Origin of the sequence: Pantoea sp. PNA 03-3 (assembly GCF_003201175.1) — a bacterium.
In the GTDB taxonomy this organism is placed as follows: Bacteria; Pseudomonadota; Gammaproteobacteria; order Enterobacterales; family Enterobacteriaceae; genus Pantoea; species Pantoea stewartii.
In genome coordinates this window covers 538,703-654,045 of the sequence record NZ_QICO01000003.1, presented here as the reverse complement: position 1 = coordinate 654,045, position 115,343 = coordinate 538,703, and the positions used below count along the sequence as shown (strand labels likewise).

98 protein-coding genes, 3 tRNA genes and 4 pseudogenes (2 of these 105 running past the window's edge) are annotated in these 115,343 nt (G+C 55.3%); 36 read left to right on the top strand and 69 right to left on the bottom strand.

Annotation, left to right across the window (positions count from 1 at the left end):
* Positions 1-69: the 5' portion of an NCS2 family permease gene (locus C7433_RS12755; RefSeq protein ID WP_199227855.1), read on the bottom strand. The gene continues 1,230 nt to the left of window position 1, outside the view; 69 of the gene's 1,299 nt are visible here — the first part of the coding sequence; its start codon is at positions 67-69; its stop codon lies off the left edge, out of view.
* Between the two features lie 437 nt (positions 70-506).
* Here C7433_RS12755 and C7433_RS12750 point away from each other — a divergent pair, with 437 nt between their 5' ends.
* Complete coding sequence (locus tag C7433_RS12750) at positions 507-1,250, top strand: response regulator (RefSeq protein WP_033739476.1); 744 nt, start codon at positions 507-509, stop codon at positions 1,248-1,250.
* Here the strand turns inward: C7433_RS12750 and C7433_RS12745 are convergent.
* The 6 genes from C7433_RS12745 to C7433_RS12720 all read right to left on the bottom strand — a co-directional run bounded on the left by C7433_RS12745 (position 1,187) and on the right by C7433_RS12720 (position 7,355).
* Positions 1,187-2,239: a carbohydrate kinase family protein gene (locus C7433_RS12745; protein ID WP_110268296.1), complete on the bottom strand. Its 1,053-nt coding sequence runs from the start codon at positions 2,237-2,239 to the stop codon at positions 1,187-1,189. The genes C7433_RS12750 and C7433_RS12745 overlap by 64 nt on opposite strands.
* Positions 2,240-3,100 (bottom strand): ketose 1,6-bisphosphate aldolase, encoded by an 861-nt coding sequence (locus C7433_RS12740; protein WP_033739478.1) that lies wholly within the window; start codon positions 3,098-3,100, stop codon positions 2,240-2,242.
* A complete protein-coding gene (locus C7433_RS12735) occupies positions 3,100-3,792 on the bottom strand; it encodes a D-lyxose/D-mannose family sugar isomerase (RefSeq protein WP_110268295.1) in 693 nt (230 codons plus the stop codon). Before C7433_RS12735 ends, C7433_RS12740 begins: the two co-directional genes overlap by 1 nt.
* 47 nt (positions 3,793-3,839) lie before the next feature.
* Positions 3,840-4,778, bottom strand: coding sequence for an ABC transporter substrate-binding protein (locus C7433_RS12730; RefSeq protein WP_054633546.1), 939 nt, complete (start codon positions 4,776-4,778; stop codon positions 3,840-3,842).
* 71 nt (positions 4,779-4,849) lie between these two features.
* Entirely contained in the window at positions 4,850-5,830 is a 981-nt protein-coding gene (locus C7433_RS12725; RefSeq protein ID WP_033739482.1) for a ribose ABC transporter permease, read from the bottom strand.
* Between the two features lie 10 nt (positions 5,831-5,840).
* Positions 5,841-7,355 (bottom strand): sugar ABC transporter ATP-binding protein, encoded by a 1,515-nt coding sequence (locus tag C7433_RS12720; RefSeq protein ID WP_110268294.1) that lies wholly within the window; start codon positions 7,353-7,355, stop codon positions 5,841-5,843.
* A 146-nt stretch (positions 7,356-7,501) separates the two neighbouring features.
* Between C7433_RS12720 and C7433_RS12715 the strand changes: the two genes are divergently transcribed.
* The gene (locus C7433_RS12715) at positions 7,502-10,102 is read left to right on the top strand and encodes an ATP-binding protein (protein WP_110268293.1); all 2,601 of its coding nucleotides are present in this window, start codon (positions 7,502-7,504) and stop codon (positions 10,100-10,102) included.
* Here C7433_RS12715 and phnE (C7433_RS12710) read toward each other — a convergent pair.
* The 35 genes from phnE (C7433_RS12710) to C7433_RS12540 all read right to left on the bottom strand — a co-directional run bounded on the left by phnE (C7433_RS12710) (position 10,056) and on the right by C7433_RS12540 (position 47,888).
* A complete protein-coding gene (gene phnE, locus C7433_RS12710; protein ID WP_033739486.1) occupies positions 10,056-10,940 on the bottom strand; it encodes a phosphonate ABC transporter, permease protein PhnE in 885 nt (294 codons plus the stop codon). The two genes, C7433_RS12715 and phnE (C7433_RS12710), sit on opposite strands and share 47 nt — an antisense overlap.
* Positions 10,941-10,942: 2 nt before the next feature.
* Positions 10,943-11,797 (bottom strand): phosphonate ABC transporter, permease protein PhnE, encoded by an 855-nt coding sequence (phnE, locus tag C7433_RS12705; RefSeq protein WP_033739498.1) that lies wholly within the window; start codon positions 11,795-11,797, stop codon positions 10,943-10,945.
* A 119-nt stretch (positions 11,798-11,916) separates the two neighbouring features.
* The gene (gene phnD, locus C7433_RS12700) at positions 11,917-12,846 is read right to left on the bottom strand and encodes a phosphonate ABC transporter substrate-binding protein (RefSeq protein ID WP_006119630.1); all 930 of its coding nucleotides are present in this window, start codon (positions 12,844-12,846) and stop codon (positions 11,917-11,919) included.
* Between the two features lie 25 nt (positions 12,847-12,871).
* The gene (gene phnC / locus C7433_RS12695) at positions 12,872-13,702 is read right to left on the bottom strand and encodes a phosphonate ABC transporter ATP-binding protein (protein ID WP_006119631.1); all 831 of its coding nucleotides are present in this window, start codon (positions 13,700-13,702) and stop codon (positions 12,872-12,874) included.
* Positions 13,703-13,902: 200 nt separating this feature from the next.
* A complete protein-coding gene (gene phnP / locus C7433_RS12690) occupies positions 13,903-14,673 on the bottom strand; it encodes a phosphonate metabolism protein PhnP (RefSeq protein WP_039338203.1) in 771 nt (256 codons plus the stop codon).
* Positions 14,670-15,206 (bottom strand): ribose 1,5-bisphosphokinase, encoded by a 537-nt coding sequence (phnN, locus tag C7433_RS12685; protein WP_006119633.1) that lies wholly within the window; start codon positions 15,204-15,206, stop codon positions 14,670-14,672. The genes phnP and phnN overlap by 4 nt, the downstream gene beginning before the upstream one ends.
* The gene (phnM, locus tag C7433_RS12680; protein ID WP_039338201.1) at positions 15,206-16,342 is read right to left on the bottom strand and encodes an alpha-D-ribose 1-methylphosphonate 5-triphosphate diphosphatase; all 1,137 of its coding nucleotides are present in this window, start codon (positions 16,340-16,342) and stop codon (positions 15,206-15,208) included. Before phnM ends, phnN begins: the two co-directional genes overlap by 1 nt.
* The gene (gene phnL, locus C7433_RS12675) at positions 16,339-17,058 is read right to left on the bottom strand and encodes a phosphonate C-P lyase system protein PhnL (RefSeq protein WP_006119635.1); all 720 of its coding nucleotides are present in this window, start codon (positions 17,056-17,058) and stop codon (positions 16,339-16,341) included. Before phnL ends, phnM begins: the two co-directional genes overlap by 4 nt.
* Positions 17,058-17,819: a phosphonate C-P lyase system protein PhnK gene (gene phnK, locus C7433_RS12670; RefSeq protein WP_006119636.1), complete on the bottom strand. Its 762-nt coding sequence runs from the start codon at positions 17,817-17,819 to the stop codon at positions 17,058-17,060. Before phnK ends, phnL begins: the two co-directional genes overlap by 1 nt.
* On the bottom strand, positions 17,809-18,657 hold the full coding sequence (locus C7433_RS12665) for an alpha-D-ribose 1-methylphosphonate 5-phosphate C-P-lyase PhnJ (protein WP_006119637.1): 849 nt from the start codon (positions 18,655-18,657) through the stop codon (positions 17,809-17,811). Before C7433_RS12665 ends, phnK begins: the two co-directional genes overlap by 11 nt.
* Entirely contained in the window at positions 18,650-19,726 is a 1,077-nt protein-coding gene (locus tag C7433_RS12660) for a carbon-phosphorus lyase complex subunit PhnI (RefSeq protein ID WP_033739493.1), read from the bottom strand. Before C7433_RS12660 ends, C7433_RS12665 begins: the two co-directional genes overlap by 8 nt.
* A complete protein-coding gene (gene phnH / locus C7433_RS12655; RefSeq protein WP_033739495.1) occupies positions 19,717-20,301 on the bottom strand; it encodes a phosphonate C-P lyase system protein PhnH in 585 nt (194 codons plus the stop codon). Before phnH ends, C7433_RS12660 begins: the two co-directional genes overlap by 10 nt.
* Positions 20,298-20,747 (bottom strand): phosphonate C-P lyase system protein PhnG, encoded by a 450-nt coding sequence (gene phnG / locus C7433_RS12650; protein ID WP_006119640.1) that lies wholly within the window; start codon positions 20,745-20,747, stop codon positions 20,298-20,300. The genes phnH and phnG overlap by 4 nt, the downstream gene beginning before the upstream one ends.
* The gene (gene phnF / locus C7433_RS12645; protein WP_006119641.1) at positions 20,744-21,460 is read right to left on the bottom strand and encodes a phosphonate metabolism transcriptional regulator PhnF; all 717 of its coding nucleotides are present in this window, start codon (positions 21,458-21,460) and stop codon (positions 20,744-20,746) included. Before phnF ends, phnG begins: the two co-directional genes overlap by 4 nt.
* A gap of 215 nt (positions 21,461-21,675) precedes the next feature.
* Positions 21,676-22,518 (bottom strand): oxidoreductase, encoded by an 843-nt coding sequence (locus tag C7433_RS12640; protein WP_110268292.1) that lies wholly within the window; start codon positions 22,516-22,518, stop codon positions 21,676-21,678.
* A gap of 98 nt (positions 22,519-22,616) precedes the next feature.
* A complete protein-coding gene (locus C7433_RS12635) occupies positions 22,617-24,398 on the bottom strand; it encodes a thiamine pyrophosphate-requiring protein (protein WP_110268291.1) in 1,782 nt (593 codons plus the stop codon).
* 139 nt (positions 24,399-24,537) lie between these two features.
* Positions 24,538-25,053: an Lrp/AsnC family transcriptional regulator gene (locus tag C7433_RS12630; RefSeq protein ID WP_033740352.1), complete on the bottom strand. Its 516-nt coding sequence runs from the start codon at positions 25,051-25,053 to the stop codon at positions 24,538-24,540.
* A gap of 250 nt (positions 25,054-25,303) precedes the next feature.
* Positions 25,304-26,617 (bottom strand): 4-aminobutyrate--2-oxoglutarate transaminase, encoded by a 1,314-nt coding sequence (gene gabT, locus C7433_RS12625; RefSeq protein WP_033740353.1) that lies wholly within the window; start codon positions 26,615-26,617, stop codon positions 25,304-25,306.
* A 113-nt stretch (positions 26,618-26,730) separates the two neighbouring features.
* Positions 26,731-27,864 (bottom strand): M20 aminoacylase family protein, encoded by a 1,134-nt coding sequence (locus C7433_RS12620; protein WP_110268290.1) that lies wholly within the window; start codon positions 27,862-27,864, stop codon positions 26,731-26,733.
* 1 nt (position 27,865) lies between these two features.
* Positions 27,866-28,792: a glyoxylate/hydroxypyruvate reductase A gene (locus C7433_RS12615; RefSeq protein WP_110268289.1), complete on the bottom strand. Its 927-nt coding sequence runs from the start codon at positions 28,790-28,792 to the stop codon at positions 27,866-27,868.
* The gene (locus C7433_RS12610; RefSeq protein ID WP_039338046.1) at positions 28,792-29,634 is read right to left on the bottom strand and encodes a GNAT family N-acetyltransferase; all 843 of its coding nucleotides are present in this window, start codon (positions 29,632-29,634) and stop codon (positions 28,792-28,794) included. The genes C7433_RS12615 and C7433_RS12610 overlap by 1 nt, the downstream gene beginning before the upstream one ends.
* 10 nt (positions 29,635-29,644) lie before the next feature.
* On the bottom strand, positions 29,645-30,976 hold the full coding sequence (locus C7433_RS12605) for an FAD-binding oxidoreductase (protein ID WP_110268288.1): 1,332 nt from the start codon (positions 30,974-30,976) through the stop codon (positions 29,645-29,647).
* Positions 30,977-31,059: 83 nt separating this feature from the next.
* Positions 31,060-32,724 carry an ABC transporter ATP-binding protein gene (locus C7433_RS12600; RefSeq protein ID WP_110268287.1) on the bottom strand — a complete coding sequence of 555 codons (1,665 nt, stop codon included), beginning with the start codon at positions 32,722-32,724 and terminating at the stop codon, positions 31,060-31,062.
* Positions 32,721-33,569: an ABC transporter permease gene (locus tag C7433_RS12595; RefSeq protein WP_006119653.1), complete on the bottom strand. Its 849-nt coding sequence runs from the start codon at positions 33,567-33,569 to the stop codon at positions 32,721-32,723. The genes C7433_RS12600 and C7433_RS12595 overlap by 4 nt, the downstream gene beginning before the upstream one ends.
* Complete coding sequence (locus tag C7433_RS12590; protein WP_039338049.1) at positions 33,569-34,522, bottom strand: ABC transporter permease; 954 nt, start codon at positions 34,520-34,522, stop codon at positions 33,569-33,571. The genes C7433_RS12595 and C7433_RS12590 overlap by 1 nt, the downstream gene beginning before the upstream one ends.
* Before the next feature lie 27 nt (positions 34,523-34,549).
* Entirely contained in the window at positions 34,550-36,157 is a 1,608-nt protein-coding gene (locus C7433_RS12585) for an ABC transporter substrate-binding protein (protein WP_058701620.1), read from the bottom strand.
* A gap of 151 nt (positions 36,158-36,308) precedes the next feature.
* A complete protein-coding gene (locus C7433_RS12580; protein WP_006119656.1) occupies positions 36,309-37,586 on the bottom strand; it encodes an FAD-binding oxidoreductase in 1,278 nt (425 codons plus the stop codon).
* A 10-nt stretch (positions 37,587-37,596) separates the two neighbouring features.
* Positions 37,597-38,265 carry a haloacid dehalogenase type II gene (locus C7433_RS12575; protein WP_110268286.1) on the bottom strand — a complete coding sequence of 223 codons (669 nt, stop codon included), beginning with the start codon at positions 38,263-38,265 and terminating at the stop codon, positions 37,597-37,599.
* Positions 38,266-38,297: 32 nt separating this feature from the next.
* Complete coding sequence (locus C7433_RS12570; protein ID WP_110268285.1) at positions 38,298-39,767, bottom strand: aldehyde dehydrogenase; 1,470 nt, start codon at positions 39,765-39,767, stop codon at positions 38,298-38,300.
* Between the two features lie 353 nt (positions 39,768-40,120).
* Positions 40,121-41,578, bottom strand: coding sequence for an NAD-dependent succinate-semialdehyde dehydrogenase (locus C7433_RS12565; protein WP_110268284.1), 1,458 nt, complete (start codon positions 41,576-41,578; stop codon positions 40,121-40,123).
* A 137-nt stretch (positions 41,579-41,715) separates the two neighbouring features.
* On the bottom strand, positions 41,716-42,675 hold the full coding sequence (gene cbl / locus C7433_RS12560; protein WP_006119660.1) for an HTH-type transcriptional regulator Cbl: 960 nt from the start codon (positions 42,673-42,675) through the stop codon (positions 41,716-41,718).
* 203 nt (positions 42,676-42,878) lie between these two features.
* A complete protein-coding gene (nac, locus tag C7433_RS12555; RefSeq protein WP_006119661.1) occupies positions 42,879-43,796 on the bottom strand; it encodes a nitrogen assimilation transcriptional regulator NAC in 918 nt (305 codons plus the stop codon).
* Positions 43,797-44,399: 603 nt separating this feature from the next.
* Positions 44,400-45,425: an ABC transporter permease gene (locus C7433_RS12550; RefSeq protein ID WP_369974382.1), complete on the bottom strand. Its 1,026-nt coding sequence runs from the start codon at positions 45,423-45,425 to the stop codon at positions 44,400-44,402.
* Positions 45,426-45,448: 23 nt separating this feature from the next.
* Positions 45,449-46,933, bottom strand: a complete 1,485-nt coding sequence (locus C7433_RS12545; RefSeq protein ID WP_033740365.1) for a sugar ABC transporter ATP-binding protein — start codon at positions 46,931-46,933, stop codon at positions 45,449-45,451.
* 31 nt (positions 46,934-46,964) lie between these two features.
* Positions 46,965-47,888 (bottom strand): sugar ABC transporter substrate-binding protein, encoded by a 924-nt coding sequence (locus tag C7433_RS12540; protein ID WP_033740368.1) that lies wholly within the window; start codon positions 47,886-47,888, stop codon positions 46,965-46,967.
* A 504-nt stretch (positions 47,889-48,392) separates the two neighbouring features.
* Here C7433_RS12540 and C7433_RS12535 point away from each other — a divergent pair.
* A tRNA-Asn gene (locus tag C7433_RS12535) sits at positions 48,393-48,468 on the top strand.
* A gap of 290 nt (positions 48,469-48,758) precedes the next feature.
* Here the strand turns inward: C7433_RS12535 and C7433_RS12530 are convergent.
* The gene (locus tag C7433_RS12530) at positions 48,759-49,886 is read right to left on the bottom strand and encodes a hybrid-cluster NAD(P)-dependent oxidoreductase (RefSeq protein WP_110268332.1); all 1,128 of its coding nucleotides are present in this window, start codon (positions 49,884-49,886) and stop codon (positions 48,759-48,761) included.
* A 361-nt stretch (positions 49,887-50,247) separates the two neighbouring features.
* Between C7433_RS12530 and C7433_RS12525 the strand changes: the two genes are divergently transcribed.
* Positions 50,248-51,513, top strand: a complete 1,266-nt coding sequence (locus C7433_RS12525) for an aromatic ring-hydroxylating dioxygenase subunit alpha (protein ID WP_110268283.1) — start codon at positions 50,248-50,250, stop codon at positions 51,511-51,513.
* Positions 51,514-51,561: 48 nt separating this feature from the next.
* Here the strand turns inward: C7433_RS12525 and C7433_RS12520 are convergent, their stop codons facing one another.
* The 8 genes from C7433_RS12520 to C7433_RS12485 form a co-directional block, all read right to left on the bottom strand.
* Positions 51,562-52,353: an electron transfer flavoprotein subunit beta gene (locus C7433_RS12520; RefSeq protein ID WP_033740372.1), complete on the bottom strand. Its 792-nt coding sequence runs from the start codon at positions 52,351-52,353 to the stop codon at positions 51,562-51,564.
* Positions 52,343-53,581 carry an electron transfer flavoprotein subunit alpha/FixB family protein gene (locus C7433_RS12515; RefSeq protein ID WP_110268282.1) on the bottom strand — a complete coding sequence of 413 codons (1,239 nt, stop codon included), beginning with the start codon at positions 53,579-53,581 and terminating at the stop codon, positions 52,343-52,345. The genes C7433_RS12520 and C7433_RS12515 overlap by 11 nt, the downstream gene beginning before the upstream one ends.
* The gene (locus C7433_RS12510; protein WP_110268281.1) at positions 53,581-55,539 is read right to left on the bottom strand and encodes a (Fe-S)-binding protein; all 1,959 of its coding nucleotides are present in this window, start codon (positions 55,537-55,539) and stop codon (positions 53,581-53,583) included. Before C7433_RS12510 ends, C7433_RS12515 begins: the two co-directional genes overlap by 1 nt.
* Before the next feature lie 65 nt (positions 55,540-55,604).
* A complete protein-coding gene (dgcA, locus tag C7433_RS12505) occupies positions 55,605-57,668 on the bottom strand; it encodes a dimethylglycine demethylation protein DgcA (protein WP_039338060.1) in 2,064 nt (687 codons plus the stop codon).
* A 93-nt stretch (positions 57,669-57,761) separates the two neighbouring features.
* Positions 57,762-58,289: a DUF5943 domain-containing protein gene (locus C7433_RS12500; protein ID WP_033740376.1), complete on the bottom strand. Its 528-nt coding sequence runs from the start codon at positions 58,287-58,289 to the stop codon at positions 57,762-57,764.
* A 38-nt stretch (positions 58,290-58,327) separates the two neighbouring features.
* The gene (locus C7433_RS12495; RefSeq protein WP_033740378.1) at positions 58,328-59,305 is read right to left on the bottom strand and encodes a dipeptidase; all 978 of its coding nucleotides are present in this window, start codon (positions 59,303-59,305) and stop codon (positions 58,328-58,330) included.
* A 211-nt stretch (positions 59,306-59,516) separates the two neighbouring features.
* Entirely contained in the window at positions 59,517-60,665 is a 1,149-nt protein-coding gene (locus C7433_RS12490; RefSeq protein WP_033740379.1) for a GlxA family transcriptional regulator, read from the bottom strand.
* Positions 60,666-61,001: 336 nt separating this feature from the next.
* On the bottom strand, positions 61,002-62,378 hold the full coding sequence (locus C7433_RS12485; RefSeq protein WP_039338061.1) for an L-serine ammonia-lyase: 1,377 nt from the start codon (positions 62,376-62,378) through the stop codon (positions 61,002-61,004).
* A 313-nt stretch (positions 62,379-62,691) separates the two neighbouring features.
* Between C7433_RS12485 and glyA the strand changes: the two genes are divergently transcribed.
* The 9 genes from glyA to C7433_RS12440 all read left to right on the top strand — a co-directional run bounded on the left by glyA (position 62,692) and on the right by C7433_RS12440 (position 74,738).
* A complete protein-coding gene (glyA, locus tag C7433_RS12480; protein WP_039338062.1) occupies positions 62,692-63,957 on the top strand; it encodes a serine hydroxymethyltransferase in 1,266 nt (421 codons plus the stop codon).
* Positions 63,958-64,042: 85 nt separating this feature from the next.
* The gene (locus C7433_RS12475; RefSeq protein ID WP_033740946.1) at positions 64,043-65,296 is read left to right on the top strand and encodes a sarcosine oxidase subunit beta family protein; all 1,254 of its coding nucleotides are present in this window, start codon (positions 64,043-64,045) and stop codon (positions 65,294-65,296) included.
* 11 nt (positions 65,297-65,307) lie between these two features.
* Entirely contained in the window at positions 65,308-65,595 is a 288-nt protein-coding gene (locus C7433_RS12470) for a sarcosine oxidase subunit delta (RefSeq protein ID WP_033740381.1), read from the top strand.
* A 12-nt stretch (positions 65,596-65,607) separates the two neighbouring features.
* Entirely contained in the window at positions 65,608-68,628 is a 3,021-nt protein-coding gene (locus tag C7433_RS12465; protein WP_110268280.1) for a sarcosine oxidase subunit alpha family protein, read from the top strand.
* Complete coding sequence (locus C7433_RS12460) at positions 68,621-69,295, top strand: sarcosine oxidase subunit gamma (protein WP_033740383.1); 675 nt, start codon at positions 68,621-68,623, stop codon at positions 69,293-69,295. Before C7433_RS12465 ends, C7433_RS12460 begins: the two co-directional genes overlap by 8 nt.
* 66 nt (positions 69,296-69,361) lie before the next feature.
* On the top strand, positions 69,362-70,222 hold the full coding sequence (gene purU, locus C7433_RS12455) for a formyltetrahydrofolate deformylase (protein ID WP_033740385.1): 861 nt from the start codon (positions 69,362-69,364) through the stop codon (positions 70,220-70,222).
* Positions 70,223-70,377: 155 nt separating this feature from the next.
* Positions 70,378-72,036: a BCCT family transporter gene (locus C7433_RS12450; RefSeq protein WP_110268279.1), complete on the top strand. Its 1,659-nt coding sequence runs from the start codon at positions 70,378-70,380 to the stop codon at positions 72,034-72,036.
* A gap of 60 nt (positions 72,037-72,096) precedes the next feature.
* Positions 72,097-73,980, top strand: a complete 1,884-nt coding sequence (locus tag C7433_RS12445) for a DUF294 nucleotidyltransferase-like domain-containing protein (RefSeq protein ID WP_110268331.1) — start codon at positions 72,097-72,099, stop codon at positions 73,978-73,980.
* Positions 73,980-74,738: a 3'-5' exonuclease gene (locus C7433_RS12440; protein ID WP_110268278.1), complete on the top strand. Its 759-nt coding sequence runs from the start codon at positions 73,980-73,982 to the stop codon at positions 74,736-74,738. The genes C7433_RS12445 and C7433_RS12440 overlap by 1 nt, the downstream gene beginning before the upstream one ends.
* Before the next feature lie 205 nt (positions 74,739-74,943).
* Here the strand turns inward: C7433_RS12440 and C7433_RS12435 are convergent, their stop codons facing one another.
* Positions 74,944-76,308 carry an MFS transporter gene (locus C7433_RS12435; RefSeq protein WP_110268277.1) on the bottom strand — a complete coding sequence of 455 codons (1,365 nt, stop codon included), beginning with the start codon at positions 76,306-76,308 and terminating at the stop codon, positions 74,944-74,946.
* Positions 76,309-76,891: 583 nt separating this feature from the next.
* Between C7433_RS12435 and fdhA the strand changes: the two genes are divergently transcribed.
* Positions 76,892-78,079, top strand: a complete 1,188-nt coding sequence (fdhA, locus tag C7433_RS12430) for a formaldehyde dehydrogenase, glutathione-independent (RefSeq protein WP_058701611.1) — start codon at positions 76,892-76,894, stop codon at positions 78,077-78,079.
* A gap of 302 nt (positions 78,080-78,381) precedes the next feature.
* Here fdhA and C7433_RS12425 read toward each other — a convergent pair whose 3' ends face one another.
* Complete coding sequence (locus C7433_RS12425) at positions 78,382-80,181, bottom strand: DNA/RNA non-specific endonuclease (protein ID WP_110268276.1); 1,800 nt, start codon at positions 80,179-80,181, stop codon at positions 78,382-78,384.
* A gap of 272 nt (positions 80,182-80,453) precedes the next feature.
* On the bottom strand, positions 80,454-80,801 hold the full coding sequence (yajD, locus tag C7433_RS12420; protein ID WP_110268275.1) for an HNH nuclease YajD: 348 nt from the start codon (positions 80,799-80,801) through the stop codon (positions 80,454-80,456).
* Positions 80,802-81,290: 489 nt separating this feature from the next.
* On the opposite strand from yajD, the gene C7433_RS12415 reads away from it, so the two are divergent.
* The 10 genes and pseudogenes from C7433_RS12415 to C7433_RS12370 all read left to right on the top strand — a co-directional run bounded on the left by C7433_RS12415 (position 81,291) and on the right by C7433_RS12370 (position 90,142).
* Positions 81,291-81,366: transfer RNA gene (locus C7433_RS12415), tRNA-Asn, on the top strand.
* Between the two features lie 406 nt (positions 81,367-81,772).
* Positions 81,773-82,216, top strand: a complete 444-nt coding sequence (locus C7433_RS12410) for a DcrB-related protein (RefSeq protein WP_110268274.1) — start codon at positions 81,773-81,775, stop codon at positions 82,214-82,216.
* A gap of 11 nt (positions 82,217-82,227) precedes the next feature.
* Positions 82,228-86,472 (top strand): RHS repeat-associated core domain-containing protein, encoded by a 4,245-nt coding sequence (locus C7433_RS12405; protein ID WP_110268273.1) that lies wholly within the window; start codon positions 82,228-82,230, stop codon positions 86,470-86,472.
* Positions 86,463-86,873, top strand: a complete 411-nt coding sequence (locus tag C7433_RS12400; protein WP_039338074.1) for an SMI1/KNR4 family protein — start codon at positions 86,463-86,465, stop codon at positions 86,871-86,873. Before C7433_RS12405 ends, C7433_RS12400 begins: the two co-directional genes overlap by 10 nt.
* A gap of 75 nt (positions 86,874-86,948) precedes the next feature.
* Positions 86,949-87,419, top strand: a pseudogene (locus tag C7433_RS23895) (RHS repeat-associated core domain-containing protein); the annotation flags it as partial.
* Positions 87,420-87,463: 44 nt separating this feature from the next.
* Positions 87,464-87,841, top strand: a complete 378-nt coding sequence (locus C7433_RS12390; RefSeq protein ID WP_110268272.1) for a hypothetical protein — start codon at positions 87,464-87,466, stop codon at positions 87,839-87,841.
* A 138-nt stretch (positions 87,842-87,979) separates the two neighbouring features.
* Positions 87,980-88,636 (top strand): annotated as a pseudogene (locus C7433_RS12385) (RHS repeat-associated core domain-containing protein); the annotation flags it as partial.
* A 23-nt stretch (positions 88,637-88,659) separates the two neighbouring features.
* Positions 88,660-88,995 (top strand): hypothetical protein, encoded by a 336-nt coding sequence (locus C7433_RS12380; protein WP_110268271.1) that lies wholly within the window; start codon positions 88,660-88,662, stop codon positions 88,993-88,995.
* 194 nt (positions 88,996-89,189) lie between these two features.
* Positions 89,190-89,741, top strand: a pseudogene (locus tag C7433_RS24130) (RHS repeat-associated core domain-containing protein); the annotation flags it as partial.
* A gap of 11 nt (positions 89,742-89,752) precedes the next feature.
* The gene (locus C7433_RS12370) at positions 89,753-90,142 is read left to right on the top strand and encodes a hypothetical protein (protein ID WP_110268270.1); all 390 of its coding nucleotides are present in this window, start codon (positions 89,753-89,755) and stop codon (positions 90,140-90,142) included.
* 89 nt (positions 90,143-90,231) lie between these two features.
* Here the strand turns inward: C7433_RS12370 and C7433_RS23880 are convergent.
* A pseudogene (locus tag C7433_RS23880) lies at positions 90,232-90,566 on the bottom strand (replication protein); the annotation flags it as partial.
* Between the two features lie 76 nt (positions 90,567-90,642).
* Here C7433_RS23880 and C7433_RS12360 point away from each other — a divergent pair.
* Positions 90,643-91,044, top strand: coding sequence for a hypothetical protein (locus tag C7433_RS12360; protein ID WP_110268269.1), 402 nt, complete (start codon positions 90,643-90,645; stop codon positions 91,042-91,044).
* A 270-nt stretch (positions 91,045-91,314) separates the two neighbouring features.
* Here C7433_RS12360 and C7433_RS12355 read toward each other — a convergent pair whose 3' ends face one another.
* Positions 91,315-91,785 carry an Lrp/AsnC family transcriptional regulator gene (locus tag C7433_RS12355; protein WP_039338077.1) on the bottom strand — a complete coding sequence of 157 codons (471 nt, stop codon included), beginning with the start codon at positions 91,783-91,785 and terminating at the stop codon, positions 91,315-91,317.
* 261 nt (positions 91,786-92,046) lie between these two features.
* On the opposite strand from C7433_RS12355, the gene C7433_RS12350 reads away from it, so the two are divergent.
* The 4 genes from C7433_RS12350 (at position 92,047) to C7433_RS12335 (ending at position 95,763) form a co-directional block, all read left to right on the top strand.
* Entirely contained in the window at positions 92,047-92,673 is a 627-nt protein-coding gene (locus tag C7433_RS12350; protein ID WP_110268268.1) for a LysE family translocator, read from the top strand.
* 147 nt (positions 92,674-92,820) lie between these two features.
* Positions 92,821-93,468, top strand: coding sequence for a TetR family transcriptional regulator (locus C7433_RS12345; RefSeq protein ID WP_039338080.1), 648 nt, complete (start codon positions 92,821-92,823; stop codon positions 93,466-93,468).
* A gap of 64 nt (positions 93,469-93,532) precedes the next feature.
* The gene (locus C7433_RS12340) at positions 93,533-94,915 is read left to right on the top strand and encodes a D-arabinono-1,4-lactone oxidase (RefSeq protein WP_033740403.1); all 1,383 of its coding nucleotides are present in this window, start codon (positions 93,533-93,535) and stop codon (positions 94,913-94,915) included.
* A gap of 17 nt (positions 94,916-94,932) precedes the next feature.
* Positions 94,933-95,763 (top strand): glycosyltransferase family 8 protein, encoded by an 831-nt coding sequence (locus C7433_RS12335; protein WP_110268267.1) that lies wholly within the window; start codon positions 94,933-94,935, stop codon positions 95,761-95,763.
* 72 nt (positions 95,764-95,835) lie between these two features.
* On the opposite strand, the gene C7433_RS12330 is transcribed toward C7433_RS12335, so the two are convergent.
* Positions 95,836-96,957: a Gfo/Idh/MocA family protein gene (locus tag C7433_RS12330; RefSeq protein ID WP_110268266.1), complete on the bottom strand. Its 1,122-nt coding sequence runs from the start codon at positions 96,955-96,957 to the stop codon at positions 95,836-95,838.
* Positions 96,958-97,262: 305 nt separating this feature from the next.
* Here C7433_RS12330 and C7433_RS12325 point away from each other — a divergent pair.
* Positions 97,263-97,338, top strand: a tRNA-Asn gene (locus C7433_RS12325).
* A 125-nt stretch (positions 97,339-97,463) separates the two neighbouring features.
* Here C7433_RS12325 and C7433_RS12320 read toward each other — a convergent pair.
* The 6 genes from C7433_RS12320 to C7433_RS12295 form a co-directional block, all read right to left on the bottom strand.
* Positions 97,464-97,733, bottom strand: a complete 270-nt coding sequence (locus C7433_RS12320) for a hypothetical protein (protein WP_110268265.1) — start codon at positions 97,731-97,733, stop codon at positions 97,464-97,466.
* A gap of 65 nt (positions 97,734-97,798) precedes the next feature.
* Positions 97,799-98,050 (bottom strand): SymE family type I addiction module toxin, encoded by a 252-nt coding sequence (locus C7433_RS12315; protein WP_172912958.1) that lies wholly within the window; start codon positions 98,048-98,050, stop codon positions 97,799-97,801.
* Between the two features lie 666 nt (positions 98,051-98,716).
* Positions 98,717-99,553: a hypothetical protein gene (locus C7433_RS12310; RefSeq protein ID WP_054633505.1), complete on the bottom strand. Its 837-nt coding sequence runs from the start codon at positions 99,551-99,553 to the stop codon at positions 98,717-98,719.
* Between the two features lie 36 nt (positions 99,554-99,589).
* On the bottom strand, positions 99,590-100,072 hold the full coding sequence (locus tag C7433_RS12305; protein ID WP_033740412.1) for a type VI secretion system tube protein Hcp: 483 nt from the start codon (positions 100,070-100,072) through the stop codon (positions 99,590-99,592).
* A gap of 31 nt (positions 100,073-100,103) precedes the next feature.
* Positions 100,104-100,586: a type VI secretion system tube protein Hcp gene (locus C7433_RS12300; RefSeq protein WP_039338087.1), complete on the bottom strand. Its 483-nt coding sequence runs from the start codon at positions 100,584-100,586 to the stop codon at positions 100,104-100,106.
* Between the two features lie 460 nt (positions 100,587-101,046).
* The gene (locus C7433_RS12295) at positions 101,047-102,069 is read right to left on the bottom strand and encodes an LLM class flavin-dependent oxidoreductase (RefSeq protein WP_054633503.1); all 1,023 of its coding nucleotides are present in this window, start codon (positions 102,067-102,069) and stop codon (positions 101,047-101,049) included.
* Between the two features lie 269 nt (positions 102,070-102,338).
* Between C7433_RS12295 and C7433_RS12290 the strand changes: the two genes are divergently transcribed.
* On the top strand, positions 102,339-103,253 hold the full coding sequence (locus C7433_RS12290) for a ketopantoate reductase family protein (protein WP_110268264.1): 915 nt from the start codon (positions 102,339-102,341) through the stop codon (positions 103,251-103,253).
* 92 nt (positions 103,254-103,345) lie between these two features.
* Positions 103,346-104,404, top strand: coding sequence for a LacI family DNA-binding transcriptional regulator (locus C7433_RS12285; protein WP_033740416.1), 1,059 nt, complete (start codon positions 103,346-103,348; stop codon positions 104,402-104,404).
* A 72-nt stretch (positions 104,405-104,476) separates the two neighbouring features.
* On the opposite strand, the gene tmaR is transcribed toward C7433_RS12285, so the two are convergent.
* The 3 genes from tmaR to dacD all read right to left on the bottom strand — a co-directional run bounded on the left by tmaR (position 104,477) and on the right by dacD (position 107,386).
* The gene (gene tmaR / locus C7433_RS12280; protein WP_033740422.1) at positions 104,477-104,803 is read right to left on the bottom strand and encodes a PTS system regulator TmaR; all 327 of its coding nucleotides are present in this window, start codon (positions 104,801-104,803) and stop codon (positions 104,477-104,479) included.
* Between the two features lie 160 nt (positions 104,804-104,963).
* The gene (locus tag C7433_RS12275; protein ID WP_033740425.1) at positions 104,964-106,019 is read right to left on the bottom strand and encodes an FUSC family protein; all 1,056 of its coding nucleotides are present in this window, start codon (positions 106,017-106,019) and stop codon (positions 104,964-104,966) included.
* A 209-nt stretch (positions 106,020-106,228) separates the two neighbouring features.
* Positions 106,229-107,386, bottom strand: coding sequence for a serine-type D-Ala-D-Ala carboxypeptidase DacD (gene dacD, locus C7433_RS12270; RefSeq protein ID WP_172913000.1), 1,158 nt, complete (start codon positions 107,384-107,386; stop codon positions 106,229-106,231).
* A 1,100-nt stretch (positions 107,387-108,486) separates the two neighbouring features.
* Here dacD and C7433_RS12265 point away from each other — a divergent pair.
* The 4 genes from C7433_RS12265 (at position 108,487) to sbcB (ending at position 112,627) form a co-directional block, all read left to right on the top strand.
* A complete protein-coding gene (locus tag C7433_RS12265; protein WP_110268329.1) occupies positions 108,487-109,179 on the top strand; it encodes a hypothetical protein in 693 nt (230 codons plus the stop codon).
* A 263-nt stretch (positions 109,180-109,442) separates the two neighbouring features.
* Entirely contained in the window at positions 109,443-109,922 is a 480-nt protein-coding gene (locus C7433_RS12255) for a hypothetical protein (RefSeq protein WP_146212562.1), read from the top strand.
* A gap of 208 nt (positions 109,923-110,130) precedes the next feature.
* Complete coding sequence (locus tag C7433_RS12245) at positions 110,131-110,610, top strand: type VI secretion system tube protein TssD (RefSeq protein WP_110268260.1); 480 nt, start codon at positions 110,131-110,133, stop codon at positions 110,608-110,610.
* Between the two features lie 589 nt (positions 110,611-111,199).
* Complete coding sequence (gene sbcB, locus C7433_RS12240; RefSeq protein ID WP_110268259.1) at positions 111,200-112,627, top strand: exodeoxyribonuclease I; 1,428 nt, start codon at positions 111,200-111,202, stop codon at positions 112,625-112,627.
* Positions 112,628-112,672: 45 nt separating this feature from the next.
* Here sbcB and C7433_RS12235 read toward each other — a convergent pair whose 3' ends face one another.
* The 3 genes from C7433_RS12235 to C7433_RS12225 all read right to left on the bottom strand — a co-directional run.
* Entirely contained in the window at positions 112,673-114,028 is a 1,356-nt protein-coding gene (locus C7433_RS12235) for a GntP family transporter (protein ID WP_054633499.1), read from the bottom strand.
* 128 nt (positions 114,029-114,156) lie between these two features.
* Entirely contained in the window at positions 114,157-114,942 is a 786-nt protein-coding gene (locus tag C7433_RS12230; protein WP_110268258.1) for an HPr family phosphocarrier protein, read from the bottom strand.
* A protein-coding gene (locus tag C7433_RS12225) for an aldolase (RefSeq protein ID WP_110268257.1) crosses the window boundary here: on the bottom strand, positions 114,942-115,343 show its 3' portion. 225 nt of this gene lie beyond the right edge of the window; 402 of the gene's 627 nt are visible here — the last part of the coding sequence; its start codon lies beyond the right edge, outside the window; the stop codon is at positions 114,942-114,944. The genes C7433_RS12230 and C7433_RS12225 overlap by 1 nt, the downstream gene beginning before the upstream one ends.

Below are 115,343 nucleotides of genomic sequence, written 5' to 3'. Positions count from 1 at the left end.
CCCGGCGATGATTTCGGTGCGAACCGTTGTGTTGTGCGCTTTTAATTTAAATAGTTTTTCTAACATCATTATCTCTCGATGATAGAGACGTCACTCAGGTACGTGCTCTCTTGCCAAAGTTATTATCATGCTGTTTGTGGTAATGCCGACGGCTGGCCCGCGCCGTTGCAGGCCTGCTAAAAACCGGGGTTGCTTTCCTTTGTCATGTGAGCAATTGCTAAGGCTTAAGCAATTGCTGTGCCAGTCCGACACGCAATCGATTACCTGGATAAGCGCAAACGAGCCTTAAGAGAATTCTGAACCGAATCAGGGCGCGATTATGGTGCATTGCCCCCTAAATGCGCAAACGTTTTCCTTTCGATGCCGAAAAGGCAAAAAAAGGGTGCTGACGCACGCTTCAACACTTTGTGAGGCGACGCTGGTCACGTTTCAGCCGCATTAACCTGCAGGCAAAAGGGGAATGTGTAAACTCGAAATTAACTCTTTAGTAACATTGAGGTCACACAATGAAGCCAGCAGTTCTGGTGGTGGATGATGATCCTGCGGTCTGCGATCTGTTGCAGGACGCGCTCAGTGAACATGCTTTACGGGTTTATCGTTGTCATCAGGGTAAAGAGGCGCTGGCGATGGTCAGTGCTCACCCGGACATCGCGCTGGTAATGTTGGATATGATGTTGCCTGATACCAATGGATTGCTGGTGCTCCAGCAGTTGCAGCGTCAACGGCCTGATATCCTCGTAATCATGCTGACCGGCATGGGATCGGAATCGGAGATGGTCGTGGGTCTGGAGATGGGCGCGGACGACTATATTGCTAAACCATTCAATCCCCGCGTGGTCGTGGCCCGCGCACGCGCCGCCCTCAGACGCAGCGGACGTGCCGCAACCAGTGATGACGCGCAGTCAGGCTGGCGCTTCAATGGCTGGGTGCTTGATGAAGCACGCTGCCAGTTACTCAATCCTCAACGCGAAACGGTTCCTCTGACGCAGGGGGAATATACTTTGTTACGCGCCATGGTACGGCATGCACGCAAGGTCCTGACGCGCGATCAGTTATTAGAACTGACCCACAGCGAGACGATGGATGTCTTTGACCGCACGATCGATGTGCTGATCATGCGGTTACGCCGTAAAATTGAAGCCAATCCGCATCAGCCCGGCCTGATCCGCACTATCCGCGGGCTGGGCTATGTTTTTTCTGCCGATGTGGTCAAACCTGAAGGGCTGGGACTTTCCACACAAACCGCCTGAGCCATCCATTCACGCATGTCGCGCAAGGGGCGAATGCCGTCTGTCGCATTGGCGGCACGCAGATTAAAACAGGCGCAGGTATGGGCCATTTTCAGCGTCGAGACCATATCCTCGCCTTCATGGCTGGCAAACAACACGCCCGCACAAAATGCATCACCCGCTCCGACGCTGCCCACAATGTCGTCGGGTGCCAGCTGCCAGGCGGGCTGCCAGACACCTTCGCCGTCCGCTTCACGTCCCCATGCGCCCTCGGGCGCATGGATAACAACACGCTGACGCACGCCCTGCTCCGCCAGCCACTGCGCGGCACGGGCAAAAGCGGCGGGCGGCTGAGTGCCGCGGCCATCACGTAACAGCACGCCTGACAACGCCTGCGCTTCCAGTTCATTAATCACCAGATAATCCAGCCAGCGTAAGGCAGGCAGCACCTGAGGGCGGTAATCGCCCGCGCGGGAAGCCAGATCCAGGGACGTGAAATAGCCCCGCTGCTGCATGTGTGCCAGCAACCGGGCGCTGCGGGTACCAAATTCGCTGTCCACGCTATCCAGCGTTTCCAGCAGCAGCAAATACCCCAGATGAAAGATGCGCTGTGCGTCATCGACGGCGGCGAAGTGCGGTCTGTCCAGTAAACTGTTGGCGCCGGGTGAAAAGAAAAAAGTCCGTTGTCCGTCCGGGGTCGTCATCACCTGGGTCATCGCTGTAGGCTTGTCGTCGGTGCGCTGCACTAACCGGTAGTCAATCTGCGCCGCTTTCATCATAGCCAGCAGAAAATCGCCATCGGCGTCATTGCCGAGCAGGCCAATCGCCGCCAGCGGCAGTGCACACTGCATGCGTGACAGCGTGAGCAGGACATTGAGCGGCGCGCCACCTGCGGCCTTTTCGCTGTGCTGTATTTCGGTCAGCCAGCCCTGTTCCGGCCAGTGGCTGATGCGATGCACATAATCCACCAGCATGACACCTGCGGCCAGAATGCCGCTTCGCGTTGTCATTTACGCCTGGCCTGCGCTGCCGAAAATGTTCATCTGCTGCATAACGGTTTCACAAATCGCCTTTTCCACCGCCATTAGTAACTCTGCGAACTCATCATAACGGGTATTGCGCGAGGCCAGGCTGCGTTCCACCGCGTCAAGGGCCGCCTGAGACATGCCGGTGTAAAAGTTAATTTTGTGAATACCGAGTGAGATTGCCCGACGGAAATCCGCGTCGCTGATGCCCGACCCGCCGTGCAGCACCAGCGGTACACCGGTTTGCTGACGAATCGCCGCCAGCCGGTCAAAATCCAGTTTGGGTTCCCCTTTGTATTTGCCGTGCGCATTACCAATGGCGACCGCCAGCGTATCAATGCCGGTTTCGCGCACAAATTCAGCGGCCAGTCGCGGATCGGTAAATTTCTCGCTGTCGGCTTCCCCAAACAGTGCGCCGCCTTCATCACCCCCGACTGCGCCCAGCTCTGCCTCAACGGAAACGCCGACGGCATGTGCGGCGCGAACCACTTCCCGCGTCTGGCGAATGTTCTCTTCATAGCTCAGGGTCGAACCGTCAAACATCACCGAGGTGAACCCGAGACGAATCGCCTGCATCACCGCCTCAAAGTGCAAGCCATGATCCAGATTCAGCACCACCGGAACAGTATGCTTCGCGGCTTCAAAACGGATTGCCTCAGTGATCTGATCGAGCGTGACGTACTTAAAATGCACTTCGGCAATGTTGATAATAAACGGCGAGCGCTGTCGCTCTGCCGCATCAAACAGCGCACGCAGGAAATGGCTGTCCAGGACATTAAACGCGCCCAGCGCATAACCCTGTTGCTGGGCATGCGCCAGCCCCTGTGCCAGAGAAATCAAAGCCATCATTCACTCCTCAAGGTGAGCCAGCGGGAATAGTCGTTACAAAGCAGCCTCTGGGGTTCCTCATCCTCGTCAAGGTCGTTGAAACGCGCCAGCGGCGTCAGGAAGACGTTGTCGTTGTCATCATCGTTGGGCATGGAGACTTCCCCCACCAGCACGTCACCAAAGCCGTTTTCGCCCCAGAAGCTGTGCCAGACGCCCGCGACGAGCGTGACACTTTCACCAGGGGAAAGCCTGATCTGCGAACCCGCCGCATGGGTTTGCCGGATGCCGTCCAGGGAAACCGTCACCGGCGTGGCGGCTTTGTCATGGCCTTCACGGTTATACAGCTCGACAATCAGGTTGCCGCCGCCGCGATTAATAATGTCTTCCATCTTGCGCGGATGGTAATGCATCGGCGTTACCTGCCCTTCACGCACGTGCATCACTTTTTCTGCATAAGGTTTGTGCCAGGGCGTTCCGTGCGGCGAGCCGTTGCGGAGTGTGAATAACGTCAGGCCGGTTTGCAGAAAATCGTCGCCACCAAAACTGGTCAGATCCCAGCCCAGGCGTAAGGCAACGATTTCAGTGATGTCCTCCTGTTGCTGACGCCACTGCCGGATACCGTAATCGGCCCAGGACGGCAGAGGGACGTCCTGACGGGTGAAAAAGTCTCGCGTATATTGCAAATGTTTGTTCACGTCGGCGCGTTTCATCTTCCGCTCTCCCGTTAAGGCGGCACCCTGCGATGCCGCCTGCTGGTTTATTTCACGGTCCAGCCTTTGTAGCTGCCGACATTATTACGGTCGATCAGCTTCACCGGGATCAGCACGGGTTTATCCGGTGCGGGTTTTCCCTGCAGGATGTCGTAACCAATTTCGACGGCTTTCGCGGCCATCACCTGAGGATCCTGAGCGGGCGTGGCGGCAAAGAGCGAGTTCTTACGCTTCAGCGCTTCTTCGCCGTCCGGTGAACCGTCCACTCCGACAATAAAGAACTCGTTACGCTGTGCCTGTTTCGCCGCTAAATCCGCGCCAATTGCGGTTGGATCGTTAATCGCGAACACGGCATCAATTTTCGGGTTGGCCGACAGCAGGCCGGTCATCACTTCCAGGCCGCCTTCACGGCTGCCTTTGGCGTTCTGATTAGAAGAAAGCAGTTTGATGTCAGGATGGCGTTTCAGCGCCGTCATACAGCCTTCCACGCGGTTTTGCACCGCCGAGACCGGCGGCCCGTTGATAATGACGACGTTGCCTTTGTCTTTCAGACGGTCAGCGATATATTTACAGGCCATTTCACCGGCCTGAGTGTTATCCGAGGTGATCGTCGCGTTGGCACCGTCGGCGGCGACGTCGACAGCCACCACCACAATCCCGGCATCCCGTGCGCGTTTCACTGCGGGCGCGATCCCTTTTGAGTCCGCGGCATTCAGGATAATCATGTCGACTTTAGCGGCGATGAAGTTATCTATCTGCCCTACCTGCTGTCCGAGATCGTAGCCACTTGACACCAGCGTCACCTTGACGTTATCGCCAGCCAGCTGGCGCGCCTTCATCTCTGCGCCCTTGGTGATTTGCACGAAGAACGGGTTAGCCAGATCGCCCACCGTCACGCCAATCGATTTCAGTTCTTTTGCCTGAGCCATACCGGCGCTGAGCAGCGTTGCCGCCAGCAACCCGGTTACAATCGGATTAAAACGCATAGATCTTCTCCTGCTGTTATTTATCGGCCAACTGCTGAATGGCGCGTTGTGTACTCTCTGCATAGGGGACATCAGCCCACATGATGACGCGTGCGATATTTGTCGATCAGCACGGCGATGATGATCACGGCCCCTTTAATCACCAGCTGCCAGAAATAAGAAACGCCCATCAATGTCATGCCGTTGTTCAGCGTGGCAATAATCAGTGCGCCAATCAGCGTGCCGGTAATGGTGCCGATTCCCCCCACAAAACTGGTGCCACCCAGAATGACCGCCGCAATGGCATCCAGCTCGTAACCCATGCCCAGATTGCCGTTGGCGCTGTAGAGACGTGAAGCGCTCATCAGTCCGCCCAGGCCGGACAGCAAGCCGCTCATCCCGTAAACGAACAGCAGCACCAGCCCGACTTTGATCCCGGTCAGACGGGCTGCCTGGATATTGCCGCCTACGGCGTAGATGTGAACGCCCAGCGTGGTGCGGCGCAGGATGAACCAGCAAAGCGCAATCACCGCGAACGCAATAACAATCAGCCACGGTACCGGCCCCAGATAGCCATTGCCTATCCACTCGAAATTGATATCGGCGTTGATGACCGTGGTGCCGTTCGCCAGCAGATAGGCGGCTCCGCGCAGTGCGGTATAGGTGCCCAGCGTCACGATAAACGGCGGAAGCCCGGCCCAGGCCACCAGAATGCCGTTAAACAGACCCATCGCCAGCCCGGCTCCCAGCGCCATCGGAATCGTGAGCGAGGCCAGCATCGGATCCAGCGAAGTGAGCAACGCCACCACCGCCGTCGTGCCCAGCATTGAGCCGACAGATAAATCGATACCGCCGGTAAGAATGACAAACGTCATGCCTGCGGCCAGTACAATGTTGATGGACGCCTGGCGCGTAATATTCAGTAAATTGGCTTCGGTAAAGAAATTGGGTGTGACAACGCCGAAGACCGCCACGATTAAAATCAAAATGGGTAAAATGCCGACGGTCTGCATGATGTCGCCCATCAGGGCTCGTCTGACCGTGGGTGGATGAATCCGTGCCGTTTGTGTCATGGTTTTATCCTCATACTTCAAGCGGTGATGCGCTATACGCACCGGTTGCCAGCGTCATGATGTTTTCCTGACTAATCTCGTTACCTGCCAGTTCCCCTGCGATAGTGCCTTCATGCATCACATAAACCCGGTCACTCATGCCGACCACTTCCGGTAATTCACTGGAGATCATCAGAATGGCCACGCCCTGCCGCGCCATATCCTGCATCATGCGGTAAATCTCGCTTTTGGCCCCGACGTCCACGCCGCGCGTCGGCTCATCCAGGATGAGAATGCGCGGACCAATGGCAATCCAGCGGGAAATCAGCAGCTTCTGTTGGTTGCCACCGGACAGGCCTCCTGCCCGCACCAGCGCGTGGGGAACCCGGATATTGAGCGCGGCAATCGCCTCGCTGGCGATCTTTCTGGCTTGACGGCGGTTCAGCATGCCGTACTGCGCATCCCGTTCCAGCGTGGCCATCACGATGTTTTCCTGTGCAGCCATTTCAAGGAATAATCCCTGCTCTTTGCGGTTCTCGGTCAGAAAGCCAATGCCGTGCGCAATCGCTTCTCTTGGGGAGTGAATCTCTACCTTCTGGCCGTCCACCCAGATTTCACCCTGCTGAAGCCGGTGCACGCCAAAAATCAGCTGGGCCAGTTCGCTGCGTCCCGCACCAACCAGGCCGGCCAGGCCAACAATTTCGCCTGCCCGCACGTTAAGGCTACAGGGCTGTACCTTGCCGCCATCGGACAGGTTGTGCAGAGCCAGACGCACCTCGCCGCGAGGAATGGTGCGGTCTTTATTGAACAGATCGCTGAGTGGGCGTCCCACCATCATGCGCACCAGTTCGCTGGCGTTAAGGTTGTCGCGCGTCAGACTGCCGACGTACTGCCCGTCGCGCAGTACGCTGACGCGATCCGACAGCTCATACACTTCCGCCATGCGATGACTGATGTAGATAATCGCCATTCCCTGGCTGCGCAGCCGTTTGATCAGGGCAAAGAGTTGTTCAGTTTCGCGGCTGGATAAGGCGGCGGTGGGCTCATCCATCACCAGAATACGGCTGTTGCGATGCAGGGCGCGCGCAATCTCCACCTGTTGCTGCTCGGCAATGCTCAGCCTGCTGACTTTGTCCGTTGCGCTGAACTGCGCGCCTAAGTGGTTAATAACCTGCTGCGCTTCACGGGCCATCTGGTGACGCCTGACCATGCCAGCACGGGTGATTTCGCTTCCCAGAAAGATGTTTTCTGCCACGGTGAGATTCGGAGCAAGGTTGATTTCCTGATAGATCAGCGTAATCCCGGCCGCTAATGCCGCTTTCGGTCCTTTAAGCGGATACGGCTCGCCGTTGATCAACACCTCGCCGCTGGTGGCCGTATAGGCCCCCGCCAGAATCTTCATCAGGGTGCTTTTGCCCGCGCCATTTTCCCCCATCAGCGCATGCACCTCGCCAGGATAAACGGTCAGGTCAACGCCTTTCAGTGCGTAGAAGTGGCCAAAACGCTGGGTGATCTGACGCATTTCAAGTATCGGCTTAGCTGTCATCGCCCCGCTCCTGCTGATTATGGATAGCCGCGAGTTAAGCAGGAGAAGATAAATGGATAATGTCAGCGGCCATTCATATTTGTCATATTCCGCTTCGCACTCACTTTTATACTCGCCCTATCGTCGCATGGCCGGAGAGCGTATTGATGCAACGCAGTTTGCCGTGGCAGGTCGGGGCGCGCGGTCGCCTGTTGCTGTCGCATTTATTAGTTGTGTGCGTCACCCTGATGGTGAGCGTGGTGGCCATTACCAGCTTTCGCCATGCCGGAAGCCTTCAGGAACAGGCTCAGGCTCAGACGCTGGCCGATATGAACGGCAGCCTGGCGCTGGCGCGCAATACCGCGAATGTCGCCATCACCGCCGTGCGGTTATCTCAGGTCGTGGGCGCGCTGGAATATCAGAGCGAATCGCGACGACTGCAGCAGAATCAGCAGGCCCTGCAACATTCACTCGCCCTGCTGGCCAGTACGCCGCTGGCTGCACGCGAGCCTGAACGCGTGGCCCGACTGCGTGCACGCAGTCTGATGCTTGAGCAGTCTGTGAGTCTGTTGCTGCGTAAGGGCCATGAACGTCATTTGCAGCGCAATCTTGTGCTCAGCGGGTTATGGCAGTCACAGCTGCTGCTGGAACGCATTAATGACCTGGCACACCGCAACGGAACCGGCGCACCCGATTTCGCGTTGCGCCAGCAGACCGGCAGGCTACTGGATATTGCGATTCGTACGCCCTCCTCGACCGCGGTCATTGATCAGTTGCAGCAGGTGATGACGCAATGGCGCAACGTGGTCGCATCGGGGGCGTTGGGTGACAACGTGCAGCAGTTACTGGAAACCCAACGCAGCCTGATCCCGTTGGCGGCAGCGCTGGAACAGAGCGATCTGTCCATCGCCTATGCCACCTACCGTATCAAGGCGCTCGTAGCCGCGCTGAATGATGACATTACCGCGTACGTTCAGCAGGTAGCCCGGCAAAGTGATCAGCGTAACATTGCCACTCACCGACAACGGGATTCGGTCAGTGGCTTTATCCTGCTTTCTGCCCTGTTGGCACTCGCCATCACCGTCTATACCGGGTACTACATCTATCGCAACCTGGGGTCCAGCCTGACCGCCATTGCCGCCGCAATGACCCGGCTGGCCCAGGGGGAACACAATGTCAGCGTGCCGGGCCTTCAGCGACGGGATGAACTGGGCGAGCTGGCGCGCGCCTTCAATGTGTTTGCCCGTAATACCGCCTCGCTGGCCCATACGTCGCGTCTGCTAAAAGAGAAAAGTACCCAACTCGAATCCACCTTTCTGGCAATGCGTGATGGCTTTGCCCTGTTTGATAACAGCGGCGAATTGGTGGTGTGGAACGATCAGTATCCGCAGCTTCTGGGCATCGCACCGCGGGATTTGCAGCGGGGACTGCACTACCAGCATCTGCTGGCGCAGCTTGATATACACCTGCACGATCTGGCGGAACCACAGGAAGTCAGGCTGGCCGATGGCCGCACCGTAGAACTGCGCTTCAGCCCGGTCCCCCGGCGCGGTAGCGTGAATACGGTGCTGGAACGCACCTCACGGAAAGTGCTGGAAGAAGCGCTGGTACACAGTCAGAAAATGAAAGCGGTAGGTCAGCTGACCGGCGGCATCGCGCATGATTTCAATAATCTGCTGGCCGTCATTATCGGCAGCCTGGCGTTAACCGAGGGGCAACTGCCGCCCGGCCCTCTTGCGAGCCGGATAGAACGCGCCCGCCAGGCGGCGGATCGGGCAGCCCTGCTGACCCAGCGACTGCTGGCCTTTTCGCGTAAGCAAACCCTGAATCCGCATGCGGTGTCGGTCGTGTCGTTAGTGGAAAACCTGCAGGGGCTGCTGCAACATTCGCTGTTGCCCGGTCAACACCTGATTATTGATGCCCAACGGCCCGGCTGGCCTGCCTGGATTGATGCCAGTCAGTTAGAGAATGCGGTCATGAATCTGGTGGTGAATGCCAGAGATGCGATGGCCGGACAAAGCGGCGAAATCCGTCTGCGTATCTGGAACCAGCGCCGCACTGAGCGCGGTGAAAAGCGAGACCGGGTCACCATTGAGGTCATCGATCACGGTTGCGGCATGTCAGAAGAGGTGCGTGCGCAGGTGTTTGAACCCTTCTTTACCACCAAAACAACCGGTACCGGTAGCGGCCTGGGCCTGTCGATGGTCTACGGTTTTGTTCGTCAGTCGGGCGGACAGGTAGAGCTGGAAACCGCGCCGGGCCAGGGCACCACCGTACGGCTGTTGCTGCCCCGCGCGCCCGATGTCCCGGCGGTCCGATTCGTCGCCTCGCACCCGGCGCAGCCGGATGCCGCGCAGGACCGGTTAGTTCTGGTGCTGGATGATGAACCGGCTGTGCGGCAAACCCTGTGTGAACATCTGCACCAACTGGGTTACCTGACGCTGGAGTGTGACACGGGCGAAGCGGCGCTGGCGCTGCTGCACCAGACGCCGGATATCGATTTGCTGATCAGCGATTTGATGCTGCCGGGTGAGATTAACGGTGCGGAGGTGATTCGTCAGGCACAGCAAAAGTGGCCGCAGTTGGCTACATTGCTCATCAGCGGCCAGGATCTGCGTCACCAGCCCGTCACGTTGCCGTTGTGTGAACGACTGGCGAAACCCTGGCAGGCAGCGCAGCTGGTGCAGGCGCTTCAGCGCGCCTGGCAGCGCAGCGCACGGCTTAATCGTGCCCGCCAGGCTGCCACAACGGCACCGGCTTCCCGATGATATAGCGTTTACGCAGGCGGCTGGAGATGGCATCCATCACCATGACCACGACAACCAGGATAATCGTCAGGAACATCACCACATCCCAGTTCCACAGGCGCATGTTCTCTGCGTACACCAGGCCGACACCGCCCGCGCCGACAAAGCCAAGCACCGCCGCTGAGCGGGTATTGGACTCGATCTGATACAGGCTCAGTGCCAGAAACTGTGGGAAGGACTGGGTGAAAATACCAAACCGGTGCTTCTGCAGACTGTTGGCGCCCAGCGCGCCCAGGCCGCGACTGGGTGAACGCTCAACCGCTTCGTGGCCTTCGGAATAGAGCTTACCTAACAGACCAATATCCTGCAGGATAATCGCCAGCACCCCGGCCAGCGGCCCCATGCCGACCGCGCGAACAAAAATCAGGCCCCAGATCGCCATATCAATGCCGCGCAGCATATCGAACAGGCGACGCACAACAAACGCAATGGGACGGGCAACCTTGTCATGCATCACATTACGCGCCGCCAGAAACGAGAGCGGCAGCGCCAGCAGCGTGGCGGTCAGCGTGCCGGCAAACACAATCGCCAGCGTAATGCCGACCTGAGAGAAATAGTAGCCAAACGGCCAGTTCACGAAGTCCTGCCAGACAAACATGCGCAGAAAATAGCGGCCCAGTTGCTGGCATCCTGTGAGCAGGCGGTTCCATTCGATGCCAAACACCATAAAGAAAAAGACATAATAGAGCACCAGCGCCAGGGCCAGCATGGCAAGGCGACGCAGATAGCGGTTTTGTGCAGCAAACAGCGCGGGATGCTGCTGCTTCATCGCGCTGATATCGGGCGCAAGCGTAACCATAGTTATTCCTCCACAACGCGACGGCGCAGGCGGCCAGAAACGGTGTCCAGTAGCGAGACCACAATCAAAATCAGCAGCAGCGTCATGCTGACCTGATCAAAGCGATCCAGTTTAATATTGGTCATTAGCTCCTGACCAATGCCGCCCGCCCCCACCAGCCCCAGGATGGTCGACGAACGGAAATTAACTTCCAGGCGCATAAAGCTGTATGACAGAAAAACCGGCTTCACCTGCGGCCAGAAGGCATAGCGCATCCGTTGCAGTTTGCTGGCACCGCAGGCCGCCAGCCCGCGCACCGGTTTATCCGAGGCGGACTCAATGGCTTCATAAAACAGTTTGGTCAGGCTGCCAATGGTGTGCAGCGCCAGCGCCAGAAAGCCGGGAATCGCTCCGATGCCAAATGCCATCACAAACATTACCGCCCAGGCCAGTTCCGGCATGGTGCGTAGAAAGGCGACAAAAGCGCGAATCGCCATGCGCAGACTGGCTGGCGTTTGTGTGTTATCGGCCGCAAAGAAGGCCAGCACGCCCGCTATCACCACCGCAATCAGCGTGGAAGCCAGCGCCAGCTGCAATGTTTCCCATATCAACGGCAGTTGGATATTCAGACGATAGCCCCAGTAAGCCAGCGAACCTTCTGTCTTGCCATCCGCAAATAACACCGGCAGATGCAGTACGGGCATGATTTCGTGCAGGTAATCAAAAAAGTGCGGTAAGGATTGCCAGATGGTCACGAGATTGAACTCGGCCATATTCGCCGCCGCCAGGTAAAGCCCCACCAGCACCAGTGACCAGACGAGCGAGTCACGCTTCTGTTGGCGGCGGATGCGTTGATAATAGCGTTCGAAGTCGGTCACGGCGGTGTTCTCAGATTGATGTGTGGCAAAGTCAGCAGAGAAAGGGAAATCTGTCTGTGATAACGGGCCGCCCGCACCCCGGCGGGCGGCTCGCTGGCTCAACGCCAACGGCTGTACCGTTAGCCGCGCGCGCCTTTCATCAGCTCGCGCTTCATGTCGATGATGTTCTGGAAGTCAGCCACAGAGGTTTTGCCAATGTGCTGCTGGCCGCCTACGGCTTTGGTGAAACAGGCGTGGTCGTCTTTATCCAGTTTTTTGATGGCAGCAATCACTTTCGCTTTGAAATCGGCGGGCAGTTTATTGCTCACGAGAATAGGCCCGTTAGGAATTAACGGTGACTGCCAGATGATGCGGATCTGTTTCATCAGGTCAGGATGATCCATACGGATCAGGCGGCCAAACGCACCGGAGGTGTAGCCCTTATTGTAATCCCCCACCATGGAGGTCCAGGTGACGGCGCCGTCGAACTGATTATTCAGTACGCCCAGGATGTCCTGCTCATGACCACCGGAGAAGGTTACGCTGGAAAAGAAATTGTTGTATTTGTTGTCGATGTTGCCGCCAAACAGCTTTTTAAAGGCCTGATTGGGTACCAGGAAGCCTGACGTGGAATCCGGATCGGCCATCCCAAACGATTTGCCTTTCAGATCTTCCAGCTTTTTGTAAGGACTGTCAGCTTTCACAATCACGACAGAGTGATAACCGCGAGACTGATCTTTGTCATCCACGACAATGCCGACTAAATCGACGGCTTTCGGGTCCTGAATATACACCGAGGCGTAAGACGACGGCGACATGCTCAGCACCAGATCCACTTTGCCACCCAGCAGGCCCTGAATTACGCCGGAATAGTCGGACGAGTTGCGGATTTTGGTATCCACGTGCAGTTCTTTATCAAAGAAGGATTTCACACACTGGTTATCACCAATCTGCTGGGTGGCGTTCTGACCGCCCAAAATGCCCAGATTCAGTTCTTTAGGTGCATCCGCTGCATTAACGCCAAAGGTAAGCAGTGCCGTAGTCAATAACGCGAAAGCTTTGATTTTCATTAGCCTTGTTCTCTTGCTGTGATAGTTAGTGGATCTGGTTGAATTCATCGCCGTACAGCTGATGCAGCAGGCCGTCGGTCAGGTCAGAAGGATGGCCGTCAAAGAGCACCACACCGCGTTGAATCCCGATGACGCGGGTGCAGTAACTTTTCACCAGCTCGATCGAGTGCAGGTTAACCATCACGCTGATGCCCTGTTCACTCACCTGGCGCAGAACGTCCATAATGCGGGTGGTATTTTTGGGATCGAGAGAGGCAACCGGTTCGTCGGCCAGCAGAATTTTGGGGTTTTGCATCAGCGCCCGACAGATCGCCACGCGCTGCATTTGTCCACCTGAAAGGTTTTCGGCACGCTGTAACGCCTGCGGTAGCATGTTCATCCACTCCAGCAGTTGAATTGCGCGGGCGCGGTCGGCGTCAGAGAAGACTTTGAAAAACGATTTCAGCGTCGACGTCTGGCTGAGACGACCCAGCAGCACGTTGGTCAGCACGTCAAGACGCGGCACCAGGCAGAAATCCTGAAAAATCATGCCGCACTGCGCACGCCATTCGCGCATCTGGCGGCTACTGAGGTTGACCACATTGCGATCGGCTTCGCCGTGATGCAGGCTGATGATTGCGCCCTGCGAGGCCGAAATGGTGCCGTTCAGCATATGCAGCAATGTCGATTTGCCTGCGCCAGAGCGACCAATCACCGCCACTAATTCACCCGCATGCAAATCGAAACTGACATTATCGAGGACTTTGTTGCTACCGTAGGCTTTGCTCAATCCCTGAACAGATAACACTTTTTGCCCGCCGGAGTGGGTCAACGACGTGACGTTATCGACCACCGTTTTCAGCAGTGCCTGTGCCATGATGTTCTCCGTTGTTCCAGTTAACGTTCTGTGCACCCGACGCTGAATCCGGGGCTTCATTACCCTGTCTGGCCCGTACCTGTTGGCTCAGTGCCTTTGCTGGCAGCAGGGACAGCAGGCCCTGCTCACGCAGCAGGAACCTGACGAGAGACCGCTATATTAAGAACACCGGGGATGAAAGCTGTATTACGGTTATGTGATTAAACGATGACAGGCAAAACGGCGTCCAGAGACAGCGACAGGCCGTCATGCGCCGCCTGCACCGAGGCCGGTAGCGGATGCTCGGCCAGCCAGTTGTCCATATCGTGACTCAGATGAATCAGCCAGGCCTGGTGGGGTTTCAGTGCCTCGATGATGGTCAGGGCCGCGGTCACATCGTTATGGTTACGCCCGCCCTGACCGGGGGGATCGTTGCAGTCCACCACCAGGTGGTCCAGCGTTTGTCCACGAAGGAAATCCGCGGTATCCGGCGGCAGACCGCAGGTATCACACAGCCAGGCCAGCCGGGCACCGTGCCAGTCAAACAGATAGCCATGCGTAAGCCGTGAATGCTGTAGTGGTAAGGGCGTCACCCGCAGGTCGCCAAATGACTGGGCCACGAAGGGGGTTAACGCGGGCCGGAAATCCAGTAAGCCGGGATGTTTAAACAAGTCGTCACAGCCCTTTTCATCCGGCGGCCCCCAGACGGGAATCGGTTTCCCTTTGCCCCAGCGCAGGGTAAATAAGCCCTGCACATGATCCATGTGATAGTGCGTCAGCAGAATCCGGTTGATATCCTCAGGCTGAAACCGTTCTGCCAGCAAGGGTAAGCCCGCATCCAGTAAAATACGTTCACGTCCGGCTTCGATTAACGCGCTTGTAGGCGCGCGGCGATAACGGGCAGACTGACGGGCGCGCAAACAGGCGCCACAGTCACAACCGAACACGGGAGCCCCGGTTACGCCGCCCGTACCGAGCAGGGTCAGTTTCATGAGGCGCCCTCCAGCAACTGACGTAACTGTTGTACGGTCTCTTCAAGTGCGCCATCGTTATTCAGCCGCAGGCAGCCTTCTGGCTGATGCCGGTCAGCCCGTGCCAGCCGTTGGGCGATCGCCGCTTCGCTCTCACGGCCACGCTGGCGTAACCGTGCGGCCAGTACCGCAGACGACACCTCAAGGCATAGCGGTAACAGTCGCGTGCCGTAACGTGCCCGGACGTGTTCCAGATGCTGGCGCGATCCGTTGACCAGCACGTTTTGCCCGCACGCCAGCCAGTGGTCGATTTCACTGCCCACGCCGTAATAAAAACCGTGCGCCTGCCAGCTGACGGCAAATAACCCCAGCGCATCGCGCCGGATAAATTCCGCTTCCGTCAGGGCGATATGGTTTTCGCCCCCTACATCATGGGGGCGCGTAATATAGCGATGAGCAATCAGCAAGCCCTCAGGCGGTGCCTCGCGCAGCCGGTCCAGCAGGCTGTCTTTGCCTGAACCGGACGGGCCGATAAGCCAGATGAGCCGGGCCATCAGTACACCTGCCGACCTTTACACCAGACATGGCGAATATGGGGATGGCCATGTTGAGTATGCGCCAGGACCAGGTCGGCGCGGCAGCCTTCGCTGATCACGCCACGATCTTCCAGCCCCAGCGCACGTGCCGGATTGCACGTCACCAGCGCAATGGCCTGAGGCAAAGAGAGCGTATTGCGCTCATCGGCGGCCAGGCGGAACGCCGCATCCAGCAGGCTGGCGGGATAGTAGTCCGACGACAGGATATCCAGCATGCCGTGAGCGGCCAGCTCCCAGGCGGCCACGTTGCCGGAATGCGAACCGCCGCGAACAATGTTGGGCGCGCCCATTAACACCTGCATGTTGCGGTAGCGCGAAGCTTTCGCCGCCTCCAGCGTGGTGGGAAACTCAGCAATCGCACTGCCCACGGCGTGCGACTCTTCGACATGGTCAACAGTCGCATCGTCATGACTGGCGATCGCGATGCCGTGATCGCGGCACAGCGCGGCAATCGCCAGACGATTAGGCTGTGACCAGGCCTCGGCCAGTTCCAGTTGCTCGCGCTCAAACGCATCCATCTGCTCGTCATTCAGCTGGTATTTTCCCTGGTAGTATTCCCGGTACTTTTCCAGCGACGCATACTGACGCTGGCCCGGTGAGTGATCCATCAGCGACACCAGCGACAGCTCAGGTGAGGACAGCAAGGCTTCAAACAGCGGCAGCGTTGTATGATGCGGCAGCTCACAACGCAGATGCAGCAAATGCTCCGCGCGATTAAGCCCCTTTTGGTTGCTGTCACGAATCGCGCCAATCATTTTACTGAGATTTTCCAGTCGGTGGCCGCCATCACGCACATCCCCCACGCCGATAGCATCCAGCACGGTGGTGATGCCGCTGGCCACCATCAGCGCATCGTGGCTGCTCATCGCCGAGTGCGCCGGCCAGTCGACTTTAGGCCGTGGGGTGAAAAATTTGTCCAGGTTATCGGTATGCAACTCCACCAGGCCCGGCAGCAGATATGCGCCTTCGCCATCCAGCGCACTGGCCAGCTGGCTGTTCGTTTCGCTAAAGTTGGTAATACGGTCTTCGCGAAACTCCAGCGAACCGGCAACAACCTCATTTTCCAGCACCAGCTTTACGTTATTAATAATCATGCTTCTGCCCCTGTTTTGAAGGGCTGCATGACGTGCAGGCGATCGGCCACACGTTCCCGCACCGCTTCATCATGAAAGATCCCCACGATTGCCGCGCCGCGTTCACGCGCCTGCTCAATCAGGCCCACGACCGCGGCACTGTTGACACTGTCGAGTGACGCTGTGGGTTCGTCCAGTAACAACACCGGATAGTCCGCGATAAAGCCGCGGGCGATATTGACGCGCTGCTGCTCACCTCCCGAAAAGGTTGAGGGGGCCAGAGACCAGAGGCGCTGCGGGACGTTAAGTCGCGTCAGCAGCTCTTTCGCGCGGGCTTCGCAGAAGCCGCGTTCCACGCCGCGCTCCAGCAACGGCTGCATCACGATCTCCAGCGTCGGCACGCGCGGGATGACGCGCAGAAACTGACTGACCCAGCCGATAGTATCGCGACGAATGGCAATAATCTGACGGGCCGGTGCCTGCGCCATATCCACCCACTCGCCCTGATGCTGTACCCAGATGTGGCCGCTGTTGGCCTGATAGTTACCGTACAGGGCACGCAGCAGGGTGGATTTCCCGCTGCCGGAATGCCCGTGCAGTACCACGCATTCGCCCTGACTGACGTCCAGGCAGGCATTCTGTAATACCGGCAGCGCCGCCCCGTTTTGATTGTGCAACACAAAGGTTTTGCACAAATTTTCTACGCGCAGTTGCGTTTTCATAGTCGCCGTCGCCATTAGTTGAGCACCGATGAAACCAGCAGTTGCGTGTAAGGATGATGCGGGTCATCCAGCACGCGGTCAGTTAAGCCACTTTCCACCACCCGGCCCTGCTTCATCACCAGCAGGCGATGCGCCAGCAGGCGCGCCACGCCCAGATCGTGCGTCACAATCACCACCGCCAGATTGAGTTCCCGCACCAGCGTACGCAGCAGATCCAATAACCGTGCCTGCACCGAGACGTCCAGGCCGCCGGTCGGTTCATCCATAAACACCAGCTTCGGCTGGGTGACCAGATTGCGGGCGATTTGCAGACGCTGCTGCATGCCGCCGGAAAAGGTTGTCGGCAGATCATCGATGCGGTTAGCTGCGATTTCCACCGCCTGCAGCCAGTGGCTGGCTTGCGCGCGGATCTCGCCGTAATGGCGGTGACCGACGGCCATCAGGCGCTCGCCGATATTGCCGCCCGCCGTGACCTGAGGGCGCAAACCTTCCAGCGGGTGCTGGTGGACCACGCCCCACGCCGTGCGCAGTAAGCGGCGGCGGTCGCTTTCGCTCATTTGATACAGATCGCGTTGCAGATAGTGAATCGCGCCCGCCTGCGGTGCCAGCCGCGCTGACAGGCTACGCAACAGGGTGGTTTTGCCCGATCCGGATTCCCCGACGATACCCAGAACCTCGCCCGGATAGAGATCAAAACTGACGTCTTCAAAGCCTTTTCCTGGCGCATACAGATGCGTAAGGTTGTTCACCGCGAGCAGCGGTTGTTCACTGTGCATGGTGTTGTTCCTGCTGCTGGTGGCAAAAATCGGTATCGGAGCACACAAACATGCGCGTGCCCTGGTCGTCCATCACCACCTCATCCAGATAGCTGTGGCGCGAACCACAGAGCGCACAGGGTTCGTCCCACTGCTGCACGGTGAAGGGATGATCGTCAAAATCGAGGCTTTCAACTTTGGTATAGGGCGGCAAGGCATAGATGCGTTTTTCACGACCGGCACCAAACAGCTGGAGCGCGGGCATCATGTGCATCTTGGGGTTATCGAATTTGGGGATCGGCGACGGATCCATCACATAGCGATCGTTGACCTTTACCGGATAGGCATAGGTGGTGGCGATGTGACCAAAACGGGCGATGTCTTCGTACAGTTTGACCTGCATGATGCCGTACTCTTCCAGCGCATGCATGGTGCGGGTTTCCGTTTCGCGAGGCTCAATAAAGCGCAGCGGCTCGGGAATCGGCACCTGGAAAATCAGGATCTGATCTTCTTGCAGCGGCGTTTCCGGAATACGGTGGCGCGTCTGGATCAGCGTGGCGTCCACTGTGCGCTCGGTCGTCGCCGCACCGCTGACGCGCTGAAAGAAACGGCGGATCGAGACCGCATTGGTGGTATCGTCCGCGCCCTGGTCGATAACTTTCAGAACGTCTTTGTCGCCAATCACGCTGGCGGTAATTTGAATGCCGCCGGTGCCCCAGCCATAAGGCATCGGCATTTCACGTCCGGCAAACGGCACCTGATAGCCGGGAATCGCCACGGCTTTCAGGATGGCGCGTCGGATCGTACGTTTGGTTTGTTCGTCAAGATAGCCGTTGTTATAGCCGCTGAGTTCAGCCATTTTGCTGCTCCTGATAGTCCTGGCGCAGACGTTTCAGCAGTTCCAGTTCCGCCTGGAAATCGACGTAGTGCGGCAGTTTTAAGTGGGACACAAAACCTGCGGCTTCGACGTTATCCGCATGGGACAGCACAAACTCCTCGTCCTGCGCCGGGCTGGTAATGCGTTCATGGTGTTCACGCGTCTGTAGCGCCCGATCCACCAGCGCCATGGACATGGCTTTACGTTCAGCCCGGCCAAAGACCAGGCCATAACCCCGCGTAAAGTGCGGGGCGCTTTCGCCGTCGTGCGTGAAACCGTTGACCATTTCGCATTCGGTCAGCAGCATTTCCCCGATCTCCAGTTCAAAACCCAGCTCTTCGGGACAAATGCTGACGCTGACGTATCCGGTACGGATTTCACCGGCAAAGGGGTGCGTGCGGCCATAGCCACGCTGCGTGGAATAGCCCAGCGACAGCAGAAACCCTTCGTCGCCGCGCACCAGTTGCTGAAGACGTGCCGCGCGCGAGGCGGGAAAGCCCATCGGCTCACGGGTGATATCCGTGGGTTCGCTGCCATCGTCGTGTTCTGCCTCCGCGAAGCCTTCCTCGCTCATCATGCTGAACATATGCGGACAGTGTTCCGGCAGCGCCTGCTCACTGCGCGGCGGCGGCGGTGTTTCGCCATTTGCCATCAACGTAAAGTCCAGCAGACGGTGGCTATAGTCGTAGGTCGGCCCGAGTACCTGACCGCCGGGTAAATCCTTATACACCGCCGAGATGCGTCGCTCGATTCGCATGCTACCGGTAGCTAACGGCGTGCTTTGCGCCAGCCGCGGCAGGGTTGTGCGATAGGCACGCAGCAGGAAAATGGCCTCCACCAGATCGCCGCTGGCCTGCTTAATCGCCAGCGCCGCCAGCGCGGGATCGTAAATGCCACCTTCCGTCATTACCCGATCTACCGCCAGACCGAGCTGCTGCGCGACCTGGTCGCAGGATAATTCAGGCACCGCGCGATCGCCGCGCCGCACATCCGCCTGCAGGTGATGGGCGTTAGCAATGGCTTTTTCGCCCCCTTTCACGGCTACGTACATGAGCACACCTCAACGTGGGTTGTCCGTGGCACCGCCATCATCGCTTCGCCACAGGTAAAGATGAGATCCACACCCTGAGGAAACGGATGCGGGCGGGCACGCAGGTAGTCGATCACGCTTTCCGGCAGTTGTGGCGCAATGGCGCGCGCTTCGCGCAGTCCCGGCCCTGTCAACCTTAATGCCAGGCCACCGTTCAGCGCAGGTACCTCAATAATCAGCGTGGTGCTTTTCTCAGGTGCCAGGTTGTCACCCGCGGAAAAGTCGGCCGGATTAGGCTGAGCGGTCGCGTGACTTAACGCAAATGCCGCATCACTGCTGTCGGTAATCGGTGCGCCGGTATGAAAACGCAGGTTATCGCGCAGCGTCTGATTATCGACCTGTGGGTCCAGCCATAGGGGGCTTTCCTGATCGACCAGGGTCAGCAGCACGGCAGTGGCGGCGGGAGAAAGTGCGCCCCAGCCCTGTTGCAGCGGCAGCGATACCATAACGCCAGGTTCGCTCATGGCTTTCAGAATGCGGCGAAAAGCATGCTGCGCATCCGCAACCGGGTGATGAAAACTTGCCAGTAAAGTCATTCATTGTCTCCGCGTACCAGCGTAAAGAAGTCCACTTTGCTACTGGCGATTTCACGTGCACGCAGCTGACGCTGCTCGTCGCGTAAGGCCGCCAGTGGGGTAATAATCTTTTCCTGTAACAGCTCGGCGGTGCCCGTCTGCTGCAACAGCGCATCCATCAGGGCACAGCGTTCGGCGTGGGCTTTATCCCGGCCCAGCAGGTAGCTGTAGCCCAGGGTGCCATCGTTTAGCCGGACGACCGCGCGCGTGACGGTGGCATCGCCCATCACAAAACGTTTGCCCGTCGCGCCCATGCGGGCCTGCAACCGTGTCAGGCCAATTTCAGCCGGTCGGATCAGCGTAAATGCCGGCGTAAGGTTGAGCGGCTGCCAGAGCGCGTCAAGCTCGGCGGCGCTGCTGTGGGCCAACACCGAAAGCCAGTGCTGGCGTGCCGTTTGCTGTTTCATTCGTGCTCCAGAGTGAGTTCAATCATGTCGCCACGCGTCAGGCTGACGGAGTACTCCGCCATCGCACCATCGGTGGTTTTATTCAGGGTGCGCACGCACAACAAGGGGGAATGCAGTGCGATCTCCAGCTGCTTGCACTCTTTGGCCTGAGCCCGACGGGTGCTGATGCGCGTTTGCGTGCGCACCAGCTGCTTGCCGGTGTGCTGCCGCAGGAAGTCGTGGAGCGAGCCGCTGGTAAAGCGTTGTAGCTGCGGCCACCAACTGAGGTCGGGCAGGAAGTGATTAATCAGGCACACCGGCAGGCCATTGACCCGGCGCAGCGTGCGCAGATGAATGACGTTGTCGCCTTCGTTCACGCCTAATGCGGCCGCGACGTCTGTACTGGCAGGACGCAATACGGCCAGCAGGCGCTCACTGGTGGGATCGCTGCCCTGTTCCAGTAAGTTCTGGCTGAAGCGGGCCTGCGCATGGAGCGGATAATCATACGGGCGCATTAACACCAAAATGCCGACGCCGTGGCGACGCTGCAGCAGCCCTTTATTCACCAGTTCATCAACCGCCCGACGTAAGGTGTGGCGGTTAACGGCATAGTGATCGGCCAGCTGTTGCTCCGAAGGAAGGTAGTCACCACTACGATAACGCTCCTGAACAGCCTGCTCCAGTTGCGCCGCAACGGCCTGATACACAGTGGTCGGATGTCTGGATAACTCCATCACAAATAAATCCTCACAGCGTAAGGGGGGATTTCGCAGCCGGTGGACTGCGGGATGGCTACAGCGTGACGGGATCAGATGACAGAGAGGTGACGACTTAGTGAAGCGAAGGTGAATTTGTCTGTGAAGCGCAGGACACCGGACAGGTCTGAGAGTAAACCGCTCAACGCCATAGGGCATCCATGCCATATGGCGGTCAGGGCTTATCCGGCTGTTTAATCAGGAAAATCGGTTGATAATGATGTCTGTTTCCAGGCTTCTATCTGTGCCAGTCGCGCTTTGAGTTTTTCCGTTACCGCCTCATAACCCCATGCTCCCATCACCACGTGGCGCGGCGGTTCGGGGTGTTCAGCAATGGCGATCATCGCGCTCGCCGCACGAACAGGGTCACCTTTCTGCGTGCCGCTGTACGCCGCCGTCGCCTTCATCCTGGCGGCAGCGGTTTCGGCATAATCCGGTAAGGTGCTCGGGGTCTGATGCAGGGAACGTCCTGCCCAGTCGGTACGAAACGGGCCGGGTTCAATACAGGTCACGTGAATCCCTAACGGACCCACCTCCTGGGCGAGCGAATCAGACCAGCCCTCTACGGCGTGCTTACTGGCAGCATAATAACCTGAGCTGGCAAAGCCGATAAATCCTGCCACGGAGGTGATATTCATAATGTGGCCCCGTCGCGCGGTGCGCATAGCCGGCAGTACCGCACGCGTCAGAGCAAACAGACCGAAAACGTTGGCATCAAACTGCGCGCGTATGGCCTTGTCTTCCCCTTCTTCGACGGAACTTTGGTAACCGTAACCCGCATTATTGACCAGTACGTCAAGGGTGCCGAACGTTTCAAGCGCTTTGTTGACCGCCTTATCAATACTGTGTTGTTGCGTCACATCCAGTTCAACCGCGATCGCGTTCGGATGGCCGTCAACCAGATCGGCGATCGCTGATCGATGGCGTGCAGTTACGACCACCCGGAATCCGCGGGCGATGGTCTGCTGCGCCAGTTCACGGCCAAATCCCGTTGAACATCCAGAAATCAGCCACACCGGTTGTGTGTTTGTTCCCATGATCAGGCTCCTGTTATCGGTTTAGCAAAGGGCTGCCGGACATCCGTATGGCCGGCAGCAAGCAGAGTCTTGCCGCAGGGCGAGTGAAAATTTACCCGCTATTGCTTTTTATGAAAAAGTTGGCTGGCCGTGTCACTGAGAATCTGGACCGCGCCACGATCCCCTTTAACCATGGAGGCCATAAAGGATTTGGCCTGACTGAACGTGATATGTGGCGGCAGAGGCGCGACTTCCGGATCGGTTTTTACCTCCAGCAGTACAGGCCGGTCAGCGCTGAGCGCCCGTTGCCATGCACCTGCGAGCGCATCCGGATTATCCACATAGATCCCTGTCAATCCCAGGGATTCAGCGAACTCAGCATAGTTAACGTTCGGCAGTTGCTGGGTTGCTTCGAAGCGCGGATTGCCCTCCATCACGCGCTGTTCCCAGGTCACCTGATTGAGGTCCTGATTATTGAATACACAAACAATCAGGCGCGGATCGGCCCATTGTTGCCAGTATTTCTGAATGGTGATCAGCTCAGCCATATTATTCATCTGCATCGCCCCGTCTCCCACCAGCGCCACAACCGGCTTGTGCGGATGGGCAAATTTGGCCGCAATCGCGTAGGGCACCGCCGCCCCCATACAGGCCAGGCCGCCGGACAGTGAGGCGCGCTGGCCCTGTTTTACACGATAGTCACGCGCAAACCAGTTGGCACAGGAGCCGGAATCAGAGGTCACAATGGCATCGTCCGGCAGTTGCGGCGACATTTCCCATACCACACGCTGCGGATTAACAGGATTGGCAGGAGCATGCGCTCGCGTTTCCATCAGTGTCCACCACTCTTGTACCTGACGTGCAATATCCTCCTGCCAGCGACGATCGGTTTTGTGCTCCAGCAAAGGTAACAAAGCACGCAACGTTTCTGCGGCATCGCCGTGCAGATTCACTTCACAAGGATAACGCAGGCCCAGCATGGCAGGATCGATATCAATCTGTACTGCGCGTGCCTGACCTTCTTTCGGCAGAAATTCCGTCCAGGGAAAGCCGCTACCGATCATCAGCAGCGTGTCGCAGTGTTGCATCATTTCCCAGGAGGGCCCCGTGCCAAGTAAACCAATAGCGCCGGTTACAAAAGGGGCATCATCCGGCAGCACATCTTTACCTAACAACGCTTTTGCCACGCCCGCGCCCAACAGATTAGCCGCTTTCACCACTTCTGTCGCCGCATCGCGGGCACCAGAACCAATAAGAATGGCGACCTTTTTCCCGCTGTTCAGCACCTCAGCAGCACGTTGCAGATCATGGTCGTAAGGGACAACTTTGGGGCGCTGATAGCCGCTGCCAGAATGGGTAAAACCGTGAAGGTGCGGAGGCGCCTGCCAGGCTTCGTCCTGAATATCTTTCGGGACGATCACCACCGCCACGCCATTCTGTGCAATGACAATACGAACGCCACGGTCAATCAGATGGCGGACCTGCGCAGGCGCGGAGGCTTCCTGCACAAAATTAGCCACGTCGGAAAAAATCCGGTCAAGGTTCATTTCCTGCTGATAACTGGCACCGCGAGCGGTCGCTTCCGCCTGCCCGGCAATGGCGAGAACCGGTGCGTGATCCATTTTGGCATCGTAGAGCCCGGTCAGAAGATGTGTCGCACCCGGGCCGCCCGTTGACAGACAAACGCCAAGCTCGCCGGTAAATTTGGCATGTCCGGCGGCCATAAAGGCGGCCATTTCTTCGTGACGGACCTGGATAAATTCAATGCCGTCACCCTGTTCGTTGGCACGCTGAATGGCCCCTAAAACACCGTTGATGCCATCGCCCGGATAGCCATAAATGCGCGTAACGCCCCACGCCTTGAGACGCTGGACAAAAAAATCACTGGTTTTGGTACTCATGGTCGCCTTCCCCTCTTAGTCCGTGCAGACTTAAAGGGTAGTCGATCAAAAAAAATATCAACGGTCAGTGATGGATTTCGCGCCCAGGCGATGTTGCATTCGTACCTGTCATCGCGAAAAAGCGTTCTTACTGCGCGGGCTACTGGCTTCCGTATTCCATCGCGTTATGTTTGCCGATCAGTGAGCGCAGGGGCACACTGCTTTTCATGACCGGGGATTTGATCACGATGTAGCTGAAGTATTTATCAATGCCGATTTGGGCATCAAGCATCTTCTCAATCACGTCCTGGTAGTGCTCAATACTGCGGGTGATAAAGCGCAGAAGGTAATCGTAACCGCCGGTAATCAGATGGCACTCCATCAGCTCATCGACGTCACGCATCGCAGCTTCAAACTTCATAAAGTCTTCGCGGCGGTGTCCGTTAAGCGTGACTTCGGTAAAGACGGTGACGGAATCGGTAATTTTGGTGAGATTAACGTGCGCTTCATAGCCCGTGATGAATCCCGCCTGTTCCAGGCGCTTGACGCGTTGCAGGCAAGGGCTCGGGGAAAGCCCGACGGCATCGGCGAGATTAACGTTGCTGATACGGCCATCTTTTTGTAGTTGCACCAGAATATTGATATCGATGCGATCGAGTTTCATTAAGCCGTTCATAGCACCCCTCATTGTTTACCGCTGTACTGGACGTTCGTGACTACCCAGAAATACGCTGTGTACTCGCGCAAAGCGCACTTTTATTACTCCTTAAAATACGCCTTTTAAAATAACAACTGCGCTACTTTTTTGTAACACAAAAAATCCCGGGCTTATCACGCTTTGCAAAAAATGCGCCAGCGTGACACCCGGGTTGCGGCCTGGTGGACCGCATCCCGGGTGGCTGCCTTGTCAATGAGGGCCAGTGCTGTTACAAACGACCGGTCGCCCGCGCCAGCGCGATATCGAAAATATGCAGCGCCTCTTCAAGTTGCGAATCGGTGGTCACTAACGGTGCAAGGAAACGTATGGTATTGCGATGTAAGCCACATTTAATCAGCAGCAACCCTTCCTGACAGGCGCAGTCGAGGATCTTTTGCGTCAGTGCACTGTCGGGTTTGTGTGTGTCCACATCCAGAATCTCAACGGCCTGCATAAAACCTACGCCGCGCACATCGCCAATACAGGCATACTTGTCTGCCAGCTGACGCAGACGCTGATTCAGTTGCTCACCTAACTGACAAGAACGCGCCAGCAGATTTTCCTGCTCAAAGATATCCAGTACCGCGAGGGCCGCCGCACAGGCCAGCGCGTTACCGCCATAGGTCCCGCCCAGTCCGCCCGGCGCCGGGCTGTCCATGATCTCGGCTTTACCTACCACGCCCGAAATCGGCAACCCGCCCGCCAGACTCTTCGCCGTCGTGACCAAATCCGGTTTGATGCCAAGTTGCTGGAAGGCAAACATGGTGCCGGTACGGCCAAAGCCGCTCTGGATTTCATCACAGATCAACACAATGCCGTGCTGGGTGGTAATGCGGCGCAGGGCCTGCATAAACGCGGGACCGGCCGGTAAGAAGCCGCCATCGCCCTGCACCGGTTCAATGATAATGGCGGCCACGCGCTCCGGCAGAATCTGCACCGCAAACAGCTGCTCCAGCGCCTTCAGACAGTCGGCCTCCGTGACACCGTGCAACGGATTCGGGAACGGCAGACGATACACATCACTCGGGAACGGACCGAAATTCTGTTTGTACGGCGCAGACATGCCGGTCAGCGTGACACCCAGCAAGGTACGACCGTGGAACGCCCCGTCAAAGGCGATAATGCCGGGACGTTGCGTATAAGCACGCGCAATTTTTACCGCATTCTCGACGGCTTCTGCGCCGCTGGTGAAGAAAACACTTTTATAATGATCTTCACCGCCGACCAGCTTATTCAGGCGCTGTGCCAGTTCGATATAGCCAGGATAGGCCACAACCTGAAAACAGGCATGCGACACCAGGCCGAGCTGACGGGTCACGGCATTAACGACCGCAGGATGGTTATGACCGACGTTCAGTACGCCGATGCCGCCCACGAAATCCAGATAGCGGTTCCCTTCCACATCCCATACTTCGCTGCCTTTCGCGCGTTCGATCACCAGCGGATGTGCGGTAACGATGCCACGCGGCACATGGTGTTCTCGGACATCCAGCAACAGGCTGTTATCCGAATAAGTTTGCTGTTCTGCCAGGACATTCTGCATTTCTCTACCTCATCCACGTCGTGTTCGGTTGGCTTAAGTATCGCAATCTGTTGAGCGATGACGGTGCCGTAATTCCGCCAGTAGCGGCATTAAGTGTTAAAATCCCACAGGTTTCAGCAAGGAAATGTTGCCCCCAGCCCGTGGCAGGCCAGCGTGATAAATGCCCGTATTCCATGCGGTATCAACGCGTCGTTAAAGTCATAGGCCGCATGGTGCAGCGGCTTGCAGGGCGCGGAGCCGATCCACAGATAGGCGCCGGGTTTGGCCTGCAACATAAAAGCAAAATCTTCTGAGGTAAGCGCGGGCTGAGCCGCGAGGCGTGCCTGCATACCTGCGGCCTGCAGGGCGGCGAGTGCCTGAGTCGCTTCCGCATCACTGTTGATCGTGGCCGGGTAATAGCGCAGATAGTTCACCTCAGCCTGTAAGCCGTGCGCGGCCGCGATGTGTTCTGCCATCTGCCGCAGGCGTGATTCGATGATGTCCTGCGCCGCGGGATTAAAGGTGCGCACCGTACCGGTGATGTTGGCTTCCGCAGGGATCATATTGTGGGAGAAACCGCCCTGCATGCGCGTCACGGTCAGCAGAGCCGGTTCGCAGGGATCGAGTGCCCGTGGCACCAGCGTGTTGAGCTGGACCACCAGCTCGCTCAGCGCCAGCAGCGTGTCATGGGTCAGATGAGGCTGGGCAGCATGCCCGCCTGCGCCTTTGACGGTGATATCAAAACGGTCGGCTGCCGCCATAATCGGCCCCGGACGGGTTTGAATCTCCCCAAGCGGCAGCTCGGGCCAGTTATGCAGCGCATACACGGCATCGCAGGGAAAGCGTTCAAACAGGCCATCGTCGATCATAGCCTTCGCGCCCGCCAGCCCCTCTTCTGCCGGTTGAAAGATAAAACATACCGTACCGTCAAACGCAACGTCACGCGCCAGTTTCTCCGCTGCGCCCAGCAACATGGTCGTGTGGCCATCATGACCACAGGCATGGCTGCGGTTTTGTTGCAGGCTGGTCCAGGCAACCTCGCCTTTATCCTGCACAGGAAGCGCATCCATATCGGCACGCAACCCAATCATGCGCGAATTTGTGCCTTTCTTCAGTATGCCCACGACGCCGGTTTTACCGATGCCGCGATGCACTTCAATGCCCAGATCGTGTAAAAAGTGGGCAACTATGTCGCTGGTACGCTGCTCCTGAAATCCCAGCTCCGGGTTACGGTGCAGATCCCGGCGCAACGCCACTAAATGATCCATCTTAATATCCTCGTGAACGATCGATAACGCCGTGCAGCGGCTCACCGCGCTGAAAACGCCGCAGGTTGGCCACCAGTGCGCTCACCGCGCTGTCGTTTTGTGTGCGACTGGCAATATGGGGCGTGAGCCAGATGGCGGGATGGGTCCAGAACGCATGACCGGCAGGGAGCGGTTCCGGCTCCGTTACGTCAATCACCGCGGCCCGTAACTGACCGCTGTCCAGCGCGGTCAGCAAATCCTGTTCGTTAAGCTGTGGTCCGCGTCCGGCCTGCACCAGCGCGGCCCCGGCGGGCAACTGGCTGAACAGTCTGGCATTGAGCAGGCCCTCTGTGCTGGGCGTCAGTGGTAACAGGCACACCAGAATGTCGCTGCGTGCCAGAAACGCGGGCAGCTGCGCGTCACCGTGCCAGCACACTGCGCCCGGTATCTGATGGGGCGTCCGGCTCCAGCCGCCGCAGTCAAAGCCTAATGTCTGAAGCTGGGTCAGTGCGGCGCGCCCCAGTTCGCCGAGTCCCATGATCCCTACGCGCCGTTCGCTGGCGGGCACGGCTGAATGCGCCTGCCACTGCTGCGCACGCTGTTGCTGGAAATAGCGCGGCATATCGCGATGCAGTCCCAGCACGGCGAAGGTAATGTATTCCACCATGCCCTGCGTCAGCCCGGGTTCAATCATCCTCACTAACGGCAGGTGTGCAGGAAGCGCGGACAGATCGAACTGTTCCGCCCCGGCACCGACAGAAAACAGAATTTTCAGGTTGGGAAACCGGCGGGTCACATCGTCCGGCGGCACCCAGGCGATCAGCGCCTCCACCTGCTCCGGCTCACCCGTTTCGGGCCAGAGATGTAAGTGGATATCCGGCGCATGCGCCGCCAGCCAGCGCTGCCAGTAAAGGCCGCGCTGGGGCTCCGATTTGTACACGATATGCATCAGGCCATCGCCTGGGTCATTAAGCCAAACGCCTGCATGCCCTGTGGTGCCCACACCTGGCCACGTACCATGGTGACCGGGGCATCCACATTGGCCAGTCCAAGACTTTCAAGCCAGCTGGCCATCGGCAGCGCGGCGTCGGTGTCCATGCGCAGATATTCCCCTTTCAGGCCCTGCATTAACGCGGCGGTCAGTGCCTGTGCCACCGGTAAACTGTCCGCGATCACCGGACCAATCACCCAGCCGCGGCCAAAACGGCGCAGGCTGGCAAACCCGCGCGCCTGTTGTGCGTCGTCCTGCAAAATAACGGTCTGGTTATCGTTAATAAGATGCGCAATAAGTTCAGGGCGGTACAGCCCATGCGCCGCCTGGTCCATCTGCACCAGCCTGTCCTGGTCGTCGGCGGTTGCGGCAGACAGAGTTAACCCCGCCGGGATGGGCACGGCCGGCACGCTGCTCAGGGACGGCGTTTGGTACTGGAGGATGTTGCCGCAGGCCACAAAACCCAGTTTCTCGTAAAGGCCCTTGCCCATGTCGGTAGCGTGCAGACGTACGTTATAGCCGGGGACTTTTTCCAGTAGCGCCAGCATCAGCTGCTTGCCCAGTCCCCGGCCCTGATGCTGATTGGCCACAATGACCAGGCCAATGGTGGCGGCCTCGTCACCCCAGCGCCACAGAATCGCGCTGCCGATGACCTCACCCTGCTCTTCAATCACTACGCCTTCGCCAAGCTGGATGCCGATCGCCCAGTCCTCGCGACGGTGCGGCCAGTTAAGTGCCTGGCTCATGGCGTGAACCTGCGGGATATCGTCTGAGGTCATGGTACGAATATGAAATGTCATTTTGCTTTCCTTACATCATGCCAGGTGCATCAAGTGCGCTGCCGTCAGTGAAACGGCTGTAGCGATAAGGTGTCGGATCGACAACCGGCGTGGCGTCAGTTGCCAGCTCGGCGGCAAGGCGGCCCGCACCGGGGCCAATGCCAAAACCGTGGGCGCTGAAGCCCGCCGACAGCACCAGACCGGGCAGTTTTGCCACGGTGGAGATGACCGGAATCGCATCCGGGGTGCTGTCAATCATGCCGCCCCAGGCCTGGGCAACCTTCAGGTTGGCCAGGGCAGGAAACTCCCGGCGCATCGCTGCCAGGCCGTTTTCCACCACCGAGCGATCGGCGGCCGGATCGAGAATACGCATACGCTCAAACGGCGAAACGCTATCCAGATCCCAGCGGCCCATGGCTTCAGGCCCATGGAAAAACGGTTTAATCCCCAGGTTCAGGGTAAGGTTTTTACGACGACTTTTGAATGTGGGATAAAACTGCTTCAGATAGCGCAGCCCCTGCGCGCCGGGCTCCAGTCTGCCGCGGCCGGAGACGGAAACCGTATAGCTGCCGTCCAGTTGTGGGCGACAGGCGAAACGTTCGGTATAAAACGGCACGGTAATGGCCTGCCGAATGGGCTGAGTGCGAAACGCGGTGCCAATCACATTGCCAAGCGGCAGATCGAATCCGTGACGACGGCAAAACATCGAGGTCCATGCCCCGGCAGCACAGATCACACGGCTGGTCTTGATCAGGCCGCGTTCCGTAACGACGCCGCTGACACAGCCCGCCGTGATATCCAGCCCGCGCACGGCACACTGCTGAAAAACCTGCGCCCCGTTTTTCTGCGCCCCTATGACAATGCCGGGGGCGGCGAGTCGCGGCTCAGCAGCACCGTCCGTAGGCGCTGATACGCCGCCCAGCCAGTCAGTGGTACTGCCCGGCGTCATCGCTTTAGCCTGCCGGGCATTCAGAATATCGCTGCGCACGCCGTACTGCTTCGCCATCTGCCCCCACTTATCCCAGGCGGCAATATCCGCTTCATTGCGGGTGGCATACACCAGGCCGCTGCGGCGAAACCCCAGCTCTTCCCCGGTTTCCTGACTCAGTTGTTCCCAGCCGCGCAGGGCTTCAATCACCAGTGGCAGTTCACGCTCGTCGCGATTCTGCTGGCGGCACCAGCCCCAGTTGCGGCTGGACTGTTCGGCCCCGACCAGGCCTTTTTCTATCAGCACCACTTTCAGGCCCTGCTTTGCCAGATACCAGGTTGCGGCTGCACCGGCGATACCGGCACCTATCACCACCACATCAGCAGCATCCGGGAAATCCGGGCTGTCCTGTACATATCGAATCGGTGCGGGCATGTCGTCACAACCTCGTCGTGTGTTGGGGCAACATGGCAATGGCGTGCTGCCCTGCCCCGGAATAGGGGGCGCTTGTTTACCGGTTATTCGGCTTTCAGGATCTCTTCGTGCTCGTCGAGCCAGCCCTGACGGAGTTCAGGCACGGCACGTTTCAGGCGTTCAAAATAGAGCTCGCGGGTCGGCTGCTCGTAATTTTCCCGCGCCAGTTGGGTGACGATAGCGCCATTGCGCATGACGACGATCTCATCGCACACCGCTCTGACGGCGTGCATATCGTGGCTGATAAAGATGACAGACAGCCCCAGTTCACGGCGCAGCTCACTGATCAGATCCAGTACAGCCGAGGCCACCACGGTATCGAGCGCCGAGGTTACCTCATCGCACAGAATGACATCCGGCTCTGCCGCCAGCGCGCGCGCCAGGTTCACGCGCTGCTTTTGTCCACCGGACAGCGACCAGGGACGGCGCGAGAGCACGGTACGTGGCAGCCTGACCAAATCCAGCAGTTGATACAGCCGGTTCTGCCGGGCGATGCCGCTCAGCCCATGAAACAGCGTCAGCGGGCGTGACAGAATTTGTTCCACACTGTGTGCAGGATTGAGCGCCGTATCCGCCATCTGGAAAACATACTGAATACGACGCAGTTCGTTATCCGTGCGCTTTTGCATCTGACCGGCCACCATGTGACCGTTAAACAGGATTTGCCCCTGACAGGCCGGGTTCAGGCCGGCGATAGCATGAGCCAGCGTGGTTTTGCCCGAGCCGGACTCACCGATAATGCCGATGGCCTGGCCTTTCCAGAGCGTAAGATTGATGTTTTCCAGAATGCGCACTTTGGGCAAACCATCACTGCCTTTGGGTCCGTAACCCGCAGACAGGTCGCGTACTTCCAGCAGCGGCAGCTCATTCGCCTTTGCCGGGCACCAGTTGCTGGGGCGTTCTTTCTGTTGCGCCGCCGCCATCAGCAGGCGCGTATAGTCCGACTGCGGTGCGCCTATCAGATGGGCCGTGGTGCCGTATTCGGCAATTTTTCCCTGCAGCAAAACCAGAATACGGTCGGCCATTTGTGCAACGACGGCCAGATCGTGGCTGACATAAATCGCCGTCACGCCACGCTGTTTGACCACGCGGCGGAAGGCTTTGAGCACTTCGACCTGCGTGGTGACATCCAGCGCGGTAGTAGGCTCATCAAGAATCACCACCTCCGGATCGCTAATCAGCGCCATGGCCGTCATTAAGCGCTGTAGCTGTCCGCCTGAAACCTGATGCGGAAAGCGATCGCCAATGGTGTCCGGATTCGGCAGCGCCAGCTCCCGAAACAGGCCCAGCGCTTTGGCTTTTGCCGCCTTGCGCGTCATCGTGCCGTGAATCACCACTGGCTCGATCACCTGGTCGATAATTTTCATGCCGGGGTTAAACGAGGCCGCCGCACTTTGCGCAATGTAGGCGACCTTATTTCCGCGGAAAAAGCGAAGTTCGGCAGGCGTCAGTGCCATGACGTTGGTGCCCGCGACGTGGATATTTCCCTCGGCGATCTTACAACCGTGGCGGGCATAGCCCATCAGCGCCATTGCGATGGTGGTTTTCCCCGAGCCGGATTCACCAATCAGCGCCAGGACTTCCCCCTTCTGCACGGTGAAGCGAATATCGGAGACGATATCCAGCTCATCGCCATTGTCGTTGTGCGCCGTTACGCGCAGCTTATCCACCGAAATCACAGGCATCGCCGTATGTGGTGTCACGTTCATGCCCCCTCCTTTGCCAGCGTCAGCGGACGCATGCTTTGCAGACTGTCAATAAACAGGTTTACGGCGATAGTAAGACTGGCAATCGCCAGGGCGGGCATCAACACCGCCGGCGAACCGTCAAACAGCCCCTGAATATTTTCGCGGACTAAGGTGCCCCAGTCGGCATACGGCGGCTGGACGCCCAACCCCAGGAAGCTCAGGCCGCTCAGTAGCAGGACGATGTACACAAAGCGCAGACCAAAATCGGCCAGCACCGGATGAACCATGTTCGGCAGAATATCGTGGATGGCGATGTACCAGCGGCTTTCGCCCCGCAGCCGGGAGGCGCGGACGTAATCCATATTGCGCAAACTACTGGCCAGCGCAAACGCAATGCGGAAGGCGCCCGGCCAGTAGGTGAACACCGCCGTGATCAGCAGCATCGGCAGTGAAGAACCAAATACCGCCACAATCATCAGCGCCAGAATTTTACCCGGCAGTACCAGCATCGCGTCGTTAATGCGACCCAGCAGCTCTTCCAGCCAGCGTCCGGTGACCGCCGCGATTAAGGCCAGCATCGTCCCAATCAGGCTGGCCAGAATGGCCGCGCCGAGTGCCAGGCCCAGCGAGAATTTCGCGCCGTACATAATGCGCGTGAGCATATCCCGCCCCAGATAATCGGTGCCCAACAGGTTTTCGGGGGTGAATCCGCCCATCAGCGGCCCGGAACCAATATCGTCGAGGCTGTGCGGTGCCCACCAGGTGCCAAACAGCGCGATGACCAGCCAGAACAGGGTCACGATCAGGCCCAGGCGACCTGATAACGACAGTGACTGAAAAATGCGCCAGGGAAGCAGAAGTTTCATCAGCTCCTCCATTTCGGGTTAAAGGCGATAGTGACAATATCCGCAGCCAGCAGCAGCAACAGATAACAGCCGGCAAACAGCATGACGCAGAGCTGCACGACGGGCAGATCGCGGTTACTGACCGCATCCACCATCTGGCTGGCCAGACCGGGATAGCTGAAGATGGTTTCAATGATGATGACGCCACCAAACAGATAAGAAAGGCTGAGGGAAATCGCGTTCGCAATCGGGCCAACGGCGTTAGGTAAGGCATGACGCAACACGGCGCGCATCGGGGAAACGCCTTTCAGCAAGGCCATTTCCAGATACGGGCTGTCGAGCTGGTTAATGATGGCCGCACGCGTCATGCGCGCCATCTGGGCGACCAGGCCGCAACATAGCGTGATGACCGGCAATGCGTAGGCTTTGATATAGCTGGCGAAATCCATGTTGGGACTGCCCAGTGACATAGCCGAGACCCAGTGCAGCTTCACGGCGAAGATCAGCACCGCTACGGTCGCTACCAGAAATTCCGGTACGGCTACCGTGGCCATAGTGCCAATCACCAGCGCGCGATCCAGCTTCGAGCCGCGGTTCATCGCGGCGGCAATACCGATAATCAGCGCAAGCGGCACGCAGATGGCGGTGGTGGTCGCCGCCAGTTCAAACGTGGCCGGAAGCCGCTGTGCCACCAGCTGTGCCACCGGCAGATGACTGGCAAATGAGGTGCCAAAATTCCCTGTCAGCATGCCGCCGAGCCAGGTGAAATAGCGCACCAGCAGCGGCTGATCTAAGCCCAGTTGCTGACGCAGGGCCGCCACGGTTTCGGGTGTGGCGTTTTGCCCCAGGATCATTTGCGCCGCATCGCCCGGCAGCAGGCTGGTGATAAAGAACACCACCGCTGAGACGATAAGCAAGGTCAGGATGCCGGCGCCAATGCGCCGGGCAATCAGGAACATCATGTATCGGTTCATCGGCGAACTCCTCTTACAGACGCGTGATCAGGCAGACAGCCAGGCAAACTCGTGGAAGCGATAGCCCATCAACATGCCTGACGGCCAGGCTTCCAGCCCTTTCAACTTTTTGCTGTAACCATCCATCGAGCTGATAAAGGCAGGAATCAGCGTGCCGCAGTGGTCATAGATCAGGGTTTGCATATCGCCGTACATCTGCTTGCGTTTGGCTTTATCCCGTTCGCCACGCGCCGCAATCACCAGCTGATCGAACTGTTCATTTTTCCAGCCGCATTCGTTGTTCGGTGCGCTGGAGAGATAAAACTGTGAGAACAGCATATCCAGTGTTGGCCGCGGGTTGATGGAGCCATAACCAATGGGATCTTTCATCCAGTGGGTACCCCAGTAGCCTTCATACGGCACACGACGCACGTTGACGTTCAGTCCGACATTGCGACCTACCTGCTGAATCAGTTGCGCGCCTTCGGTTGCGCCTTCCAGCGGCGGCGTCGTAACAATCTCAATGGTTTGCCCGCTCATGCCGGCTTTGTTGATATAAAACTTCGCTTTTTCCGGATCCAACGGACGGGGTTTGAGATCGGCGTTGTACAGCGGGTGCCACGGCGGAACCGGCGTGTCGTTGCTGACGTCGCCAAAGCCCTGCAACACGGTTTTCACCACGATCTCTCTGGGTTGCAGATATTTCATCGCCAGCACGAAATCCGGATTGCTGCCGGGTTTAATGTCGGTGCGGATAATCAGGTTGGTGTACATGCCGCCCTTGGTTTCAAGCACCCCATGATCCGGTGTACGGCTGATGCGCATACTGTCCGAGGCTTTCAGCCCTGAAGCCACCTGAATATCGCCTGATAACAGAGCATTGACGCGGGCCGCCTGATCGGTCACGCCGAGCAGTTCCACCTGGTCCAGATGCGGCAGCCCCGGCTTAAAATAGTTGGGATTTTTCGTGCCAAGCGTACTGACGCCAGGCGTAAAGCTTTTGCAGACAAATGGCCCTGTGCCGATACCTTTGCTGAAATCTTTGGTGCCGTCCTGCACGATCAGGAAGGGCGACGTCGCGAGCATGTAGGGAACGTCAAAGTTAGGTGCCACCAGAATAAGCTGCACTTCATTGTCGTTGACGGCGTTGATGGTTTTGAACTGCTCAGCCAGCTTGAAAGCGCTGGACGCGACGGCCGGATCTTTATGGCGGCTCAGTGAATAAACCACGTCTTTGGACGTAAACGGCTTACCATCATGGAAGGTCACGCCTTTACGCAGCTTAATGCTCCAGGTGACGCCATCGTCAGAGTCGATGGATTCCGCCAGCGCAGGTTTCACCGTCAGGGTTTTATCCACCTCTGTCAGACCGCTGTAGAACATAAACTGGCGCGTAAAGTCGGCGCTGTTATTGCCTTTCGCCGGGTCCAGCGTGTCAGTCGCCGACGCATTGGACATGCCCACACGGATTTTGCCGCCCTGAGTCGGTTTCTCCTCTGCCAGCGCCATGCCAGGGAAGCCGATCAGCCCGGTGCTCATCGCGGCCCCGGCTGAAAGCAATTTCATCAGACTGCGGCGGGACAGCGTACCTTCAGTGATCATCCGCGTCAGAGCAGGATTGGTTACGTCAGATTCTTTATTATCGATTTTACTCATCTGTACACCCTCATTACGTTTTCAAGCGAACGGTGAAATTCCCTGCGTTAATCAGACGGCACATGCTGTGTGGCGCGCACCGCGAAGGCGATGATCCGGTCATGATGTTTCGACCCGACAATGCCCCGGCGGCCTGAAAAACAATGTGAAGTTATGAAAGGCGATCCTTTGCTTTGTAGTAGAGCCCGGCGAGAGGCAGGAACCACGGTTTTCCGTGATAACCCGGCAGTGCAGGCCATGTCTCGCGCTGCCAGGGGTTATCGCGGGATTTCTCACTCAACAGATCGGCCATGACCCGGCCCATCCATACCGACATCTGCGTGCCATGCCCGCTGTAACCCAGCGAGTAAAACACACCGTCCTGTTCGCCTGCGTGCGGCAGGCGATCGGCGCTCATATCCACCATGCCGCCCCAGCAGTAGTCGATCTGCGTATGGCGCAGTCTGGGGAACATACTGGCCATGGCGGCGTGCAGGATGTCCCCGCTGCGGGAGTCCGACGTCGGGTTACTGATGGCGAAGCGTGCCCGGCCACCGAACACCAGACGGCTGTCCGCGGTGGTCCGGAAGTAGTTGCCGATGTTCATGGACGTCACATAGTTACGTTTATGCGGCAGCAAGCCGGTAAGAAGCGCCGTATCCAGCGGCTCGGTCACCACGATAAAGCTGCCCACCGGCACAATACGGCGCTGGAACCACGGGAACGGACCGTCACTGGAACAGCCCGTCGCCATCAGCACTTTATCGGCCAGAATGTCACCTTTGCTGGTCACTACCCGATGGCGGTAGCCGTCAAGCCGTTCCAGCTTCGTAACATGATGATGCGTATAAATTTTTGCCCCACTGCGGGCCGCGACTTCGGCCAGGCCGACGCCAAATTTGCCCATGTGCATCTGGCCGCCGTGATGCTGTAGCAGGCCGCCATGAAAATCGCCGCCGTCGATCTCCTGCGCAATCTCTGACTGACTGAGCAGCTCCACTTCCGGGTCCACCGTACGGCGCATCAGTTCCCAGGCCTCACGCAGGCCGGAGAAGTGCGACGCCTTACTGGCCAGTTTGAGCTTGCCGCACAGACGAAAGTCACAGTCAATCTGCTCGTCTTTAATCAACTGTCCGACATAGGTCACGGCATCATCGAATGCCTTATAGAACCGACTGGCCTGCTCAAGCCCCTGGCTGGCTACCAGTGAGGCAAAGTTTTGCGCCACGCCGGTGTTGCAGTGACCGCCATTACGGGCGGAGGCCTGACTCATTACCTCCCCGCTGTCCAGCACCACCACATTGATCCCACTGCGCGCCAGCGATAAGGCCGCCGAAACACCGGTAAAGCCCGCCCCGATCACCACCACATCCGCGTGGGCGGGTAACGGACCGCTGGCGGCCGCGCGAAACGCCGGTGCGGTCGCCTGCCAGTACGATTCCAGTTTCATGACGCTGTCCTCACAGACCCACGACGCCGGGCAGGCCGCCAATGTCTTTGATTTCGGTGTATTGGTAATAGGGGTTAGCCGGTTCGTGGCCACGGTTGACCCAGACCTTGTGTTTAATGCCAAGATCGTGCGCCGTCATCAGGTCATAGCGGAAACTGGAGGAGACATGCAGAATTTCATCCGGACGGCAGTCCAGTTTCTCCAGCATGTATTCAAAGCCTTTCATCTGCGGTTTATACGCGCCCGCTTCTTCTGCGGTAATCGTCATGTGGATGGGCGCACCCAGACGAGGAATATGGTGCGGAATCAGATCCTTCATTGAATTGGTCAGCAGCACCAACGGGAAGGCTTCCGCCACTTTAGCTAACCCGGCAGGCACATCCTGATGTGGTCCCCAGGTGGCGCAGTCGGTGTAAATGTAATCGCTGTCAGCCTGCGTCCATGTCACGCCCCACTTTTTACAGGTGCGCTGAATCGCATTGCTGACCACATCGTAATAGGGTTTCCACGCGCCCAGCACTTCGTCCAGGCGGTAGCTGGAAAAGTCGGTCACAAAGGCCGCCATGTCTTTCGCGTCAACGCGATCGTGAAAACAGCGTTTTGCCGCACCGGCCATATCAAAAAAGATCAGCGTGCCATAGCAATCAAACGTGATGAATTTGGGTTTAAACAGTGCCATTACATTAACCTCGTTATTGTCTGGTTAGGTGCTTAAAAATCGATAAGGACGCTTTTCTGGCGCTGGCAGGCTTGGAACGCCTGACGACCCAAATCTTTGCCGATACCGGACCCCATGAAACCTCCGGTAGGAATAATGAAATCGCCGGACCGCCCGTAGCGGTTGACCCATACCGTGCCGGAAGCGATTCCCCGTATCGCACGCATCGCACGTGGCAGGCTCAGCGTGTGTACCCCGGCGCACAGGCCATAGGTCTCATGTGCCGCCAGCGCCAGCCCTTCGTCTTCGCTGTCGAACGTCTGAATTGTCAGCACAGGCCCGAAGATTTCCTGCTGCACTGCCGGATTATCCTGTTTCACCTGCGTCAGCAGCGTAGGTTGCCAGAACCAGCCCCCGTCGGTATCCGCGAAGCGGTCACCGCCCACCAGCACGTCTGCGCCCTGGGCTTTCGCCGCCTCAATCACGGACTGCACTTTGTTGCCCTGACGCGCATCAATCAGCGGGGCATAGCGGCTGGTCTCCTGCCAGGTCACGCCAGGCCGGACCTCACGACACAGCGCCGCCAGCCGTTCCGTCAGCGCATCGGCAATACCGCGCTGCACAATCAGGCGCGTCCCGGCAACGCAGGCCTGGCCGCCGTTGGCGGTAAAGCCACGCAGAATACGTTGTGCCAGCACCTCAATCTCGCCCGCATCATCAAACACCAGTTGGGGGCTTTTGCCGCCTAACTCCAGCGTGACGGGCTTCATGCCAAACTGGGCCGCATCACTCATAATGCGCGCGCCTGTCACAGTGGAGCCGGTAAAGGAGACTTTGCGCACCAGGGGATGCCTGACCAGGGCGCTGCCGGTCACCGCACCGCTGCCCTGCACAATATTCAGAATGCCCGCCGGTAACCCGGCCTGTACCGCCAGCTCGGCCATACGCACGGTGGACAGCGGCGTCAGCTCTGAGGGTTTTAGCACTACCGCATTGCCTGCGGCCAGCGCAGGTCCGCATTTCCATGAAGCCATCGACAGCGGGAAGTTCCACGGCGTGATCGCCCCGATAACGCCATAGGGCTCCGCAATCAACATGCCCAGGCTACTGTCGCGTGTCGGAAACAGATCGCCGCTGTATTTGTCGGCGCACTCGGCATAGAAGCGAATGGCTTCGGCAGTAAAGGGAATTTCATGTTGCACGACATCGGTAATCGGACGGGTTGAGCCAAGGGCTTCAAGCTGCGCCAGCAGGGGATCCTGTTCGATTAAGTCTGCCCAGCGGCGCAATACCCGGCCACGTTCACGCGGTGCACATCCTGACCAGCCGCTGGTTTTCAATGCCTGATGTGCCGTCATGACGGCATGGTCAACATCCTCTGCCTGGGCTTCGCGCAGCGTGGCAAACACCTTGCCATCAGACGGGCGTTTAACGGCAAAAGCGTCGCCCTGTGTCTGTACATGTTTTCCGCCAATATAGTGACCAGGCGGGAGTTGCACGCTTTCCGGGTCGAAACTCAACATGAAAGAATCCTTATTTGTTACACCCATCACACGCTGGATGAATTAATTTCTGGCAATGCTTTTCGGCACGCTTTATTAGGTAATGCAGAAAGTATGCCAGCCGTTAAAAAAATAAAAATGCGTTTAAAACCGCCCAAAAAAATTTTTGTGCCGTATTCGTGAAGGATTTATTGCGGAATTGCCGAAGGGTTAAACAGATGATTTACTTCACAAAAAAGCCGCATTGCTTTGGTGCAATGCGCATGAAACTTGCACTAAAAAGGAGAATACCGATAAAACGTCGATCTGGCGCACAAAAAAAACGCCAGCATAACGTTCATGCTGGCGAGGAATATCAGAAATTAAAAGTTAAATTACAGGCTGCCCATGTGAAATGTTTTTTGCTCCAGATATTCGTCAATGCCATATCGTGACCCTTCGCGACCTATCCCGGATAATTTCACGCCGCCAAACGGCGCGACTTCCAGCGAAATGACGCCGGTATTAAAACCGACCATGCCAAACTCCAGCGCTTCCGCCACGCGCCAGGCTCGACGAATATTTTCAGTAAAGAAGTAAGCGCCGAGGCCAAAGGGTGTGTCATTTGCCATCGCCAGCGCCTGTTCTTCATCATCAAAGATAAACAGCGGAGCCACCGGTCCAAAGGTTTCTTCCTGCGCGATGCGCATCTCACTCGTGACCTGTCCCAGCACGGTGGGCTGCACCCACGTACCGGGTCCGTCGCTGATGCCACCGGTCAACAGCGTTGCGCCTTTTTGCAGCGCATCATCAATGTGCCCGTTGACCTTCTCCACCGCGGAGGTATTGATCAACGGCCCGATAGTGCTGCCAGGGGCAAAACCATCCCCGACCTTCAGGGTCGCCACCGCGTCCAGCAGTCGGGCGGCAAAGCGTTCATAGATGTTACGCTGCACCAGAATACGGTTGGCACACACACAGGTTTGTCCCGCATTACGGAATTTGCTGGTCATCACGCCTGCGACGGCAATCTCGATATCCGCGTCGTCAAAGACAATAAGCGGCGCGTTGCCGCCCAGCTCCAGACTCAGGCGTTTAATGCTGTCAGCGCACTGCTTCATCAGCAGCTGGCCCACGCGCGTTGAGCCGGTGAACGAGATTTTACGCACCAGACGGCTTTCGGTCAGCGCGGCGCCGATGTCTGTCGGCATGCCGGTGAGCACCTGTAAAACGCCTGCCGGGAAACCCGCGCGCTCGGCCAGCACGGCCAGTGCCAGTGCAGACAGCGGCGTCAGGTCAGACGGTTTAACGATAATCGGGCAGCCTGCCGCCAGTGCCGGTGCGACTTTGCGGGTAATCATTGCGATGGGGAAATTCCAGGGCGTAATCGCTGCCGCGACGCCAACCGGTTGTTTCAGGACAATAATGCGCCGGTCGGTCGTTGGGGCGGGAATGGTGTCGCCATAAATCCGACGCGCTTCTTCCGCAAACCATTTCACAAAACTGGCACCGTAGAGCACTTCACCGCGCGCCTCCGCCAGCGGCTTACCCTGTTCGGCCGTCATGATGATGGCCAGATCGTCAGCGTTATCAAGAATAAGCTGATGCCATTTTTCCAACAGCGCCGCACGGGTGGCATTGGGGGTTGCCGCCCATGCATGGCGGACCGATTCGGCACAGGCAATCGCCGCCTCCGTTTCCTGGCGACCTAACGCCGGTACGCTAGCCAGCGTTTCGCCCGTAGCCGGATCGTTAACGGCGAGCGTTGCGCCCTGATAACCGTGTTGCCATTCACCGGCAAACAGCGCCTGCTGGCGCAGTAGTGTGTGATCTTTCAGTTGTATACGTGACATCGCATCCCCCTTTTTCAGTTCTCTTCACTTTATCGGTTGGGGGAAGCGCAGGATGTTGTTATTGGCAGCCAGAAAGCGTTCGCTATGGCGAATGACGGCCGAAAAAAAATTTTATGCCGTCAGGGCGCAACGCGGAGTCAGATTTGAAAGTCGATTACGGGCTCATCATCGCCTGCCGTAGAGAGCGCCTGCGCTTTAATCTCTTCAAGCGACAGATTCGCGTTGCACAGCTCAAGGAACTGCCAGACGTAATTGCGCTGCAGTTGTCCCCGTTTCAGGCCCAGCCAGACGGTGTTGGCGTCGAACAGGTGAGTGGCATCCAGCCGGACCAGCTCTCCGCCCGGCTCCTTTTCACAGGCCTGATCGGCCAGAATACCGACGCCCAGCCCGAGTTTGACATAGGTGCGCACCACATCGGAATCCTGAGCGCTGAGCACGATATCCGGCTTTAAGCCGGCGCGCTGAAACGCGCTGTCCACCCGGGAGCGGCCGGTAATGCCCTGCCGGTAGGTAATTAACGGATGCTGACTGAGAGCATTCAGTGAGACCGGCTGCTGTTGTGCCAGTTCATGATCGCGCGGAACCAGCAGTGCATGATGCCAGCTGAACCAGGGAAACGCGGCCAGGCTGTTATTATTCGCCAGCATTTCACTGGCAATCCCGACATCCACCTCACCGGCCAGTAGCATATTCACAATTTCCTGCGGCGATCCCTGATTAAGTTCAAGCCGGACATTAGGATAAAGCTGGCGAAAGGACTTGATGACCGGCGGCAGGCTGTACCGGGCCTGCGTGTGTGTGGTGGCGATAGAGAGAATGCCGCTGGATTCGTTCGTGAAGACATCGGCCAGGCGACGCACTTTACCGGCTTCATCAAGAATGCGTTCGGCGATGGTAAGCAGCGCCTTGCCCGGCTCCGTCATACCAAGCAGGCGCTTGCCACGGCGGACAAAGATTTCGACGCCAAGCTCATCCTCCAGATCGCGAATATGACGGCTGACGCCTGATTGCGAGGTAAACAGCGTGCTGGCGACCTCCGTGAGGTTGAACTCCCGCCGCGCGGCTTCGCGAATAATTTTAAGTTGCTGGAAATTCAAAATATTTACCTCTCTTTACGCAATCTGATCATTCGATAATAAAAACGCTTATCGATAACCTGAAATAATAAAAAAGATTTATTTATGCGTTTGAAGCATATAGAAGGCGGCAGGACGCACAGAGAGGACAGCCTGGAAGAGGAGAAAAGGCAGCGGCGCGGTTTTACGCGCCCTGCTTGAGAGGGATAAACAGAACGCTGTGTTTAGCTGACCAGCGTGAGTTCGCGTTTTTCAGTCAGTGGCTTGTTGAGCAGCGACAGCAGAATATTTTTAACGGCCTGTGCGGGTGGCGATAACGGCAAGCGGTGTGAAAGATTCAGTGACAGGGGCAGGCTGATGGTCGGGCTGGTGATCCGCGCCATCCAGGCCTGGGTTGAACCAACCAGCGCTCTGGCCGCCGATTCAGGCAACACGGTCACGCCCATCCCGCTGGATATTGCGGCGGTGAGCGTCGAAAGCGATTCGATCTCGCCAATAATGCGCGCGCTCAGGCGGCGCAGTGAGAAAGCCTCATCAACCCGCTGGCGCACGGCGCTGTAATCACGCGGCAGAAACAGGCTCATCTGGGCTACCTCGGCCAGATCGACGTTGGCGCCAGGGCAGGCGGTTGCGCCGACCAGATAGAGATCTTCTTTCAGCAGGGGCACGCTGTTGATGCCCGCCGTGGGGGCGCGGTCATACAGCACCGCCATATCCAGTTGCCCGCTGATGATGTTGTCATTCAACGCACTGCTGCTGTTTTCATGCAGGTAAATCATGATATCCGGGTACTGTTCCCGTACGGTTTGCAGAAGCGGCATAGTTAACGCGGATGCCGCCGTGCCCGGTGCCAGACCGATTGACACCTGCCCCTCCACCACCTGACCGGCATTCATCACCGCAGACTGGGCCAGCTCACACTGCCGCAGAATGACACGTGCATGGCTGTAAAGCAGTTTACCGGCTTCGGTCGGTGTGACGCCGCGTTTGGTCCGGTTCAGAAGCTGCTGTTCCAGCTCGCCTTCCAGCGTAGCAACCTGCTGGCTCAATGCAGGCTGAGCAATATGCAGCACTTCTGCTGCCTGTGTCAGGCTACCGATATCGACGATTTTCACAAAGTATTTCAGCCGTCTTAAGTTCATCTTGCCTCCGTCGCTACGTCAAGGTGTCTGGCTGGTCGCTACTCACCAGCCTGCATAAGAGGGAATTGCAAGATGCAGACCAGGTTTATTCAGTTTGCAAAATATCTTTGAAAATTTTTCTAACAGTCGGATAAAAAAGCGTTTCCTGTTACCTCTAAAGAGGTAATCCTGGACGACTGCCAGACCTGCTTTTCCCATTCATGTCGCCCTGCACCGCAATAGTGCGCAACATGACAGACCAGCGTGCAGGGATGGTTAACAGGCAATCTTCATCGAGGATGAGGCTTGATGACCGGGAAATCCCCCCACCTCTCCGGGGCAGGGTTTATCCGTAAAAGGCGGGAAACGTAACAGGTTTAGCAGACCGCCGGGGCGGCGTTATCACGGCCCGGCAGACGTGCAAAGACGCATTAGTTAAAAGGAATAACCGAAACGTTTACTACCCTGTTTTTTCTTTTAACAGGATCGCGAAAGGGGACGACGCAAACGCATTTGTGATGTAGCAAGGCGGCGGTGGCGCTTAGTCCCGGGCGCAGGGTGAACGATGTGACCGGGATAAGCGCCTGCCGCCAGCGCCGTTACAGCGCCAGGGCGGCAGCGTATTCAGCGTTTGGCACGGTTGCGTCGCATATCGATGGTCACTGCGGCGACGATGATGATGCCTTTGATGATATCCTGGATGTACGCATCTACCCCGACAAACGTAAAGCCGCTTTTAATCAGTCCCAGTATCACCGCGCCTATCAGCGTGCCGGTAATGCGCCCTACGCCGCCCATCAGGCTGCTGCCGCCGATAACCGCCGCGGCAATCGCATCCAGCTCATAGCCCACGCCCATGCTAGACTGGCCGCTACTGACGCGCGCCGCCAGTACCACGCCCGCCAGGCCGGACAACGCGCCTGCGATGGTATAGACAATAATCAGGTATTTATTGACGTTGATACCGGACACTTTGGCCGAGGTCATATTACCGCCGATGGCGTACACGTATTTGCCGTAGCGGGTATGTTTCAGTGCGATGTGGAACACCAGCGCAACCACCAGGAAGATAATGACCGGCATTGCGCCCTGGCCAATCGAGGTGAACCCGTCAGAGAGGAAACTGATAGGGTTACCCTGGGTGTAATACTGTGCCAGTCCACGGGCCGACACCATCATGCCCAGCGTGGCAATAAACGGGGGAATACCGGTACGGGTAATTAATACGCCGTTAATCAGACCGCACAATAACCCTACCCCAATGCCGGCCCCAATCGGCACCACCGCGGGCATGTTCACCAGTGACGGAAACATCGGGGTCAGCGTATCTGAAGTTTGCGCCAGACTGGCGGCTACCACGGCAGTGAGCGCGATAACCGACCCGGAGGACAGATCGATACCGGTGGTAATAATGACCTGAGTCACGCCCACAGCAATGATGCCGATAATGGCAACCTGCAGGACGATAAGTATCAGACGATTGGTGTTCATCAAAAAGGACTGATCGCGCACATACCAGCCAAACATTTCGAAAATCAACGCAATGCCGACCATCACGACAAAAATGCCGGTATCTTTTGGCAGTTTCTGACGTAAATGCGCAAAAAAAGAGGGTTGATGCTGAGGAGCCTGCGTGGCCGTTGCTTTCATATTACTCATCGTGGTTTCGCGCCTCATTCGGATGCTAACGACAAAATAGTTTCCTGATCGGCCTCGTCTTTATCGAGGATGCCGGTAATGCGCCCACCATGCATCACCATGATACGGTCACTCATGCCCAGAATTTCCGGCAGCTCTGACGACACCATAATGATGGCAACTCCACGGTTGGCCAGTTCACTGATCAAACGGTAAATCTCTGCTTTCGCCCCGACGTCAATTCCACGGGTCGGCTCATCAAGAATCAGGATTTTGGGTTGAGCCAGCAGCCAGCGGGCAATCAGGACTTTCTGCTGATTCCCTCCGCTCAGGTTATTAATGATTTGGTCCATGGTGGGGGTTTTGATATTCAGACGGCGGATCTGATCCATGCAGTCCTGAGCCATTTTCACATGACTGACAAAACCGCCTTTACCGCTGTATTCAGGCATGTTGACGATGCTCATGTTCTCTAACACCGACAATACCAAAAACAACCCGGACTTCTTGCGATCTTCTGTCAGAAACGCCATTCCTTTTTCGATGGCGACCGACGGCGAATCAATAGCGACCGGCACACCATCAATCAGGATTTCGCCGCTGTCGAAAGGCACCATGCCAAACAGGCTTTCCATCACTTCACTGCGTCCGGCACCGACCAGACCCGCCACACCGAGAATTTCCCCACGGCGCACGCCAAAGCTGACGTCGGAAAAGCGGTCCTGACAACTCAGGTGACGAACGGTGAGCACCTCTTCCCCAATCGCATTATTGAATTTCGGGAACAGCTGCGTCAGCTCACGTCCGACCATTTTGGTAATCAGCGACTGACGCGTGAATGCGCTGGTACTGTCGCTGCCCACCCAGCTGCCATCGCGGAACACGCTGATTTCATCCGTAATGGCGAAGATCTCATCCATTTTGTGACTGATATAAACGATGGCTTTGCCCTGCTCGCGCAGATCACGAATGATGGTAAACAGATGGGCGACCTCGGTTTCCGTCAGGGCGGAGGTAGGCTCGTCCATGATCACAATGTCCGAGTTCCAGGACACCGCTTTGGCGATCTCCACCATCTGCTGTGACGCAATACTGAGTTCGCCCACCAGCCGATCGGCTTTCAGTCTGATGTTCAGGCGGCTTAACAACTGCTGGGTTTCTTCATTCAGTCGGGCGTGATCGACAAAACCAAACTTCACCGGCTCCCGTCCCAGCCAGATATTCTCTGCGACGGTCATATGCGGCACCAGGTTGAGTTCCTGATGAATCATGGAAATACCGGAACGTAACGCATCCATGGTGTCCCTGAACTGCACTGGCTCCCCTTTAATTTTAATGGAGCCCTGATCGGGACGGTACATCCCGATCAGGCATTTCATTAAAGTGGATTTGCCCGCGCCATTTTCACCCATCAACGCATGTACCGTTCCCGGACGCACACGTAACGACACATTATCCAGTGCCTTCACGCCCGGAAAGAACTTGCTGATGCCTTCGGCTTCAAGCGCAAACGCGGTCATACATCACCTCCGTTCCACAGGTTCAGGACGTTTATTTTTGGTTCATGCTGGTGTATTTGGTGTAGTTGTCTTTGGTGATCAGCTGGAACGGGATATCGACGATCTTTTGCACTTTCTCACCTTTGACGAGCTTAACCGCCGTTTGAACGGCACCTTCACCCTGTCCTTTTGCGTCCTGGAACACGCTGGCGACCATTTTGCCGTTCTTAATCATCTGCAGCGCATCGGGGGTACCATCGACACCGGCGACCAGAATATGTTTATCGTTTTTACCCAGCGCCTGAATGGCACCGATGGCCATTTCGTCGTTGTTTGACGCGATGGCGTTGATATCGTCTCCGGCGGTCATCCAGTTACTCACGACGTCCACCGCATCGTTACGGCTAAATTTCGCCGTTTGCTTTTGTACCACTTTAATATTCGGGTATTTCGCCACGACCGCTTCCACCCCTTTGGTGCGCTCGCGGGTGGATTCGTTCGCCAAATCACCCAGCAAAATAGCCACGTTACCTTTTCCGTTCATGGCTTTTGCCAGCGCTTCCATCTGCAGACGGCCCGCCAGTTCGGAGTCAGAACCCACAAACGCCATCTTGTCACCCAACTGCGCCTGGGGTTTGCGGTTGACGAACACCAGCGCCACACCCGCCTTAGATGCCTGATCGATAATCGGTTTCACCGCGTCGGTGTCCACCGGGTTAACAATAATGGCGTCGACGCCCTGACCAATAAAGTTTTGTACCTGCTGAAGTTGCTGCGCGACATCGCCTTTGGCATCTTCAATTTGGCCTTTTACGTCATCCTTTTTCATCTCATTTTGTATAGCATTACGCACAATGGTCAGGAAGTTATCGTCAAACATCGCCATCGAAACCCCCACGGAAATATCTTTCGCCATCGCAGCGGCGGGCAACATGCAGGCTAACAGTGAAGCAACAATCGTTTTTTTGATGTTCATAGGGACCCTTCTTATTTGTTAACTTGCTAGCGACTGACCTGTTGAATGAAAAATATTTTTTACATTCATACCGCCTCGCTGGCGTTTTTAATGGAAAATTTGAGGTAAGACGACTACGTTGACGCTTTTCTGACACCCCCCACCACTTTTCTTATCTTCATGATTTCCATAAACATGCGCTACAGGCGACGCGGACACATCTCAGAACATTCCATTTTGTCGCCGTAAACAGTTTATTTATTCCATAAATTACGTTTTTGAAATTTTTATCATAAAAGCACTGAAACAAGTGTTTTGATATCGTCAAATAACAAAAATTTGACATGCGTCTAACATCTACCTGGAAATGGGTTTAAAGTGAGATCCTGTTAGCAGTTTGAAAAGCAAGCGAATGCGTCAGTTCTTCGCCAATGCGCTGCTTTTACACGCACTTGAACGCAAACCGTTAAAGAGTGCTTTGACATCCCGTACTGACGCCGCTACTATTCGCCCCGTTCCAACAATTCCTCTGTAGTTCAGTCGGTAGAACGGCGGACTGTTAATCCGTATGTCACTGGTTCGAGTCCAGTCAGAGGAGCCAGATCGAGAAAAGCCCGCTCAGGGAAACCTGAGCGGGCTTTTTGTTTGGTGCGCTTTTGTGAACGCTTGCAGGACATATGTCCCGTTCGACGGCCCTTACGCGGGAGCGAGGCGTCGATGCAGAGTGAGGACGGCCAGCAAGAAAGAGAATAAGCCCTGTCACCGGCGCTGTATCTGTTTATCCGCTGCGGTGAACGGCGCTTTACCCCCGTTCAGGCTGCGTCACCGTTGCGCACTGCACAGCAAACGTGCTCGCGCTGAGCGTGCGCCAGACGGCGATGCGGATCGTTATTAAAATTCAACGATGATATTGTTCTTTGGAATGCTGCAGCACGACAGAATGTAGCCCTCTTCCACATCCTCATCGGTGATGCCGCCGTTGTGGTTCATCTCGACGTCGCCGTCCAGGCACTTCACCTTACAGGTGCCGCAGATACCCATGCCGCACGCTTTTGGAATATGCAGTCCCAGTTTGGCCGCGGCGGCGTGCACGGTTTCGCCGGGGGCGATTCTGACGCTCTTGTCGCTTTGGGTGAATGCCACGCTAAGCAGTTCTGAACTGCACAGCGCGTCGGCCATTTCAGCGGCCTCTTCGGCCTCCTGTTCGACCTGCTCCTGCACGACCTCTGGTGTAGCACCAAACGACTCTTCGTGATAGCGCGTCATGTCATAACCGACTTCCTGTAACAACGTTTTAATCGCACGCATGTACGGCGTCGGGCCACAGCAGAAAATCTCGCGGTCCTTGAAATCCGCAGCAATCATTTGCAGCATCGCCAAATTGAGGAAACCGCTGAAGCCGGACCAGCACTGGCCCGATTCGTACCGCTCACAGATGATGCTCAGTCTGAAATTGGGGATGCGCGCCGTCATGTTTTCCAGATCGCGTCGGAAAATAATGTCTTCCGGCGTTCGTGCGCTGTGCACAAACACCATGTCCACATCCGCATTGGTATCAAAATACCAGCGCGCCATCGACATCATGGGCGTAATGCCCACGCCGCCAGAGAGGTACAGCACCTTGTTGCTGGGATAGTCGATGCAGTTGAACTGCCCTACCGGACCATGTACTGCCAGATTCATGCCCTCGCGCAGTGTGGCATGTAACCAGTTCGAGACCACGCCGCCCGGCACCTGTTTTACCGAAATGGAGAAGCTGTAAGGCACAGAGGGCGAACTGGAGATGGTATAGGAGCGGAAAACCGTTTCATTCTCGATCAGCAGTTCCAGCGTGACAAACTGCCCCGGTTTGAAAAAGAACATTACCGGCTGCTCTGCCATAAAGCAGAAGGTTTTCACGTCATGGGTTTCCTGTATCACCTTCACACAGCGCACCGCATGGCGGCCATTGGTCCAGGTTTGTGTTGTGACAGGCTCAAAAGCATTGGTATTCAGTACGGTGATATTTCGGTCTGACATACGTTTCATTCCCATCAGAAGTGGAGAGTTCAATTGCCTGTCTGACTGGCGACATCGCAACAGGCTTTTGAGCCGGTAAGCCTGATTTTCCGTTTAACCCTGTTTCAGCATTTAGTTATTCGCGACACGGAAATGCTTAAAAAAACCGTCCCGCTAAGAAATTTCGCGCGCACGTCTTTAACAGAGGGGATGGATGTCGCTGGCAGAACATTCGCGTGCGCGTAACCCGTGCAGCATGGACGTCACCCTTAGCCGTTACGCGTGTATCAACGTCTGGCCTGACGGAAAATTTGGGTGGTTGGCATCCTGTTACGCCTGGAAAGGCGCAAAACACTCTCCTTAACCGCGCGGGAAGATCACTATGAGCCATAACGATCTGCTGAATATCACCTGTACAAGCCTTGTCGATGCGAACGACCGCATACGCGATTTGCTCGAAAAGCGTCAGCCCAACTACTCGCTGCCGCAGGCGCTTTATAACGACCCGACTCTGTTTCGCATTGATATGGAGGCGATCTTTCAGAAAGAGTGGCTGTTTGCGGGAATGAGCAGTGAAATCCCGAAAAAAGGGGACTACTTCACCCTTGAGGTGGGTCAGAACCCGGTGCTGGTCTTGCGGGACGCGGAAGGTAACATTAACGCCTTTCATAATACCTGCCGTCATCGCGGCTCCCGACTCTGCTCAAAAGAGCGTGGCAAAGTAGCGAACCTGGTGTGTCCCTATCATCAGTGGACCTACGACCTGAAAGGCAATCTGTTATTTGCCGGCTCGGAAATGAATCAGGCATTTGATATGAAGCAGCACGGGCTGAAAAAGGCGCACTGCAAAACCGCCGGCGGCTTTATTTTTGTCTGTCTGGCTGATGCGACGCCACAGTCTGACTTTGACGCCTTTCTGGCCACCCTGGACGAATACATGGCGCCCTATGACGTGGAAAACACCAAACTGGCGGCAGAATCGCACATGTACGAAAAAGCGAACTGGAAACTGGTGCTGGAGAATAATCGCGAGTGCTATCACTGCGCCGGAAGTCATCCTGAACTGCTGAACAGCCTGCTGGAGTGGGACGATACCAACGATCCGCGCGCGCCGCAGAGCTTCCACGATTACTACAATAAACAGGCCGCACGCTGGGACGAACAGGGAATTCCCCATCGCCACCAGAGCTTTGGCCTGCGTAACCGCATCGTGCGGATGCCGCTGAAAGAGGGCACGAAGGCGATGACCATAGATGGTCGCGAAGGCTGCACCAGACTCATGGGGCGCTTTTTGAGTCACGATCAGGGTTCCATGCGCATCCTGCACCTGCCGAACTCCTGGAACCACATGCAGAGCGATCACTTTATTGTGTTCCGCGTGTTGCCCCTCTCGGCGCAGGAAACGATGGTCACCACCAAATGGTTTGTGCATAAAGACGCGGTGGCGGGTGAAGATTTTGATCCCGAGAAACTGCGTGCCGTCTGGGATGCGACCAATGAGCAGGATCGCGTTCTGGGGGAAGAAAACCAGCGTGGGATTAACTCTGTCGGCTATCAACCGGGCCCTTATTCGGAAACCTATGAGTTCGGCGTGATTAACTTTATCGACTGGTACAGCGAAACCATCCTCAAAAACGTGAAAGGCTGATGATATTCCTGCCTGGCGAGGATCAAGCCAGGCAGGATCAGCGTTGCCCTAGCGAATCACTCCCTCCTCCAGCAGCAGATCAAAGACCGCCTGCGCCATTTCCTCTACCGGTTTATTTTGCAGAACCTTTCCGCCGTCGCTCTGTGATTTGGCGGTTGCCGCTTTAAAGCGGTCAGCAGCCGTTTTGGCTTTGATCTTTTTGAGACGCTTCGGCCGTTTGACCGCCGGGGCAATCTGCCATTCCGCTCTTGCCGCATCCCGCACCTCAATGCCCGGCTGCGCCATAATCGTCGCCCGGCTTGCCGGACCAAAGGCGACCTGACGCGGTGCGCAGGCGGCCATGTCGACGCTGGCGATAAACGGCAGCGCAATGCGTAGCAACCGGCGCTGTCCCCGCGGCAGTGCCTGTAATACTTCGGCATCGGTGCCGTTCAGGCTGACGATTTCCGCCACGCCGACCACCACCGGCATCGCCAGCGCTTCCGCCAGCAGAAAAGGCAGCATACCGGACGACTCACCCCGCTCCGACCGGCCGCCGGTCAGGATCACGTCCGGCTGATCCTGACTAAGGTAATGGCTCAATACCGCCACCGCGTCGCCCTGTTCGTCCATGGCGAGCACGCGCAGCGCCTCCACGCCCATTCCGGCATAGCTGCGCAGCGCCGCATCATGCGGATCGCCCGCATGCAGGACTTCCAGGGTGTCCTGCGCCAGCGTCAGCCCAAGCTCTACCGCGCGGGCGTCCTGTTCCGCCCGACGGGCGCGTCCGGATTCCGGATGCCTGCCCACCGACACCAGCGCGGTGATACGGCAGCCGCTGTGTTGCACATTATGCTGCATGATGTAACTCCTCTTTGCGCCAGTCACGCACCCGCCGTGCCAGCGCTGCCAGAACCTCATCACTGTCGGCAATCACGCTGAGCGAGGCGCGGCTGACCATATCACAGCCGGGGTCGGTATTAATGGCAATCACCCGGTCACACTGCGCAATGCCCTGTAAATGCTGTACCGCGCCGGAGATCCCCACCGCCACATAAACCCGTGCCGTTACCCAGGTGCCAGTGGCCCCTACCTGACGGAAACGCGGCATATGACCGCTGTCCACCACGACACGGCTTGCGCCTTCGGTGGCCCCGAGAAGCGCGGCCGTGGCATGAAACTGTTCCCAGTTGCCGATGCCATTACCTGCCGACAGAATGAATTCCGCTTCGCCCAGCGGCACCGCAGCCGGATCGACCGGTATCAGGCCGCAGTCCTCAATACGTTTTGTCCGGATACTCAATGGCCCGATGCTGACCGGCAAGACCTCATGCCGGGTGTCGTCGATCGGTTCGGCGCACTCCTCCGCCAGCAACATCACGCGCGCAAGCGGTCGGGTAATATCCGCGCTGCCGCCTGCGGCACGGCTGATGCAGGTTTCCCCGGTTACGCGCCAGACCTGGGTTGCGGGCCGTTCGCCCGTGCGGGCGGCAAACCGGCAGCCAAGTTCGAAGCCGCCCGCGACGCTGTCCGGGAACAGCCAGAAACGCGGTGCCCACTCTTTTTCAACCGCCATCAGTGCATGAATGCGCTGCTCCGGGCGGTAGCCGGTATAGTGCTCGCCGCTGAGATGCAGCAGGCGATCCACACCGGCCGTCGCAAAGTCCCCTTCACGATGCTCGCCAAACACCACGGCCATCACCACGCCAGCGCCACCAGCATGCTGGATCAGCTGATGAGCCTGGCCCAGGATATCGCGATCGTGGCGGGTAAGGCGTCCGCCGGACATGTCGAGCACCACGGCCACGCAGTAATCGGGCTGCTCCACACGATAAAGCGGCCGTTCGACCGGATGATCAGCCCCGGCCAGACGCCGGCTGGCGAGCTGCACGCAGGCATTACCGTTCTCGCGGTCAATGCGCCTGAGGCCAGTCGGGCCGGTAAAGCCTACGACGTGTGGGTTTTTGCGCAGCAACCCTGACGGGCCGCGGCTCTCCGGCGGCGGCTGACACCGCTCCGCATGGTCGGGATGCAGGCGGTTGCGGCTGATCCACTCAAGGCGCGGATCGCGACGTATGATCGTTTCCATCAGATAACCTCCACAGCAATTTGGCGGTCGCGGATTTTCGCGGGCAGCGGTTTTTTGGGTTCGCTCAGCGCCTCAGCCACCAGTTCGGCGATGTCTTTTACCGCCGGACGTGGCCCGACAACGCCTTCCAGCATCGCGGTACACTGCTGGCAACCGACAGCGATCAGTTCCGCCCCGGTCTCTCTGGCATCCTCCATGCGCATATCGGCGATACGGCGTTCACCAGGAATATCCGTCACCGGCGCACCGCCCCCGCCACCGCAGCAGCGGGAACGAAAGCCGGATCGGGTCATTTCAGACAGCGTGACCCCCAGCTCCGCCAGCACTTCGCGCGGAGCGGCATATTCACCGTTATAGCGGCCGAGATAACAGGGATCGTGCCAGGTCACCTTGCCGCCCTTGTAATCCTTCAGGTCCAGGAGCTGTGCCTTAACCAGTTCGTTGATGAACGTCGTGTGGTGCAGCACCTCGTAGTCGGGCTGCGTGCCAGCCGGATAGTGTTCGGGATATTCATTCTTCAGACAGTGAAAGGCATGCGGATCGGTGGTGACGATGCGGTTAAAACGATACTGTTGCAGCGTCGCAATGTTGCTTTTCGCCAGGCGCTGGAATGTAGCGTCATCGCCCAGCCGCCGCGCCACGTCGCCGCTGTCCCGTTCTTCATCGCCCAGCACTGCAAAACGCACATTGGCGGCCTTAAGAATATTGACGAAGGCGCGCAGGATACGTTGACTGCGCATATCAAACGCGCCGTCCGATACCCAGAACAGCACGTCGGTCTGTTTCACGTCGCGCATCAGCGGCAGGTTCTGGTCAGCCGCCCAGTGCGTACGGCTGCGCGGATTAAAGCCGTTCGGGTTGTCAGTGAGACTGAGGTTTTCCAGCACTGCCGCGCCCTTGCCTGGTGTTTGCCCCTTTTCCAGCGTCATAAAACGGCGCATATCGACAATGGCATCAACGTGCTCGATCATCATCGGGCACTCCTCAACGCAGGCGCGGCAGGTCGTGCAGGACCATAACGTCTCTTCTTTAATCAGCCCCCCGACGATCGGTTGATGCGGCTGGCCGCAGGCCTCACCGACGGGTACACCGGGATAAGGGCTGCCCGCAAAACGGGCATCGTTGCCGCCTGCCATGCCGATCACCATGTCCTGAATCAGCTTTTTTGGGTTTAGCGGCTGACCCGCCGCAAATGCCGGGCACATTGCTTCGCACTTACCGCACTGGACGCAGGCGTCAAATCCGAGCAGTTGATTCCATCTAAAATCCGCCGGTTTTTCGACGCCCAGCGTCGGCGCATTGAGATCGACGCTTTTGAGTCCGGTTGAACGTCCGCCGCCAAAGCGTTCCGGCCGGCGATGAAAAGCCAGATGCAGTGCGCCCGCAAAGGCATGTTTCATCGGTCCGCCCCAGGCCATGCCAAACACCATCTCACCCAGTCCCCAGATGATGCCCGCCAGCAGAAGCAGCGCCAGCGCCCAGCGTCCGGCCTCGCCAAACCGATCCGAGATCGGCAATGTGGTGATAAAGAAGGTGAACGCAAACACCAGCAGACTTTTCGGCAGCCGCATCCAGGGGCCACGCGAAAGCCGGGCGGGCGGATTCCGGCGGCGATACCAGACAAACAGCGCGCCTGTAAACATGACAACCAGCGCGGCCGCCAGTACGCCATTGACCAGTACGTTGCTGATGCGAAAGAGGTGAACCGCCAGAATCAGTAACATTGACAGGACAAAGCCACCTGCGGTCGCCACATGGGTGCGCGACATGTATTTATCGCGTGCCACGACATGATGCAGATCGACCAGATAGCGCCGTGGCATGGCCAGCAAACCGCTCAGCAGGGCCACCTTTTCAGGTTGCCCGCGCCGCCAGAGCAGCATGCGCCTGACCATACCGATGAGGGCGAGTATCACTGCGCCAAGCAGTAACCAGGGAAGTAACCGATCGAGTACCATGATGTGCCCTTACCAGACAATTTCTGCGATGTGCAGCGCGCGGGCTGCACGTCAACGACAGCGAATTACAGGTCCTTACACAGACGCAGTGCATCGTAAATCGCGGCGTGGGCATTGCGTTGCGACACGCAGTCGCCCAGGCGCCAGAGGATCATGCCGCTGCCCGGCTGCGACAACACCGGCTGCGGTTTGATGTCAAACAGCGCCTCTACATCAATCTGCCCGTTGTTGCGCGATTCGGCTTTCAGCGCGTAGTACAGCGCCTCATCAGGACGCGTGCCGTTCTCGACCACGATCTGATCGACCACCCGCTCCTCTTTCTGGCCGGTATACTCATTTTCCAGCACCGCCACCAGCTTCTCGCCTTCGCGATACACTTTCTCCAGCGCCAGATCAGCGGTCATCACGACCGCTTTTTCATACAGGCTGCGATAGTAGGTTGGGAACGTCGTGCCGCCGATGCCAATGCCGGGTTTGATGTCGCCAGTGACCAGTTCGACTAACGCGCCGCGTGCCGCCAGGAAGTCGGCGGCGGACATGCCAGAGAATTCACAGATGGCGTCGTACACCAGTACGTTTTTGCCCGGCTCCACCACGCCGTTGAGAATGTCCCAGCTGGAGACCACCCTCCCGTCGGCTGCGCCCCATTCCGGATTTTGTTCAAGGAAAGGTTGTCCACCCGTAGCGAGGATGCAGACATCCGGATTCAGGTCCCGGATCATCGCCGTATCCGCTGTCGTATCAGTCATAACGTTAACGTTAAGGCGCGCCAGCTCCATCGCTAACCAGCGCGTGATCCCCGCCATCTGGTCGCGCTGCGGCGCTTTGGCGGCAATGGTGATCTGTCCGCCCAGTTCACTGGCGCGCTCGATCAGCGTCACCTTATGACCGCGCTCGGCTGCCACGCGTGCGGCTTCCAGTCCGCCAGGCCCGCCGCCGATGACCACGACGTTGCGCACAGGGCCGTCGGTTTTGGTAATGATATGCGGCAGCCCCATGTACTCGCGCGAGGTGGCCGCGTTCTGAATACACAGCACATCCAGCCCCATATACTGACGGTCGATACAGTAGTTCGCCCCGACGCACTGACGAATCTGGTCTACCTGATTCATTTTGATTTTGGCGATAAGGTGCGGATCGGCGATGTGGGCGCGCGTCATGCCGACAAAGTCCACATAGCCCGCGGCGAGAATGCGCTGTGCCTGATTGGGATCTTTAATATTCTGCGCATGGATCACCGGCACCGAGACCACTTCTTTAATGCCTGCCGCCAGGTGCAGGAACGGCTCGGGCGGATAGCTCATGTTGGGGATCACGTTAGCCAGCGTGTTGTGGGTGTCACAGCCGGAACCGACCACACCGAAATAATCGACCAGGCCGGTTTTATCGTAGTACGCGGCAATCTGGCGCATGTCCTCATGGCTGAGGCCGTCCGGATGGAACTCATCGCCGGTGATGCGCATGCCCACCACAAAGTCCGGCCCCACCGCGTCACGCACGGCAGTCAGGACTTCAAGGCCAAAACGCATCCGTTTTTCAAAGCTGCCACCCCATTCATCCGTGCGCTTATTGACGCGCGGCGACCAGAACTGGTCGATCATATGCTGATGCACGGCCGATAACTCGACACCATCCAGACCGCCCGCTTTCGCCCGCACCGCCGCTTTGGCGAAATCGCCAATGACGCGCCAGATCTCCTCTTCCTCGATCGTTTTACAGGTGGCGCGGTGCACCGGTTCACGAATACCGGACGGCGACATCAGATTCGGCCAGTTTTCCCCATCCCAGCGTGAACGGCGACCCATATGGCTAATCTGAATCATGATTTTGCCGCCGTGCTGATGCACGGCATCGGCCAGATTCTGAAAGTGCGGAATGATACGATCAGTGCTCAGGTTGACCGAGCTCCACCAGCTCTGCGGACTGTCGATGGACACCACGCTTGAGCCGCCGCAGATACAGAGGCCACATCCTCCCTTCGCTTTCTCTTCATAGTATTTCACGTAGCGATCGGTGGTCATTCCGCCATCCGTGGCGTACACCTCGGCATGGGCCGTGCTGACAATGCGGTTGCGGATAGTCAGTTTATTTATCTTCAATGGCTCAAACAGCAGATCAAACTGTGACATAGCTTCACCTTCACGTAATTCTGATAGCCCGCCGCCAGCCAGCGGTTCCTTCAGGTCATGCGTCTTACGCAGCAGGCTGCGGCGCGTGCGTGTTTAGCGCGGCGAAACGGTGAAGATGCCGTAATCACAGCCCTCTTCCGCCGCACTCTGCGTCTGCACCGCCTGCGTTCTTACGCTGTAGCCCAGGCTTTCGGCGATCTGGTCCATGGCACCGGCAAACCAGCCGGTAAACATGTAGTCCACCTTACGGTTCACTTTGCCGTACTGATACACAAACGCGGAGTGATCGAGCCGGATGCGCGCGGTCCCCTGCTTCAGGTCCAGCGACTCGGTGGTAAAAAAGCCCCAGCCGCGCTGAGAAAGGCGTTTCATGTAGTGTTCAAACACCGCCTCACCCGAAAAACCGTGCAGTTCGGCCTCTTTCTGACACCAGTGCCAGGCGGATTTATAGCCCGCTTTGTAGAGGATCGCGGCATAGCGTTCTGCACCGATTTCCTCTTCGATGCCCATATGGTTATTCACAAAAAAGTGGCGCGGTACGTACAACATCGGTAACGCATCGGTGGTCCAGACGCCGGTTTCATCATCGACGCTGATAGGCATTTCAGGCGCATGTGCCATGGTTTAACCTCACGTGTTCACAGGAATGGGTAACGGATTTACTCGTTCCAGACATTGGCCAGCAGATTGAGCCAGTTTTCGCCCATAAATTTACGCACCTGCTTTTCGGTGAAGCCGTGACGTAACAAGGCGGCGGTTAAATTCGGGAATTCGCCCAAAGTACGAATGCCCTCCGGGTTGATGATCTTGCCGAAGTCCGTTAACTGGCGGGCGTAGCCTTTATCGTGAGTCAGCCATTCGAAAAATGCCTGGCCATGTCCCTGGGTGAAATCGGTGCCAATGCCGATTTGGTCTTCCCCGACCCGGTTAAAGATGTAGTCGATGGCTTCGACATAATCCTCGATGGTGGAGTGAATACCGTTCTTTAAAAACGGGGTAAACATGGTGACGCCAACAAAGCCGCCGTGATCGGCAATAAACTTCAACTCTTCATCCGATTTATTGCGCGGGTGATCTTTCAGACCTGACGGCAGGCAGTGTGAGTAGCACACCGGTTTTTTCGAGGCGAGGATCACCTCTTTCGAGGTTTGCGCGCCGACGTGCGACAGGTCGCACAGCATGCCGACGCGGTTCATTTCCGCCACGACTTCATGGCCGTAGCCCGAGAGTCCGCCGTCACGCTCATAGCAGCCGGTGCCGACCAGGTTCTGCGTGTTATAGGCCATCTGCACCACACCGACACCCAGTTCTTTAAACACCTGGATATAGCCAAGCTGGTCTTCAAACGCATGGGCGTTCTGGAAGCCCAGCAGAATCCCGGTTTTGCCTTCGTCCTTAGCGCGGCGGATATCGCGCGTCGTGGTGACTTTGGTGACCAGATCGGCGTTTTGCGCAATCAGGTGATTCATCTCGACGATGTTATTCACCGTGCTCTGGAAGCCCTCCCACACGGATACCGTGCAGTTGGCCGCGGTGAGTCCGCCGCGGCGCATATCTTCAAACAGCGCTCTGTCCCACTTCGCAATGACCAACCCATCAATGACAATCGCAGAATCATGCAATTCAGTCGCGTTCATATCTTCCTCTCTGGTTTACGTCATAACCGGATGCGGCCTGATGAAAACAGAATAGGGTTTACGCGCGGGCAGAATTGTTCTGAAAACGTCACTTGCCTGACCGCTGGCGCAGATCAGGGCACAGAAAAACGGCAATACGTTGCGGGACCCGAAGCAAAAAACAGCCCCGAAAGGCTGTTTTTTGCTGACGCAGTGATGGGTAAGACAGGCGTCAGAGATTGCCCGGCAGCGTGACGGAGCCAAAGGTGGGTTCAAACCGCGCTTCGTTCAGAATACGCAGGGAGGTGGAGACGGTGCTTTCCTGCTGCCAGTTAGTCAGGCCGGGCAGGTCGGCCATGAAAAACTGCGTCAGCGTTTTGCCGCTTCCCTGGCTGTGAACGCCGCGCCGCTCTTCACGCGGCGGCACGCCAAGGTGTTCGCGATAGCATTTACTGAAGTGCGGCGTGGAAACAAAACCGCAGGCCAGCGCAATTTCAATAATCGACATGGAGGTTTGTTTTAATAACTGACGGGCGCGGAACAGACGCAGCTTTAAGTAGTAACGTGAGGGCGAACAGTGCAGATATTTCTGGAACAGCCGTTCAAGCTGTCGCCGGGACAGGCCCACGTATCCGGCCAGTTCATCCAGATCGATGGCCTCTTCGATATTGGCCTCCATCAGGGAAACGGCTTCGACCAGGCTGGGCTGGGCGGTGCCGAGCACATGGCGCAGGGGAATACGCTGGTAGTCGGACTCGTTGCGGACCCGGTCGCAGATAAACATCTCTGAAATGGCGGCGGTGAGCTGATGGCCAAAATGCCGTTGAATCATCGTCAGCATCATATCCATCGGTACAGTACCGCCACTGCTGGTCATGCGATCCTGCTCAATCACAAACAGCTGATTGGTGCAGATCACGCGGGGATAGGCTTCCTGCATGGAGGCTATGCATTCCCAGTGGGCGCTGCAGTGATAGCCATCCAGCAGCCCCGCTTCCGCCAGCAGGTACGGGCCGGTACAGATGCCACCAATCAGGATCTTACGGCGCGCCAGACTTTGCAGCCAGCCAATCTGTCGACTGGAATAGCTGCGGGTAATGTTGACACCGCCGACCACAATCAGGACATCCAGTGCCGGCACGTTCGCCATCGAATGGTCGGGTGTAATGGCAATCCCGTCACTGGCGACAACGGGCGCGCCCTCTTCACTGACGGTATACCAGCTGTACAGCTCCTTGCCGCTCAGCTGGTTCGCCATGCGTAAGGGTTCAACGGCGGTTGCCAGCGCGATCATGGTGAAGTTATTCACCAGCAAAAAGCCTACGCTGCGCGTTTTATTTTCAGTAGAGGAACGTTTATGAATTGCGTCTGTATCGAACATGTGCGCTGACCTCTATTAGGCTTAACAGGAACATCACCCAGGGGTATTTCACCCAACTGCTTTCCAACACCTATAGAGTAAGCAACAGCCATGCCATTCGTCACTAGGTCGCACGACGCAAAAATGACACACAGTTAACATAAGCGAAACAAATGTTTGTTCAGCTTCACAGATTTGATCATTGCTGCCCTTTCAACGCAGGCAGGCTTCATAACGGTGCACCCGCTGAACCGTTTTAGTCATATGACGGTTTTATTGCACTATTTTGTGACGTGTTTTTCTGGCTGTTTTTTTATTCGAAACCATAAGCGCAAGTAACCAAAAACCAACACATCGTTAACATTCAATCGCGTTGACCGCCAGCCCGCCGCGCGAGGTTTCCTTGTATTTATCCTGCATATCCCGACCAGTGTCGCGCATGGTGCGAATCACTTTATCCAGCGAAATAAAGTGCTGACCGTCGCCGCGCAGCGCCATCTGTGCCGCGTTTATCGCTTTCATTGCCGCAATGGCATTGCGTTCGATGCACGGCACCTGCACCAGTCCGCCAACCGGATCGCAGGTCAGACCGAGATTATGCTCCAGCGCAATCTCGGCGGCGTTTTCGACCTGCTCGGGCGTGCCACCCAGCACCTCGGTCAGGCCGGCTGCTGCCATAGCACAGGCGGACCCCACCTCACCCTGGCAGCCGACTTCGGCCCCCGAAATGGAAGCATTTTTCTTGCACAGTGCGCCGATCGCCGCCGCCGCGAGCAGAAAATCGACCACATCGTCTTCGCGCGCCTGGGGTTCAAACTTCATGTAGTACATCAGTACCGCCGGGATAATACCTGCCGCCCCGTTCGTGGGGGCGGTAACCATACGCCCGCCTGCCGCATTCTCCTCATTGACCGCCAGCGCATAGAGGTTGATCCAGTCCATCGCCGACAGGGTTGAACTGATCACATTTTCCGCTGAGGCGCGGCACAGCGATCGGTAGAGCATGGGCGCTCGTCGGCGCACGTTAAGCCCTCCCGGCAGGATGCCTTCATTTTCCAGACCATTGGCAATGCACTGCTGCATCACCTGCCAGATCTGCGCCAGACCGGTCCGAATCCCGGCCTCCGTGCGCCAGACTTTTTCATTCTCCAGCATCAGTGCACTGATGCGTAACTGCCGCTCCGCACAGTGTGCCAGCAAAGCGGCGCCGCTGTTAAAGTCGTAGGGCAGCGTGCACTGTGGCACCCGATGTGCCGACGCCAGCGCCTCATCCTCATCCAGCACAAATCCGCCCCCAATGGAGTAATACACGGTCGAATGGCTTTGCCCGTTGCGGTAAAACGCGCTCAGGCGCATCGCGTTCGGATGGTAAGCAAGCACATCATCGACAAACAGCAGGTCCTCATGGCTGTCGAACGCAATGTTTTCTCCCCAGGGCAGTGTGAGGGAGCCGGTTTCATCAATCGCCTGTATCGTGCTGTTGATCGTAGCGGGATCGACGGTATCGGGTGACGCGCCCATCAGCCCCATCAGTACCGCTTTATCCGTACTGTGCCCGCGCCCGGTGGCGCTGAGCGAACCAAACAGTTCGACTTTGATGCGGTAAATCATCCCACGATCCTCACGGTGACCGAGCGGTTCGACAAAGCGTTGTGCCGCGCGCATAGGGCCAACGGTATGTGAACTGGAGGGACCAATTCCGACTTTGAACAGATCGAAGACACTGATACTCATGTTGCGCTCCCGGGCTTATGCCTGCCGTTGAGTGAATGACAGCCGCATTATCTGCGCGGATGAAAAACAAGAGATGCCGGATAACGACGTATTTGGCGATGAATTCGCCATGTTTTGCCCTTTCTGCCGTTCCTCACCGTTCAATGTGTCCGCCTTGCGTGGGTATGTCGCAAATTGACATCGCCGGGGCGCTACCAAACATTCCGGCATCGGTGACGCTGGTTATTATCCCTCCCACATTCACTCTACCGCTGCCCTGAACGGTTCAGGCCCAAAGCAGGCGCTGCGTGGTTATCCGGGCAAGGAGAAAAGCATGTTTGCGAAGCGCGACGATATTCAAAGCTTTGACAGTGAACTGTGGCAGGCCATTGAACAGGAAGCGGTGCGTCAGGAAGAGCATATTGAGCTTATCGCCTCCGAGAATTACACCAGCCCGCGCGTGATGCAGGCTCAGGGTACGGTACTGACCAATAAATATGCAGAAGGCTATCCGGGGAAGCGCTACTACGGCGGCTGTGAATATGTCGACGTAGTCGAAAAACTGGCAACAGAACGTGCCTGTGCGCTGTTTGGTGCCGATTACGCTAACGTGCAGCCCCATTCGGGTTCGCAGGCGAATGCGGCGGTCTATATGGCGTTGTGCCAGCCGGGCGACACCATTCTGGGCATGAGCCTGGCGCACGGTGGTCATCTGACGCACGGCGCCCATGTCAGCTTCTCCGGCAAAATTTACCGTGCCGTGCAGTACGGCCTGAATGAAGCCAGCGGCGAAATTGATTATGAACAGGTCGAAGCGCTGGCGCTGGAACACCGGCCGAAAATGATCGTCGCCGGTTTCTCGGCCTACTCACGCGTCGTGGACTGGGCGCGCTTCCGCGCCATTGCCGATAAGGTCGGTGCCTGGCTGTTTGTCGACATGGCGCATGTGGCGGGCCTGGTCGCGGCGGGCCTTTATCCCACTCCACTGCCCTATGCCGATGTGGTCACTACCACCACGCATAAAACCCTGCGCGGTCCGCGCGGCGGCCTGATTCTGGCAAAAGCCAACCCCGAGCTGGAGAAAAAGCTCAACGCTGCCGTGTTTCCGGGCGGCCAGGGCGGTCCGTTGATGCATGTGATCGCCGCCAAAGCCGTCGCCTTTAAAGAGGCCATGCAGCCTGACTATACCGACTACCAGCGTCGCGTGGTCAACAATGCCCGCGCGATGGCCGACGTGTTTATGACGCGTGGCTACGATGTGGTCTCAGGCGGCACCGACAACCACCTGTTTTTACTCAGCCTGATTAAACAGGGGCTGACCGGTAAAGCGGCCGATGCGGCGCTGGGACGCGCCAACATTACCGTCAACAAAAATGCCGTTCCCGGCGATCCACAATCCCCGTTTGTGACCTCCGGTCTGCGCATTGGCGCGCCGGTTGTTACCACGCGCGGCTTCAGCGAAGCGCACTGTCGCATGCTGGCCGGCTGGATTGCCGACATCCTGGATGTGATGAACAACGCCGACATGCTGGAGACGAAGATTGCTCAGGTGAAGCAGCAGGTGCTGTCCCTGTGCGCGGACTTCCCGGTTTACCGTTAGGCCAGGCGGCCACCGGCTTCGGTCGGCGGCGCGGTTTTATCGTCTGTCAATTCGCCCACGCGCGAGAGTTACTGGAGTAGAAATGATGCAACGCTATTCAGGATTTGGCCTGCTCAGGCACAGTCTGAGCTATCACGAGAACTGGCAGAAAGTCTGGCGCAACCCCACCCCGCAGAAACGCTACGACGTTATTATCATCGGCGGCGGGGGGCACGGTCTGGCTACCGCCTACTATCTGGCGAAAGAGCACGGCATCACCAACGTGGCGGTGCTGGAAAAAGGCCATCTTGGCGGCGGCAACATCTGCCGTAACACCACGATTGTGCGCTCCAACTACCTGTGGGATGAATCCGCAGCGCTGTATGAGCACGCCATGAAATTATGGGAAGGCCTGTCACAAGAGCTGAACTACAACCAGATGTTCTCTCAGCGTGGGGTTTATCACACCTGCCATACGTTGCAGGACCTGCGCACCAATGAACGACTGGCGAATGCCAATCGCCTGCAGGGCATCGACAACGAGATGGTTTACGGCGACCAGTTACAGAAAGAGATCCCCGCACTGGACTGCAGCAAAGATGCGCGCTATCCGGTACTGGGCGCGTCGGTACAGCGGCGCGGGGGCAATGCCCGTCACGATGCGGTGGCCTGGGGTTATGCCCGTGCGGCGGACAGCCTGGGCGTCGATCTGATTCAGAACTGCGAGGTCATTGATATGGAAATCAGTGACGGCAAAATCACCGGCGTCAAAACCCGCCACCACGGCGTAATTAAAGCGGATCGTGTGGGGTGCGTCACCGCCGGTAACTCTGGCGTGATGGCCAAAATGGCCGGCTTTGAGCTGCCGGTTGAATCCCATCCGCTTCAGGCGCTGGTCTCCGAGCCGATCAAGCCCTTCCTGGATACCGTCGTCATGTCCAACCATGTGCATGGCTATATGAGTCAGTCAGATAAAGGTGATCTGGTCATCGGCGCAGGTATTGATGGCTGGGTCGGCTATGGTCAGCGCGGATCCTACAGCGTCATTGAACACACCATTCAGGCCATTGTTGAGCTGTTTCCGTGCACCAGCCGTGTCCGCATGAACCGTCAGTGGGGCGGCATCGTCGACACCTGCCCGGATGCCAGCCCGATTCTCTCGTCCACCCCGGTGCGCAACCTGTTCTTTAACTGCGGCTGGGGCACCGGTGGCTTTAAGGCTACGCCTGGCTCCGGCAACCTGTTTGCCCATCAGTTAGCGCACGGCACGCCGCACCCGATTGCCGAACCCTTCGCCCTGTCCCGGTTTTATACCGGTGCGCTGGTCGATGAACATGGCGCCGCAGGCGTAGCCCACTAAGGAGTGACAACATGCTGCACATTTACTGTCCTCACTGTGGTGAGTATCGCGAAGAAGAAGAGTTTCATCCCCGTGGCCAGGCGCATATCGCGCGGCCTGCTAACCCGGACCAGTGCAGTGATGAAGCGTGGGGAACCTTTCTCTATTTCCGTAAAAACCCGCGCGGATTACATCACGAACTTTGGGTGCACAGCGCGGGATGCCGCAAATTCTTTAATCTGGTACGTGATACCCAGACCTATGAGATCAAACAGGTTTACACACTCAACGAACAGCCTGAATCCCGTGAACACGCGTAAGGAGCGGAGCGCATGAGCCAGAAGAATCGCCTGCCGTCCGGCGGCAGAATTAACCGTTCCAGTACGCTGACCTTTACGTGGAATGGCAAGCCGTATCAGGGCTATGAAGGCGATACCGTCGCCTCCGCCCTGCTCGCCAACGGCATTGATATTGTCGGTCGCAGTTTTAAATACAGCCGTCCACGCGGCATTGTCGCCGCCGGCGCTGAAGAGCCGAACGCAGTGCTACAGCTTGGCGCGACAGAAGCCACGCAGGTGCCAAACGTGCGCGCTACCCAGCAGGCCCTTTATGACGGCCTGGTCTGTTCGGCCACCAACGGCTGGCCGTCTGTCGAATCCGACCTGATGAGTCTGGTAGGCAACCTTGGCGGCAAAGTGATGCCGCCGGGGTTTTACTACAAAACCTTTATGTATCCGCAATCGATGTGGCCGACCTATGAGAAATTCATCCGCAAAGCCGCCGGTCTGGGTCGCGCGCCACGCGAGAAAGATCCCGATATCTATGACGCCATGAACCAGCATTGCGATCTCATGGTTGTGGGCGGCGGGCCTGCGGGCCTGATGGCGGCACTCGCCGCCGGTCGCAGCGGCGCCCGCGTCATCCTGGCGGATGAGCAGGATGAATTCGGTGGCCATCTGCTTGCCAGCCGGGAACAGATTGACGGCAAACCGGCGATGGAATGGGTCAACAAGGTGGTGGCGGAACTGGCGACGATGCCGGAGGTGACGCTGCTGACGCGCGCCACGGTGAATGGCTATCACGACCATAACTTTCTTACCGTTAACGAGAACCGAACCGACTACAAAGGCGATCGCGCTGCGGCGGCACAGGTTCGCCAGCGTATGCACCGCGTCCGGGCACACTGGGTCGTGCTGGCCACCGGTGCCCAGGAGCGACCGCTGGTGTTTAGCCATAACGATGTACCGGGCTGCATGATCCCTTCTGCCATCTCCACCTACATCAACCGCTATGGCGTGGTGCCCGGTCACCAGCTGGTGCTGATGACCACCAATGACAGCGCTTACCGAACCGCGCTCGACTGGGCTGATGCGGGACGCGAGGTGGTCGCCGTGGTAGATACCCGAACCGTGACCAAAGGTGAACTGGCCGCCGCTGTTCGTGGCCGCGGTATTCGAATCATCACCGGCAGTGCGGTCATTGAAGTAAAGGGCAAAAAGCGCGTCAGCGGCGTCACGATTGCCGCCCTGGATAAAAAAGGTGAGGCGATCGCCGGTAAGCCCTTTTCCCTCACCTGCGACACCGTAGCCAGCTCTGGTGGCTGGAGCCCGGTTATTCATCTGGCGGGCCATACCGGCAGCCGTCCTGTCTGGAACACGGACGTGACGGGTTTCCTGCCCGGGCCGACACATCAGAAACAGTTGACGGCAGGCGGCATCAACGGGCGCTATGCGCTTGATAACGTGCTGCAGGAAGGCATCAATGCCGGACAGGACGCTGCGCTGAAGCTGGGCCTGACGCCGGTCGAGGTCGCCCTGCCCGTCGTGAAAAAGTGGCTGGAACATCCGCCCGCCGCCCTGTTCCATATTCCGCACATCAAACCGATCAGCCGCACACCCAAGCAGTTTGTGGATTTGCAGAATGACGTTACGGCCGCCGGTATCGCTCTGGCAACGCGGGAAGGGTTTGAAGCGATTGAGCACATTAAACGCTATACGGCAATGGGGTTTGGCACCGATCAGGGAAAGCTGGGCAACATCAACGGCATGGCGATTGCCGCCAAAGTGATGGGCAAGAGCATCCCCGAGACCGGGACCACGGTATTTCGTCCGAACTATACGCCGATCGCCTTTGGCGCTATCGCGGGGCGTAACTGTGGCGAACTGTTTGAACCCAAACGCTTCACCGCCATGCACCCGTGGCATGTCAGGCAAGGTGCGATGTTCGAGGATGTCGGCCAGTGGAAGCGCCCCTGGTACTACCCGCGTGCCGGCGAAACGATGCAACAGACGCTGGATCGCGAATGTCGTGCGGTGCGCAATGGCGTGGGCATTCTGGATGCGTCCACGCTGGGCAAAATTGATATTCAGGGCAAAGATGCCCGTGAGTTTATCAGCCGTGTTTATACCAACGCCTGGGCCAAACTGGGCGTCGGCAAATGCCGTTACGGTCTGATGTGCGGCGAAAGCGGCATGGTATTCGACGATGGCGTGACGTCATGCCTGGCGGAAAACCACTTCCTGATGACCACCACCACCGGCGGCGCGGCACACGTCATGGAATGGCTGGAGCTGTACCATCAGACCGAATGGCCGGAGCTGGAAGTGTTCTTTACCAGCGTGACCGATCACTGGGCCACGATGACCGTATCCGGCCCCGACAGCCGCAATTTACTGGCTGAACTGTGCAGCGACGTCTCGCTGGACAAAGAGACCTTTAAGTTTATGGACTGGCAGGAAGGCAAGGTAGCGGGCGTACCGGCACGACTCTTCCGTATCTCCTTTACCGGTGAGCTGTCGTTTGAGATCAACGTACAGGCCAATTACGGCCTGTACGTCTGGGAGAAACTCTTTGCGCACGGCGCAAAATACGATCTGACGCCTTACGGCACCGAAACCATGCATATCCTGCGCGCCGAGAAGGGATTCATCATTGCCGGTCAGGACACCGACGGCTCGGTGACGCCGCACGATCTCAATATGAGCTGGTGCGTCGCGGACACAAAACCGTTCAGCTATATCGGCAAACGCGGCATGGCGCGGGCTGACTGCGTACGTGACCAGCGCAAACAGCTGGTCGGGCTGAAAACACGCGATCCTATGATCGTCTTGCCGGAAGGCGCACAGGCGGTGGCCGATCCTGCTCAGCCTGTCCCGATGGATATCCTGGGCCACATCAGCTCCAGCTACTGGAGCGCTAACCTGAATCGCAGCATCGCCATGGGCTTTATCAAAGGCGGGCTGTCTCGCATGGGCGAAACCGTATTCTACCCGCTGGCCGATGGCCGGGTGGTCGAAGCGGAAATCTGCAGCACGGTCTTTATCGATCCGAAAGGAGAACGTCAACATGTCTGAAACCCTCTTACCTGAAACCAAACCGGCAAAGACTGTCAGACAGGTGGCGGTTATGGATCAGTGTGCGCCTGCGCAGGTACGCGCCGAATCCCCTTTGCATCACGTCGGGCTGGACAAGCTGGCGGCCAGCCATGCGCAGCCCGGTGGCGTTCAGCTGCGCGAACAGGCGCTGCTGGGCCATCTGGTGCTGCGTGGTTCACAGCAGAACCGGAGTTTTATGCGGGGTTGCCTGACGGTGCTGGGTGTAGCGCTGCCCACCGTCCCCCTTACCTCCTGTGAAGAGGGCGACATTTCTGTGCGCTGGCTGAGTCCCGACGAGTGGCTGGTGGTTCTGCCAATGGATCAGCTGTTTCCGGTGGAAAAAGCGTTGCGCGCAGAGATTGACGGTCACTACTCCGTGGTTAACGTCAGCGGCGGACAGACGATACTGACGCTCTCCGGCAAACATGCCATTGATGTGCTGAAGAAAAGCACGGTGTTGGATCTTCATCCCCGTGCGTTCCCGGTGGGCAAAGTCGCAGGTTCGGTATTTGCCAAAAGCAGCGCACTGATCCGCCGGACCGGCGAAGACCGCTGGGAACTGGTCGTCCGTCGTAGCTTCGCCGACTACATCTGGTTGTGGTTACAGGATGCCAGTCGTGAATATGGCCTGACCATTACGAAGTAATGCCCTGTTGTGCCGGCCGGACGCGTTTCCGACGGCACGCGTTTCTCTTCTTCACAGGAGCTGCCCATGAGCGCGCTGCCCGATTCATGGATTTTTACCGCCAGTTGCCCGAGTAAACTGGGTACCGTGGATGTTGTGACCCGATTCATGGCAGAGTCCGGTCACTACATCAATGAAATACACTCTTTTGATGACAGGGTCAGTCACCGTTTTTTTATTCGCGTTGCCTTTTCACCCGCCTCCCCCTTCAGTACCGACCTTTTTCGGGATAATTTCACGCCGCGCGTGATGCCCTTTGAAATGCACTGGCAACTCACGCCGCCGCAGCATCGCGAACGCGTCGCTATTCTGGTGTCTAAATTCGATCACTGTCTTAACGATCTGTTATTTCGTCACCGCACCGGCCAGCTCAATATTGATGTCCCGCTGATCATTTCTAACCATCCCGATCTCTGTTCCCTGGCCGAATGGCACGGTATTCCTTATTACCATCTGCCGGTAAATAACGCGAACCGCGCCGAACAGGAAGCCCGCATTATGGCGCTGCTGGCGCAGCATCATATCGACCTGGTAGTGCTGGCCCGTTATATGCAGGTCCTGTCACCTGCGATGTGCGAAAAACTCGACGGAAAAGCCATCAATATTCATCACTCCCTGCTGCCGGGCTTTAAAGGCGCGCGCCCTTACCATCAGGCCTGGGAAAAAGGGGTAAAAATGGTCGGCGCCACTGCCCACTATGTGAATAACGATCTGGATGAAGGGCCGATTATTACCCAGGGCATTCAGAGCGTCGATCACGCCCTTTATCCGGATGACCTGATTAGTCGTGGACAGGATATTGAGCGGGTAACGTTATTTAATGCCGTGCGTTATCACGTCGAAAAACGGGTGTTTTTAAGCGGCAAACGTACGGTGGTGTTCAGCTGAATGAAAGGAAAGGCGACTGATAGCCGCACTCTTGCACCACAGGAAAACAGGGATTGTCAGGGATGAGCGAAACGATGTCCGTTAACTAAAACAGAGCCAGCCCGGCGTGCTGAGGGTGGCATTAACAACAACGAACAAATCGCGAGGAAATGATTATGGCAGACGCCAGAGATCCCATGCTGCCTGACGGGGACGTCGCACCTTATGATACTGATTATCAGGTGGGGCAGGACAATATCGTGGTAAATGTTGGCCCCTTCGGTCTGGATATTCACAACCGGGTATTTGTTCTCTCCGGGATGGTCATTATTGCCTTTATCGTTTTAACGCTCGTCTTTCAAAGTGATGTGGCACCGCTGTTTAAAGGAATGCTGAACTGGCTGACCACCCGACTCGACTGGTTCTTTATCAGTGCCGGAAATATTTTTGTTCTTCTCTGTCTCGGCCTGATTATTTCCCCCCTCGGTAAAGTGCGCCTCGGCGGCACGCTGGCCCGCCCTGACTACAACTACGTGACCTGGTTCTCCATGCTGTTTGCCGCCGGAATGGGCATTGGGCTGATGTTTTATGGCGTTTCCGAACCTTTGTCGCACTTCTCCAGTTCAATGGGTGGCACCGTCGTGGAAAACGGTGTACGTACCGACTGGGCTCCCCTGAATGGCGCAGTTGGCGCGGCCGAAAATGCGCAGCAGCTGGCGATGGCCGCCACGATTTTTCACTGGGCGCTGCATCCCTGGGCCATTTACGCCTTTCTGGCATTAGGTCTGGCGCTGTTCTCTTTCAATAAAGGTTTACCGCTGACGATTCGCTCGCTGTTTTATCCGCTGCTGGGCGACGCGGTGTGGGGCTGGCCGGGACACATCATTGATATCCTGGCTGTACTGGCGACGCTGTTTGGTCTGGCAACCTCGCTGGGCCTGGGCGCTTCCCAGGCGGCGTCCGGCCTGAATTTTCTGTTTGATGTGCCATTAGGACAAACTACGCAGATTGTCCTGGTGATCGTCATCACCGCGATTGCCACCTTTTCGGTGGTGGCCGGGCTGGATGTCGGCGTACGGCGGTTATCTGAAGCCAACATGATTCTGGCTGGGTTACTGCTGCTGTTTATCATTGTGGTCGGCCCTACCCTGATTTTGTTTAGCGGTTTTTTCTCAAACCTGGCTTCCTATCTTGCGTTTTTGCCCGCCCTGTCGAATCCGGTTGCCCGCCCTGACAGCAATTTTGCCGCAGGCTGGACCTCGTTTTACTGGGCATGGTGGATCTCATGGTCACCCTTTGTCGGGATGTTTATTGCACGCATTTCGCGTGGTCGCACGGTGCGTGAATTCATGATCTCGGTACTGCTGGTGCCGTCACTGGCCTGCGTGCTGTGGATGACGGTGCTGGGCGGCACCACCATTCATCAGTATTTCACCGAAGGCTATCAGAGCATTGCCGATGCTGTTCTGCCGCTGCAGTTGTTCACCATGCTGGATACGTTGCCGCTGGCGAAAATCACCTGCGTGGTGGCGATTATTCTGGTGGTGGTGTTTTTTGTGACGTCGGCGGATTCGGGCACGCTGGTCATCGATATTATTGCTTCCGGTGGCAAGATCGACTCTCCCACGTCACAACGCGTGTTCTGGTGCGTGTTTGAAGGGCTGGTTGCGATAACGTTGATCCTCGGCGGTGGGCTGGATGCACTACAGGCGATGGTGGTCTCGACCGGGCTGCCGTTCGCACTGGTCTTGCTGATCGCCTCAGTCGCGGTGGTGAAAGGACTGATGTCAGAACCGCGGCTGGCACGTTCTGCCCCTGCGGTGCGTAATCAATAAGTCAGCGTTGAGCGGACCGCGCAGGTCAGGCTGTCCGCTGTGGCAGAAAAGGAGGTCACCGTGCAGTCAGCCCATCAGGAAATTATCGACTTCATTCAGCGCTATCCGCCGTTTGACACCTTACCGCTCACGGCGCTGGCGCGCATCGCCGCGCACATTGAGGTCAGCTATTTCAAAGCCGGAACGCCTGTTCTCACCTTTGGCCAGCCTGTCGATGCCTGGTATGTGATTCGCAGCGGCGCGGTGGAAATCTACCGACGCAATGGCGATCTGTATAACCGACTGACGGCCGGGGGCTATTTTGGCGAATTTGGTTTGTTGCGCGAAAACAGCGTACGCTTTCCGGTGACCGCGCTGGAAGATACGCTGACTTACCTGATCCCGGCCCCGATTTTTAATGCGCTGTTTCGCAAATACGAGGAATTTGCCGATTTAGTGGAAGTGGAGGACCGCACCCGTCTCCGGCAAACCGTGGCGCGCACAGAAGAGGCTAACGGCCTGATGGCCTCCCGCATTGAGGCGCTGATTAGCCGACCGCCCGTTACCCTCGACAGCCGGGCCACGGTGCGCGACGCCGCGGTGAAAATGAGTAAAGAGGATGTCTCCTCGCTGTTGATCGTGACGCCGATGGCAGAAGTTAACCCCGCCGTCAGGCCGGCGCTGACCGGCATCGTGACGGATAAAGACCTGCGTGAGCGGGTCATCGCGGGTGGACTCGGGTTTGAGACACCGGTGAAGGCGATCATGACCGCACCGCTGAACCATGTGGAACATTATCAGCTGGTGTCTGAAGCGATGCTGACCATGATGCAGCACAATATTCATCATCTGCCGGTGATGAAAAACGGCTGTCCTGTCGGCGTGATTTCACAATCGGACATTATCCGCTACGAGTCGCAAAACAGCCTGTTTATCGTCAGCCGTATTTTTCACTGCCAGCACCCGGACGAACTGAGCGCCCTGAAAAACGAGGTGCGTGCCTGTTTCAGCCGCATCGTACGTGAAGATGCCAACTCGCAGATGACTGGCCGCGCCATGGCGGTCATTGGTCGCAGTTTCACGCAGCGCCTGCTGGCGCTGGCCGAGGCGGAACTGGGGCCGCCGCCGGTCCCCTACTGCTTTATCACCCTGGGTTCGATGGCCCGCCAGGAGCAACTGCTCGTCACCGATCAGGATAATGCCCTGATCCTGGATAACCGTTATGACCCGCTGCGCCATGCGCCCTATTTTATGGCGCTGACCCGACGCGTGAGTGACGGGCTGGACGCCTGCGGCTATCGCTACTGCAAGGGAAATATCATGGCGACAAACAGCCGCTGGTGTCAGCCGCTCTCCGTCTGGGAACGCTATTTTGATGAGTGGATCGATTCGCCCTCACCGCAATCACTGCTGGACAGCGCGATTTTCTTCGACCTGGACGCCGTCTGGGGCCAGGTGGAATGGGGAGAACAGCTTAACCAGCGTATCAGACACAAAGCGCGGCACAACGCCCGTTTTCTCGCCTGTCTGGCGCGCAATGCCTTGCTGCGAAAGCCGCCGCTGGGGTTCTTTAAAAACTTTGTGATGGAGCCCTCCGGCCAGCATACGCAATCCATTGATATGAAACGGCGCGGAACGGCCCCGCTGGCCGATCTGATTCGTGTGCATGCGCTGGCGGCGGGCGCAACGGCGCATAACTCCTTTGATCGGCTGCAGACGATTATGCAGGCCGACATTTTGCCCCACGGACGCGGTCAGGATCTGCGGGATGCGCTGGAGTTTATTTCGATGGTGCGCATCCGCCACCAGGCGCAGGATGTGGAGAACGGTCAGGAACCAGACAACCGGATTGAACCGCTTAATCTGTCTGACTTTGAGCGCAAGAATCTGAAGGATGCCTTTCAGATCCTCAGCAATGCGCAAAAATTTTTAAAATATCGCTATCAGCCAGGGCGGAGCGTTTAATGCTGCATATCAATAAAGCATTGCTGTCGCCCTGTGTCCGCGCCCGCCAGGACAGTGTGCTGCCGCAGGACTGGCCCGCCGTCCTCGCCAGACGGGCCAGGGAAACGCGCCATGCCGCGCTGAAAAACTACTACTTGTCTGGCATGCCGTCACCCGATACACCGTTGTCCGACGTTCCCTTACTGGCGATGGATTTTGAAACCACCGGCCTGAATCCTCAGCATGATGATATTGTCAGTATCGGTTTACTGCCGATGAGCCTGTCGCGCATCCGTATCCAGGGCAGCCAGCACTGGATACTGAATCCGCGTGCCGACCTGCGAACAGAGTCGGTGGTTATTCACGGCATCACACATTCCGCAATTGCCCGCGCCCCGGACCTGAATGCTGTGCTGCTCAGGCTGCTGGCAATGATGGCGGGAAACGTGATGGTGGTCCATCACAAAGGGATTGAACAGCCTTTTCTGGATGCAGCATTTAAAAAGCGCATTGGCGAAGGCATTGTGTTCCCCTGTATCGATACGCTGACGCTGGAGGCGCGCGTTATTGCGGCACAGCGGCAAAACGGCTGGCGACAGAAATGGTGGCGACCGCGCCCCCGACTGTCGTTGCGCCTGTCTGACTGTCGGGCCCGTTATCATCTGCCGCACTATCCGGCCCACAACGCGCTGACCGATGCGCTGGGCTGCGCCGAACTGTTGCAGGCGCAGATTGCGCATCATTTCTCAGCCAGCACGTTGCTTGGCGATCTTGGGTGACTCGTCGGGTCACGCTTTCTCTGACGTGTGGACACCGCAATGGGTGATAAGCACTTCCCCTGCGATGCTGCACAGTCCCTGGCCTGCTTCGCGCCGATGCCGCCCCTCGCTATGCGGAGGAATGCTTATGTCGCAGTTTTATGCGCCGCCAGCGAGGCCATCAGAAGATAGCCCGGGCGGGTGCCCGGTTGGTGACCTTTATGCCTCACACCGGCTCCTTGCGGGCGACCGTCCCCACGTGCTTTACCGCACCCTGTTGCCGCGAATGCGGATGTGCGGCGTCATCCTGCAAAGAAATACGTGAGGTTTCGGGCAAGCTCAGCCCGCCCGCCAGCGCCAGCACCGCGACCGCAACAAGATAAAAGGCCGGTGACAGCGTATTGCCTGTGTAGTCAATGAGCCAGGTTGCCACCAGCGGTGCGGTGCCGCCGAAAAGCGTATAGGCCAGATTGTAGGTAATGGCAGAGGCGGTATACCGTGCCCGCGTGGGGAAGACTTCGGAGAGTAACGCGGCCGTCACGACGCCCGAAAACACCGCCCCCGTCGCTAACAGCATATCCCCGAGGATGGCGGCCCAGAGCGGGCCCGAACTGGCCAGCCACCAGGCCGGTAAGACACTTACGATCACCCATCCGCCCGTGACAGCCACCGTCTTTCTTCTGCCTATCCCGTCACAAAGCGCTCCCGCTACCGGACAGAGCCCCGCCGCAAACAGCAGCGCGAGGAAGGAGACCAGCAAGGCCGAGGCCCGACTGAAGTGGCCCTGCAACTGGAGAAAGGTCGAGAAGTAGGTGGTAAACATATAAAACGTCAGCGCGGTTAAGGCGATAAAGGCCCCCAGCCGCAGGATGTTTCCTGTCTGCTGGCGTAACGTGTCAGCAAGTGCCGCATGTGTTCCCGCCTCTTCGCGACGTGCAGCCCGGAAAGCAGGCGTCTCTTCCATACGAATGCGCAGATAAATCCCCACCAGCCCCAGCGGGGCCGCAATCAGAAAAGGAATACGCCAGCCCCACGCGCGCATCTGATCCTGGCCCAGCGCGGCGTCTGACAGAAAAGTGATAACTGCCGCAGCCGCGAAAGCAGAAAACGTCGAGACCGTGATAAAGCTTCCGTACCAGGCGCGTTTACGTGGCGGTGAATGCTCCATCACATAGGCGCAGGCTCCGGCATATTCCCCTCCTGCCGAAAATCCCTGAATACAGCGGGCCAGCGTCAGCAGAATCGGGGCCATGATCCCCAGATGCCTGTCGGTCGGAAGCAAGCCAATCAGCGTGGTCGCGCCCGCCATCATGAGTACCGTCAACGATAAGATACGTTTACGCCCATATTTATCCCCCATCATACCGAATATCACCCCACCTAATGGCCGCAAGGCAAACGCCACGGCAAACACCAGGAACGTCTGTAATAAGGCGGTCTGCGGAAGTGCCTGTGAAAAAAAGTTTTGGGCAATAATCGTGGCCAGGAAACCATAAACGGCAAAATCAAACCACTCGACAAAATTACCTATAGCGGCAGCGGCGGTTACCTTTCTGAGCGTAGCGGGCGACGCGGGCGTAACAATATTCATTGTCCTGTTCCTTCTACGTAATGATTAACACTCAGCGACCATTGCGGTTGATGATATATTGCTGTCGATATGCCAGAAATAACCGTCAGCGATACGGTAATCTTCTGGCGATAACGATCGCAGGGTATTCAGGCACGATATTCTGACGCGTTATTTCGTAACTGCCGGGTTATTGCAACCCTTAATTAAAACCTGACCGCCTGAAAAAAATGAAGTCAACACGCGTGAGCTACTTCATTTTTATCATAGCATTGTCTGACGTGAAATAACGGCATAGGAAAAGCCTATATAATAATAAGCGACGTTGTCGCCGACAGATAATTACAGGTCGTTTTTAATAAAATCATTTTATTTATTTTCGACAGGATGTCCGGACAGGCTTTATTGCACAATGGCGATCTGTTTTTATTATTTCTGTTGATGTCGCCATTCTGCGTTTTTTCCCGTCCCGATGTCGTTGTCAGATCATTTAAGCACCACTGACTTGCTTACACTGCCTTTGCAGACCGGTAAGTACCTCACCCTACATGCATGATACCGCGCTGCCAGACAGACCTCTTAATCAGCCAGACAGGACATTACTATGGGAAACGCTTCCAATAAAGGTGTGGTATATCAGGGGCCCGGTAAGGTTGAAGTGATGGATATTGCCGATCCGAAATTCGTCAGCCCCGCGGGTAAAAAAATCGATCACGCGGTCATCATCAAAGTGCTGTCGACCAATATCTGTGGCTCCGATCAGCACATGGTACGTGGACGCACCACCGCACCGGCGGGCATGGTGCTGGGGCATGAAATTACCGGCGAAATCATTGAAAAAGGCACCGACGTTGAAATGCTTAATGTGGGAGATATTGTCTCTGTCCCCTTCAACGTGGCCTGCGGACGTTGTCGCTGCTGCCGGGAACTGGATACCGGCGTGTGCCTGACGGTTAATCCGGCACGCGCTGGCGGCGCATTCGGCTATGTCGATATGGGCGGCTGGGTTGGCGGACAGGCGAAATATGTCATGGTGCCGTATGCCGATTTTAACCTGTTGAAGTTTCCTGACCGGGATCAGGCGCTGGCAAAAATTCTGGATCTGACCATGCTGTCAGACATTCTGCCGACTGGCTTTCATGGTGCGGTCACGGCGGGCGTGGGCGTCGGTTCGATGACCTATGTCGCGGGCGCGGGCCCGGTTGGCCTGGCCGCGGCAGCCTCAGCGCAAATTCTGGGTTCAGCGGTCGTGATGGTTGGTGACTTCAATCAGGATCGCCTGGCGCATGCAGAAAAAATGGGCTTTGTGCCCGTCGACCTGAGCAAACACGATCGCCTGGGTGAAATGATCGCGGAGATCATCGGCGTGCCGGAAGTCGACTCGGCGATTGATGCGGTCGGCTTTGAAGCGCGGGGCCATTCGGGTAAAGAGCAGCCGGCTATTGTCCTGAACAGCATGATGGCTGTCACCCGGGTAGCCGGTAAGATTGGTATTCCGGGACTGTATGTAACAGACGATCCGGGCGCTCAGGAGCAGGCAGCCCGTGAAGGATCCCTGAGCCTGAAGTTTGGCCTGGGCTGGTCAAAGGCGCAAACCCTGCACACCGGACAAACGCCAGTGCTGCGATATAACCGCCAGCTCATGAATGCAATTTTGCATGACCGGTTACCCATCGCGAAAATTGTGAACGCCAAAGTGCTGCCCCTTGAACAGGCGGCCGAGGGTTATGCCAGCTTTGATGCCGGCGTGGCCGCCAAATATGTCCTGGATCCGCACGGTTTGCTGGCGTAGGCCTTGTCTGCCCCGATGCCGGGACAGGTCTCGGCATCGGCTTACTGTCTTCTTTCCGCCAGTGGCGCGGTTAACCCGTCGGGTTAATGTCATGGTTTAGACAGGGCGAACCGCGAACACATGCAGCGATCGTCCGGCTGAATCTCAGGCTGGCATACTGCTCAGGGCGTTGCTGGCGGGCAAGCCTGCCAACCCGGTGTCGGCCGATACGTCAGTGGCGACAATCTACGAATGCTGCCCGTTCGGAACACCAGAACGGGCAGTGTGATGTCCCTTACATTCAGCCGATTGCCGCCGTCCCTTTATAACACCTCAGACCAGCTCATAATCAGCTTTGCCTGCACAGGATCGGCCAGCAGGCTGGGATCGGGTTGCCAGCTGTCCCAGTCACGGAACGCGCTGAAATCAAGCCCGGTGAGTGTTTCCAGTGAATGAATCGAAACGCGGTATTCGTCCACCTGCGGAACCGCTTCCGGCTGCTTAAGCGGCAGTATGCGGCGCGGTTCGTCCAGCAACTTATCCTGACTGACCAGCAGTGCGGTGGCCTGCGGTGTGCCCTGCGGCCCGATGCGCAGTACCACTTTCCAGAACATCAGCGGCACCTGTAAGTTCCCGTATTGCCGGTGCTGATCGTTAAGTACCGGTCCGGTCAGCACGCTAATCTGCTGTTTGGTTTTTAACACACCATATTCCAGTATGTAACGCTCAACACCTTGCCAGTACTGCACACTCTGGTTAAAGCGAAAATGCTGCGGTGAACAGTTGGTAAAGTGAAACGTGTCTTTATTGGCGCGCACTGCTTCTGCCGCGGTGCCCCAGGTAGGATCGCTACGGCGGGTGAGATGGCCCCGATCAAACCAGCGGCTGAATTCACTATAGAACGCCTGGCCGGTGATATAGCGACTGTCGATACGGCTGTCTTCATACCAGCGGTCGCCTTCAGGGAGCAGCGAAGGATGTCCACTGCCGCGGTCAATATTGATGTAGCGCGCACCATCAATATTCGTGGCTGTGAAAAAGGCCAGCTTCCGCCCTGCGCTCATGATCAGCGAGAAGTGCTCATAATCCAGCGTGGCTTCTGCACCGCTGCGCCCATTACGCAGCGGTGCGACTTCACTGGCGCGTGGCGCGATAATCCCGGCGACATCAACCTGCGTGCCCGACAGAAAGCCCGCCTGATAACCGTCGCGATTAGCGTAATTTTCATCGGGTGCAGCGGCACTGGGCAGCACCTGTTCCGCTGCAGGCTCAGCCTTGAGCGCCTGCATCAGCGGCGATTGCCAGGCTTCAGGTAACGTCGGCAGCGCGCCTTTAAGCCAGTCGGTAAGCGCGCTGATGCGGATGCCTTCATTGACCCATTTTCCGTTCTCTTCCACGCCGCCGTGATGAAGCGCCACCAGCTGCCAGCTGTCATTGAAAACGGGTGCGCCCGACGAGCCACCTTCGCTGTCGGCTTCGTAGTGCAAAAACTCTTCATGACGGGCTAACAGTGCCTTATTGCGCAGCGAGACCTGCTGCGGCGCACCGCCGGGATGGTGGATAAGATTAAGGTGGATGCCCAACGCATGTTTATCGTTGCGGTCATTGAGCGCCAGCGGCAGCGGTTGCTCGCCACTGTCGTTAAGCGCGTCGCCTAACGCGATCAGCGTGCAGTCCAATGCTTCGGTCGGGCTGGTGAGCCAGAAGCGTTCCGCATCTACACTGAAAAGACGTCCCTGAATCATCTCACCCGCTTCCCCCTGGCGGTAGCCAAACTGAAGCGTAATACGGCCTTTTTCAGGCGGTTCAGGTAACAAATGGTGATTCGTGACAAACAGGTTGCCCCAGGTTAAAAACCCACTGCCTTTGGGTACGCCATCTTCCCTGACCAGTGCCACCGCCCTGGCGGCGCTCAGCCCCTGCTGCAAAAAAGAGACGGGCAGCAAATCATTCGTGCCGATGATGACCTGTTGTCTGGCGCGTTGCTGAAAGGCATAACGCTGTGCGCGTCGTGAATCAGGTTCCGCTGGCAGACCCTGACTCAGCGCCGTGCGTGTCTGTTGCCGCTGTCCGGCTGTCAACGCCAGCCTTGCGGCAATCTGTGCTTGCAGTTGCTCGTTCATTCACTTCTCCATGGTCGACGGTGCCCCTTTAACCATAGCTGTTTAAAACGGAGTACGCGGCAGGTGAGCATATCAACGGGCATACTGCACTTTTGCACTGAGAGGCGAACGACATCACCAGGCTGTTGATTCAGCCTCGTGCGGAAGGGCTTTGCCCCTGGGGTATAAGCTGCGGACAGTCAGAGAGGGAGTGGATAGCAGGCGCATAAAAACGGATGCGCGTCTGGCCGCTGTCAGGCGCGAACGCAAAGGTCACGTCCGGGCCTTCAGTCTTACTTTTTCTTATCCAGCATTGCCTTTAAATCCGCAAAGGGATTATAGGTGGCTTCGCCCACGTCTTTTTGCGCGTCCTCACCCGCCACAACCCGGGTGCCATACTGGTCAGCTTCCGTATACTTCGAGTGTTCGTGATCGTGGCAGTACAGGCACAGCAATTCCCAGTTACTGCCATCTTCCGGGTTATTGGTGTGGTCGTGATCAATATGATGAACCGTTAATTCACGCAGGTTGGAATAGACAAACTCGCGCGAACAGCGCCCACAAACCCATGGATAGATTTTCAGGGCTTTCACACGGTAGCCACTTTCAAGCCGTGAGTAGTTTTTTGGAATCAACGCCATGACGATATTACCTGTGATAAAGAGTGTTTGAGACAAGCTACAGGGACGAATGCTGCATACTACGTCCGTGGATGGCGCAACGCCAGCCTTCTGCGGTGCGTTTGTGGCTGTGGTAAGGAAGACGTAGCACGCTATCGCTTACCGATATGCTGTGGAAACCTGTGGCGCGAATGCACTCGACGTGTATGAACAAAAGCAGGCTATGCACGTTTATCAAAAGCTGGGCTTTGCCATCCTGGGCCGCCTGGAACAGGATGGTCAGGCTAATCCGTTTCCTTTGTTGCATAGGCATCAATGATGCGGGTCGCACTCACCTGTCCGGCATGGGTGCTGTGATAAAACCATTTTATGGATGAAGAAGAGCAGGAATGCGCAAAGTTGCGCTTGAAACAACCAGAATGCTGAATCCTTCAGCAAACAGACTGTCCGGCGCGAAAACCGCTTTGACTCAGTAAGATCAGTCCATTACTATGCGCCCTGTAGCACGATTCCTCTGTAGTTCAGTCGGTAGAACGGCGGACTGTTAATCCGTATGTCACTGGTTCGAGTCCAGTCAGAGGAGCCAGATTAAAGAAACCAGATGTCTGCTGACGTCTGGTTTTTTGCTTTCTGTCGATTGGTGCCCCCTTCCCGTTTGTCTACTCACGTCTGTTAATAATCACGCGAAGCTCCATGCCTTTGCGGGTAAGGCTGATTCGATTTTCTTTTGCCAGCAATCAGTGGAAACCGCTATGGCATTTACGGAGACCTAAGTAAAGGTGCAGGATGCCAGAAAAGAGGGTTAAGCTCCCTGAGTCTTTGGCCTCTGTCTGTGAATTCCCTATGGCGGTTCAAAATACGGGCAACTGAGTTTGCTTAACCCTGTTCGCTTTGAGCCCCGCTTTGGGTTAGTGAAAACCGGGCTGCATATATAGCCAGTGAGCATACCCTGTGGCAAACTTATGTTTTTTCAGGCACAGGGAATCTGCTCAATGTCCGAAAGCCAAGCTACCTGTCTGTTCACCGAAGGTCAGGTAACGCTTCCTGACCAGTATCAGGACCGCACAGTGAATGTTTTTACACTCTCCGGCGAGAATGCCCCCGCATTTAACATTTCACGCGATACCCTCAGTGCTGGCGAGGTACTGCAAGACTATATTGACCGCCAGTTAGCGCTCATGGATAAGCATCTTAAAGGATGGAAACTGTCTCTACGCGAAGCCACTGTACTGGGGGGGAATGTTGCAAAAGGTGAATGTATTCATGCCAGCTACCTTCGGGACAGCCAGCGCGTTTTTCAGCAGCAGGCTGTCTTTAATCTTACGGATAACCATATCCTGGTATTCACCATGACACGTGTGGAAAAAATCAGGGATACGGACAGCCAGTGCTTTCAGACACTCCTGGCCAGTTTTACGTCTAACACTAACAATTAAGGAACGTTGTTATGTTCGAAGCGGCGCGCGTGGGTGATGATATCGGCCATTCTCATGCGCTGGCAGGGATGATTGCCGGAACGATTGTTGGTGGACTGATTGCCGCAGCGGGAGGTATCGCCGCCGGGGCATTGATGATTGCCGGTATCGGTGCGTCATGTCTGGGTATTGGTGTGCTTCTGGTCGGGGCCAGTCTGGCGGTTGGGTATTTTACGGGCGAACTGGCAACGAAGGCCAGGGACAGCATTGTGGATGCCGGGGCCGCCAGCATGGAGAAGGAAGGCGTTATCGCCACCGGCTCTCATAACGTGTTCATTAATGGCAGACCTGCCGCCCTTGCCACCGACAGCATGGTGGAATGCGCCAAAGATGCTGGCTCACAGCAGATGGCCGAAGGCTCCTCACGCGTGTACATCAATGGCCTGCCTGCTGCCCGTCTCAGCGATCAGACCACCTGTGGTGGAAAGGTCATGACCGGTTCCTCAGATGTGATTATTGGTGGTGAGCCGGAACAGACACTGCCCATACAGTCAGAAGTCCCGGAATGGCTCTATAAAGCCTCTGACCTGACGCTGTTATTTGCCGGACTGCTCGGTGGAGCGGGCGGAGCGGCAGGTAAAGTCGGTGCGCTGGGAAGGCTGTTCAGTAAAATTCCGGGTATCAACAAACTGGCCCGCGTCGCCTGCCGCGCTGGCGTGCTGATGACCAGCGCCGCCGCCGTGGGCATTATCGCCCGCCCGGTTGATATCGTCAGTGGGCAGAAATTCCTCTCCGGTGATGACGAGCTGGACTTTGTATTACCCTCCCGTCTGCCGGTTGTCTGGCAGCGTTACTGGCGCAGTGGCAATCCCGGCGACAGCGTACTGGGCCGTGGCTGGTCACTTTTCTGGGAAACGCGACTGGAAAAATATCAGGACGGGCTGGTGTGGCGTGCACCGTCCGGCGATTACGTGTCATTTCCTCTCGTGCCGAAAGGGAAGCGTACCTTCTGCGAAACCGAAAAACGCTGGCTGGAACACCATCAGGATGATACCTGGTCAGTGTATGACATCGGCGGCGAACGCTGGTGTTACGCATCTCTGCAGGGTGATTCCCCTTCCCTGCCGCTGCGACTCACCGAACCTTGTGGTAACGATATTCTTTTTGACTGGAACGACGACCATACGCTGCATGCGCTCACCGACAGCGCCGGACAGCGCATGGTCTGCCGTTATCAGACCGTCAGCGGACAGGTTCGCCTGGCCGGAGCCTGGCTGGATGATGAGATTTGTCTGGTCAGCTACGATTACGATGCTAAGGCCCGGCTGATTAGCGTCACCGGACGCGGCGGTCAGGTACGCCGCCGCTTTGGCTGGTATGATGACGGAGACGGCACGGATTTACTGCGCAGCCATGAGGACAGCAACGGTCTGCTGAACGAGTATCTCTGGCAGAGTCTTGACGGACTGCCCCGCGTGCTGGCTTACCGCAACAGCGCGGGTGAGCAGCTTACTTTTGATTACGATTTTGAAAACGGCACCCGCCGCGCCATCCGCGAGGATGGCGCACAGGCACACTGGCTGGTTGACGACGATGATAATGTTGCACGTTTCACCGATTATGACGGTCGCCAGACCGGCTTCGTCTGTCGTGATGGGGAGTTATGCGATGTTATCCTGCCCGATGGAGCCATGCGGCGCAGCCAGTGGGACCGTTATGGCCGCCTTACGTCAGAAACTGATCCGGCAGGACGCACCACTGAGTACTACTGGTTCAGAAACACTGATCGTATTACCCGCACGGTTTTCCCGGATTCAACAGCCACACAGTCTGTGTATGATTTAAACGGTCGCCTGCTGTCGGAAAGCGACGCACTGAGTCATATAACCACATACCATTATCCTGACGACGAAGAAACGCTGCCGGATCGCATCACCGATGCGAGGGGCGGTGACGTGATGCTGGAATGGAACCGTCAGGGATTGCTGACGCAACGCACTGACTGCTCCGGCAGCGTGACCCGCTTTACCTATGACCGGTTCGGTCAGCTTATCACCAGTGAGGACGCAGAAGGCAACTTCACACGCCGCGAATGGAACGATGCAGGCCAGCTTACCGCCGTAATTCGGGCCGATGGCAGTCATGAAACGTTACGATGGAACGAGCACGGGCAACTTGCGGCCTGGCGAGACCCGCTGGAAAGTGAGGTTCGCTGGGAGTATTCCGCGCTTGGACTGCCAGAAAGCGTTACCGACCGCACGGGACGAACCCGCCGCTGGCACTATGACCCGAGAGGCAATCTGCTGCGTCTGGAAAACGGCAACGGTGGCGAGTACCGTTTTACTTATGACCCGACAGGCCATCTACTGAGCGAAACCCGCCCGGACGATACATCCCGGCAGATGGAATGGAATGAACGTGGACTGCTCACCACGCTTATGGAAAGCGGCAGGCCGGACGACGATGGCGGCATTCCGCGACGCGCTCAGCAGTTCAGCTATGACAGCAGCGGCCTGCTGACCACACGCACTACCCGCGATGCTCAGTACCATTACCAGCGTAAAAACAGCGGGCAGCTTACCGGCCTGACCCGCAAGCCAACCGCCGATGGCATGGCGCTGGGAATTGAAGAAGATGAAGTTCAGTTTACCTTTGACGCGGCAGGAAACCTGCTCGCTGAAAAGGGAGTCAACGGTGAACTACATTCTGCGTATGACGTTCTGGGTAATCTCACTGCGCTGACCCTGCCCGGCGGCCAGCAGATAAGCTGGCTGCATTACGGTTCCGGCCACGTCAGCGCCATCCGCTTCGGTCAGCAAATCATCTCTGAATTTACACGCGACCGCCTTCACAGGGAGGTGGCCCGCACTCAGGGAACCCGTGAGCAGACCCGCCAGTATGACAGTCTGGGCAGACGTACCCGGCAGCGCAGTTTCACACCCGACCTGCCGGAACAGACAATCTTCGAACGCGCCTTCAACTACACCGGGCGGGGAGAACTGTCAGACGTCAGTGACACCCTGCGTGGCAACACAATTTACGGCTATGATGAGGAAGGCCGTTTTCTCAGGCACTACGAAGCCCGCCCGGACCACAGCAACAGGACGTTCCGCTACGACGCTGCGGATAATCTGCTGCCGGATAATGACCTCCCTGCCCTGCCTCTGAGGGATAACCGCCTCACGCACTGGCAGAACCTGTTTATGAAATACGACTGGTGGGGAAACCTTGTCAGCCGTCGCAGCGGCCTGCATGAACAGCATTATGAATATGACGCGGAAAACCGGCTGATACGGGCCAAGGGCAATGGACCAGAAGGCAATTTTACCGCGCACTACCATTATGACGCCCTGGGCCGCCGCACACGCAAAACGGTCACCACGCCACACGGCACCACAAAGACCCGCTTTCTGTGGCAGGGCTTGCGACTGTTGCAGGAGCAGCAACATAACGGTCAGTGTCAGACATATGTTTACGACCCGAACGAAACTTACAGCCCGCTGGCGCGTATTGACCATTTGCGTGACGAAACCAGCGGAGAGGTTCTCTGGTTCAGCACCGATCTGAACGGTGCACCGCTGGATATCACTGATGAACAGGGACAACTCCGGTGGAGCGGTCATTACGGGAGTTTTGGTGAGGTTGCACGACAGACGGAAGGCTTCCACAGATTCACGCAACAAACTGCCCTTGTTCATCAGCCACTGCGCTATGCCGGGCAGTACGCGGACAGTGAAACGGGTCTGCATTATAATCTTTTCAGGTATTACGATCCGCAGGTTGGACGCTTTACGGTCCAGGACCCGATAGGATTGCTGGGAGGCTGGAATCTTTATCAGTATGCACCGAATCCGCTGGGATGGATTGATCCACTTGGATTAGCTGTTGATCCTATTGCAAGAATTCAAGACAGAGGATATAGCGGTGTTACAAGAACTCAGGGAGGGGGCTTAGATTACTCTCTTAGTGATGCTCTGTATAATAAGAGATTGGATGTCAATCCGGTTGTAACTATAAGTTATTCTGGGGATTACGATCTTGACTTTCAGTCAGCAAATGAAATCGCCGGTCTTAATCAAAAATCTACTCCAAGAGGCTATGTGTGGCACCATTTAGATGATTATGACCCAAAAACCAACACAGGTACGATGCAACTTGTAGAACAGAATGCGCATTCAGGAATTCCCCATAGCGGCGGTGTAAGTCAATATAAAGCTGCTACTGGAAAAAGCTATACACACCCAGCGAGATTCGGAGGAAAAAAATCATGTCCTTAGTTTTGGAAGAATCGGAAAAAAATATTAGTTTAGATGATATAAGAAATTTTGAAACTTCTAATAAGATGGCTTTACCAAAGGATTTTATTGATTTTTATTTGAGAAATAATGGTGGCTATTTGCCCGAAGAAAATGAGCCTAACCCATTTCTGCTTGGTGGCTTTTTCTCATTTTCCCATGGGAAACTCCCAATTGAAAAACGCTACAAAGAATTATTAGAAGATTGGCCTAATCTTTTAGGTATGATTCCATTCGCATATGATGATGGTGGAAATCTATTTCTAATATCTACTGTTTCAGAAAGTTATGGTGAAGTGAAGATCTGGCTCATTGACGAAAATGAGTTAGATATAGTCTCAGCGTCGTTTTCATCATTCATCAATAAACTGAAAAAAAATTGATTTATTTCATCCTAAACTGGTGCATCAGGTAACTGCACCAGTCCATGTTCGCCAAAAAGACAAATCGCCAGTTATCTTTTCAGGTATTACGATCCGCAGGTCGGGCGGTTTACGGTGCAGGACCCGACAGGATTGCTGAGAGGCTGGAATTTTTATCAATATGCACCGAATCCGCTGGGTTGGATTTATCCGTGGGGGCTGTCATTTGGTTCGGGTAAAGGTACAAATACTGCCAATGCCACATTATTTGATTCTGATGGTAATATAAAGACACAAGGAATATGGCAAAGTGTCAATATGACACCGGAAGCAAAAGTCCTTGGCTTTCCCCAGAAATCACTGGCAACCCATACAGAAGCGCGAATAACACATGAGTTAGATCAGATAGCTTCGCCGGGAGACAAATTGGTTATTGATGGCCAATATCCTCCATGTACTTCATGCCGTGGAAAGATGAACAAATTAAAATTGAACACTGGTTCAGATGTCGTCTATACATGGCCCGATGCAAAAGGTGAAAAAAAATGTCTGGTCTGCCGCAGGTAAAAAATCAACAAGAGCCAAAACTTGTTCTGGCTAAGGAATAATCAATGATTTCTACTAAAAAAATCGATGCTATCTGTGTTAACTGCTCTGATGAAGACGATGTGCTTACACTGGCAGTGGGCGATGATAACAGCGATCCCAAAAACTTTTTTATAATCGGAAGATTTGACGAAGATGATTTTTCCGTTGATGAATGTATTGGGTTTCAGAATGAGTCCACTCAATACGAGATACCATCAGCAATAGAATATGTTGAGCTAAATGATAAGGAATTGGTGGTTACAGTAAATGACATGGCCTCCAATGAGGCTGGTGCAAAAAGTTTTCATGCTATTTTTAAGACTACTATTGATAAAACCAAAATAAAGCAATTTTTACATGCTATTTTTAAAGATAGCAGTACAAAATTAAATATAAACTAGCTTTCTAAAAAGATCACAAAAAAGTCAAGTACCTGAAGCTTGACTTTTAATTTTTTTTTAAATTTGAATAATCCAAATAATAGTAAACTCATAACCTGAGCGCTTGCATATAGAAAATTCAAAATTATTAGACTAATTTACGGTAGTTTTGGCGAAGTTAACCGGCAGACGGAAGGCTTCCACAGATTCACGCAGCAAATTGCCCTCACTCATCAGCAGATGCGCTACGCCGGGCATTACGCTGACAGCGAGACCGGCCTGCACTATAATCTGTTCCGGTATTACGATCCGCAGGTTGGTCGGTTTACGGTACAGGACCCCATAGGATTGCTGGGAGGCTGGAATCTTTATCAGTATGCACCGAATCCGCTGGGTTGGATTGATCCGTGGGGGTTAGCTAACAGGCCAAATAATGGTGAATATCATATTTTTCATGATTATTCACTTGACCCTCAATATCGATATTCCAGTGATGCAGTCCAGTTCAACAGAGCTAATGTGGATTTTGTTCAGAAAATGGAGACGAATCTGGAATTTCGCCAAGATATGCTCAACAGATATCCAAAGCTAGATGACTGGCTCAAAGATGGGGATATGAGCAGAAGTCCTTCGGGATTAACCTGGCATCACCATGAAGATATAAACAGACTGACTCTGGTCGACAGATCAGACCATAGATCTAATCATTCTTTATATCATCCAACAGGTATAGGTGGACGTGATATATGGGGTGGTGGAAAACCTGGACGACGAGGTAAGCTTGATGGTCCTACTGGTAGAAAAATTTGTAGCTAAAACCTAAATAAAAAGGGGATAGTATGTCGATTAAAGATAACTACATGAAATTGAAAGATATAATTGACATCATGGTTAAATCACGTTGCGAAGATGATAATTTTTGCATTTATGGCTCAGACGGAGAGTTATTCGGAGAAAAAGAATATTTGGTCTCCGGTTATCCACAGTTAGATGAAAATGATAATGAAGTCTATCCGCAAGATGCGGCTAGCAAAGGTTTATCATATATTTATTCTGGTGAGCAGTTTGCTGATGTAATCTTATCAGTAATTGAACAAAAACCTTCTGCCAGTAATCAAGATTTCATTGATGCTTTAAACTATTACCTTGAAAATGATTATTTTTTAGATTTCTGACATTTATCCAGACAGCCTGCACATTATTTTTAAGGGTTGCAGGCTGTATTAAACTATTTTCAGCACCATCTTCACCAGAAATTAACTGAGGATATGAACAGACGTTAGTCTCGCGAGGGCAATAACTTGTAATCATTTCATGACATTCGTGAAAGCCATTATTCTAACTTAATTCTTTTGTTGAGGATGATTTTCAAACAGCCCTCGCTCATCAGCCATTGCGCTATGCCGACAGTGAAACGGGGCTGCACTATAATCTGTTCCGGTATTACGATCCGCAGGTTGGACGCTTTACGGTGCAGGACCCGACAGGATTGCTGGGAGGCTGGAATCTTTATCAGTATGCACCGAATCCGTTGGGTTGGATTGATCCGTGAGGACTGTCAAGATATCCTGGGGTCGATTTCTCAGGAAGTGATGCACTTTATCCTCATGGTGAAAATATTGTAAAAATACCAATGACAGGCAGTCGTTATGGCGACTTTAAGGCAGCAAACGAATTGGCAAATTACAAAAACTCAGTTGGGAATATCACAGGTAAATCATATCCAGATGGCTATACCTGGCACCATTTAAATGATTATGATCCCATAACGAATACTTCTACCATGCAACTTGTAGAGACAAGCGCTCATGAAGCCACTTTCCCTCACTCCGGCTCAGTGAGCCAATACGAACAGTATCATGGTGTTAAATATGAATCACTTGAAGCGAAGAAAACTGCAAAATCATTGAATTGTAAATAGTGAGGTACATTATGCAATCAGAAGACTTAAAATTTTATGAAGATGATGAAGGTATTGCTGTCGATTTGAAGTTGAAAGCATTCGGTCCGGATGAAGTACAATGTGTTAATCTTGAATCTGAATTATCAGATAAAAAGATGAAAGATGATATACTTTATTTAATTAATCACCAAAATGAGTTTTTACAAAAAATTCAAAAAGCAGTTCATAAGTATTGTATCAAAATAAACAATCAAGAACCGTCTGATCTTAAACTTATTAAACTGTACATTTTCCCAGATAAAGAAAATGAATATGGTTTTATGTTCTTAACAAAAATTGATAGTGAACATGGAATTGGTGTAAAAATGACGAATGGAAATATAGAAAAAATTGGCAGTAGTGAAACGGCATTTTTGTAAAACACCTCTATATTCATTAAAAAATAAACTACCGTAGTAAATTGAACTGTACCTTAATATAGACAATATATTAAGGTACAGTTTTTACATTAACAACGGCTTTTGTTTAGGTTGAAATTTTTCGATTCGCATTTAATACAAGATTTAACAAAGGACAGACTATCACCATTGAATTTAAAACAGGAGTAATGAAGTAGTAGTTCTGTATCATAGTTTCAGCAAAAAAAACATTTTCCCACCAACTCTTTCATACCTTTAAAAAAAGTTTTTCTGGATATTTTAACAATGGTTTTTCTACAATATTATACAACATTAAAATTGTGTCGGTGTTCTTATGCTCCTGCATTGCTCCGTATAGTATTTCAAAAACTTTCTCCCTTGCCGAAGATAACTCAGTGATCGCTGTGACATCATTAACATATAACGGTTTACAGACCGAAATATACGTCGGGTGCTAGTGTTTCGCCTTATAACAAAAATATTAACCCTTGAGGCGATTAATGAGAAAGCGTGTGCTGTATTTTGCTTTAACGATGATGTTGACAGGATGTGTAGCCCGTTCTCATGAACCCGATCCACTACAAGTGCAGCTTGCCAGTTACGGTACGCTGCCAGACACTTATAAAACGGATGTCAAAAATACGTTTTATTATCATCTGAAAGATCCTTACAGCGCGCATTATCGTTTTTTTAAACCTTTTAAAGGATATACCTGGGTAATGAATGTGCCCGAAGATAAAGAAGAATTGATGTTTGGCTGGGTCATCCCCGGCGTGATTAATACAAAAAACAGTTTTGGCGCTTATGTCGGCGCGCGCAGGTTCGTGGTGATTTATTCAAATGGTCAATACCAAAATATTTACTACACGAAAGGCACGAAAAAAATCGGGCGGGTGCCTTAAAACAGCATTTTGTTTTCTGAACCATTAACACGCCATCGTCAATGGCGTGTTTTTCAAATCACAACGATAAAGGCGCAGAGTTTCGCGGAATGAGTGCCCATTGTGTTGCCTGATATTAGCTCTGCCCACGCCAGAAACTTCAAAAAGCCTTTTATGGCATCCCGGCTTTTCCGTCATTTCCTGTTCTTTATAATTATCGCGTCAACGCTACGTTCAACGCGGCTGAGTCCGGCTGCATCACAGATGCTGCATAAGATTCAGCCGGTCATATCAGTGTGAATTTTTAACCGGATAAGCGGTTAGCGGTTTGATCTCTTTAAGCACAAACATACTTTGCATCTCTTTAATGCGCGGCAATCTGCGTACTACGGACATGGCGAACTCTGCATAAGTTTCGAGATCGCTCGCCACAACCTGTAGCAGGAAATCGGCATCACCACCGATACTGTAGCAGGCCACCACATCATCCAGCGCCGTGACCTGTTGCTCGAATTTTTTTGCCTCATCCTCGCTGTGGCAATCAATAACCACCCGAATAAACACCATGACCCCGGCGCCGATTTTTTTGCGGTCCAGTACAGCCCGGTACCCCTGAATGACGCCCTGCTCTTCCAGCCTGCGCACTTTACGCCAGCACGGTGAGGCAGACATACCAATCTTGTCAGCCAGTTCCTGATTAGTAATACGGGCATCGTCCTGTAAAACACGCAGGATTTTCATTTCTGTCTTATCAAGCAGCATACCGGTCAATTCCTTCCGCTACATTTCGTTTATGAGGTTAATTCTTGCAAAGAATACGATAAATGAATGTGATTGAGACAGCCTATTTCTGTCTCGCCAGGACATACTGTTTTCAGGTGCTGTACAAGGTGCAGATCAAAAGAAATGGCCGGACACGGCAGATTAAGGCGGCAGACGAGGCCGGGTTGTCCTCGTCATGCCGCTTTTCATGGCCAGCCTGTCTGGATTTTATCCCGACATAACATTTATGAAGGAAAGACGATGCCTGCGATAACAGAATTACTGCCTTATATACTGGCGCTGGGTCTGGCCGCGGCCATTCCCGGCCCGGGCATGACAGCGATCGTGGCCCGTACCCTTAACGGGGGCTCTCTGGCGGGTTTGGCTGCGCTTGCAGGCGTGATAATGGGCGATTTATTTTATTTGACGCTCGCCGTGTTTGGCCTGGCCGTTGTCGCTCATACCTATACCGGACTGTTTACACTGATTAACTGGGCTGCGGCGCTCTATTTAGCTTTTCTGGCCTGGCAGTTCTGGTCTTATCAGCCGCATTCCATCACGCTGGACCAAAAAGTGACGCACAAGCAACTGACTTCTGCCTGGCTGTCAGGCCTGACCATCACACTGGGCAACCCGAAAACAATCGCGTTTTATCTGGCCATATTACCGCTTGTGATATCGCTGGAGAGCATATCCTTAACATTCTGGGCAGCCATACTGGTGCCCGTTACCGCAGCGGTGCTGCTGATGGTCGGAGCCATGTTTATTCTGGCGGCAGTAAGCGTTCGCGCATTACTGACCAGCCAACGTGCACAGCGCATCATGTTTAAATCGGTCGGCGTTATCATGCTGCTGGCCGCCATCGGTATGATCCTGAAAACGCTTTAATGCCGTGACCGAGGTGACACGGCTTCCCGTGCGACGTCAGAACAGACTGATTAATCTTCATTTGCTCTCGGTATAAGTAACAGCCCTGATCCGCTGTGGTAACATCTTGCCCTCACCTTCTCGTTACCGGGCACCCTGTTAAGCACTATGTCAGACACTACGAAACGCAAAAATGATCCTGAAGGACTTAAAAAGCGCATTCTTGCGAGCGCACTGACGACCTTTGCTGAGTTTGGCATGCAAGGCGCCCGTCTTGAGCAAATTGCTGAAAATGCCCAGACGACTAAACGAATGGTGGTTTACCATTTTGGCAATAAGGAACAGCTCTATATCGATGCGCTGGAACAGGTTTACCAGCAGATCAGGGAGCATGAAACTGGCCTGAATCTGGCCTCGCTCGCCCCTGAGCAGGCCATCATAAAACTGGTTGAAGCCAGCTTCGATTACCATGTTTCCCACCCGGATTTTGTGCGTCTGATCTGTATGGAGAACCTGTCTCGCGGCCGCTACATCTCGCAGTCTGCCCGTCTGAGCCAGCTGAACCGCAGTGCGCTGGACTTACTGGACGATATTCTGAGCCGGGGACAGCAGCAGGGACTGTTCATCAAAGAGATCGAGACACTGGACGTGCATCGCCTGATCAGCAGTATTTGTGTGCATCAGGTCTCCAACCGCTTCACCTTCAATACGCTGTTTAGTCGGGACAAAAATGAAGACGAGATCATCCGTCGTAATCGCCAGCTCGCCGTCACGGCAACGCTGCGCTACATCGGTTGCTCACGCCACGCGTCCTGAGCGCTGAAAAGGATAGTCTATGCTTAAGTGGTAATAACAATATCACTTAAGTAAGGAAAGCAGCTTGAGCAGAGACGCCAGCCTTTATCCGCTTCGCCAGACGCAGCGTGAACCTCATGACAATACACTCTGGAACTGGGCGCAAAACGCGCCGATTGGTACACAACAGCAGGTAAAACGCCCTGCCAATGAGGCGGCTTTGCAGCAGTTACTGCGCGACACTCACAACACAGTGCGCGTTATTGGCAAAACCTACTCACCCGGCAGAATGCTGGCTGTGCATCCCGACGATCTGTTACTGGATCTGAGCGCCTTTACCGGCCTGCTCCGCAGCGATGCTCACAGCGTTACGTTTGCTGGCGCCACACCGCTCGAACAGATCTACAGCACCCTGACAGACATGGACCGCATGCTGGCCTCTTCGCCGGGCGTGATCTCCGTGCAGACGCTGGCCGGTGCGATGGCAACCGGTACGCACGGTCAGGGTCTGCAGCAAAGCTCCATTGCGGATGAAGCCGAGCAGATCCGTCTGGTGCTGAGCGACGGATCCATACGGGAGCTGTCGCGCGGTGACGACGATTTTGCGGCGGCGCTGGTGTCGCTCGGCACCCTGGGCATCGTGACCGAAGTGACGTTGCGCACCCAACCGTTCCGCATCTTCACCTGCCACAAGAATGCAGTTTCGGCGGACAACCTGGAAAGCGATCTGCTGCGCTGGAATGAAGATTATGCACTCAGTAAGGCCTGGTGGTTTGTTGACGATAACATCATGCACGTCTGGAATGCACATCAGGCCAGCTACGATGAGATCCAGCGTTACGAGCAGTCGGGACGCGAAGTAGTAGAACATGCCGATGAAGGTGATGACAGCCTGAACGATACGATCGAACAGACGCTGGAGCACATGCATCGCGATACGCAGATTCACGGTAAAGGCGGCAAACAGTTCCGCACTGTGACTCGCTTTCGCGACTTTACCGATGTCACAGGCGACATCTACCAACTGTTCTGTCGCGGTATCGCCGTGCCGCAGATCAACGTTGAGATTGGCGTTCCGCTGGCGCGCACGCCGGCGATCATCAGCAAGATCAAACGCTGGTATGCCGAAAATCGTCCGCACATGCACTATCCGATTATCCTGCGCTGCACCGGTGCCTCATCCGCCTGGCTGAGCCCCGCCTTCGACCAGCCCACCTGCTTCTTTGGCTTTGTCGTTTATTACGCGGATGATGGATCGCTTTCTGAGGCCGGTCTGCACTTTTTAAGCGAGGTGGAGAAGCTGCTGGCCGAAGAAGGTGGGCGTCCGCACTGGGGTAAATATTACGATGCCTCGCTCTACCACTGGCGGGATCTTTATCCGCACTGGGACCGCTTTCGCGCCCTGCGTGAACAACTTGATCCGCACCACCGCTTCAGCAACGACTATACCGCTGCACTGTTTAACTAATTTAAAAAAGGGATGTTATGTTTGCCTGGGTAACGTTACTGACGCAACCGGATTATCTGGTGGGCGTGAAAGCGCTGCACCGTTCACTGCAACAGACGAAAACACGCTGGCCACTGCTTGTGATGGCCACCAATGCTATCAGTGACAGCGAGTGTGAAGCCCTCAGGGATGAGGGCTGTATTATCCGCCGGGTTGATCCGCTTTATCCGGATAATGATTTGAATCAGCACTATGCCTCTGAACGCTTTGGCGAGGTCTGGACTAAGCTGCGCGCCTGGCAGTTGACCGAGTATCGGCGCGTGGTATTCCTGGATGCTGACATGCTCATCTTAAAGAATATGGATGAACTGTTTACACTGGACCTGGGTGACTTCGTGCTGGCCGCCTGCCACGCCTGCCGCTGTAATCCCAACCAGATTGAGTCCTATCCTGACAGTTGGGAGCCCGAGTTCTGCCACTATACCTGGCAGGAGCGCGAGCAGACGCCGCCGGCCCATGTGGATTATTACCTGAACGGTGGATTCCTGGTGCTGGAACCGGATGAGGCTGTCTTTAACGATCTTGAAGCGCGTATTGCCGCCATTGATGACCTGCGCGCCTATGCCTTCTCAGAACAGGACTTGCTCAACGAAGCTTTTAAAGATAAATGGCTGCCCCTTTCCTATATTTATAACGCGCTAAAAACGCTTCGTTTTCAGCACGATACGTTGTGGGAATGTAATGAAGTGAAGAACCTGCACTACATTCTGGCGAAGCCCTGGGAGCGGGATTTGTCACAGCCGGTGAGCCAGCGTGACCGCTATTACGCGATGGACAAGCTGTGGTGGGACAAAGCATCTGACTGCTGATAACAACGTGCGCCTGCCTGTCCGCAGGCGCACAGGTTCCCGTCTGTGCATTAAAGTATGCTGTAACTACTATCAAACTTCCTTCCAGCACCGTTCTGTGGCGGATAACGCAATCGCCTCCAGCACCTTTTGTACCTGCAAACCTTCGGCAAAATCCGGCCACATACGATCGCCTGCGGCGACGCCATTAATCAGATCGCGTATTTCCACGGTCTTTTGATCGTTAAAGCCGATACCGTGTCCTGCCGACACACAGAAACTGGCGTAATCCGGATGAGCAGGCCCGGTCAGAATCGTTTTGAAGCCCTGACGCCCTGCGGGTTCATCATGAAGATAGAGTTCAAGCTCTGCCATCCGTTCCTGCGTATAGCGCAGCGTGCCTTTGGTGCCCGTCACCACATAGGTCAGGCCCATTTTGGCTCCGCAGGCAATGCGCGAAGTTTCAATCACGCCCTGCGCCCCGTTCTGGAAACGCAGCAATGCGCTGGCCTGATCTTCATTCTCAACCGGTAACTGACGACTGAGATCTTTCGGGTCAGGACGCGACCTGATGACCGTCATCATATCGCCGCTGACTTCCACAATATTGCCGACCAGATAATGCGCCATATTGACGATATGCGCAGCCAGATCGCCCAGAGCGCCCAGTCCGGCCAGCGCTTTTTTACAGTGCCAGTCGAGCGGCGTGTCGGGTTTTGCCAGATAGTCCTCGTTGTGCGTGCCATAAAAGTGCACCACTTCGCCGATTTCGCCTCGGGCAATAATCTCTTTCGCCAGCTGACTGGTGGGGTTTTTCATGTAATTGAAACCCACCAGCGTTTTCACGCCGGTCTTTGCCGCGGCTTCCACCATTTCCCGGGCATCCGCTACGGTCAGGGAAAGCGGCTTTTCGGAATAGACATGTTTACCGTTAGCAATCGCAGCCAGCGCCATCTCTTTATGCAGAAAATTGGGCGCACAGATATCCACCACATCAATATTGGGATCGCACACCAGCTCACGCCAATCACCGGTTGAGCGGGCAAACCCAAAGGTGGCGGCCTGCTTTGCCGCCAGTTCCGGATTCACCTCTGCCAGCATCTCACGGACAATCTCCCCTTTTAACGCAAACACCGCAGGGGCCTGGGCATAAGCAATCGCATGACAGCGGCCAATGTAGCCACTGCCGATCATGCCGATTCTGACTTTGTTCATTTGGACTCCGGGCGGACAGCGAAAGTTGAAATGAAATTTAAATTCCATTTATTAGCATTTCAAACTAAAAATGAAATAAATGTGACGAACATAAAGAACAATCGTCACTGTCCAGTCCAAGGCGACGTTTTACGCGGTTTGGGTTTCTGTTTACGCAATAAGAAACCCTGTGAAGCCGCTTGTTAGCGTTAGCGATACGGCACAGCGCACAGAGTTGGCGAGTATTTCAGCAATCAGACACTTTTATGAAAAAGAGTTTTGACAAGCCTGCACGACGTCGATAATATGCGCCCCGTTCAAACGATTCCTCTGTAGTTCAGTCGGTAGAACGGCGGACTGTTAATCCGTATGTCACTGGTTCGAGTCCAGTCAGAGGAGCCAGATTTAGAGAAGCCCGCTCAGTGAAACCTGAGCGGGCTTTTTGTTTTGGGAATGGCGTGAAATACGCAACAATCCAGGTCGCGTTACAGCGCAGGGAACTTAACGCAGGCGCTGCTCCGGCTGCGCTACTTCTTACCCACGATAAAACCCGCTACCGCGCGTAAGCCATCGATGATCGGCATCGTTGCCGCCCCCGCCAGGAAGTCCTCGTAATCCGCCTGGTTACGTTGGCGAATATCCGCAAAGCGAGCGAGTGCCTTTTTCTCACTGGACGCACTCATCTCCTCAAATTGCTTTTCATAGCCCTGCGCAATGAGCTGGGTAGCCTCGTCTGTAGACGATTTTTCCAGCACGACAATCTGCTTACCCTTTTGGAAAAAACAGTAATGTGGCATGTCAGGCTCCTTAAACGGGGCGGTTGATTCTGTAACTATAAACGGTGGTTAGAGCAACACAACCCTTAACGCGCTGGGGAAAGGTTCTCTTCTGACTCCGGTGTCTCGACCTGCAACACGATACAGCCCTTGCTGATCTCTGCCCTTACCTTCGTCCCCGTCTCGAATCCCAATTCACGTAACCATTTGCCACTAATGTTCAGTGCAGGTGTGCTGGTGTCCCCGAATTTAGGTACATATCCAACTGTATAATGTCGCTGGGTTTTAAATGAGGCCGCCGTAAGTGCAGCGTCAGAAGATCGGGCATTCATCGTCATTTGCAAGCTCCTGGTCAATAAGGTGAGTCCATCATTCGCGAGGCCATTTGGCGCGATACAGGCCGGATGAGGCTGTACCTGCTTCTGGTGCACCAGCACCGGGTTTGCGCCTTCAGACAGCCCGCTTACTGTTTATGTATGCAAGACATCAATGAGTTACAAGAGTGCCGACGCGCTGATATCGGGAGGTTTTCTTACTGGGCTGGTCCCGCTATCGGGTCTGACAAACGCTTGTTAACCATAACGATTTTAGCGGATGACAACAAGTCAGGACCTGGAAGCTAACTCACATAACGTTGACAATATTCTGCTGTCTGTCCCGTCCGGCCCTGCGGCCGACTGTTAATGCGCCTCCAACGCATACTGCGCGCCAACTGACACGCCGTATGCGCGAATGGATAATGTGAATGGTGGGGCCTGAAGCCTGACTTTTGGCTGGCGCAAAGCAATACCGTTTACCCGGGCGGAAAAGCGCGGGGTAACCTTTATCCGCGCAGGGTAACTTATCTGAGAAGTGAGACGGTAAACGCAAAATCCAGGGCGTATGCTTTAACCGGTAAGGTGGTCAGTCTGCTTACCTTTATCAAGACGTGAACTCACCGTCCGGCACGCTAAGCGGGCTTGCCGTCTGAATAGCGTTGCCTTCAGACAGCTTTTCGCCATTCCTTACGGGAATTTTAAGTTAATCAGATTACTGTACTGCGTGCGTGAAAGAGAAAGGGGTGCCTGGTTTTTAAAAAAAACCTTCACAAACTCGGCACTTGTGCCATACAGCTCCACACGCTGATATTCATGGCGGATAAATTGCTGAAGGATGGGCGTCATGTCCCGCGCATGATCCTGGGGCCAGGCGTTATGGGATGCCACGGTTTGCTCAAAGGTGAGGGGCGTACGCATTTGATCATCGGGTTTAAAATTAGCGCGTTTACGCTCCGCTTCTGTTTTGAAGTCTTCAAAGGCTTCATGTGCAGTATTAAAGAGATCCGCAAGTGCTTTGATATGGGCAGCCATCTGATTAACGGCAACGGTTTTTTTGTTGACGAAGTAGGCGCCTGCCGCAGAAAAGAGTGCCGCCAGTACAGGAAGAGAGCCCCGTCCAATAATACTTCCAAGACCCTGGTAAGCGGACCATAAAACCACACCTGTAGCGCCAGTAGAGCTTGATATCGCACCTGTCGCAATCGAACTTGCCTGCTGAACTCTGACGCCGCCAATACGATTGTCAAGATGCCGAATTTCTCCGCCAGGCCTCCTGACTGAAGCCGACTCTTCGTTCCAGGTTTTATAACGACGGTTATTATCTTCTTTATAATTCGACATCGCATAAGCAATCTGGCTGGTATCGGTTTTACTCAGCCGGGCGATTTCCGCTGGTTCAAACGATCTGACTAAAATCAGCGCTTCATCAAGCACCTCTTTGGACAGAAAGTTAGCGGAACCCGCAGGATTAAAACGAGGGTCCGTAGTCAGGCCCTCAATAAGACTCACTTTTGGAAATGCCATAACGCCCTCACTTTTTGATGCCGCCCGACAAAGTCATTAGTTTTCTTTATTTTGTTTAATATCCCAGCCCATCTGTACAGAAGCGGCTTTCGTTCCCTGAGAAGCCTGTTCCCAGTATTCCAGTGCCACTTTGCTGGCCTGAAAGGAATATTGCATACCCAGCGTTGACGCGTGCCCGACGCCGGTGAAGTCAGTCTGTGTCACCAGGACATCCTCAAGTGTGATGCGGGTATACTCCACTTCCTGTCCACCCGCCTTGCAAACGGACAGCTGAACTTTCGGCAGATGTTTACCACTGGCGCAATATTTCACTAATGCAGGCGTGGCCTTATCAATTAAGGCCTCAACGGTTAAATCGCGGTAATTTACTTTACCTGCTCCCCCACCGCCGCCAACGGCCATATTCCCTGGCTGCTGCGCGCCCCAGTCAAATGAAAGTACATCAATCCATTTTTTATGATTCGCATTTTGCGACTCACCTTCAATCCCGTCTATCTTCAAAAATATATCAATAGCCATTTTTCACCTTTATATTTACGGGCAGATTAACTCAGCTCTCTTTATTTTGTTTAATATCCCAACCGGCTTTGCTTTCCGCACCTTTAGTCCCGCTGGCGCTTTGCTCCCAATAGCTGGTAGAAACTTTAGATGCCTGAAAGGCATAGTCCACAACAATAGTGTCACTTTGCCCGATACCGTTGAAATTCGTTGCGGTGACCAGAACATCTTCCAGCACAATTTTCGTGTACTCAATCTGACTACCGCCAGCTTTGCAAACCGACAGTTCAACTTTTGAAACATGCTTTCCGCTGGAACAGTATTTAAGAATGGCTGGCGTGGATTTATCGATTAAGGCTTTGATCCGCAGATCGTTAAAACTCACTTTTCCCGCGCCACCACCGCCGCCAACAGCCATATTGCCGGGTTGTGAAGCCCCCCACTCAAATGAGAGTACGTCGGTCCATCCTTTATGTTTACTGTCCTGTGATTCACCTGTGGTGCCTTCAACTTTCAAATAAATATCGATCGCCATTCTTTTTTCCGGTTAGTTTGGGGTGGGACAAAATGCACGATGCACATCGCCAGGCTGAGACATTTCGTCAGCATCAGTGCCATCTTAAATTCAGGATAAGCACCGGCCTGTCATTTCTGTTCGCTATAAAGTGGAAATAAAAAGATGACTGCGTTATTCACGCAGCAATTAGGGATAGTTAATCAGGCAACGATTCTTTCTACGCCCTTTACTCATTAATAAAATTAACATGAGTTCATGTCAATTAATTTACAACGCGCATGATTTTATTGAGATAAATCCGAAAGAGTTATTCTTAATAAGAAATTGTGTCGCGACGAAATAGTTTTTTAAAATAAAAAAACGGTATTCACTGCTACGTAACCGGGAGAGAAGACAGGACATCAGGATGGAAAAGAATGAAAAACCCCGCGCAATCCGGACTGCGCGGGGGCCTTATTCTCACAGAATCAGTTAGCGTTTAACGCCAGCCTAATTCAGGAGCGACATACTTCAGAATCGCTTCAATCACATGGGCATTATATTCCACGCCCAACTGATTCGGCACGGTGAGCAGCAAGGTATCCGCTTCGGCAATCGCCTGATCCTCTGCCAGCAGTTTGATCAGCTTTTCGGGTTCAGCCGCGTAACTGCGACCGAAAATGGCGCGGGTTTTCTCATCCAGAAAACCGACGGAATCCTGATCCTGACCACTGCGACCAAAGTAGGCGCGGTCCATATCATTCACCAGCGCGAAGATACTGCGGCTGACGGAAACCCGCGGTTCACGTTGATGCCCTGCCGCTTTCCAGGCGTCACGGTAGGCGCGAATCTGTTTGGCCTGCTGGATGTGGAACGGCTCGCCGGTTTCATCATCTTTCAGCGTCGAGCTTTGCAGATTCATGCCCATTTTCGCTGCCCATACTGCGGTGGCGTTGGAACCCGAGCCCCACCAGATACGCTCACGTAAGCCTTCCGACAGCGGTTCAAGACGCAGCAAGCCCGGTGGATTGGGGAACATTGGCTGGGGATTCGGTTTAGCAAAGCCTTCGCCACGCAGCGCATCCAGGAATACTTCCGTATGGCGACGGCCCATGTCCGCATCCGTCTCGCCTTCCTGCGGCACGTAGCCGAAGTAACGCCAGCCATCAATCACCTGCTCGGGTGAACCACGGCTCAGTCCCAACTGTAAGCGACCGTTGGAAATCAGATCCGCAGCGCTGGCATCCTCCACCATATAAAGCGGATTTTCATAGCGCATGTCGATCACGCCAGTCCCTATTTCAATTTTTTTGGTGCGTGCACCGACCGCAGCCAGCAGCGGGAACGGCGAGCTGAGCTGACGGGCGAAGTGGTGCACACGAAAATAGGCCCCATCCGCGCCCAGTTCTTCCGCTGCGACGGCCAGGTCGATAGATTGCAGCAACACATCCTGGGCAGAACGCGTGGCGGACTGCGGCGAGGGCGTCCAGTGGCCAAATGAGAGAAAACCAATCTTTTTCATCTGTAACATCTCCTGGCGAAAGACGTGTGCTTTCGCATGATAAACATCGATGAAATAAGGTTACGCCAGCCATGTCATGAGGGATAGTGAATATACTTAAGCACTATATTCAAGATTTTTGACATAGGTCGCGCTCAATGGAACACGATCAATGCGCGATTCTGTGCCCATGCGGAATGTAATAATGCTTGCGGGCAGAATGGGTTTTAACGCATAACTAAACTTTCTGTCCTGCATCTGGACAGGCGCGTTTAACAGAGGGAGAAGGGATGCGTATTTTACTGGTAGGTGCGGGTGCAACTGGCGGTTATTTTGGTGCGCGGCTGATGCAGGCCGGGCAGGATGTGACCTTTCTGGTCCGTGAAGGCCGTTTCCGTCAGTTACAACAAACGGGCCTGGTGCTGCAGACCCCATCAGGGCAGGAAACGCTGCATCCGACGTTGATCACTGCCGACAGCCTGGACACGCATTACGACTTAATCATCATCACGGTCAAAAGCACCGGTCTGGATCAGGCCATCCAGGACATTGCGCGGGCTGTCGGTCCGCACACGCTGATCATGCCGATCCTGAATGGCATGCGGCATATCGATACGCTGGTCACCCACTTTGGTGCCGACAGGGTGATCGGTGGGCTGTGCAAAATTAACGCCACGCTGAACGACCAGGGCCATGTGGTGCAGTTAACGCCTCTGCACCAGATCTGTTACGGCGCGCTGGATGGTAATAATGAGGCCCGGCTTCAGCGGGTTGATGTTGCCCTTCGCAGCAGCGTGGTCGACACAGTTTTTACCGACAATATTATCGGTGAATTATGGGAAAAATGGCTGCTGCTGAGCACGCTCGGCGCCGTGTGCTGTCTGGCGCGGGGGAATACGCAACAGGTGCTGAACCAGCCAGGCGGCGAGATGTTGCTTCAGGGCATTTATAGCGAAGTGCTGCAGATTATCTGTGCTGAGGGCTACCAACCGCGCCCGGCCGTGACCGCCAAAATCTACGCGCTGCTGAACGACGCGTCGACGCCGATGACCTCCTCAATGTATCGTGATTTGACCCATGGCTTTGCGATTGAAGCCGACCCGATCATTGGCGACCTGCTGTTACGTGCCAGCCGTCATGGCATCACTGCACCGCTGTTGAACGCGGTCAATGTCAACCTGCAGATTTATCAACAGAACCGTTAAACACGGATGTGATGAGCACGCAGCCACGCCGTTGCACGACGCGTGGGTAACGGAAATTTGTTACACTCGCTGCCTCATCTTTTGGAGGAAGAATGACGTCCCGCTCTGTGACCCTTGATGATGTTGCCCAACTGGCGGGCGTTTCCTATCAAACCGTTTCTCGTGTGCTTAACCGCTCTGAGCAGGTTTCTCCCCGTACCCGCGAAAAAGTGGAAGCGGCGATGCAACAGCTCAACTACGTTCCCAATCGGGTTGCGCAGCAGTTAGCGGGTAAAGCCACGCGGACCCTTGGCCTGGCCACCAGCAATCTGGCGTTAATGGCCCCAGCGCAGATTGCCTCGGCAATACAGCAGCGCGCCGCCAGAGCCGGCTACCATTTAGTTATTGCCATGGACAGCGCGGACGATGCCGAAGCCACGGTGAATGAACTGATGGCGCAGCGCGTTGATGCCGTGCTGATTAATATGCCGCTTGAGGCCGCCGACGCGGAAAAAATCCGTCGTCTGTGTGGCAAAAAACCGGTGCTGTTTCTGGATGCTGAACCGCACGCCGTTGTGTCTCATTGCCAGTACTCCAATGAAAAAGGGGCGCGGGCCGCGGTTGAGCATCTCGTCGCGCTCGGACATACGCACATCGGCCTGCTGAATGGTCCGGTTCGCTCGGTATCGGCCCGTCAGCGTGAAGCGGTCTGGCGCCAGGCGCTGGCCGGGCACGGTCTGTCTCCCTGTTGTGTGCTGCGCGGCGACTGGAGTGCCCAGTCGGGCTACCAGGCTATGCTGTCTCAGTTACCGGACGCGCTGCCCCAGGCGCTGCTGGTAGCGAATGATGAAATGGCGCTGGGTGCCATGCGGGCATTGCATCAGCATGGCGTGGCGATTCCGGCTGAAATCTCCATTGTCGGCTACGATGACACGGCAGAAAGCGCCTGGTACCAGCCGCCGCTGACCACGATTCGTCAGGATCTCCAGCAACTGGGTGCCACGAGCGTGGAGCAGGCGCTGGCCGCGCTGCAGGGGGAAGCGGTCGCATCACGGACGCTGGAGCCGGTACTGGTCGTGCGGGAAACCACCGCCGCGCCGGCCAGCAAAGACGCAGATTTATCCGCGCTGGCCCGTCAGTTACAGCAGATTGCCCGCAAGCTGTCCCGCTGATCGCGGACGCAAAAAAACCCGCCCAACCGGATGGTTGGAGCGGGCTGGTTATCAGCGATAATACGCGTTGCCTTATGGCGTTTTCGTCTCGCCCACGCCCATGGTCTTGAGCTTTTTAGACAGCTCGCGGCGCTCTTTAGACAGGTCAGCGTTTTTGATGATGTACTCATCCACGCGATCTTCATAGTCGGCACGCATGCTGGCGATGATTTCCTGAATCGCCTCAACGCTCATGCCGGGTTTGATGTATTCGCTCAGGTTATCCAGCAGCAGCACACGCTTTTGGTTGTCACGAATTTTCTTCTCATTATCGACGATTTCACGCTGCAGTTTGTTCTTGCGGCGGAACGTACGGACAAACTCAAGTACGTCCTGAAATGATTGCTTGGCATTTTCCATGATGGCACCTTTCTTTAAGCCTGCTAAAGCAGGGAGAGAGTCAAAACGATCAGCTTAGCGGCCAGCCAGCCTTGTGGGCAATTCTCACAGCTAAATTCGGACTGGCTCTTATCTTAGCGCAAAAAAACCGGGTTTCGCATTAAGTCATTGTCTGAGGTGATTATTTACGCAGCGCCAGGCGCATCAAATCCGTCATGCGTTCCAGCTGCTTCGCCAGCTCCAGACTCAGCCAGACATAGCCATAAATCGGCGCTTCTTCCAGACGGTCACTCCCGTCAGCGATCAACTGCTTAAGCTCTTTGACGATTTCCGTTAACTCATGATTGGCCGCGATGATGTCGTAGGTTTCCCCCTTCACAGCCATGACCGATAAGGTTCGCAGCGCGTTTTCGGTCATCTCCTGCGTGCGGCGTAACGTCGGAGCATTCAGCATGATCAGATGACTTTCGCGTGATGCCCACCAGGCATTAATTTGCATCTCAATGGTGTACACCATATTACGGTTCAACGTCTGTATCGCTTCAAACACCGATTTGGGGATGCGGGTTTCTTTACTGGACGGCTCCAGCAGGGCACGCATTTTCACCACGCTGGTGAGCAGTTTGCCCAGCGGTTTGTTCAGCCGGGGCTTTTCCACGAGGTTGGCGGAAAACCCTGCATGGTAGATTTTGGCCATTTCTGCCAGCGTATCTGACAGCTGAATACGCCAGTGAATATACGCACGCTGCGCCCATATGGCCGTAAATAACAGCGCCAGTAACGATCCTAAAATGACATCGCCACCGCGCCACATCGCCACGGTGAAATCCCCCATTGGCGCGCCTACAACCACGCACAGCGTGATGCCAATCAGCAATGCCATGTAAGGGTGTTTCCCCAGCGTCAGATAGCCGCTGATAAACATGATCACTGCGCACCATGCCAGCATGCCGGGCAGCGAAATCATCTCCAGCCTGAGGGCGATAAGACCAGAGATTGACCCGGCAATCGTTCCGCCAATGCGTTGAATGGCGCGCGGGAAGACGTTTCCCCAGGTTGAGATCGGCCCCATCACCACAACCAGGGTAATCAAAGGCCAGGTGCCTTCGGGAATGCCCGTGACGCGGACAAGCAGAAACGCACACAGAAACGCCACTGCGATGCGTAACCCGTGCACGCTGCGGTAATGACGATATAACCAGAATTCCAGATTTGAGATGGGTTTATCAGAGCGCAAAGTCGCTTGTCCGCTGGTAAAAAAATGATTCTACGCGTCGCGCCCTGCCGATCCTGGCGCGCCGTCAATGTTTTCGCTTGTACAGCGTTGAGCGGACCATTATCAACAACCCTGCCCCGGAAATCAGCAAAATTCACCACGACGACACCACATGACGCACGATAGCGGGTTCATCCCTGCCCCGCGAAGGCGAAGCAGGGACGTAACGATTAGAACTTGCGTTTCAGGTAGTCCGTGATGCGGCTCACTACGCCCGCCTCGTTAACGGCGGTGAGTGCCACCAGCGGATAGCTGGCGATCTGCTTGTCCTTGTCCATCACCTGGATTTCACCAATATTCTCATTGGCTTTAAGTGGCGCTTCCAGGTCGGTACGGTTGATCACGTATTTGGCTTTGACGTTCGGGATTTCGCTGCGCGGCAGTGACAGATAAACATCGTTTGCCGTGCCCACGTCAACCTGGTGCGGATTACCGTACCAGACATGTTCACTGCCAATTTTCTTACCGGCATGGAACAGTTGTACGGTATCAAACGTATTCTGGCCCCAGACCAGCAGCTTGCGCGCCTGCTCTTCACGCCCTTTCGCACTTTTCCCGCCCATGATGACGGCAATCAGGCGGTGCTGACCCACAATGTTGGAGGCAATGATATTGAAACCCGCCGTTTCAGTATGGCCCGTTTTCAGGCCATCGACGTGCAGGTTGTTGTCCCACAGCAGGCCGTTACGGTTGTTCTGGGTAATGCCGTTCCAGGTGAGGGTTTTTTCACGGTACATGGCATAGAAATCGGGCTCGCCATCAATAATGGCGCGCGACAGTTTTGCCATATCCAGTGCGCTGGAATATTGCCCCGGCGCATCCAGACCGTGTACGGTTTCGAAATGGGTATTCGTCAGCCCCAGTTTCTCCACGTAGTGGTTCATTAACTTAACAAAGTTGTCCTGGCTACCGGCCACGTAATCCGCCAGCGCAACGCAGGCGTCATTGCCTGAATCAATGATCACGCCGCGGCTGAGATCACGCACGCTTAACTTATCACCGGGCTTGAGAAACATCAGTGAGGAGCCTTTAAAGACCGGATTGCCTGCTGCCCAGGCATCTTTTCCCACCGTCACCATGTCGTCGCGGGTAATTTTCTTTTGGTCGATCGCGCGGTCGACCACATAGCCGGTCATCAGCTTGGTCAGACTGGCGGGATTCCGGCGCTCGTCGGGATTGCCCGCGGTCAGCACCTGCCCCGTGGTGGCGTCCATCAGCACCCAGGAGGCTGCATCAATCGCCGGTGGCGTCACAGGAAATGGCATATCGTCGGCCTGCGCCAGCGAAGCCCAAAAAACAGTTACGGTAATTAACAGACGCCTTTTCAACACTTCATCCTTAGTTGAGCAAGTAAAACGGACATGAACAGCGGGACGTTTTACGGCAAAACCCTTAATAAGGTTTAAATAAATTGAAAAAAAGTATGAACTGCTGCGCACCATTCAACAGCCTGCGCCCTGGCAGTTGTACTCAGGCACGCAGACGACTATCCTGAACGTTGATTTTTTGCAGACAGGACAGCGACGTGCCCGCCTCTGAATTCACTTTTTGGTTGAGGGAAATGCTTCGCGCTCCGGGAAGAGTTCGCCCGCTGTGTCCCCCTCTGACGAACGTTTAAGGGCGACGTTAAATACTTACTGGAGGTACGAGCTTTGCGCTGTCAGGTCTTTCGTTGAGGTCATATCCCTGCCAGGGTGTTTCTTACTGACGCGCCAGGCATCGTTAACCCGCCCCGGCCGTTTCTTTGCCGATCAGTATTTGATAAATCGAGGACACCCTGGGTTTGATCCACTTTTTAGCGGTATGGTTAGCTCTGCGCCAGTATTTTGGTCTGAACGTCATCATCAGGAATCAGGCAGATGTCTTTCTTAATTCTGTTTCGGAATCTACGCCCTGACTCCATCAAGGAAGGTAAACCGTTGCATAACCCTCATCGTCTTAAATGCCCCGTCAGCTGAACATCACAATGTAAAGGATGATACAAGCATATGATCTTTTACACACCGTCACGCTTTGTGAAGAAATGCGCCCGTCGTGACCGTCAGAGTCTGCCGTTACGAACCGACCGGAAGCGGATTTATCCTCTGTGCCACCGCGTTTTGTGCCACTCAACATCATCCTGATTTTTTTACACAGAAAAATCGCTTCAGTAATAAATATTGAATGAAATAACCTTTAAAGACAACGAACCGACTCTGGCAAAAGCCAACACATGATTTAGATCAAGCCGCTATGGTGGAGAGATTTGTAGAGTCAGTGAAATTTAATCATTTTCGCGTGAGTACTTTTGCTTTAAAAATCCATCCGCTTACTTAACAGACTAATAATTACACACCAATATGGTCAAAAAGTTTTCATTAACCTCGCAGCAGATCCTTAAGGCGAGCGGTTAATACGAACATCAATGGACATCGAAAAGGACAAGGAAATGTATTACAGGGATGAGATAATAAATTATTTGCAAGCTAATAACATATTAGCCTCTAAATTAGATCGTGCGTTAACAGGTGTGATGGATTCTGTTTCAAAGCAGATTAATACGATTGGCGCAGGTGCCAAAAGGGCCATTTATTACACATCGTGCTTTACTCAGCAATACCAGGATGTGTGTAAAAAACAGCGGAATGAAGATGTAAGATTTACTAAAGGTCTCTATCATTTTTTACAGCATGAAGAGGTTATTCATAAGATATTTTATTTTTATTTTGAGGAGATACTCAAGCAAAAAACACCCGATCAAATAGAATGTATCAAAGAAATTCTAATGACTGTTAATATTTATATCGCAGCAAACTCTTTAACTAAATCTGGATTTGCTTTTGCAGTGGCAACATGTGTTTCAATCGGCTTGAATCTGAGTCTTAACATGGGCGCTATTGCTGGTCGTACAGCGAGTGTAGTAGTAGCATATGCGGGAATGTATGGCATTGTGCAGAAGGCCGCAGAGAGTGCTGACCGTCTTCGAATGAGCTATCCAGCATTCTTTTCGACACTATATGCTAATGAGCTTGAGATGCTCTACTTTCTGGTTGAGCCCTTATTTATCCGTGCCGACGCGTTCCCGGCTCAACGGGCATCAGAGGCAGATATTGCTAATATCATTGAAAGGATGATTAGGTAGCCGTGATGTCATTTATTAAGAAAACTTTTCTGTGGCTGTTTCAACAGCTGTTTTCGCTTCATGCACCACCCGCTTGCGTTCTAATATTTGCAGTTGTTTTCTTCCAGATATTTCCTGATGGACCTCTATGGCCTGTGGGTATTTTCGCTATATTCATCATTTTTATCTTTGTGAAGTATTTTAAATGGTGATTTTTTCATGACAAGGAAGTGAGACATCTGTTCACATGCACTTGTGTCTTGAAGATGAAAATTTTAGCGTAAATGCCTGGCATCAATAATTCAATGGGTTACTCGGTAACCCAACAACCATACGTTAATATGAACAAAAGTTTCTCATTTAAAAACAAAATAAACAGTCAATTGCAATACATAAAAACATCCCTTGTGGCTGTGAATGTTCATGTTGCAGCCAGTTATCTGACAAATACCGGTTTTGCATTAGCAACGGCATCAGCCGCCGCCACCGGTATGAATTTGAATCTCCAAATGAGTGCATTGACTGGTCGACACGCAGGTGTGGTTGCAGGATTTTCTGGTGTTTATGGCGTTGTTCAGAAATCGGCAAACAGTGCGAACCGTCTTCAATTTATAAATACGGCTTATTACTCTGATTTATATAAAAATGAACCCGGAATGATGTATTTCTTAATAGAGTCATTATTTGAGCGCATTAGACATATTAAAACTCAGATTTTCACTGATGATGAAATCGTCGATATCATTTCCAGCATGGCTGGATAATACTTATGGACCTGTTAAAAAGAGCCCTTATGATAATATTAAAACCATTGGTATTGCAGTACACTCCAACCGTGTTAACTCTCATATTTTCTGTAATACAGGTCAGTTTTTTCCCAAAAGCTCCACTATGGCTTATTTCTCTGTTTTTTTGTTCATTCTTTTCCGTTTTGAACGGTGATTTTTAACATAAATAATTTAAGGAAATCATATGACTACCCCCGCACATTTATGGCTTGAAGATGAAAACGGCTCACCCATTGTTGGTAGTTGCCAGATGCCACTACGGTTAGGTTCAATCGAATTAAAATCTTTTTCTCACGGCGTAACCATTCCGGTTGATCCCAGTTGGGGGAAACTAACTGGGACCCGTATTCACCGCCCCATTACAATAGTGAAAGAATTTGACAGAACCACACCCATTTTATATCGCGCTGTATGCCAGGGTCGTCCTATGAAGAAGGCTACAATTAAAATGTATCATATTCTGGATTCTGGTACAGAAGTCGACTATTTCAATATTATCTTAGAAAATGTCAAAATAACGACTGTTTCGCCCTACCTCGCACCGAATGGGATGAGCAGCACTCATCTGGAAACACTGGAGATGCGCTATGAGGCGATTACCTGGAAATATGTAGAGGGAAATATTATCTTCCGCGACGCATGGAATGATCGCGCGACGGCTTAAACGACCTGCTGGTCTGCGATGGAGCCAGAAGCATTGTTGTCGTAAGCCTGCAACGACGCGGGCACGCGTTCGCGTCTCTTCTGCGCCAGTAGCGTATGAGCATACCAACGGACGAGACAAGGCATTCGGCTATGACCCCAACCGGCCGCCAGAATAATTGCACACAAACGCGGCGTCCAGCGTTTAACTGTCATCACAAGGCAATAAAAACGGCACGTTGCTTTCCATAAGCGGCACGTCCTGCTATGGGACCGCCTCCCTGCAAGATGTCCTTTCCCTTACCATTGGCAATTCTGAAACCATACCGAAAACGAATCACGGTTTTAATGAAATGCGTGTACCCTGGCCGCCGGTATCTGCAACTTTAGATGGGCCGGAATATGCTTTACCCTGTATGGAACACAGTCTTATGTCACTTAAATCAAAATATGTTTGGTACACAGAAAAATCGGCTCGGTACAACACAGGATATGAAAAATTTAAACGACGGCGAACCGGTGGTGGCCAAAGTGAACAAGCAAAGGAAAAAAATCGATAATTATCTTTTTATTTCATATAATTAATGAACATACATGAATGGTAATGAACATTGAAAAACGATCGCGCACAACTCACGTTCCTCTTTCACGATTACGAAACCTTCGGCACCAGCCCGCAACGGGATCGTCCGGCACAGTTTGCCGGTTTGCGCACCGACAGCGAGTTCAATCCGATTGGCGAGCCAGAGGTATTCTACTGCCGCCCACCGGATGATTACCTGCCCCAGCCTGAAGCGGTCATGATCACCGGTATTACGCCGCAATTAGCCGCCTCCCGGGGCGTGAACGAGGCCGAGTTTGCTGCCCGTATTCATGCGCTGTTTACCACCGAACAAACCTGCGTCGTGGGTTATAACAACGTGCGCTTTGACGATGAAGTGACGCGCAATATCTTTTACCGCAACTTCTACGATCCGTACGGCTGGAGCTGGCAAAACGGTAATTCCCGCTGGGATTTGCTGGACGTGATGCGCGCCTGTTATGCGCTGCGCCCGGAAGGTATTAACTGGCCAGAGAATGATGACGGCTTTCCCAGCTTCCGGCTGGAGCATCTGACCAAAGCCAACGGCGTGGCGCACGAAAACGCCCATGATGCGATGTCGGATGTCTATGCCACGCTGGCAATGGCGAAACTGGTGAAAGAAAAACAGCCAAAACTGTTTGAGTTTTTGTTTACGCATCGCAACAAAAACAAACTGATGACCCTGATCGACATCCCGCAGATGAAGCCGCTGGTCCATGTTTCTGGCATGTTTGGCGCGGCGCGCGGCAATACCAGCTGGGTGGTGCCGCTTGCCTGGCATCCGGACAACCGCAATGCGTTGATCGTGGTGGATTTGGCCGGGGATATTGCGCCCCTGCTGACGCTGGATGCGGACAGTTTGCGCGAGCGCCTGTACACACCTAAAAGCGAGCTGGGCGATCAGCCTGCTGTGCCGGTGAAACTGGTGCACATCAATAAGTGTCCGGTGCTGGCACCCGCTAATACCTTGCGTCCGGAAGATGCCGGGCGGCTGGGTATTGATCGTCAGTTCTGCCTGGATAATCTGGCCACGCTGCGTCAGCATCCTGACGTACGTGAAAAACTGGTGGCTATTTTTGCTGAGGCGGAACCTTTTGCGCCGTCAGAGGATGTCGACACGCAGCTCTATGACGGTTTCTTTAGCGATGCCGACCGCGCCGGAATGAACATCATCCGCCAGACCGCGCCTGCCAATCTGCCTGCGCTCAATCTGACATTTGACAGCCCGCGGGTGGAAAAACTGCTGTTTCGTTATCGCGCCCGTAATTTCCCCGGTACGCTGGATGATGCCGAACAGCAGCGCTGGCTGCAGCATCGCCGTGAGGTTCTGAATCCAGAAAAAGTGCAGGCTTTTCTGATGGAGCTGGAATCGCTGGCCAGCCTGCACGAAGGGGACGCGGAAAAACTGTCTCAGCTTAAAGCGTTGTACCGGTACGCGCAGGAACTGGTGTCCTGACGTCCCGGCAGATCGGGAAGGCCTGTCGCCCTCCCGGTTTGTATATCAGATTACCCACCACAGCGCCCAGGTCAGGGCAAAGCCGCTCAGCCCCATCAGGGTCGTCAGTACCGTCCAGGTTTTTAAACCGTCCGCCACCGACAGGCCCAGATAGCGCGTTACCACCCAGAAACCTGCATCATTCACGTGCGACAGGCCCAGACCGCCGAAGCACGCCGCCAGCGTGACCAGTACACGGTGCATATCATCTATGCCAGTCACGGCCTGGGTCAGTAATCCGCTGGTCGTGAGGATCGCCACGGTTGCCGAGCCCTGCGAAGCGCGTAGCGCCAGCGACAGAATAAACGCGGCAGGAATCAGGGGCAAATGCAGCGTTTCCAGCGCCCGCGCCAGCGCGTTGCCGACACCGGACTCCACCAGTACCTTACCAAACGCCCCGCCCGCGCCCGCCACCAGAATCACGCTGGCCGATCCCGGAATGGCGCGACCGGTCAGGTCCTCCAGCTTGTCCTTGCTCCAGCCACGACGCAGGCCCAGTAGCCAGGCGGCCAGTCCCAGGGCGATCAGCAGCGCAATAGGCGGGGTGCCAATAACCGTCATCACCTTCCGCAGCAGGCTGTCTTCCGTCAGCAGCGAGTGCGACAGCGTGCCTGCCACGATCAGCACAATCGGGACGACGATCAGACCGCTGATGGTCAGCGCGCCCGGCGGTGCGGGTTCATTTTTCTTCTGTACCCCTTCCGGCTTCGCCATCTGCAACTGTTCCAGTACCTCAACCGACAGGTGGTACTGCCGACGGTTCATTGCCTTTGCCACGTAATAGCCGAGGATACCGACCGGCACCGAGACCAGAATTCCCAGCATCATCAGCCAGCCCATATCAGTATGCAAAATGGCCGCGGCGGCGGCGGCGCCAGGGTGCGTCGGCAGCGCCACATGCACAGTCAGCATGACGCCCGCCATCGGTAAGCCAAACTTCAGCGGGGACACCCGCGCCACTTTGGTAAAGCCGTAGATCAGCGGAATGACAATGATAAAGCCCACTTCAAAAAACACCGGGATGCCTAAAATAAAGGCAGCCATCGTCAGGGCGGCAACGGTACGTTTCAGACCCAGCGTTTTGCTGAAACGCTGGGCCAGCGACTCTGCGCCGCCAGAGGCTTCGATAATGGCCCCCAGCATCGCCCCCAGCACGATAATGATAGTGATATGCCCCAGCAGTCCGCCCATCCCGCTGATAATGGTTTCCATGATTTTTTCAGCCGGAATACCGGTCGCGATGGCCACCAGCAGACTGACAATTAACAGGGCAACAAAAGGATGGACTTTGGCTTTAATGACCAGCAACAGCAATATCACAATGCTGGCGGTCGCAATGGCTAACAGCAACGCAGTCGTCATAGTAAACCTCTGGAATAGTTATCTTTTTTCGCGCTTTTTCGTTAAAGCTCAACCTGGCGCCGCTCCGTTTCAGAGACAAGCAGAATGGCACCGGTACCGCAGCACCGGTGTGATTTTTTCACGTTAACTCAGCGGTTTTTCATCCAGGGCGCCAGCCAGCTCAGTCCCTCTACGGTGTCGCCGCGCGGGAAATATTCGCAGCCGACCCAACCGTCGTAGCCCACCTCATCTAACAGGCTGAACAGCCAGGGGTAGTTGATCTCGCCCTCGTCAGGTTCATGTCGACTGGGCGCGGCGGCGATTTGCACATGGCGATAACGTCCGGCGTAATGGCGAATCAGATGGCTGAGATTGCCGTCCACGATCTGGGCATGAAACAGATCCAGTTGGGTGAATACGTTGGGCCGGTCGATAAGGTCGACTATCTCCAGCGTCTGATACTGGCTGGCATAGAGATAGTGCGGTTTGGTCGTGGGATTAAGGGCTTCGATCAACAAGCGGATGTTATACGGGGCAAATCGTTCTGCCGCGTAGCGCATGTTGCGGATGAATGTCTCGACATAGCGCTGGCGATCGGCACCCGGCGGCACCGTTGCGGCCATGATATGCACCTGTGGGCAATCCAGCGCCCGTGCATATGCCAGCGCCCGGTCGATATCTGCGCGCGCGTCGGCTTCCCGTCCGGGAATAGCCGAAACGCCCCATTCCCCCGCGTCAATGTTGCCCGGTGCGGTGTTAAACAGCACCAGTTTAAGCCCGTTATCCGCCAGCAGCGCTTTCAGTTGCTCAGCCGGATATTCGTAGGGAAACAGAAACTCGACCGCGCTGAAGCCCGCCTGTGCCGCCGCGGCAAAGCGTTGCAGAAAAGGCATTTCGTTGAACTGGGTAGATAAGTTAGCTGCAAACTTTGGCATTACCGGCTCCTGAGTTCAGCGACGTCGTCGGCGTTTAAATAACGAATGGCGCGATCGCCCAGGGTAAACATCAGACGCGCCGTTTCTTCCAGCTCCTCGGTATTATCCGCCGCTTCGCGCAAGGTTTTGCCGACCACCACCGGACCATGGTTTGCCAGCAGGAAGGCGCGGTAACGCGGGGCAAGCAGCGCCAGATCCTCCGCCAGCCGCGCATCACCCGGTTTATAATACGGCACCACCGGTACATCGCCGACCCGCATCACCACATAGGGCGTGAACGGGCGGATGCAGTTCTGGCTGTCCAGATGTTGCAGGCAGGAAAGCGCGGTCAGGTAGTGACTGTGCAGGTGAACCACCGCCCGACAGTCCGGATTATTCAGGTATAGCGCCCGGTGAAAGGC

Excerpts from the sequence above, each read along its gene's own strand:
- C7433_RS12495 (WP_033740378.1), bottom strand. The coding sequence starts at position 59,305 with ATGAACGCGACTGAATTGCATGATTCTGCGATTGTCATTGATGGGTTG.
- C7433_RS12730 (WP_054633546.1), bottom strand. The coding sequence starts at position 4,778 with ATGCGTTTTAATCCGATTGTAACCGGGTTGCTGGCGGCAACGCTGCTC.
- C7433_RS12245 (WP_110268260.1), top strand. The coding sequence starts at position 110,131 with ATGACTACCCCCGCACATTTATGGCTTGAAGATGAAAACGGCTCACCC.
- C7433_RS12590 (WP_039338049.1), bottom strand. The coding sequence starts at position 34,522 with ATGAACCGATACATGATGTTCCTGATTGCCCGGCGCATTGGCGCCGGC.
- C7433_RS12465 (WP_110268280.1), top strand. The coding sequence starts at position 65,608 with ATGAGCCAGAAGAATCGCCTGCCGTCCGGCGGCAGAATTAACCGTTCC.
- C7433_RS12285 (WP_033740416.1), top strand. The coding sequence starts at position 103,346 with ATGACGTCCCGCTCTGTGACCCTTGATGATGTTGCCCAACTGGCGGGC.
- C7433_RS12475 (WP_033740946.1), top strand. The coding sequence starts at position 64,043 with ATGCAACGCTATTCAGGATTTGGCCTGCTCAGGCACAGTCTGAGCTAT.
- C7433_RS12435 (WP_110268277.1), bottom strand. The coding sequence starts at position 76,308 with ATGAATATTGTTACGCCCGCGTCGCCCGCTACGCTCAGAAAGGTAACC.
- C7433_RS12370 (WP_110268270.1), top strand. The coding sequence starts at position 89,753 with ATGCAATCAGAAGACTTAAAATTTTATGAAGATGATGAAGGTATTGCT.
- C7433_RS12345 (WP_039338080.1), top strand. The coding sequence starts at position 92,821 with ATGTCAGACACTACGAAACGCAAAAATGATCCTGAAGGACTTAAAAAG.
- gabT (WP_033740353.1), bottom strand. The coding sequence starts at position 26,617 with ATGCAGAATGTCCTGGCAGAACAGCAAACTTATTCGGATAACAGCCTG.
- C7433_RS12460 (WP_033740383.1), top strand. The coding sequence starts at position 68,621 with ATGTCTGAAACCCTCTTACCTGAAACCAAACCGGCAAAGACTGTCAGA.
- C7433_RS12265 (WP_110268329.1), top strand. The coding sequence starts at position 108,487 with ATGTATTACAGGGATGAGATAATAAATTATTTGCAAGCTAATAACATA.
- C7433_RS12440 (WP_110268278.1), top strand. The coding sequence starts at position 73,980 with ATGCTGCATATCAATAAAGCATTGCTGTCGCCCTGTGTCCGCGCCCGC.
- C7433_RS12510 (WP_110268281.1), bottom strand. The coding sequence starts at position 55,539 with ATGGTACTCGATCGGTTACTTCCCTGGTTACTGCTTGGCGCAGTGATA.
- C7433_RS12490 (WP_033740379.1), bottom strand. The coding sequence starts at position 60,665 with ATGTTCGATACAGACGCAATTCATAAACGTTCCTCTACTGAAAATAAA.
- C7433_RS12235 (WP_054633499.1), bottom strand. The coding sequence starts at position 114,028 with ATGACGACTGCGTTGCTGTTAGCCATTGCGACCGCCAGCATTGTGATA.
- C7433_RS12665 (WP_006119637.1), bottom strand. The coding sequence starts at position 18,657 with ATGGCTGAACTCAGCGGCTATAACAACGGCTATCTTGACGAACAAACC.
- C7433_RS12615 (WP_110268289.1), bottom strand. The coding sequence starts at position 28,792 with ATGCATATCGTGTACAAATCGGAGCCCCAGCGCGGCCTTTACTGGCAG.
- C7433_RS12315 (WP_172912958.1), bottom strand. The coding sequence starts at position 98,050 with ATGACGATGAATGCCCGATCTTCTGACGCTGCACTTACGGCGGCCTCA.
- tmaR (WP_033740422.1), bottom strand. The coding sequence starts at position 104,803 with ATGGAAAATGCCAAGCAATCATTTCAGGACGTACTTGAGTTTGTCCGT.
- C7433_RS12470 (WP_033740381.1), top strand. The coding sequence starts at position 65,308 with ATGCTGCACATTTACTGTCCTCACTGTGGTGAGTATCGCGAAGAAGAA.
- phnK (WP_006119636.1), bottom strand. The coding sequence starts at position 17,819 with ATGCACAGTGAACAACCGCTGCTCGCGGTGAACAACCTTACGCATCTG.
- C7433_RS12605 (WP_110268288.1), bottom strand. The coding sequence starts at position 30,976 with ATGCCCGCACCGATTCGATATGTACAGGACAGCCCGGATTTCCCGGAT.
- phnP (WP_039338203.1), bottom strand. The coding sequence starts at position 14,673 with ATGAAACTGACCCTGCTCGGTACGGGCGGCGTAACCGGGGCTCCCGTG.
- phnN (WP_006119633.1), bottom strand. The coding sequence starts at position 15,206 with ATGGCCCGGCTCATCTGGCTTATCGGCCCGTCCGGTTCAGGCAAAGAC.
- C7433_RS12715 (WP_110268293.1), top strand. The coding sequence starts at position 7,502 with ATGCAACGCAGTTTGCCGTGGCAGGTCGGGGCGCGCGGTCGCCTGTTG.
- C7433_RS12610 (WP_039338046.1), bottom strand. The coding sequence starts at position 29,634 with ATGACATTTCATATTCGTACCATGACCTCAGACGATATCCCGCAGGTT.
- phnL (WP_006119635.1), bottom strand. The coding sequence starts at position 17,058 with ATGGCGACGGCGACTATGAAAACGCAACTGCGCGTAGAAAATTTGTGC.
- C7433_RS12530 (WP_110268332.1), bottom strand. The coding sequence starts at position 49,886 with ATGTCAGACCGAAATATCACCGTACTGAATACCAATGCTTTTGAGCCT.
- C7433_RS12305 (WP_033740412.1), bottom strand. The coding sequence starts at position 100,072 with ATGGCTATTGATATATTTTTGAAGATAGACGGGATTGAAGGTGAGTCG.
- C7433_RS12595 (WP_006119653.1), bottom strand. The coding sequence starts at position 33,569 with ATGAAACTTCTGCTTCCCTGGCGCATTTTTCAGTCACTGTCGTTATCA.
- C7433_RS12410 (WP_110268274.1), top strand. The coding sequence starts at position 81,773 with ATGTCCGAAAGCCAAGCTACCTGTCTGTTCACCGAAGGTCAGGTAACG.
- phnC (WP_006119631.1), bottom strand. The coding sequence starts at position 13,702 with ATGGCACAGGCACTGCTGAAAACGGTGGTCGATAACGTCACGTCGTTG.
- C7433_RS12520 (WP_033740372.1), bottom strand. The coding sequence starts at position 52,353 with ATGCAGCATAATGTGCAACACAGCGGCTGCCGTATCACCGCGCTGGTG.
- C7433_RS12295 (WP_054633503.1), bottom strand. The coding sequence starts at position 102,069 with ATGAAAAAGATTGGTTTTCTCTCATTTGGCCACTGGACGCCCTCGCCG.
- C7433_RS12640 (WP_110268292.1), bottom strand. The coding sequence starts at position 22,518 with ATGGGAACAAACACACAACCGGTGTGGCTGATTTCTGGATGTTCAACG.
- C7433_RS12500 (WP_033740376.1), bottom strand. The coding sequence starts at position 58,289 with ATGGCACATGCGCCTGAAATGCCTATCAGCGTCGATGATGAAACCGGC.
- C7433_RS12745 (WP_110268296.1), bottom strand. The coding sequence starts at position 2,239 with ATGACAACGCGAAGCGGCATTCTGGCCGCAGGTGTCATGCTGGTGGAT.
- C7433_RS12335 (WP_110268267.1), top strand. The coding sequence starts at position 94,933 with ATGTTTGCCTGGGTAACGTTACTGACGCAACCGGATTATCTGGTGGGC.
- C7433_RS12425 (WP_110268276.1), bottom strand. The coding sequence starts at position 80,181 with ATGAACGAGCAACTGCAAGCACAGATTGCCGCAAGGCTGGCGTTGACA.
- C7433_RS12740 (WP_033739478.1), bottom strand. The coding sequence starts at position 3,100 with ATGGCTTTGATTTCTCTGGCACAGGGGCTGGCGCATGCCCAGCAACAG.
- C7433_RS12660 (WP_033739493.1), bottom strand. The coding sequence starts at position 19,726 with ATGTACGTAGCCGTGAAAGGGGGCGAAAAAGCCATTGCTAACGCCCAT.
- C7433_RS12380 (WP_110268271.1), top strand. The coding sequence starts at position 88,660 with ATGTCGATTAAAGATAACTACATGAAATTGAAAGATATAATTGACATC.
- phnF (WP_006119641.1), bottom strand. The coding sequence starts at position 21,460 with ATGGAGTTATCCAGACATCCGACCACTGTGTATCAGGCCGTTGCGGCG.
- nac (WP_006119661.1), bottom strand. The coding sequence starts at position 43,796 with ATGAACTTAAGACGGCTGAAATACTTTGTGAAAATCGTCGATATCGGT.
- C7433_RS12600 (WP_110268287.1), bottom strand. The coding sequence starts at position 32,724 with ATGAACGTGACACCACATACGGCGATGCCTGTGATTTCGGTGGATAAG.
- C7433_RS12355 (WP_039338077.1), bottom strand. The coding sequence starts at position 91,785 with ATGCTGCTTGATAAGACAGAAATGAAAATCCTGCGTGTTTTACAGGAC.
- C7433_RS12300 (WP_039338087.1), bottom strand. The coding sequence starts at position 100,586 with ATGGCGATCGATATTTATTTGAAAGTTGAAGGCACCACAGGTGAATCA.
- phnM (WP_039338201.1), bottom strand. The coding sequence starts at position 16,342 with ATGATTATTAATAACGTAAAGCTGGTGCTGGAAAATGAGGTTGTTGCC.
- C7433_RS12390 (WP_110268272.1), top strand. The coding sequence starts at position 87,464 with ATGATTTCTACTAAAAAAATCGATGCTATCTGTGTTAACTGCTCTGAT.
- C7433_RS12635 (WP_110268291.1), bottom strand. The coding sequence starts at position 24,398 with ATGAGTACCAAAACCAGTGATTTTTTTGTCCAGCGTCTCAAGGCGTGG.
- phnH (WP_033739495.1), bottom strand. The coding sequence starts at position 20,301 with ATGACTTTACTGGCAAGTTTTCATCACCCGGTTGCGGATGCGCAGCAT.
- C7433_RS12360 (WP_110268269.1), top strand. The coding sequence starts at position 90,643 with ATGAGAAAGCGTGTGCTGTATTTTGCTTTAACGATGATGTTGACAGGA.
- purU (WP_033740385.1), top strand. The coding sequence starts at position 69,362 with ATGAGCGCGCTGCCCGATTCATGGATTTTTACCGCCAGTTGCCCGAGT.
- C7433_RS12540 (WP_033740368.1), bottom strand. The coding sequence starts at position 47,888 with ATGAACATCAAAAAAACGATTGTTGCTTCACTGTTAGCCTGCATGTTG.
- fdhA (WP_058701611.1), top strand. The coding sequence starts at position 76,892 with ATGGGAAACGCTTCCAATAAAGGTGTGGTATATCAGGGGCCCGGTAAG.
- C7433_RS12485 (WP_039338061.1), bottom strand. The coding sequence starts at position 62,378 with ATGAGTATCAGTGTCTTCGATCTGTTCAAAGTCGGAATTGGTCCCTCC.
- C7433_RS12310 (WP_054633505.1), bottom strand. The coding sequence starts at position 99,553 with ATGGCATTTCCAAAAGTGAGTCTTATTGAGGGCCTGACTACGGACCCT.
- C7433_RS12545 (WP_033740365.1), bottom strand. The coding sequence starts at position 46,933 with ATGACCGCGTTTGCGCTTGAAGCCGAAGGCATCAGCAAGTTCTTTCCG.
- C7433_RS12575 (WP_110268286.1), bottom strand. The coding sequence starts at position 38,265 with ATGGCACTGTTTAAACCCAAATTCATCACGTTTGATTGCTATGGCACG.
- yajD (WP_110268275.1), bottom strand. The coding sequence starts at position 80,801 with ATGGCGTTGATTCCAAAAAACTACTCACGGCTTGAAAGTGGCTACCGT.
- C7433_RS12400 (WP_039338074.1), top strand. The coding sequence starts at position 86,463 with ATGTCCTTAGTTTTGGAAGAATCGGAAAAAAATATTAGTTTAGATGAT.
- C7433_RS12255 (WP_146212562.1), top strand. The coding sequence starts at position 109,443 with ATGCCTGGCATCAATAATTCAATGGGTTACTCGGTAACCCAACAACCA.
- dgcA (WP_039338060.1), bottom strand. The coding sequence starts at position 57,668 with ATGTCACAGTTTGATCTGCTGTTTGAGCCATTGAAGATAAATAAACTG.
- C7433_RS12620 (WP_110268290.1), bottom strand. The coding sequence starts at position 27,864 with ATGGATCATTTAGTGGCGTTGCGCCGGGATCTGCACCGTAACCCGGAG.
- glyA (WP_039338062.1), top strand. The coding sequence starts at position 62,692 with ATGTTTGCGAAGCGCGACGATATTCAAAGCTTTGACAGTGAACTGTGG.
- C7433_RS12350 (WP_110268268.1), top strand. The coding sequence starts at position 92,047 with ATGCCTGCGATAACAGAATTACTGCCTTATATACTGGCGCTGGGTCTG.
- phnG (WP_006119640.1), bottom strand. The coding sequence starts at position 20,747 with ATGAAACAGCAAACGGCACGCCAGCACTGGCTTTCGGTGTTGGCCCAC.
- C7433_RS12405 (WP_110268273.1), top strand. The coding sequence starts at position 82,228 with ATGTTCGAAGCGGCGCGCGTGGGTGATGATATCGGCCATTCTCATGCG.
- C7433_RS12515 (WP_110268282.1), bottom strand. The coding sequence starts at position 53,581 with ATGGAAACGATCATACGTCGCGATCCGCGCCTTGAGTGGATCAGCCGC.
- phnE (WP_033739486.1), bottom strand. The coding sequence starts at position 10,940 with ATGGTTACGCTTGCGCCCGATATCAGCGCGATGAAGCAGCAGCATCCC.
- phnD (WP_006119630.1), bottom strand. The coding sequence starts at position 12,846 with ATGAAAATCAAAGCTTTCGCGTTATTGACTACGGCACTGCTTACCTTT.
- C7433_RS12550 (WP_369974382.1), bottom strand. The coding sequence starts at position 45,425 with ATGAAAGCAACGGCCACGCAGGCTCCTCAGCATCAACCCTCTTTTTTT.
- C7433_RS12570 (WP_110268285.1), bottom strand. The coding sequence starts at position 39,767 with ATGTTGAGTTTCGACCCGGAAAGCGTGCAACTCCCGCCTGGTCACTAT.
- C7433_RS12330 (WP_110268266.1), bottom strand. The coding sequence starts at position 96,957 with ATGAACAAAGTCAGAATCGGCATGATCGGCAGTGGCTACATTGGCCGC.
- C7433_RS12565 (WP_110268284.1), bottom strand. The coding sequence starts at position 41,578 with ATGTCACGTATACAACTGAAAGATCACACACTACTGCGCCAGCAGGCG.
- C7433_RS12630 (WP_033740352.1), bottom strand. The coding sequence starts at position 25,053 with ATGAACGGCTTAATGAAACTCGATCGCATCGATATCAATATTCTGGTG.
- C7433_RS12725 (WP_033739482.1), bottom strand. The coding sequence starts at position 5,830 with ATGACACAAACGGCACGGATTCATCCACCCACGGTCAGACGAGCCCTG.
- C7433_RS12720 (WP_110268294.1), bottom strand. The coding sequence starts at position 7,355 with ATGACAGCTAAGCCGATACTTGAAATGCGTCAGATCACCCAGCGTTTT.
- C7433_RS12580 (WP_006119656.1), bottom strand. The coding sequence starts at position 37,586 with ATGAAACTGGAATCGTACTGGCAGGCGACCGCACCGGCGTTTCGCGCG.
- C7433_RS12320 (WP_110268265.1), bottom strand. The coding sequence starts at position 97,733 with ATGCCACATTACTGTTTTTTCCAAAAGGGTAAGCAGATTGTCGTGCTG.
- C7433_RS12290 (WP_110268264.1), top strand. The coding sequence starts at position 102,339 with ATGCGTATTTTACTGGTAGGTGCGGGTGCAACTGGCGGTTATTTTGGT.
- C7433_RS12230 (WP_110268258.1), bottom strand. The coding sequence starts at position 114,942 with ATGCCAAAGTTTGCAGCTAACTTATCTACCCAGTTCAACGAAATGCCT.
- C7433_RS12525 (WP_110268283.1), top strand. The coding sequence starts at position 50,248 with ATGAGCCATAACGATCTGCTGAATATCACCTGTACAAGCCTTGTCGAT.
- C7433_RS12735 (WP_110268295.1), bottom strand. The coding sequence starts at position 3,792 with ATGAAACGCGCCGACGTGAACAAACATTTGCAATATACGCGAGACTTT.
- C7433_RS12585 (WP_058701620.1), bottom strand. The coding sequence starts at position 36,157 with ATGAGTAAAATCGATAATAAAGAATCTGACGTAACCAATCCTGCTCTG.
- C7433_RS12750 (WP_033739476.1), top strand. The coding sequence starts at position 507 with ATGAAGCCAGCAGTTCTGGTGGTGGATGATGATCCTGCGGTCTGCGAT.
- C7433_RS12450 (WP_110268279.1), top strand. The coding sequence starts at position 70,378 with ATGGCAGACGCCAGAGATCCCATGCTGCCTGACGGGGACGTCGCACCT.